This window comes from Alicyclobacillus shizuokensis NBRC 103103 (genome assembly GCF_001552255.1).
GTDB lineage: Bacteria > Bacillota > Bacilli > Alicyclobacillales > Alicyclobacillaceae > Alicyclobacillus_G > Alicyclobacillus_G shizuokensis.
The window spans coordinates 1-115343 of the sequence record NZ_BCQV01000002.1; the positions used below are offsets into that span (position 1 = coordinate 1).

Annotated in this window: 119 protein-coding genes, 1 tRNA gene and 1 pseudogene; 18 read left to right on the forward strand and 103 right to left on the reverse strand. The window is 61.5% G+C overall.

Annotated features, from left to right (window positions below; translation table 11 throughout):
- From ASH01S_RS00665 to ASH01S_RS00680, 4 genes and pseudogenes are all read right to left on the reverse strand, one after another.
- Positions 1 to 221: pseudogene (locus ASH01S_RS00665) on the reverse strand (hypothetical protein); the annotation flags it as partial.
- Positions 218 to 1231, reverse strand: coding sequence for an asparaginase (locus ASH01S_RS00670; RefSeq protein ID WP_067921930.1), 1014 nt, complete (start codon positions 1229 to 1231; stop codon positions 218 to 220). The pseudogene ASH01S_RS00665 and the gene ASH01S_RS00670, both read right to left, overlap by 4 nt.
- Complete coding sequence (locus ASH01S_RS00675) at positions 1228 to 1728, reverse strand: acyl-CoA thioesterase (RefSeq protein WP_067921932.1); 501 nt, start codon at positions 1726 to 1728, stop codon at positions 1228 to 1230. Before ASH01S_RS00675 ends, ASH01S_RS00670 begins: the two co-directional genes overlap by 4 nt.
- 241 nt (positions 1729 to 1969) lie before the next feature.
- Positions 1970 to 3004, reverse strand: coding sequence for a M23 family metallopeptidase (locus ASH01S_RS00680; RefSeq protein ID WP_083516696.1), 1035 nt, complete (start codon positions 3002 to 3004; stop codon positions 1970 to 1972).
- 135 nt (positions 3005 to 3139) lie between these two features.
- Between ASH01S_RS00680 and ASH01S_RS00685 the strand changes: the two genes are divergently transcribed.
- Complete coding sequence (locus tag ASH01S_RS00685) at positions 3140 to 3544, forward strand: acyl-CoA thioesterase (RefSeq protein ID WP_067921937.1); 405 nt, start codon at positions 3140 to 3142, stop codon at positions 3542 to 3544.
- Between the two features lie 14 nt (positions 3545 to 3558).
- On the opposite strand, the gene ASH01S_RS00690 is transcribed toward ASH01S_RS00685, so the two are convergent.
- From ASH01S_RS00690 to ASH01S_RS00835, 32 genes are all read right to left on the reverse strand, one after another.
- Entirely contained in the window at positions 3559 to 4515 is a 957-nt protein-coding gene (locus ASH01S_RS00690) for an RluA family pseudouridine synthase (protein ID WP_067921940.1), read from the reverse strand.
- A 788-nt stretch (positions 4516 to 5303) separates the two neighbouring features.
- Positions 5304 to 5380: transfer RNA gene (locus tag ASH01S_RS00695), tRNA-Arg, on the reverse strand.
- A gap of 205 nt (positions 5381 to 5585) precedes the next feature.
- A complete protein-coding gene (trmD, locus tag ASH01S_RS00700; protein ID WP_067921943.1) occupies positions 5586 to 6353 on the reverse strand; it encodes a tRNA (guanosine(37)-N1)-methyltransferase TrmD in 768 nt (255 codons plus the stop codon).
- Positions 6354 to 6357: 4 nt separating this feature from the next.
- The gene (gene rimM / locus ASH01S_RS00705; protein ID WP_067921947.1) at positions 6358 to 6924 is read right to left on the reverse strand and encodes a ribosome maturation factor RimM; all 567 of its coding nucleotides are present in this window, start codon (positions 6922 to 6924) and stop codon (positions 6358 to 6360) included.
- A gap of 98 nt (positions 6925 to 7022) precedes the next feature.
- Positions 7023 to 7448 (reverse strand): YlqD family protein, encoded by a 426-nt coding sequence (locus ASH01S_RS00710; RefSeq protein ID WP_245628875.1) that lies wholly within the window; start codon positions 7446 to 7448, stop codon positions 7023 to 7025.
- 34 nt (positions 7449 to 7482) lie between these two features.
- Positions 7483 to 7713, reverse strand: coding sequence for a KH domain-containing protein (locus tag ASH01S_RS00715; protein WP_067921949.1), 231 nt, complete (start codon positions 7711 to 7713; stop codon positions 7483 to 7485).
- 89 nt (positions 7714 to 7802) lie between these two features.
- Complete coding sequence (gene rpsP / locus ASH01S_RS00720; protein ID WP_067921951.1) at positions 7803 to 8075, reverse strand: 30S ribosomal protein S16; 273 nt, start codon at positions 8073 to 8075, stop codon at positions 7803 to 7805.
- A 46-nt stretch (positions 8076 to 8121) separates the two neighbouring features.
- On the reverse strand, positions 8122 to 9582 hold the full coding sequence (ffh, locus tag ASH01S_RS00725; RefSeq protein ID WP_067921955.1) for a signal recognition particle protein: 1461 nt from the start codon (positions 9580 to 9582) through the stop codon (positions 8122 to 8124).
- Between the two features lie 33 nt (positions 9583 to 9615).
- Positions 9616 to 9981, reverse strand: a complete 366-nt coding sequence (ylxM, locus tag ASH01S_RS00730) for a YlxM family DNA-binding protein (protein WP_083516697.1) — start codon at positions 9979 to 9981, stop codon at positions 9616 to 9618.
- A gap of 63 nt (positions 9982 to 10044) precedes the next feature.
- A complete protein-coding gene (ftsY, locus tag ASH01S_RS00735) occupies positions 10045 to 10956 on the reverse strand; it encodes a signal recognition particle-docking protein FtsY (RefSeq protein ID WP_067921958.1) in 912 nt (303 codons plus the stop codon).
- 4 nt (positions 10957 to 10960) lie between these two features.
- Positions 10961 to 14536: a chromosome segregation protein SMC gene (gene smc, locus ASH01S_RS00740; protein WP_067921961.1), complete on the reverse strand. Its 3576-nt coding sequence runs from the start codon at positions 14534 to 14536 to the stop codon at positions 10961 to 10963.
- Positions 14517 to 15236: a ribonuclease III gene (rnc, locus tag ASH01S_RS00745; protein ID WP_067921965.1), complete on the reverse strand. Its 720-nt coding sequence runs from the start codon at positions 15234 to 15236 to the stop codon at positions 14517 to 14519. Before rnc ends, smc begins: the two co-directional genes overlap by 20 nt.
- Before the next feature lie 99 nt (positions 15237 to 15335).
- Entirely contained in the window at positions 15336 to 16574 is a 1239-nt protein-coding gene (fabF, locus tag ASH01S_RS00750) for a beta-ketoacyl-ACP synthase II (protein WP_067921968.1), read from the reverse strand.
- A gap of 92 nt (positions 16575 to 16666) precedes the next feature.
- The gene (gene acpP / locus ASH01S_RS00755) at positions 16667 to 16900 is read right to left on the reverse strand and encodes an acyl carrier protein (protein WP_067921971.1); all 234 of its coding nucleotides are present in this window, start codon (positions 16898 to 16900) and stop codon (positions 16667 to 16669) included.
- Positions 16901 to 17024: 124 nt separating this feature from the next.
- Complete coding sequence (gene fabG, locus ASH01S_RS00760) at positions 17025 to 17762, reverse strand: 3-oxoacyl-[acyl-carrier-protein] reductase (RefSeq protein ID WP_067921974.1); 738 nt, start codon at positions 17760 to 17762, stop codon at positions 17025 to 17027.
- On the reverse strand, positions 17759 to 18703 hold the full coding sequence (fabD, locus tag ASH01S_RS00765) for an ACP S-malonyltransferase (protein WP_157066921.1): 945 nt from the start codon (positions 18701 to 18703) through the stop codon (positions 17759 to 17761). The genes fabG and fabD overlap by 4 nt, the downstream gene beginning before the upstream one ends.
- Positions 18704 to 18742: 39 nt before the next feature.
- Complete coding sequence (locus ASH01S_RS00770; protein WP_281178169.1) at positions 18743 to 19726, reverse strand: beta-ketoacyl-ACP synthase III; 984 nt, start codon at positions 19724 to 19726, stop codon at positions 18743 to 18745.
- A 13-nt stretch (positions 19727 to 19739) separates the two neighbouring features.
- A complete protein-coding gene (plsX, locus tag ASH01S_RS00775) occupies positions 19740 to 20747 on the reverse strand; it encodes a phosphate acyltransferase PlsX (protein ID WP_067921979.1) in 1008 nt (335 codons plus the stop codon).
- Positions 20744 to 21313 (reverse strand): transcription factor FapR, encoded by a 570-nt coding sequence (fapR, locus tag ASH01S_RS00780; protein WP_273366387.1) that lies wholly within the window; start codon positions 21311 to 21313, stop codon positions 20744 to 20746. Before fapR ends, plsX begins: the two co-directional genes overlap by 4 nt.
- 169 nt (positions 21314 to 21482) lie before the next feature.
- Positions 21483 to 21659 carry a 50S ribosomal protein L32 gene (rpmF, locus tag ASH01S_RS17760; RefSeq protein WP_083516700.1) on the reverse strand — a complete coding sequence of 59 codons (177 nt, stop codon included), beginning with the start codon at positions 21657 to 21659 and terminating at the stop codon, positions 21483 to 21485.
- An 80-nt stretch (positions 21660 to 21739) separates the two neighbouring features.
- Positions 21740 to 22246: a YceD family protein gene (locus ASH01S_RS00785; protein ID WP_067921981.1), complete on the reverse strand. Its 507-nt coding sequence runs from the start codon at positions 22244 to 22246 to the stop codon at positions 21740 to 21742.
- 49 nt (positions 22247 to 22295) lie between these two features.
- Positions 22296 to 23105 (reverse strand): patatin-like phospholipase family protein, encoded by an 810-nt coding sequence (locus ASH01S_RS00790; RefSeq protein ID WP_083516701.1) that lies wholly within the window; start codon positions 23103 to 23105, stop codon positions 22296 to 22298.
- An 11-nt stretch (positions 23106 to 23116) separates the two neighbouring features.
- Positions 23117 to 23662: a pantetheine-phosphate adenylyltransferase gene (gene coaD, locus ASH01S_RS00795; RefSeq protein WP_245628876.1), complete on the reverse strand. Its 546-nt coding sequence runs from the start codon at positions 23660 to 23662 to the stop codon at positions 23117 to 23119.
- A gap of 30 nt (positions 23663 to 23692) precedes the next feature.
- Positions 23693 to 24232, reverse strand: coding sequence for a 16S rRNA (guanine(966)-N(2))-methyltransferase RsmD (gene rsmD, locus ASH01S_RS00800; RefSeq protein ID WP_067921991.1), 540 nt, complete (start codon positions 24230 to 24232; stop codon positions 23693 to 23695).
- 380 nt (positions 24233 to 24612) lie between these two features.
- The gene (locus ASH01S_RS00805) at positions 24613 to 25767 is read right to left on the reverse strand and encodes a glycosyltransferase family 4 protein (RefSeq protein WP_067921994.1); all 1155 of its coding nucleotides are present in this window, start codon (positions 25765 to 25767) and stop codon (positions 24613 to 24615) included.
- Positions 25768 to 25771: 4 nt separating this feature from the next.
- On the reverse strand, positions 25772 to 26920 hold the full coding sequence (locus tag ASH01S_RS00810) for an NAD-dependent epimerase/dehydratase family protein (RefSeq protein WP_067921997.1): 1149 nt from the start codon (positions 26918 to 26920) through the stop codon (positions 25772 to 25774).
- A gap of 260 nt (positions 26921 to 27180) precedes the next feature.
- Positions 27181 to 27303: a hypothetical protein gene (locus ASH01S_RS19445; protein WP_281178170.1), complete on the reverse strand. Its 123-nt coding sequence runs from the start codon at positions 27301 to 27303 to the stop codon at positions 27181 to 27183.
- Positions 27304 to 27331: 28 nt separating this feature from the next.
- Positions 27332 to 28219 carry an archaetidylserine decarboxylase gene (asd, locus tag ASH01S_RS00815; protein ID WP_245628877.1) on the reverse strand — a complete coding sequence of 296 codons (888 nt, stop codon included), beginning with the start codon at positions 28217 to 28219 and terminating at the stop codon, positions 27332 to 27334.
- Positions 28220 to 28427: 208 nt separating this feature from the next.
- Positions 28428 to 28655, reverse strand: coding sequence for an alpha/beta-type small acid-soluble spore protein (locus ASH01S_RS00820; RefSeq protein WP_067922003.1), 228 nt, complete (start codon positions 28653 to 28655; stop codon positions 28428 to 28430).
- 84 nt (positions 28656 to 28739) lie between these two features.
- The gene (gene recG, locus ASH01S_RS00825) at positions 28740 to 30779 is read right to left on the reverse strand and encodes an ATP-dependent DNA helicase RecG (RefSeq protein ID WP_067922005.1); all 2040 of its coding nucleotides are present in this window, start codon (positions 30777 to 30779) and stop codon (positions 28740 to 28742) included.
- Positions 30780 to 30791: 12 nt separating this feature from the next.
- Positions 30792 to 32510, reverse strand: a complete 1719-nt coding sequence (gene fakA / locus ASH01S_RS00830) for a DAK2 domain-containing protein (RefSeq protein WP_067922007.1) — start codon at positions 32508 to 32510, stop codon at positions 30792 to 30794.
- A gap of 10 nt (positions 32511 to 32520) precedes the next feature.
- Complete coding sequence (locus ASH01S_RS00835; protein ID WP_067922011.1) at positions 32521 to 32886, reverse strand: Asp23/Gls24 family envelope stress response protein; 366 nt, start codon at positions 32884 to 32886, stop codon at positions 32521 to 32523.
- Between the two features lie 147 nt (positions 32887 to 33033).
- Here ASH01S_RS00835 and rpmB point away from each other — a divergent pair, with 147 nt between their 5' ends.
- Positions 33034 to 33225 (forward strand): 50S ribosomal protein L28, encoded by a 192-nt coding sequence (rpmB, locus tag ASH01S_RS00840; protein ID WP_026961701.1) that lies wholly within the window; start codon positions 33034 to 33036, stop codon positions 33223 to 33225.
- Positions 33226 to 33392: 167 nt separating this feature from the next.
- On the opposite strand, the gene spoVM is transcribed toward rpmB, so the two are convergent.
- The 15 genes from spoVM to ASH01S_RS00915 all read right to left on the reverse strand — a co-directional run bounded on the left by spoVM (position 33393) and on the right by ASH01S_RS00915 (position 47776).
- The gene (gene spoVM / locus ASH01S_RS00845; RefSeq protein WP_067922019.1) at positions 33393 to 33473 is read right to left on the reverse strand and encodes a stage V sporulation protein SpoVM; all 81 of its coding nucleotides are present in this window, start codon (positions 33471 to 33473) and stop codon (positions 33393 to 33395) included.
- A gap of 126 nt (positions 33474 to 33599) precedes the next feature.
- Positions 33600 to 34265 carry a ribulose-phosphate 3-epimerase gene (gene rpe, locus ASH01S_RS00850; RefSeq protein WP_067922022.1) on the reverse strand — a complete coding sequence of 222 codons (666 nt, stop codon included), beginning with the start codon at positions 34263 to 34265 and terminating at the stop codon, positions 33600 to 33602.
- The gene (gene rsgA / locus ASH01S_RS00855; RefSeq protein WP_067922025.1) at positions 34262 to 35137 is read right to left on the reverse strand and encodes a ribosome small subunit-dependent GTPase A; all 876 of its coding nucleotides are present in this window, start codon (positions 35135 to 35137) and stop codon (positions 34262 to 34264) included. Before rsgA ends, rpe begins: the two co-directional genes overlap by 4 nt.
- A 40-nt stretch (positions 35138 to 35177) precedes the next feature.
- Positions 35178 to 37223, reverse strand: a complete 2046-nt coding sequence (gene pknB, locus ASH01S_RS00860; protein WP_067922028.1) for a Stk1 family PASTA domain-containing Ser/Thr kinase — start codon at positions 37221 to 37223, stop codon at positions 35178 to 35180.
- A complete protein-coding gene (locus tag ASH01S_RS00865; RefSeq protein WP_067922030.1) occupies positions 37220 to 37981 on the reverse strand; it encodes a Stp1/IreP family PP2C-type Ser/Thr phosphatase in 762 nt (253 codons plus the stop codon). Before ASH01S_RS00865 ends, pknB begins: the two co-directional genes overlap by 4 nt.
- 34 nt (positions 37982 to 38015) lie before the next feature.
- On the reverse strand, positions 38016 to 39053 hold the full coding sequence (gene rlmN / locus ASH01S_RS00870) for a dual-specificity RNA methyltransferase RlmN (protein WP_067922033.1): 1038 nt from the start codon (positions 39051 to 39053) through the stop codon (positions 38016 to 38018).
- A 47-nt stretch (positions 39054 to 39100) separates the two neighbouring features.
- The gene (gene rsmB / locus ASH01S_RS00875) at positions 39101 to 40462 is read right to left on the reverse strand and encodes a 16S rRNA (cytosine(967)-C(5))-methyltransferase RsmB (protein ID WP_067922036.1); all 1362 of its coding nucleotides are present in this window, start codon (positions 40460 to 40462) and stop codon (positions 39101 to 39103) included.
- Positions 40459 to 41406 (reverse strand): methionyl-tRNA formyltransferase, encoded by a 948-nt coding sequence (gene fmt / locus ASH01S_RS00880; RefSeq protein WP_245628878.1) that lies wholly within the window; start codon positions 41404 to 41406, stop codon positions 40459 to 40461. Before fmt ends, rsmB begins: the two co-directional genes overlap by 4 nt.
- A gap of 5 nt (positions 41407 to 41411) precedes the next feature.
- Positions 41412 to 41894: a peptide deformylase gene (gene def, locus ASH01S_RS00885; RefSeq protein WP_067922042.1), complete on the reverse strand. Its 483-nt coding sequence runs from the start codon at positions 41892 to 41894 to the stop codon at positions 41412 to 41414.
- Between the two features lie 68 nt (positions 41895 to 41962).
- Positions 41963 to 44434 carry a primosomal protein N' gene (gene priA, locus ASH01S_RS00890; RefSeq protein WP_245628879.1) on the reverse strand — a complete coding sequence of 824 codons (2472 nt, stop codon included), beginning with the start codon at positions 44432 to 44434 and terminating at the stop codon, positions 41963 to 41965.
- Positions 44431 to 45636 carry a bifunctional phosphopantothenoylcysteine decarboxylase/phosphopantothenate--cysteine ligase CoaBC gene (gene coaBC / locus ASH01S_RS00895; protein ID WP_067922044.1) on the reverse strand — a complete coding sequence of 402 codons (1206 nt, stop codon included), beginning with the start codon at positions 45634 to 45636 and terminating at the stop codon, positions 44431 to 44433. Before coaBC ends, priA begins: the two co-directional genes overlap by 4 nt.
- Before the next feature lie 93 nt (positions 45637 to 45729).
- Complete coding sequence (gene rpoZ / locus ASH01S_RS00900) at positions 45730 to 45933, reverse strand: DNA-directed RNA polymerase subunit omega (protein WP_067922051.1); 204 nt, start codon at positions 45931 to 45933, stop codon at positions 45730 to 45732.
- 36 nt (positions 45934 to 45969) lie between these two features.
- Entirely contained in the window at positions 45970 to 46596 is a 627-nt protein-coding gene (gene gmk / locus ASH01S_RS00905; RefSeq protein WP_083516718.1) for a guanylate kinase, read from the reverse strand.
- Positions 46597 to 46601: 5 nt separating this feature from the next.
- On the reverse strand, positions 46602 to 46868 hold the full coding sequence (remA, locus tag ASH01S_RS00910; RefSeq protein ID WP_067922056.1) for an extracellular matrix/biofilm regulator RemA: 267 nt from the start codon (positions 46866 to 46868) through the stop codon (positions 46602 to 46604).
- 17 nt (positions 46869 to 46885) lie between these two features.
- Positions 46886 to 47776 (reverse strand): YicC/YloC family endoribonuclease, encoded by an 891-nt coding sequence (locus ASH01S_RS00915; RefSeq protein ID WP_157066923.1) that lies wholly within the window; start codon positions 47774 to 47776, stop codon positions 46886 to 46888.
- A gap of 267 nt (positions 47777 to 48043) precedes the next feature.
- Between ASH01S_RS00915 and ASH01S_RS00920 the strand changes: the two genes are divergently transcribed.
- Together ASH01S_RS00920 and ASH01S_RS00925 are read left to right on the forward strand one after the other, a co-directional pair.
- A complete protein-coding gene (locus ASH01S_RS00920; protein ID WP_067922062.1) occupies positions 48044 to 48703 on the forward strand; it encodes a beta-barrel domain-containing protein in 660 nt (219 codons plus the stop codon).
- A 17-nt stretch (positions 48704 to 48720) separates the two neighbouring features.
- On the forward strand, positions 48721 to 50352 hold the full coding sequence (locus ASH01S_RS00925) for a DHA2 family efflux MFS transporter permease subunit (RefSeq protein WP_067922065.1): 1632 nt from the start codon (positions 48721 to 48723) through the stop codon (positions 50350 to 50352).
- A gap of 78 nt (positions 50353 to 50430) precedes the next feature.
- On the opposite strand, the gene ASH01S_RS00930 is transcribed toward ASH01S_RS00925, so the two are convergent.
- Entirely contained in the window at positions 50431 to 53139 is a 2709-nt protein-coding gene (locus ASH01S_RS00930; RefSeq protein WP_067922073.1) for a calcium-translocating P-type ATPase, SERCA-type, read from the reverse strand.
- A gap of 145 nt (positions 53140 to 53284) precedes the next feature.
- On the opposite strand from ASH01S_RS00930, the gene ASH01S_RS00935 reads away from it, so the two are divergent.
- Positions 53285 to 55078 carry an Rqc2 family fibronectin-binding protein gene (locus tag ASH01S_RS00935; RefSeq protein ID WP_067922077.1) on the forward strand — a complete coding sequence of 598 codons (1794 nt, stop codon included), beginning with the start codon at positions 53285 to 53287 and terminating at the stop codon, positions 55076 to 55078.
- On the opposite strand, the gene ASH01S_RS17765 is transcribed toward ASH01S_RS00935, so the two are convergent.
- Positions 54994 to 56475, reverse strand: coding sequence for a DUF2254 family protein (locus ASH01S_RS17765; RefSeq protein WP_169794160.1), 1482 nt, complete (start codon positions 56473 to 56475; stop codon positions 54994 to 54996). The genes ASH01S_RS00935 and ASH01S_RS17765 overlap by 85 nt on opposite strands.
- A gap of 112 nt (positions 56476 to 56587) precedes the next feature.
- On the opposite strand from ASH01S_RS17765, the gene ASH01S_RS00950 reads away from it, so the two are divergent.
- Both ASH01S_RS00950 and ASH01S_RS00955 read left to right on the forward strand, forming a co-directional pair.
- A complete protein-coding gene (locus ASH01S_RS00950) occupies positions 56588 to 57877 on the forward strand; it encodes a Glu/Leu/Phe/Val family dehydrogenase (protein WP_067922085.1) in 1290 nt (429 codons plus the stop codon).
- A gap of 224 nt (positions 57878 to 58101) precedes the next feature.
- Positions 58102 to 58746 carry a QcrA and Rieske domain-containing protein gene (locus ASH01S_RS00955; protein ID WP_067922088.1) on the forward strand — a complete coding sequence of 215 codons (645 nt, stop codon included), beginning with the start codon at positions 58102 to 58104 and terminating at the stop codon, positions 58744 to 58746.
- 82 nt (positions 58747 to 58828) lie between these two features.
- Here ASH01S_RS00955 and pyrE read toward each other — a convergent pair whose 3' ends face one another.
- The 10 genes from pyrE to ASH01S_RS01005 all read right to left on the reverse strand — a co-directional run bounded on the left by pyrE (position 58829) and on the right by ASH01S_RS01005 (position 69894).
- Complete coding sequence (pyrE, locus tag ASH01S_RS00960) at positions 58829 to 59476, reverse strand: orotate phosphoribosyltransferase (protein WP_067922277.1); 648 nt, start codon at positions 59474 to 59476, stop codon at positions 58829 to 58831.
- A gap of 5 nt (positions 59477 to 59481) precedes the next feature.
- Positions 59482 to 60273 (reverse strand): orotidine-5'-phosphate decarboxylase, encoded by a 792-nt coding sequence (gene pyrF / locus ASH01S_RS00965; RefSeq protein ID WP_067922091.1) that lies wholly within the window; start codon positions 60271 to 60273, stop codon positions 59482 to 59484.
- Positions 60266 to 63553: a carbamoyl-phosphate synthase large subunit gene (carB, locus tag ASH01S_RS00970; protein WP_083516707.1), complete on the reverse strand. Its 3288-nt coding sequence runs from the start codon at positions 63551 to 63553 to the stop codon at positions 60266 to 60268. Before carB ends, pyrF begins: the two co-directional genes overlap by 8 nt.
- Positions 63537 to 64661 (reverse strand): glutamine-hydrolyzing carbamoyl-phosphate synthase small subunit, encoded by a 1125-nt coding sequence (gene carA / locus ASH01S_RS00975; RefSeq protein WP_245628880.1) that lies wholly within the window; start codon positions 64659 to 64661, stop codon positions 63537 to 63539. Before carA ends, carB begins: the two co-directional genes overlap by 17 nt.
- A 49-nt stretch (positions 64662 to 64710) precedes the next feature.
- Positions 64711 to 66015: a dihydroorotase gene (locus ASH01S_RS00980; protein WP_067922097.1), complete on the reverse strand. Its 1305-nt coding sequence runs from the start codon at positions 66013 to 66015 to the stop codon at positions 64711 to 64713.
- Positions 66012 to 66995, reverse strand: a complete 984-nt coding sequence (gene pyrB, locus ASH01S_RS00985; RefSeq protein ID WP_083516708.1) for an aspartate carbamoyltransferase — start codon at positions 66993 to 66995, stop codon at positions 66012 to 66014. Before pyrB ends, ASH01S_RS00980 begins: the two co-directional genes overlap by 4 nt.
- On the reverse strand, positions 66992 to 67555 hold the full coding sequence (gene pyrR, locus ASH01S_RS00990; RefSeq protein WP_067922100.1) for a bifunctional pyr operon transcriptional regulator/uracil phosphoribosyltransferase PyrR: 564 nt from the start codon (positions 67553 to 67555) through the stop codon (positions 66992 to 66994). Before pyrR ends, pyrB begins: the two co-directional genes overlap by 4 nt.
- Before the next feature lie 233 nt (positions 67556 to 67788).
- A complete protein-coding gene (locus ASH01S_RS00995; RefSeq protein WP_245628881.1) occupies positions 67789 to 68730 on the reverse strand; it encodes an RluA family pseudouridine synthase in 942 nt (313 codons plus the stop codon).
- The gene (gene lspA, locus ASH01S_RS01000) at positions 68705 to 69190 is read right to left on the reverse strand and encodes a signal peptidase II (protein WP_067922102.1); all 486 of its coding nucleotides are present in this window, start codon (positions 69188 to 69190) and stop codon (positions 68705 to 68707) included. The genes ASH01S_RS00995 and lspA overlap by 26 nt, the downstream gene beginning before the upstream one ends.
- 101 nt (positions 69191 to 69291) lie before the next feature.
- Positions 69292 to 69894 (reverse strand): TraR/DksA C4-type zinc finger protein, encoded by a 603-nt coding sequence (locus ASH01S_RS01005; protein WP_067922283.1) that lies wholly within the window; start codon positions 69892 to 69894, stop codon positions 69292 to 69294.
- Positions 69895 to 70126: 232 nt separating this feature from the next.
- Here ASH01S_RS01005 and ASH01S_RS18255 point away from each other — a divergent pair, with 232 nt between their 5' ends.
- Entirely contained in the window at positions 70127 to 70303 is a 177-nt protein-coding gene (locus ASH01S_RS18255) for a hypothetical protein (RefSeq protein WP_157066924.1), read from the forward strand.
- Positions 70304 to 70409: 106 nt separating this feature from the next.
- On the opposite strand, the gene ASH01S_RS01010 is transcribed toward ASH01S_RS18255, so the two are convergent.
- The 28 genes from ASH01S_RS01010 to bshC form a co-directional block, all read right to left on the reverse strand.
- On the reverse strand, positions 70410 to 70916 hold the full coding sequence (locus tag ASH01S_RS01010) for a DivIVA domain-containing protein (protein WP_067922105.1): 507 nt from the start codon (positions 70914 to 70916) through the stop codon (positions 70410 to 70412).
- 95 nt (positions 70917 to 71011) lie between these two features.
- On the reverse strand, positions 71012 to 71785 hold the full coding sequence (locus ASH01S_RS01015) for a YlmH family RNA-binding protein (RefSeq protein ID WP_067922108.1): 774 nt from the start codon (positions 71783 to 71785) through the stop codon (positions 71012 to 71014).
- Positions 71782 to 72066, reverse strand: coding sequence for a YggT family protein (locus ASH01S_RS01020; RefSeq protein ID WP_067922111.1), 285 nt, complete (start codon positions 72064 to 72066; stop codon positions 71782 to 71784). The genes ASH01S_RS01015 and ASH01S_RS01020 overlap by 4 nt, the downstream gene beginning before the upstream one ends.
- Positions 72067 to 72076: 10 nt before the next feature.
- On the reverse strand, positions 72077 to 72775 hold the full coding sequence (locus ASH01S_RS01025; RefSeq protein ID WP_067922114.1) for a YggS family pyridoxal phosphate-dependent enzyme: 699 nt from the start codon (positions 72773 to 72775) through the stop codon (positions 72077 to 72079).
- Positions 72772 to 73614, reverse strand: a complete 843-nt coding sequence (gene pgeF, locus ASH01S_RS01030) for a peptidoglycan editing factor PgeF (protein ID WP_067922117.1) — start codon at positions 73612 to 73614, stop codon at positions 72772 to 72774. Before pgeF ends, ASH01S_RS01025 begins: the two co-directional genes overlap by 4 nt.
- Before the next feature lie 67 nt (positions 73615 to 73681).
- Complete coding sequence (locus ASH01S_RS01035) at positions 73682 to 73975, reverse strand: YlmC/YmxH family sporulation protein (RefSeq protein ID WP_067922286.1); 294 nt, start codon at positions 73973 to 73975, stop codon at positions 73682 to 73684.
- A gap of 144 nt (positions 73976 to 74119) precedes the next feature.
- A complete protein-coding gene (gene sigG / locus ASH01S_RS01040; RefSeq protein ID WP_067922120.1) occupies positions 74120 to 74899 on the reverse strand; it encodes an RNA polymerase sporulation sigma factor SigG in 780 nt (259 codons plus the stop codon).
- 139 nt (positions 74900 to 75038) lie between these two features.
- Positions 75039 to 75737: an RNA polymerase sporulation sigma factor SigE gene (gene sigE, locus ASH01S_RS01045; protein ID WP_373278537.1), complete on the reverse strand. Its 699-nt coding sequence runs from the start codon at positions 75735 to 75737 to the stop codon at positions 75039 to 75041.
- Complete coding sequence (locus ASH01S_RS01050) at positions 75688 to 76701, reverse strand: sigma-E processing peptidase SpoIIGA (protein ID WP_067922124.1); 1014 nt, start codon at positions 76699 to 76701, stop codon at positions 75688 to 75690. The genes sigE and ASH01S_RS01050 overlap by 50 nt, the downstream gene beginning before the upstream one ends.
- A 189-nt stretch (positions 76702 to 76890) precedes the next feature.
- Positions 76891 to 78009: a cell division protein FtsZ gene (ftsZ, locus tag ASH01S_RS01055; RefSeq protein ID WP_067922127.1), complete on the reverse strand. Its 1119-nt coding sequence runs from the start codon at positions 78007 to 78009 to the stop codon at positions 76891 to 76893.
- 32 nt (positions 78010 to 78041) lie between these two features.
- Entirely contained in the window at positions 78042 to 79274 is a 1233-nt protein-coding gene (gene ftsA / locus ASH01S_RS01060; protein WP_067922129.1) for a cell division protein FtsA, read from the reverse strand.
- A gap of 192 nt (positions 79275 to 79466) precedes the next feature.
- The gene (locus ASH01S_RS01065) at positions 79467 to 79844 is read right to left on the reverse strand and encodes a small basic family protein (protein ID WP_067922132.1); all 378 of its coding nucleotides are present in this window, start codon (positions 79842 to 79844) and stop codon (positions 79467 to 79469) included.
- Positions 79844 to 80569 (reverse strand): DUF881 domain-containing protein, encoded by a 726-nt coding sequence (locus ASH01S_RS01070; protein WP_067922135.1) that lies wholly within the window; start codon positions 80567 to 80569, stop codon positions 79844 to 79846. Before ASH01S_RS01070 ends, ASH01S_RS01065 begins: the two co-directional genes overlap by 1 nt.
- 13 nt (positions 80570 to 80582) lie before the next feature.
- The gene (locus ASH01S_RS01075) at positions 80583 to 81347 is read right to left on the reverse strand and encodes a DUF881 domain-containing protein (protein WP_067922137.1); all 765 of its coding nucleotides are present in this window, start codon (positions 81345 to 81347) and stop codon (positions 80583 to 80585) included.
- Positions 81347 to 82126 carry a cell division protein FtsQ/DivIB gene (locus ASH01S_RS01080; protein WP_067922139.1) on the reverse strand — a complete coding sequence of 260 codons (780 nt, stop codon included), beginning with the start codon at positions 82124 to 82126 and terminating at the stop codon, positions 81347 to 81349. Before ASH01S_RS01080 ends, ASH01S_RS01075 begins: the two co-directional genes overlap by 1 nt.
- Positions 82127 to 82243: 117 nt before the next feature.
- Positions 82244 to 83500, reverse strand: a complete 1257-nt coding sequence (murA, locus tag ASH01S_RS01085) for a UDP-N-acetylglucosamine 1-carboxyvinyltransferase (RefSeq protein ID WP_067922292.1) — start codon at positions 83498 to 83500, stop codon at positions 82244 to 82246.
- Between the two features lie 5 nt (positions 83501 to 83505).
- A complete protein-coding gene (gene murB, locus ASH01S_RS01090) occupies positions 83506 to 84429 on the reverse strand; it encodes a UDP-N-acetylmuramate dehydrogenase (RefSeq protein WP_067922142.1) in 924 nt (307 codons plus the stop codon).
- Between the two features lie 76 nt (positions 84430 to 84505).
- Entirely contained in the window at positions 84506 to 85621 is a 1116-nt protein-coding gene (murG, locus tag ASH01S_RS01095; protein WP_067922145.1) for an undecaprenyldiphospho-muramoylpentapeptide beta-N-acetylglucosaminyltransferase, read from the reverse strand.
- 34 nt (positions 85622 to 85655) lie between these two features.
- A complete protein-coding gene (gene spoVE, locus ASH01S_RS01100) occupies positions 85656 to 86759 on the reverse strand; it encodes a stage V sporulation protein E (RefSeq protein ID WP_067922148.1) in 1104 nt (367 codons plus the stop codon).
- 66 nt (positions 86760 to 86825) lie between these two features.
- Complete coding sequence (gene murD, locus ASH01S_RS01105; RefSeq protein WP_067922151.1) at positions 86826 to 88181, reverse strand: UDP-N-acetylmuramoyl-L-alanine--D-glutamate ligase; 1356 nt, start codon at positions 88179 to 88181, stop codon at positions 86826 to 86828.
- Between the two features lie 35 nt (positions 88182 to 88216).
- Positions 88217 to 89188: a phospho-N-acetylmuramoyl-pentapeptide-transferase gene (gene mraY / locus ASH01S_RS01110; protein WP_067922152.1), complete on the reverse strand. Its 972-nt coding sequence runs from the start codon at positions 89186 to 89188 to the stop codon at positions 88217 to 88219.
- Positions 89189 to 89206: 18 nt separating this feature from the next.
- Positions 89207 to 90688 (reverse strand): UDP-N-acetylmuramoyl-L-alanyl-D-glutamate--2,6-diaminopimelate ligase, encoded by a 1482-nt coding sequence (locus ASH01S_RS01115; RefSeq protein ID WP_067922153.1) that lies wholly within the window; start codon positions 90686 to 90688, stop codon positions 89207 to 89209.
- 60 nt (positions 90689 to 90748) lie between these two features.
- Positions 90749 to 92704, reverse strand: a complete 1956-nt coding sequence (locus ASH01S_RS01120) for a stage V sporulation protein D (RefSeq protein ID WP_245628883.1) — start codon at positions 92702 to 92704, stop codon at positions 90749 to 90751.
- A 99-nt stretch (positions 92705 to 92803) separates the two neighbouring features.
- Entirely contained in the window at positions 92804 to 95002 is a 2199-nt protein-coding gene (locus ASH01S_RS01125; RefSeq protein ID WP_067922154.1) for a penicillin-binding transpeptidase domain-containing protein, read from the reverse strand.
- A 17-nt stretch (positions 95003 to 95019) separates the two neighbouring features.
- The gene (locus ASH01S_RS01130; protein ID WP_067922155.1) at positions 95020 to 95403 is read right to left on the reverse strand and encodes a septum formation initiator family protein; all 384 of its coding nucleotides are present in this window, start codon (positions 95401 to 95403) and stop codon (positions 95020 to 95022) included.
- 120 nt (positions 95404 to 95523) lie between these two features.
- Positions 95524 to 96474: a 16S rRNA (cytosine(1402)-N(4))-methyltransferase RsmH gene (gene rsmH / locus ASH01S_RS01135; protein ID WP_067922157.1), complete on the reverse strand. Its 951-nt coding sequence runs from the start codon at positions 96472 to 96474 to the stop codon at positions 95524 to 95526.
- Positions 96475 to 96489: 15 nt separating this feature from the next.
- Entirely contained in the window at positions 96490 to 96921 is a 432-nt protein-coding gene (gene mraZ / locus ASH01S_RS01140) for a division/cell wall cluster transcriptional repressor MraZ (protein ID WP_067922159.1), read from the reverse strand.
- Positions 96922 to 97159: 238 nt separating this feature from the next.
- Positions 97160 to 98803 carry a bacillithiol biosynthesis cysteine-adding enzyme BshC gene (gene bshC / locus ASH01S_RS01145; RefSeq protein ID WP_067922161.1) on the reverse strand — a complete coding sequence of 548 codons (1644 nt, stop codon included), beginning with the start codon at positions 98801 to 98803 and terminating at the stop codon, positions 97160 to 97162.
- A gap of 221 nt (positions 98804 to 99024) precedes the next feature.
- Between bshC and ASH01S_RS01150 the strand changes: the two genes are divergently transcribed.
- The 3 genes from ASH01S_RS01150 to ASH01S_RS01160 all read left to right on the forward strand — a co-directional run bounded on the left by ASH01S_RS01150 (position 99025) and on the right by ASH01S_RS01160 (position 101394).
- Positions 99025 to 99846 (forward strand): hypothetical protein, encoded by an 822-nt coding sequence (locus ASH01S_RS01150; protein ID WP_067922163.1) that lies wholly within the window; start codon positions 99025 to 99027, stop codon positions 99844 to 99846.
- Positions 99847 to 99950: 104 nt separating this feature from the next.
- Complete coding sequence (gene ymfI, locus ASH01S_RS01155) at positions 99951 to 100718, forward strand: elongation factor P 5-aminopentanone reductase (RefSeq protein ID WP_245628884.1); 768 nt, start codon at positions 99951 to 99953, stop codon at positions 100716 to 100718.
- A gap of 151 nt (positions 100719 to 100869) precedes the next feature.
- Positions 100870 to 101394 (forward strand): hypothetical protein, encoded by a 525-nt coding sequence (locus tag ASH01S_RS01160; protein WP_067922165.1) that lies wholly within the window; start codon positions 100870 to 100872, stop codon positions 101392 to 101394.
- 7 nt (positions 101395 to 101401) lie between these two features.
- Here the strand turns inward: ASH01S_RS01160 and ASH01S_RS01165 are convergent, their stop codons facing one another.
- The 8 genes from ASH01S_RS01165 to clpP all read right to left on the reverse strand — a co-directional run bounded on the left by ASH01S_RS01165 (position 101402) and on the right by clpP (position 109376).
- A complete protein-coding gene (locus ASH01S_RS01165; RefSeq protein ID WP_067922168.1) occupies positions 101402 to 102697 on the reverse strand; it encodes a Ger(x)C family spore germination protein in 1296 nt (431 codons plus the stop codon).
- An 81-nt stretch (positions 102698 to 102778) separates the two neighbouring features.
- Complete coding sequence (locus ASH01S_RS01170) at positions 102779 to 103420, reverse strand: RsfA family transcriptional regulator (RefSeq protein WP_245628885.1); 642 nt, start codon at positions 103418 to 103420, stop codon at positions 102779 to 102781.
- A gap of 130 nt (positions 103421 to 103550) precedes the next feature.
- Complete coding sequence (locus tag ASH01S_RS01175) at positions 103551 to 103778, reverse strand: hypothetical protein (protein ID WP_067922172.1); 228 nt, start codon at positions 103776 to 103778, stop codon at positions 103551 to 103553.
- A 47-nt stretch (positions 103779 to 103825) separates the two neighbouring features.
- A complete protein-coding gene (thiI, locus tag ASH01S_RS01180) occupies positions 103826 to 105016 on the reverse strand; it encodes a tRNA uracil 4-sulfurtransferase ThiI (protein ID WP_245628886.1) in 1191 nt (396 codons plus the stop codon).
- A gap of 67 nt (positions 105017 to 105083) precedes the next feature.
- Entirely contained in the window at positions 105084 to 106226 is a 1143-nt protein-coding gene (locus tag ASH01S_RS01185) for a cysteine desulfurase family protein (protein ID WP_067922175.1), read from the reverse strand.
- 145 nt (positions 106227 to 106371) lie between these two features.
- Positions 106372 to 107436 (reverse strand): type I glyceraldehyde-3-phosphate dehydrogenase, encoded by a 1065-nt coding sequence (gap, locus tag ASH01S_RS01190; protein ID WP_067922178.1) that lies wholly within the window; start codon positions 107434 to 107436, stop codon positions 106372 to 106374.
- A gap of 299 nt (positions 107437 to 107735) precedes the next feature.
- Positions 107736 to 108785, reverse strand: a complete 1050-nt coding sequence (locus ASH01S_RS01195) for an SAM-dependent methyltransferase (RefSeq protein ID WP_169794161.1) — start codon at positions 108783 to 108785, stop codon at positions 107736 to 107738.
- Between the two features lie 6 nt (positions 108786 to 108791).
- On the reverse strand, positions 108792 to 109376 hold the full coding sequence (gene clpP, locus ASH01S_RS01200) for an ATP-dependent Clp endopeptidase proteolytic subunit ClpP (RefSeq protein ID WP_067922183.1): 585 nt from the start codon (positions 109374 to 109376) through the stop codon (positions 108792 to 108794).
- 189 nt (positions 109377 to 109565) lie between these two features.
- Here clpP and ASH01S_RS01205 point away from each other — a divergent pair, with 189 nt between their 5' ends.
- Positions 109566 to 109952, forward strand: coding sequence for a YgaP family membrane protein (locus tag ASH01S_RS01205; RefSeq protein ID WP_067922185.1), 387 nt, complete (start codon positions 109566 to 109568; stop codon positions 109950 to 109952).
- A gap of 53 nt (positions 109953 to 110005) precedes the next feature.
- Here the strand turns inward: ASH01S_RS01205 and ASH01S_RS18755 are convergent, their stop codons facing one another.
- Entirely contained in the window at positions 110006 to 110179 is a 174-nt protein-coding gene (locus ASH01S_RS18755; RefSeq protein ID WP_169794162.1) for a hypothetical protein, read from the reverse strand.
- 86 nt (positions 110180 to 110265) lie between these two features.
- Positions 110266 to 110736 carry an isochorismatase family protein gene (locus tag ASH01S_RS01210; RefSeq protein WP_067922188.1) on the reverse strand — a complete coding sequence of 157 codons (471 nt, stop codon included), beginning with the start codon at positions 110734 to 110736 and terminating at the stop codon, positions 110266 to 110268.
- A 355-nt stretch (positions 110737 to 111091) separates the two neighbouring features.
- On the opposite strand from ASH01S_RS01210, the gene ASH01S_RS01215 reads away from it, so the two are divergent.
- On the forward strand, positions 111092 to 111562 hold the full coding sequence (locus ASH01S_RS01215; RefSeq protein ID WP_067922191.1) for an IDEAL domain-containing protein: 471 nt from the start codon (positions 111092 to 111094) through the stop codon (positions 111560 to 111562).
- 24 nt (positions 111563 to 111586) lie between these two features.
- A complete protein-coding gene (locus ASH01S_RS01220; RefSeq protein WP_306302849.1) occupies positions 111587 to 111859 on the forward strand; it encodes a DUF3055 domain-containing protein in 273 nt (90 codons plus the stop codon).
- Positions 111860 to 111942: 83 nt separating this feature from the next.
- Here the strand turns inward: ASH01S_RS01220 and ASH01S_RS01225 are convergent, their stop codons facing one another.
- Positions 111943 to 112464, reverse strand: a complete 522-nt coding sequence (locus ASH01S_RS01225; protein ID WP_157066927.1) for a hypothetical protein — start codon at positions 112462 to 112464, stop codon at positions 111943 to 111945.
- The gene (locus ASH01S_RS19450) at positions 112448 to 112570 is read right to left on the reverse strand and encodes a hypothetical protein (protein WP_281178171.1); all 123 of its coding nucleotides are present in this window, start codon (positions 112568 to 112570) and stop codon (positions 112448 to 112450) included. The genes ASH01S_RS01225 and ASH01S_RS19450 overlap by 17 nt, the downstream gene beginning before the upstream one ends.
- A 219-nt stretch (positions 112571 to 112789) precedes the next feature.
- Here ASH01S_RS19450 and ASH01S_RS01230 point away from each other — a divergent pair, with 219 nt between their 5' ends.
- The 4 genes from ASH01S_RS01230 (at position 112790) to ASH01S_RS01245 (ending at position 115301) form a co-directional block, all read left to right on the forward strand.
- On the forward strand, positions 112790 to 113737 hold the full coding sequence (locus tag ASH01S_RS01230; RefSeq protein ID WP_067922196.1) for an ABC transporter ATP-binding protein: 948 nt from the start codon (positions 112790 to 112792) through the stop codon (positions 113735 to 113737).
- Positions 113737 to 114513 (forward strand): ABC transporter permease, encoded by a 777-nt coding sequence (locus tag ASH01S_RS01235; protein WP_067922199.1) that lies wholly within the window; start codon positions 113737 to 113739, stop codon positions 114511 to 114513. Before ASH01S_RS01230 ends, ASH01S_RS01235 begins: the two co-directional genes overlap by 1 nt.
- 183 nt (positions 114514 to 114696) lie before the next feature.
- Entirely contained in the window at positions 114697 to 114912 is a 216-nt protein-coding gene (locus ASH01S_RS01240) for a hypothetical protein (RefSeq protein ID WP_157066928.1), read from the forward strand.
- Between the two features lie 20 nt (positions 114913 to 114932).
- A complete protein-coding gene (locus ASH01S_RS01245) occupies positions 114933 to 115301 on the forward strand; it encodes a YlbF/YmcA family competence regulator (RefSeq protein WP_067922203.1) in 369 nt (122 codons plus the stop codon).
- Positions 115302 to 115343 lie beyond the last annotated feature (42 nt).

A 115343-nucleotide genomic window follows, 5' to 3' on the forward strand; every position in this document is an offset into this window, starting at 1 on the left:
GGGCGCATGCCCCGCCTGTGGCGGCGCACGGCGACCCATACCAGCGAGGCAAACGCCAGCTTGTCCCACACCTCGCCGACAAGGGTCAGCGGTGGAAGACGCAGCGCGTAGTCAATGATGGGGAAGAACATCAACAGCCTCGGCACCCACGTCGCCAGCCACAGTTCCAGAGCATCCAGGTGCACCGATGCTCGCCTTGGTGGTCTAATAGGAAACGTCATACGTGCATGGACTCCAGGCGAAAATTGGGCACCACCTGGCCCACTACTTTTCCCTGGTGATTGGTCAACATGGGCCGGTGAAATTCGGCGAGTTCCGAGACGGCCGAACTGGGCAGGGCCTGCATCTGAGCGAGCGCCTCAACCACTGTCGGGTAGGCGGCGCGGCTGTTGCCATCGTCAATCTTCAACGCCAGTCCCCATCCGAGTTCAGGCAGTGCGACGCAGTAGACCCCTTCCGCTCCCACCTTGGCCACGACAGACCCAGGCGCCGCTTCCATCAACCGGGTACAAAACCTATCCGTTCCGGCCACAAAGTGCGGGTGGTTCATCATCGCATCGCGAATCCGCGCCAACGCGGCCCGGCGCCCAGGCGACAGCCCGTCCGGTTGTCCCAATCGGGCATAGGCCAAGGCCAGGTTCCGCAACGGCAATCCGAAGACAGGCAGACCACAGCCGTCGGTACCGACGACTATCTCGTCCGCGGCCACCTCGGTCAGCTCAGAGACCGCTTGCAGCACTTTCTTTTGCACCGGATGATCTGGATCCAGATAGGTATCCAGGTCAGCCCCCAAGTGCTGAGCCAACAAGAGCATACCCGCATGTTTGCCGGAGCAGTTGTTATGTATCGGCAAGACATCCCCGCCGTCCCGCAGCACACCTTCATAAGCGGGAGCATAATAGGGAGGATGAACCCCGCAGCGCAGGCAGCTTTCCGGGATGCCAGCCCGGCGCAGCAAACCGCGCACCGTCTCCACGTGACTGTCCTCACCATTATGGGAGGCACAGCAGACGGCAATCTCCTGGTCACTCAGCCCGTAGGCCGCCGCAGCCCCTGTCTCTAGCAGAGGCACAAGTTGCAACGGCTTGGCGGCGGACCGCGCATAGGTCACACGCGTCGCGTGACCGTACGCGTACAAAAGCTCCCCGCGCACATCGACCACCGCGAGATCGCCGCGGTGCACCGATTCTATTAAGGGTCCGCGCCACACCTCCACCAGCACTTGGCTCATATCGTCGATTCACCTTTCCTAAGCTGCGCCCGGCGCAGTTTTCTCCGCTTGCGCGCTTCATAGCGTTCGGGAGCCGTCTCGTACAGCCATTTCTCTTCTTCCGTCTCCGGGATGACGGGCGGCACTGGAGTCGGCCGCCCGTCAGGCCCCAGCGCCACAAAGGTCAAGAAGGAAGTGGCCGTGAGTTTGATCTCGCCCGTTACCAGGTTCTCTGACTCCACCTTGACGTGAACCTCCATGGAGGTGCGGTGCGTCCACGTCACGAACGCCTCAATCAAAATCGCCTGCCCCACCCGGATGGGTTCGAGAAAATCGAGACTGTCGCTGGAGGCCGTAACCACCGGGCGGCGCGAATGGCGCATGGCCGCGACGCTGCCTACCTTGTCCACGTATGCCATCACCCGACCGCCGAACATCGTCCCCAGATTATTCGTGTCCGGCGGCAGAATCAAATCGGTTAGGGTGGTGCGCGATGCACCCACGGGTTTCGCTTCCATACCAACGCTCCTTCAAAAATCATCCGAACCGCACGACAAAGCGGCCCAATGTTCACTATGGAGCATCGTCCACGCACAGGAGGTCAACCACCGCTCGGACACAGGCAGCAGCCCGTGTGGTCAAAAAAGTCCCTGGCTGGACTCGCCAAGGCCGTTGATGTTGTTTCCATTTTACGTTGTCGAAGACACTCGGTTCAAGAATGGGAAGACGTATCCCGTGTCTGTCGCCGGGTCGCGCAAGTCAGCGTTGGGGTGGTAAGATGCGCTGAGGCTGGCGCTGCCAGAGGGACAACAATCCAGAGGGGCTGAACGCCCATTCTCCGTGGCCCGTGTCGCGGTAAATGCCAAAGTGCAAGTGGGCGGGAAACTTCCCGCTGGTGCCGGGCGGTCCATAGCCGCTGCTGCCCACATAGCCGATAACCTGACCGGGCTGAACGAGATCGCCCCGTTTCAATCCTTTGGCAAAGCTCGAGAGGTGGGCGTAGTAATAGTACATATTGTTGGCATCGCGGATGCCGACACGCCAGCCGCCAAAGCGATTCCATCCCATCAACTCGACGTATCCGTAGCTGCAGGCCAAGACGGGCGTTCCATAGCCCGCGAAAATGTCCACCCCTTCGTGCATGCGGCGGCCGCCGTAACTGCGCCCTGCGCCAAAACTGTATTCAACCGTGTAATTATACCGCTTGTCCAGTGGAAAACAATGACCGCGTGGGTTCAGGCCGAAGCGCTCAAACAACTTTTGGAATTCGAAAATCCGGTCCATGGCCACCGGATCCTGAAACAGATTCCACACAGACTCCTCCACGTCCTCTTCCCCACTTTGCTCGTCCAGCCAGCGGGCGAGAGCAAAAATGCGGTCCTTTGCTTCCCATTGCAGCGCCAGGCGATCCCCATTGGCATCGACCCCAATGCCGCGGAACAGCGCGATGGTGACCGGGTTTACGTCCGTGCTGTCCGGGTTGTCGATGCCAGCCCACGCGGAGGGGGCAAAGGCAAACCCGTACCATGGTGCCTCCTGCCGATCCGTCCGGCTCTTGGTGAGGTCAGCATACCTATCAATGGCTGCCAGCAGTGCCCACGGCATCTCGTACCACCTGGCCGCTTCCTCATAGAGGGAGCGCAGGGGCTGCTGACGAGGGATGGAGTGAGCAGCTGGGGCGCTCGCCACCGAAGCTGACTCCGCGGACCGCAAAGTCGCAGCGGAACACGGTCCAGCTGCCGTCCAGACAGCGAACAGGCACGCCGCACCCGCGTACAGCCGTCCCAGTCGCATCATCTTCCCACCTTCCGCATGCCCATTGCTCTGCTGCGCGTAACTGTCTGCCTATACCGTGCCCGTGTCGGCCCAAACTATGCGGCTGTGGTATGCTGGCTGCGTGCGGACATGCTTGGGAGGAGGGGCGCGCCGATGACATGGCAGAATGAGATTGACATTACGGTCCGGTCTACAGAAATCGATGTCAACGGCCACGTGAACAATGCCAAGTTCCTGGAATACTTGGAATGGGGAAGAGAAGATTGGTACGAGCAGCTGGGTTTGGACTATGCGACCCTGCGCGACCTCGGTGTCGTCACCGTGGTGGTGAATGTGAACGCAAATTACCGTCGGGAGGCCCGCCAGAACGACAACCTACGCGTTCGGACCAACCTGCTGCGCGTTGGCCGCACCAGTTTCGTGATGGCACAGGAGATTGTCAATCAACGCGGAGAACGCATTCTGGATGCCGAAATCACCTTGGTGACCATCGATCCGGTCGCGCGAAGCAAGGTTCCTGTTCCAGACCGCATCCGCCAGTACGCCCTGGAACGGTGACGACCGGGCTGCCGTTACGACAGCGCCCGTCGGAGCTCATCCGGGGTGTAACCGAGTTCCAATAATCGCTGCCGGAACTGCTCAGGCAAGGCAGCGGTCACTCGACGTCCATTCGGGAACTCAAGGGCGCCCGCGTGCAGCCATTGATGCGTGTCCTGTTTAGAGCGCGGAGCGCCATACTTCACATCCCCCACGAGCGGATGCCCGATGGACGCGAAGTGGGCTCGAATCTGGTGCGTCCGACCGCTCACCAACTCAATCCGCACCAGGCTGGTGCCGGCTCTCGCCGCCACCCGCGTGAACCGCGTTTCCGCCGGCTTCCCAGTCTCCGCGGTCGACGTGACGTTTTGCACCGGATTTCGCTCCACCCGGGCCCGAATCACGCCGTGGTCCTCGATCTCACCGACAACGATGGCAACGTACCATTTGCGCACGTGGTGATCCGCGATCTCCTCGGACAGCCGGCGTGCGGCCTCGGCCGTCTTGGCAAACGCCACCAGGCCGCTTGTGTTTCGATCCAATCGATGGACGGGTGCGGGAGCAAAGACCCGTGACGCAGAGCGGGTTGGTACCGTGTCAGACTCCCCCGATACGTGATACAAGTAGGCAGCCACCCGATTGACCAGCGTATCCTTGTGCTCCGCACCGGCTCCATGGACCAACAGCCCTGCCGGCTTGGCCACGACCAGGATGTCCTCATCCTCGTAGCGGACATCCACCCGCGCGTCAATCCCCGCGAACTTCCGTGCCGATTTCCGCACGCGGGCGAAGTCGACGTCGGCCATGTACAGGTGCAGGATATCTCCAGCTGCCAATACATCGTCGGCCTTGACTCTCCGTCCGCCGCGTTTTACGCGCCCGGTACGCAGCATCTTGTAGATGCCCGACAAAGGGACCCCGGGCAACAATTGGCGCAAGTAACGGTGCACTTTTTTGCCCGCGTCCTGTCGGTCGATGCGGAGTTCAATCATGTGATCTGCCTTCACCGCCCTGTATGTATAGAAGTGGCCGCATGAGAACGATGTGTCAACCCTCTGTCGACCGACAGCACGGTCTCACTGGTGGACAGCTGCTCATGGTACACAAGATGGGCCCTCAACGCAAGCAGCCACTACTCCCTGGTGATTGTCGTTCTTTTTTCTGTATTCTTATCATAACTCTATGGTACGTTGGGCGAAACGACTCTGGAAAGGCGGGTCTGGCGCGGTGCATCGCGGGCCCATAGAACCCAATCAACCACATCTTCGTAATTGCCTTCACGCTGGCGGTACGCTATCGACGAACAAACACATGCGGTCGCAACTTTCACTCGAGGGGAGTTTCGCGGCGCGAACCTGGCAGCAAGCGAATGATTACGGCGCGCTCTCGCCACATGGATGGGAATCGAAACCCTACTGGGATGCCGCCAGTGTGCTTGACGCTTGGGCGGAGAAGAACGTAAGATCCGGCGTAGATCCCAAGCACATTTCTGACCAGTCGAATTTGTGGACCAAGAAAGCTGAACAATACAGACATGCCATTCATAGCGTGGATACCCTGGCAGCGGAGTTGTCCAAATGAGTCCGTGCCCGCCCGCGTACTGGAGTTTGGCCCCCGGTCTCACTCACTGGATCCCACTCTTCCCTGCGGAACACCTTCGATTTTCCATGGAAAGTGATGAGCCTCTGGCTGAGAACGTGCCATGCGATGGATTCAAGGGAATGTCATGTCGTGACCACACATCGCCCGTCTGCTTCCTTCCGCAGACGGGCAGCCTGGATGGCGTGCCCGGAGAGATTCGAACTCCCGACCTCTTGATTCGTAGTCAAGCGCTCTGTCCGGCTGAGCTACGGGCACATGACCTTATCCCTCATTATGAATGAGAGCCCCGCCCTGATCAAGCCCTGGTCTCTCCGCTGAAGCTGCCAACTACCGACAACTGCTGGCACGGTTCACCGTTGCGGACCATACGATGGTGTAGGCCTCCGGTTGCGAACAAACGGGATACAGCCACTGATTTCGCACCGGGGGCCTTCCCACATCCATGGGGCCACGCTTCGTCTCACTCGTCAAGGAGCACAGAAAAATTTCCGTTCCGAAAGGCTTCCACTAGTTCCATGTCCTTGTCCGAGAGCTGAGCCTGCGCCAGCAAATCGGGACGTTTGCGCCACGTCCGATATAACGCCTGCCCGCGCCGCCACTGCTCAATACGGGCGTGATGACCCGACAACAGCACATCTGGCACCTTCAAGCCACGAAACTCCGCCGGCCGCGTATATTGCGGATACTCCAGCAGTCCAGTGACGAAGGATTCCTCTGCCGCCGACGCCTCGTTTCCCAAAACCCCCGGCAAGAGCCGAACCGTGGCGTCAACCATGGCCATGGCGGCGATTTCCCCGCCAGTCATCACGAAGTCCCCCAACGAAACTTCATCCGTTGCCAGGTGCTCCGCGACGCGTTCATCAAATCCTTCATAGTGGCCGCAAATGAAGATCAGCCGCCCATCGGTCTCCGATAACTCTTGCGCCAGCCGCTGCGTGAACGGACGGCCGGTCGGCGTCATCAGCAACACGCGTTCCGTTGGAACCGCCCCACCCCGTTTGCGCACGTGATCGACCGCGTCGAAGATCGGCTGCGGTTTCAGCACCATGCCCACGCCACCGCCGAACGGGTAATCATCGACCGTGCGATGGCGATCCGTTGCAAAATCCCGGAAGTTCACAAGCTCAATGCTCACTCGCCCGCGCTCCACGGCCCTCTTTAAGATACTTTCAGACAGCACGCCGTGAAACATGTCCGGAAACAGAGTCAGAATATAAATCTGTAGCATCCCATCACTCCTGCTCACCCCGACGAGCCGCGGCGCCGTCTGATTCCTCCTCCAGCAGGCCAGGGAGCAAATGGACCACCATCCTGCCGGATGCGAGATCGACCTCGCGAACGCAGTCACGAATGGCGGGCAACAGCACATCCTGTCGCTGCAGAGGCCCTCGCACCACGTATACGTCGTTGGCCCCGGGCGTCAGGACATCCACCAATTCGCCCACGTAGGCACCATCGTCGCTGTAGACCTGCAATCCAATCAACTGGTCGATATAGTAGCTTTCCTCCGGCAGAGGCATGCGCTCCGATACGGGGACGCATAGCTCCATCCCTTTCCAAGCCTCGACATCCCCTATGGATGCGACACCTTCAAACAGCACCAACCAAAACTGCTTATGGGGCCGGGCGGACCGAACCACCAGTTGTTTAATCGGTGTCTGGCCACCGGGTCGCAGCCACAACGAAACTCCTTGCGCGAACCGCTGCTCCGGGAAATCGGTCCGCGGCAAAACCCGAAGCTCTCCCCTCAATCCGTGCGTGTTGGCAATCACACCCACCGTCAAGTACTCCAGCTCCATCCGCTCGCACCTTCCGTTCACCAATCGCCGGCGCACCGGAACAAAACCAACGCACAAAAGGGGCGCAACGCGCCCCCCGATATGGTCATGCCCTGCCGTCAGTCGCTCAATGATGCGCCCCGCTGACGAATCTCTTGAACAATCCCGTCTTTCACAATGATCTCCGCGCCGCGCAGGATTTCCGACCAATCATCGCCCACATGAACATCGACAGTGGTCTCCACCGTCATGTTCTGGACCTCGGTCCCCAGGGGCATCTGCTGCACCTGCTGAATCTGCTGGATCAGCTCTTCGCGCTGCTGCACCCGCTTGTTGCGCTCCTCCTCCACCTGCTCGCGAACCCGCTGCGCGACTTCGCCCCCCTGGGCCATAGCCTGTTCGATGGCTTGCCGTCCCTGCTGCTCAATCTGATCCAACTCCATGGTCAACTGCTCAATTTGGCGCCGATACTCAGCTATGATCTGTTGCTTCGTCGTCTCCGTCATGACGATCTTCACAGCGACAGGTTGACGAATGGTCAGCAAAGGAATATCCTCCTCGCCTGGACCCGAATCACGGTCAGGAATCGATGTCAACCAGCACTCGTTTTCCCTGCAGATACGCGGACGCGCCGACGACGTTGCGAATGGCCGTGGCTATCCGCCCCCGCCGTCCAATGACCCTGCCAACGTCGCTGGCTGCCACGGAAACCCGCAACACAATCACTTCGCCACGCTGCTCTTCAGCGACAACCACCTGATCCGGAAATTCAACCAGGGATTTCACCAGGTATTCGACGAGTTCTCTCATGCATGCCTCCCGCCGCCCCGTTGGCCGTTCCATGAAGATGGTTCCGCGGGCGCTCCCACAATTATCCTGAAGCCGTGTCCGTCTGTCCGTTATTTTTGCAGCTTCAATTCATGAAACTTCTTCATGACTCCTGCTTGGCTCAACAGATATCGCACCCGGTCGGACGGCTGCGCCCCATTGCCCAACCACTTGAGCGCCTTCTCCTCATCAATCTTGACCTCAGCAGGATGGGTCAAGGGATTGTAGTATCCAATCTCCTCGATGAATCGGCCATCCCGCGGAGAACGAGAGTCTGCCACGACCACGCGATAGAACGGAGCTTTCTTCGCGCCCATACGCTTCAAACGGATCTTCACTGCCATGTCATAATCCCTCCTGAGTACAGTTCACGCGATTCAAAATAACGCATCACTTTCTCTTTTTCTTGGACCTGTGCCGCCGAGGCGGCCTGGGTTCCAGCGATGGAGCATCCCGCCCCGACTCTGGAGCCAATTCGGACAGGGCCGACATATCCGGCAATCCGCCCCCGCCCAGCGACCTCATCGCGCGCAACGCCTGCCTGCGGCCAAATTTGCCTCCGCCGGCGAAACGCTTCATCATCTGCTGCATCTGGTCGAACTGGTTGAGCACCTGATTGACTTCCCGCACGGTGACGCCGCTGCCGTTGGCCACGCGACGGCGCCGGCTGGCGTTCATAATCGCCGGATTCATGCGCTCCTCCTTCGTCATCGAAGAAATAATCGCTTCTATCCGGCGAAAACGGCTGTCATCCAGGTTGACATTTTCGAGCCCCTTCAACCGATTGGCGCCCGGCAGCATTTTCAACACTTGGTCGAGCGGGCCGAGTTTGCGAACCTGCTGAAGCTGCTCGCGAAAATCGTCGAGGGTGAACTGCGCTTTGCGCAGCTTCTCCTCCATCTCCCTGGCCTTGTCCAAATCGACCGTCTGCTCGGCCTTTTCAATCAAGGTGAGCACATCGCCCATGCCGAGGATGCGTGAGGCCAGACGGTCAGGGTGGAAAGATTCAAGCGGCTCAATCTTCTCGCCCACGCCCACAAATTTGATGGGACAACCGGTGACAGCCCGCACCGCCAAAGCCGCGCCGCCGCGTGTATCGCTGTCCAACTTGGTCAGCACGACCCCGGTCAGGGACAGTTCCTTGTGGAATGTTTCGGCCACCCGCACCGCGTCCTGACCCGTCATGGCATCCAAAACCAGCAGGATTTCATTCGGCTGCAAGCGTTCCTTCATGCGCGTCAGTTCCGTCATCAGGGCTTCGTCGATGTGCAGCCGTCCAGCCGTATCCACAATGACGACGTCCGCTCCCTGACGGCGGGCCTCGTCCACACCGCGTTCAGCAATGTCCACCGGATCGACATCGGTGCCCAGATCGAATACGGGCACGTCGATTTGCGCCCCCAGCACCTGCAGCTGCTTGACAGCTGCCGGGCGATACACGTCGGCGGCCACCAACAAGGGCCGGTGCTGATGTCGGCGAAAAGACAAGGCGAGTTTGGCCGCGGCGGTGGTCTTGCCCGCCCCCTGCAGCCCCACCAGCATGACCACGGTCGGCGGACGGGAGGCCATGTTCAGACGAGCCTGCTCGCCGCCCATCAACTGCGTCAGCTCGTCGTGGACGATTTTGACCACCTGTTGGCCAGGCGTCAAGCTCTTTTGCACTTCCTGCCCGACCGCTCGTTCCCGCACACGGTCCACGAACTGACGGACAACCTGAACATTGACGTCGGCAGCCAGCAGGGCAAGTCGCACCTCGCGCATGGCCGCCTGGACATCCTGTTCCGTGAGCTTGCCTTTGCCCTTCAACCGGCCAAGCGCCTTTTGCAAACTGTTGGATAATCCGTCGAGCAATCTGACCCCCCCTCGTCTCCACCCGGTGGGAAACTACTCCGGGCTTGTTCGTGAGACCGCCTGCGTCAACGCGTCCAAGGCAGACTGCCAGCGCGCCGTCACAGCGTCCGGGAGGAGTGGGTACGCTGTCTGACCGACCGCCGCCGCGTTCTCCACCAGCACCTGCAGCCGCTGCAGCCACGCACAAAATCCGACTTGCGCTTCATAATGCTCCAACTGCTCTTCGGCCCGGTGCAGGTTGTCGTGAACCGCCTGCCGGCTCACACTCAGGTGTTCCGCGATTTCCGCCAGGGACCAGTCGTCAAAATACGTCAGCTCAAACACCTGCCGCTGCCGTGGTGTCAAGAGCTTGCCGTACAGATCATACAAAGCGGCCATCCGCGTGACCTTGTCGATCATACACGGAACCCCCACCCATGTCAAGCTGTTCACCTTTACAGCCATCCATACCCGTTCGTCCGCCTACGGGCGGGCAATGGCCGACACGAATGCCTCCGCAGAAAACGGTTCAAAATCGTCGGCCCCTTCCCCCAGACCCACCCACTTCACCGGCACGCCGTGTTCCCGGACGATGGGCAGGACGACCCCGCCCTTCGCCGTGCCATCCAGCTTGGTCAGGACGATTCCCGTTACGTGGGCCGCCTCCCGGAACGCTTGGGTCTGGTTGAGCGCGTTCTGCCCTGTGGTGGCGTCCACGACCAACAGCACCTCGTGCGGGCTACCCGGAAGCTCGCGGGCCGCGACCTTGGCGATCTTCGACAGTTCCGCCATCAGGTGCCCCTTGTTGTGCAGGCGGCCGGCGGTGTCGCAGAGAATGACATCCGCCGCACGTGCACGCCCCGCCACAATCGCATCGTACACGACGGCGGCCGGATCGGCCCCTTGAGCGTGACGCACGACGTCACAGCCGACCCGTTCCCCCCACACCAGCAGTTGCTCAATCGCAGCCGCGCGGAACGTGTCCCCCGCAGCCAGAATCACCTTTTGCCCCTCCCGCCGCAGGCGGTGCGCCAGTTTCCCGATAGAGGTGGTCTTGCCCACTCCGTTGACGCCCACGAACAGATAGAGGGTCGGGCCTTCAACCGCCCGCCGCATGGACGTGTCAGCCCCCGCCAACGCTTCCAGCATGGCCTCCTCCAGCAGACGGGGTAGCTCCTGTGCGTCGCTCACCCGCTGCCGGCGCGCCAGATCCCGCACTCGGTCCACAAGCCAAAGAGACGTGTCCACCCCCACGTCCGCCGCTATCAGCAATTCCTCCATCTCGTCGTACAAGCTGTCGTCTAGCCTGCGCCCCGACAGCAGCTCGCCGATCCGCCCGAACACCGCCTCTCGGCTCTTGCCCAGTCCCCGGCGAAATTTATCGAACAGTCCCACGACATCACCCCGCAGTTTCCATATCTCCGTCCCCTTCCAGGCGGACGCTGATCAGACTGGATACCCCCGACTCCTGCATGGTCACCCCGTACAGTACGTCCGCCTCCTCCATCGTGCCGCGCCGGTGCGTGATCACGATGAACTGGGTATCATCGGCAAAGCGGCGAAGTTCCCTGGCGAAGCGGCTGACGTTCGCCTCGTCTAACGCCGCTTCCACTTCGTCCAGCACACAGAAAGGCACCGGGCGCACGCGCAGGATGGCGAACAACAGCGCCATCGCCGTCAGCGCCCGCTCTCCGCCCGACATGAGGTTTAGGTTCTGCAGCTTCTTGCCCGGCGGCTGCGCCATCACCTCGATACCGCTGTGCAGCACGTCTTCGCTGTCGGTCAGCTCCAGGTCTGCCCGCCCGCCGCCGAACAACTGTCGAAAGGCCATCTGAAATTCCTGTCGGATCTGCTCAAACGTGTTGGCAAACCGCTCCGCCATCTCGCGGTCGATGTCCTCGATGAGGTCCACCAATTGCCCCCGCGCCGACTCCAAGTCCTCCCGCTCCTGGGTGAGGAATTGAAGCCGCTGGGACAATCGCTCCCACTCCTCAATCGCGCCCAGCCGCACGTCCCCCAAGGCGCGTATGCGCCGCTCTTGTTCGTCCGCTTGCCGTCGCAGTTCATCCACCGGCTGCAACAACGGATACTGCGCCTCCGCCCACTCATACGTCATGTGGTGCGTCTCACCCAACCGGGCCAGCGCGTGTTGGAGTTCGGCGTCGGCCCGCTCGGCGGCCAGTTCCGCCCGCCGCAGTTGCTCATCGACCGCCCCCAGACCCTGTTGCGCCGAGCGCAACCGCTGTTCGGCCAGACCCACCTCTTGCTCGGCCGCCAGTTGCGCCTGGCGAAGCGATTGCAGGTCCGACTCCACCTCGGCCAAGGCGCCGCGCACGTCGGCCAAGCGCTCGCGCACTACAGCCTCCTCCTGGCGCGTGCGCTGTATCGAATCCTGCAGCCGCTTCATCTCGCTCGTCAATTCCCGCGCCCGCTCGTGTCCGCGCTCGATACGTTGGTTCAACTCCTCCACACGTTGCGCCAGGGATCGTTGCTCCTGACTCAACGCCGCAGTCTCAACCCGCAGACCCGTCACCCGCTCCTGAGCTGCGGCCATCTCGAGCGTGCGCTGCTCCAATTCCTGACGGCGAGACAAGAGAGTTTTCTCCACCTGCTCCACCTGCGCCTCGGCGTCTGCCAGTTCCGCCTGCGCCGCGGCCTCGCGTTCGCGTAGGTTCGTCTCGCTCTCCAACACCTGTTCCGCTTCCCAACGCGCGGCTTCCCGACGATCCTCAGCGCTTTGTCGCCGCGCCTGCCACTCCCGCAGGTCCGCCTCCAAGGCGGCCGACTCCGCCCGCAGGCGGGTCATCTCCTCACCCGCCTGCCGCTGCCGCTCCTGGGCGGCCACCGCCTGTTTTCGCAGCGCCTGCTGCCGCTCCCGCAGCGCCTCCACCTGCTTCAGACTGGCCGCCAGCTCCGCCTCCACACTCTCGCGCTCGCGCGTCCGGCCGAGCAGCCCCGGTCCGCGGCGGGCATGACTGCCTCCCGACATCAGTCCGCCGGGGCTGACCACGTCCCCTTCCAGCGTGACCAGCCGAACCCGGTAGGCCAAGGCGCGTGCCATCTCATTGGCCGCCTGCAGGGTTTCGGCTATCACCACGTTCCCCAACAGGTGTTCGACCACGCGCCGATAGGGAGCCGCACACTCGACCAGGTCGCTGGCGATACCCAGCCAACCGCTGTGGCCCGCGACCTGTTGACAATCCCGCTCGCTCAGACGCCGCCCCCGAATCACGTCCAGGGGCATGAAAGTCGCGCGCCCGGCCTGCCTCCTCTTCAACCAAGCAATCGCCTCCCGCGCGCTCGCCTCGTCATCCACGACGATGTTCTGCAAACCGCTGCCCAGCGCCGTCTCAACAGCCAGTTCCAGCCGCTTGTCGACCCGGATTAAACCCGCCACGGCGCCATGGACGCCCCCGAGCCGCCCCTTGTCGGCAGCCTGGAGCACTGTGCGCACGCCGGCAGCGTACCCGTCATAGCCCGTTTCCAAGTCCCGCAGCAGTTCCAAACGGGATTTCAGCGAGGAAACCTTGGACTCCACTTGATGCAGGTCCTGCACCACGGCGACCTCTTGTTCAGCAGCCCGCTTCGCCTCTTGGTTGGCCGCGGCCAGCAGCTGTTTCCCCTCTTCCAGGCGCTGGGCTCTGTCCGCCCGGTCCGCCTCAATCTTCGCCAACTGTGCGTCGATCTTGGCAATCTCATCCTCCCAGCGCGCCCGTTCAGCTACCAGTCGCTCCCGCCTGCGCGCTTCCCCGGTCTTGGCCTCCTGTGCCGCCCGCACCTCGTTGCGCAGCGTCGCCGCTCGGTTGTGCGCCTCAAGCAAGCGACTGCTCAGGTCCTCAATTTCCGCTTCCAACTGGGCCCGCCGGTCGGGATCCACCGCTTCGGCCGCGGCCTCCAGTTCCGCGCTCTTGGCTTCCAACTGGGCGGTCAGGAGCGCCAGCCGGTCCGCCTGTTCTTCCCTTGCCGCCGCCAGTTCCGCCGTTTCCGCCTGTTGCTGGGCTAGTTGCTGTCTCCGATCCTCCACGGTCTGCAGCAGGTTCTGGACGCGCTCGGCCATCAACTCGGCGCGCCCCTCCAGGCGTTGGCGTTCCTCCACGGCCTGCACTTCCTGCCGCTGCCGTTCTCCCGCCGCTGCCGCCACCGCGTCAAACTGCTGCCGGGCCGACTGCAGTGTGGCCTCCTCGCGCTGTACCTGGGCCAACGCCTGCCGCCGCTGCTCCGAAAGCTCCTGCACCGTCTGCGAACTGGCCTGCCAGCGCCGCTGCAGCTCTTGAATCTCCGCCACCAAAAGGGTGATTTCCAGTCGCTTCAGCTCTTCCGCCAACACGTTGTACTGATGCGCCTTCTCTGCCTCGGCTTCGAGGGGGCCCGCCTGCGCGCGCAATTCAGCCAGGATGTCGTCGATCCGCACGAGATTGGCGGCGGTTTCCTCCAGCCGGCGTTCCGCCTCTTTGCGCCGGTATTTGAACTTGACGATGCCTGCCGCGTCCTCGAACGGACCCCGCCGGTCCTCCGGGCGCGTCGAAAGCATCTCCTCAATCCGCCCCTGCCCGATGATGGAATACGACTCGCGGCCCAACCCTGTATCCATGAACAACTCGGTGATGTCGCGCAACCGGCAGGGCTTGCGGTTGATCAGGTACTCGCTCTCGCCCGTGCGATAGACCCGACGCGTCACCGTCACCTCGTCAAAGACCACCGGGAGACGGTTGTCGCTGTTGTCCAAAGTTAGAGACACCTCGCAGAAATTGACCGGCCGGCGCGAATCGCTGCCCGCGAAAATCACATCTTCCATCTTTGCCCCGCGCAGGCTGCGAGCGCTCTGCTCGCCGAGCACCCAGCGTATGGCGTCCGAAATGTTGCTCTTGCCGCTACCGTTGGGACCGACCACGGCGGTGATGCCCGCCGAGAAATCGACCACGGTCCTGTTGGCGAACGATTTGAAGCCTAGGATTTCAAGGCGTTTCAGGAACACCTTCAGGCCCCCCCGCGGCCCCCTCCTGCAACATGTGGAGAGCAGCCTGCGCCGCTTTTTGTTCCGCTTCCTTTTTCGACCTGCCGACACCGCTGCCCATCACACGCCCGCCGATGACAACCTCCACGCTGAACTGCTTCGCGTGCGCCGGGCCGCGTTCATCGACCACCCGATAGGCCAACTGGGTCCCCACGTGCTGCTGCACCCACTCCTGCAGCGCAGTCTTATAATCCGGGGCGATTCCTTGACCAATATACGGAAACACGTACTTCTCCACAAACGCCTTCACCGCATCCAATCCTTGGTCCAAATAAAGAGCCCCAATGAACGCTTCGAATACGTCGGCGAGCAAGGCTGGACGTTCACGCCCCCCTGAGCGCTCCTCGCCTTTGCCGAGCCGCACAAACTGCTCAAAGTGCACTCGCCTGGCAAAACTGACCAGCGAGGGCTCGCACACGATGGCCGCTCGCAACCGCGTCATTTCTCCCTCTGACACGTTGGGCATGGTGCGATACAGATACTCGCTCACGACCAGCTCCAGTACCGCGTCGCCAAGGAATTCCAAACGTTCATTGTCTTGCAGTGAAGACCGGCGGTGTTCATTTCGATAGGATGCATGGGTAAAAGCCTGCTTCAGAAGAGGTTCCGACTGAAAATGAATCTGCAATCGCTCTTGTAATTCAACCCACTTATTGGACACATCGGGCACTCCCATTCCTCGCCTGGCAGTCTCATATGCATGGTGGAAGCCGCTCGACGCACGCCCGCCACGGCGGACGCGGCGTGCGCGAGCGGAGATTCAGGAATAGCGTTTCAGGATGATGGCCGCATTGTGGCCGCCGAATCCAAAGGAATTCGACATCGCCACTTCCGGTTGCGCCTTGCGCGCCTGGTTTGGAACATAATCGAGGTCACATTCGGGATCGGGGGTTTCGTAATTGATCGTCGGAGGTAAAGTCCCCTCCACCAGTGTCTTCACGGTGGCGATGGCTTCCACACCGCCGGCAGCCCCCAGCATATGACCAATCATCGATTTATTCGAGCTGATGGCCAGGCGATACGCGTGCTCACCAAACAGTTCCTTAATGGCCAGCGTCTCCGATTTGTCGTTCAACTCCGTGGAAGTTCCATGCGCATTGATGTAGTCCACGTCCTCGGGACGGAGGTTTGCATCCTCCAGGGCCTGTCGCATGGCGCGGTACGCGCCCGATCCGTCCGGAGGCGTCGCCGTGATGTGGTACGCATCCCCGGACATGCCGTAGCCAATGATTTCGGCGTAAATCCGGGCGCCGCGCGCCAGCGCATGGTCGAGTGACTCCAGCACCATCACGCCCGCGCCTTCCGACATCACGAAGCCGTCGCGGTCCTTGTCGAACGGACGGCTCGCCCGCGTGGGCTCGTCATTGCGCGTGGAAAGAGCCTTCATGTTGGCAAATCCGGCAATCGCCAGGTCAACGATGGCCGCCTCGGAACCGCCGGCGAGCATCGCGTCTGCGGCGCCCCGCTCGATAATCTTGAAGGCGTCTCCGATGGCATTGGTGCTCGTCGCACACGCCGACACCGAAGCGCTGTTGGGACCGCGCGCCCCGGTGAGGATGGAAACATGACCGGAAGCCATGTTGGCTATCATCATCGGGATCATGAACGGGCTGACGCGCCGTGGCCCACGTTCCCGCAGCACAATGTGGTTCTCAAGCAGGGTGTGAATCCCGCCAATACCGGAACCAATATACACACCGACACGGTCTGCATTGTCTTCACGAATATCCAATCCCGAATCCTCCACGGCCTGCGTTGCCGCCGCAATGGCGAATTGCGCAAAGCGGTCGATGCGCCGCGCTTCCTTCGGATCCAGGTATTTTTCGACTTCAAACTCCTTGACCTGCCCTGCAATTTGTACGGGCAAACTGGAGACGTCGAACGATTCAATTCGGGAAATCCCGGACCGTCCGGCGACAAGATTGTCCCAAAAGGTCGATACGTCGTTCCCGAGTGGCGTGACGACTCCAAGCCCGGTGATAACGACTCGTCGCTTCACGTTGTCACCCCGCCTAGATGGACAGAAAGCCCCGGCAAACGCACGGGACTTCAAGCATGGCTGTTGCCTCTACGTTCATCCGGTTTTCCAAATCATTGGTGCTGTTCGATGTATGTAACGACATCCCCCACCGTGCTGATCTTTTCCGCCTCTTCGTCGGAAATCTCCAGGTCGAACTCGTCTTCCAGCTCCATGATGAGCTCGACAACATCGAGCGAATCGGCCTGCAAATCGTCCTTGAACGTCGCATCCAATGTCACCTTGTCTTCATCCACACCAAGGCGGTCGACAATGATGCTCTTCACGCGCGTAAACGTGTCGGCCATCCTTTCACCTCCTGCTCTCTGTGGCACCCTTGTCCAGCTTGGGACCATGGGCCGCCAGCGCGGGCGCGCAACCATCCTGCGTCGCGTCCTCTGCGCAAAGTATACTACATGGAATCAGAGTATACTACATCGCCATACCGCCGTCGACCGCAATCACTTGACCTGTGATGTAAGCGGCTGCGTCGGAAGCCAGAAAAGCCACGGCCGCCGCCACATCCTCGGGACGCCCGATGCGGCCGAGCGGAATTTGTTGGAGCATGTGCTCCTTCGCCTGACCGGGCAGCGCGGTGGTCATATCGGTTTCCACCAGCCCCGGCGCCACCGCGTTGACGGTAATGCCGCGCCCCGCCAACTCGCGGGCCGCGCTTTTCGTCAAGCCGATGAGCCCCGCCTTGGCAGACGCGTAGTTGGCCTGGCCCGCGTTGCCCACCATCCCCACCACCGAAGTCACGTTGATGATACGCCCGCATCGCTGCTTCATCATCGGGCGTGTGACCGCGCGCAGCATGTGAAAGGCGCCGGTCAGGTTGGTGTTGAGCACCGCCTGCCAATCGTCATCCTTCATGCGCATCAATAGCGTGTCGCGGGTGATGCCCGCATTGTTGACCAGCACATCGACGCGGCCGAACGCGGCCAGGGCACACTCCACCAGGCGGTCGGCGTCCTCGCGCCGGCTGACGTCTCCCTGCTCCACGATAGCCTGTCCGCCAGCTTCCTGCACGAGGCGTGCCGTTTCCCGCGCGTCGGCTTCGCGCCCGGCAAAGTTCACGACCACCTGGCCGCCGCTTTGTGCCAGCGCCACCGCGATGGCGCGGCCGATGCCGCGCGAGGCGCCCGTCACAATCGACACAACTCCCATCATTCACACTCCTTCACCGCTGAGAGGCTCGCGCGAAGCGACGCCTCATCTTCCACGTGCTGCGTGACCGCGGTTCGCTGCACCTTGCGGATGAGCCCCGAGAGGACCGTACCCGGGCCGAACTCGATAAAGCCTTGCACCCCTATGTCCAACATGCGTCGCACATCCGCCTCAAACCGGACCGGAGAACACAGTTGCCGCTCCAGAGCGTGGCGCAGATCCTCCTGCTTGGTCACGGGCTGGGCGTCCACGTTGGTCACCACCGGCACCTGGGCATCCTGAATCGCCGTCTTGGCCAGTTCCGTGGACAGTTTGGACGCGGCGGGCCGCATCAGGCTGCAGTGGAAGGGCCCGCTCACCTCCAGCGGCAACACCCGCCGCGCGCCCCGTTCCTTGGCCAGACGTCCGGCGGCGTCCACCCCGGCCCTCGTGCCTGAAATCACAATTTGACCGGGGCAGTTGAGGTTGGCCAACTCTACCACCTCTCCAGAGCTGGACACCTCCCGGCAGACGGAGTCCAATTCAGACTCCGAAAGTCCCAGGACCGCCGCCATGGCGCCGTGACCCGCGGGAACCGCCTCGTCCATCCAGCGCCCGCGCAGATGCACCAAACGCACCGCATCGGCAAAGGAGAGCGCACCGGCAGCCACCAGAGCCGTATACTCGCCCAGGCTGTGTCCGGCCACCGCTGCCGGCCGCAAGGGACACTCTGCGGCAAACACCCGATAAGCCGCCACTCCCATGGTCAACAACGCGGGCTGCGTGTAATAGGTCAGCCGCAACTGCTCCGCCGGCCCTTCGCGGCACAGATTCGTCAACGAAAACTCCAGCGCCTCATCCGCTTCCCGAAACGTTTCTGCGGCAATGGGGTACCGGTCCATCAGTTCCTGGCCCATCCCGACATACTGAGCGCCCTGGCCCGGGAAGACAAAAGCCCACTCCACAAACACTCCTCCTCCATTGGATACCTTCGGCAAACGCCGTTACAGCCGCAATGCAGCCGCTCCCCACGTCAGACCGGCGCCAAACCCCACCAGCACCACCAAATCCCCCGCCTGAGCTCTGCCCTCCCGAAGGGCCTCATCCAGGGCGACCGGAATCGAGGCGGCCGACGTGTTGCCGTATTTATGGATGGTCGTCACGACCTTGTCCGCCGGAATGCCAAACCTATCCCGCGCCGCTTCAATGATGCGGATATTGGCCTGGTGCGGCACCAGCAGGTCAATGTCGTCACGAGTCAACCCCGCCTCGGCGAGCACCTGCTCCGTCGACGCCGCCATCGCCTTGACGGCGAACTTGAACGTCTCTCGCCCCTCCATCTTCAGGTAGTGCATACGCCCCTCAATGGATTCGGCCGTGGCCGGCATTTTCGATCCGCCCGCCGGCAGATACAGGTGCTTGCCGCCGCCGCCGTCGCTGCCGAGGTTGAATGACAAAAACCCGCGCTCGCCGTCGACCGGCCCCACCACCGCCGCGCCCGCTCCGTCGCCAAACAGCACGCACGTGGTGCGGTCCTGATAATCCACAACGCGGGACAGGAGATCGGCGCCAATCACAAGCACGCGGCGAAAGCGCCCCGATTCCACCATCGTCGCGGCCGTGGCGACCCCGTACAAAAATCCGGTGCAGGCAGCCGATAGGTCCATCGCTCCGGCATGAGTGGCCCCGATGCGGTCTTGCACCAAGCAGGCGGTTGCCGGGAACATCATATCCGGTGTCACCGTGGCACAAATGATGAAATCCAGCTCCGATGCCGCCATCCCGGCATCCGCCAAGGCGCGCTCCGCCGCCAGCGTGGCGTAGTCAGAGGTCGTCGTCCCTTCGGGGGCAATCCTGCGCTCCTTGATGCCCGTCCGCGAGGTGATCCATTCATCGTCTGTTTCTACCATTTTCTCCAGATCTGCGTTAGTCAGAATCTGATCCGGCAGCGCGGACCCCGTACCCAGAATGCCTGCCCGTATCGTCACCCCATCATCCTCCTCAAGCATGGTGCAGGTCCTGCTTTTGCAGGGACGAAATCAGCTTTGTGTTGACCTCCTGTCGGCAAAACCGAATCGCCTGCACGAGCGCCGTGTACCATGCGCGCTGATTGCTGCTGCCGTGCGCCTTGATGCAGCCTCCGGCCACCCCCAAAAAGGGCGCTCCGCCGTACTCGGCATAGTCAAATTCCGCCGCAAACGCGCGCAGCTTTGGGGCCAGTAGGGCGGCGCCCAACCTGGCCATCAGTCCGGATTGTGCCACCTCCGTCTTGAGCGCTTGGAACAATCCCAGGCCGATACCCTCCGTCAGTTTCAGGACCACGTTGCCGACAAACCCGTCGCAAACGACCACGTCGCAGGCGCCCTCCAGCAAGTTGCGCGCCTCCACGTTGCCGATAAAATTCAGCCCGCATGCCTCCAGTTGCTCGTACGCGGCTTTGGTCAGGTTGTTGCCCTTGAGCGCCTCGGTGCCCACGTTGAGCAGGCCGATTCGCGGCTTGGCTACACCAAGGACATGCTGCGAGTAAGCCGCCCCCATATGGGCGTACTGCACGAGGTTAAAGGGTGACGCGTCCATCGTGGCCCCCGCGTCCAGAAGCAGCACACCGTGGCCTTGGAAAGTCGGTAATACCGGCGCCAGCGCCGGTCTCTCGATGCCCGCCAAACGTCCGATGGTCAAGAGCCCAGCAGCCACCAGGGCCCCCGTGTTGCCCGCCGAGACCATCGCGTCGGCCTCCCCTTCACGCACCATCCGCGCCGCCATGACGAGCGACGAATCTGGCTTGCGACGCACGGCCCGCACCGGCTCCTCATCCGGCTGAATCACGGACTGGCTGGGAACCATCTGGACATTGGCCGGCAGCGTGAGATTCTTCGCCTGGGTCACAACCGCTTCGCTGCCGACGAGACAAAACTCCACGTCTGGATGGGAGCGGGCCAACTCGCCCACCGCGGCAAGCGGCGCCGTGGCTCCCAAATCGCCACCCATGACATCTACCGCTAGTTTCAATCCTGTCCCTCCCACGTCCTGGCAGACGCCCTGGCGACCCAAATCCAGCCGTCCAGAACGGTCTCTCCATCCACTTCAGTGTGTGCCCGACACTTCAGGACCCCGGCGTGACGAGCCGTCACGTCCACGCGCGCCCGCAGCGTCTCGCCAAGCCGGACAGGACGGTAGAACCGGAGCTCCGTCTTGGCGGTCACCGCCGAGTCCTCATCCATCACAGCCATCGCCAGGGAATTGACCTGGGCGAACAACACGTGGCCGCGCACAATGCCGTTGCGGGCAAACACATGCAACGACGTGATGGGGAGTTCAGATATCCCCAGGCGGTTGAGTTCCAGCCGCACAATCCTGCCGACCACATCGTGCGCGTCCAGTGCGCGCACCTCGTCCTGCCGGTCCGCAGCTACGCGCCGAATCCGTTCTCGCACTTCTGGAATGTTGAGCGCCTGACGGTCCAAGCGGATGGTCGCCACACTGACGCCAAATGTCTCGGCCAACTTCTCGTCGGTGGCAAACGGGTTTTCTGTCAGCATCCGAACCAAGGCTAATCTCCGTTCCGATTTGCGCAGCGCCCATCCCTCACTTCCGCAGGCAGAAGGTTGCCGCCGAGACCATTATCACCTACTCATAATAGGTAGTTCTAAAATACCTGATTTGCCGTCGGATGGCAAGATGCCGAAACGCAGCAAGGAGCCGACACCACGGCCGGCTCCTTGCTGCGTGCCCACGGGCTGCTCCTCAATTCGTGGACGCCACTTGACGCCCTTTATAAGAACCGCAATTCTTACAGACACGATGCGACAGTTTGTATTCGCCGCACTCAGGACAACGAACCATGCCAGGGAGTTCCAGTTTAAAGTGAGTCCTGCGCATGCGTTTCCTCGTCTTCGAGATTCTATGTTGAGGTACCGCCATCTTTCTACACCTCCCTTGCAGGCTGTCCATACCACACGTGCTGTCGGCAACGTTGCGCCGAGAATCCGCCACGCATGATATTACTCCGAATCGTCCTTGGAAAGCAAGTCTTGCAGCACGGCCAGGCGAGGATCTACGCGCCTGGTGTCGCACGAGCATTGCCGCTCGTTCAGGTTGCAGCCGCACTCGACGCACAAGCCGCGGCAATCCCCGCGGCACAACGGCCGGTACTCGAGGGCCAGGTTGAGCGCCTGCTCCACATACGGATCGAGCAAAACGGTAGGTGAATCCACCGTTAAGATGTCCTCATCCGCCGCTGCCTCGGTCCCCAAGACACGCAGGCGTTCCGTAAACTCCGTCTGCAAGGGCGCCGTAAAAGACTCCAAGCAGCGCGAGCAGACGTACTCCACTTCCGTCGCCAGCGCCGCCCGCAAACGGTACACGCTCTTTGTAAAATCCACGTCGACCCGCACAACCACCGGTTGTATCCGCGCGACCTGCGGGTTCTCCTGGGCAATCCGGGGAAGCTCGACCACACCTTCCACATGCATCGGACGACGCTTCGCTTGTTCCAGTTCCAATTGCACGGCTGTTCACCTCGTTGTCAGGTGCGACCAAGCTGACCCGTTTCCTTGTTCAGCGTTGAGGCGGACGGTCCACCGAGGTTGGATACGCCTCCGTCCGAGACCCGAGCAGGGCCACAATGTCGGGCATCTTCGCCTGTGCAGCTTCGTAGCCGAGACGAATGGCCTCCTTCGCTTTATGAAAGTGAGACGTCCCGACGCTCGACAAATCAGGCGCTATCAGGAGATCGGCCGGGTGGTGGACCAACAACTGCTCCTGCATGATGTCCAGCGACTGCATGATCACGTCGAGCATGGTTTCCGGTACAGACGGTCGCGTGCCGGTGGACACGTCCACGCCGATGACCAGGTCCGCCCCCAAGGCGCGCGCCGCCGCGACCGGGACGCGTTCGATGACACCCCCGTCGACGAGCACCTGGCCACCCTTGCGCAAAGGCACAAACACGCCCGGGATGGCGATACTGGCGCGCACCGCGTCAGCCAAGAGGCCGCTTCGCAGGATTACGGCACGCCGCGCGACCAGGTCCGTGGCCACGGCCGCGAACGGGCGATCCAGCTCTTCGATAGCCAAGCCCCGCGTCAGTAGTTTGACCATTTCCCACACTTTGTCGCCGCCAATCAACCCCAGCTTGGGCACCCTCAAGTCTATCCAGTGCCGCCAACGCAAGCTGGAGGCCAATCGCTCCATGAAATCGGGCCTCATGCCGGTGACGTAGAAGGCTCCCACCAGGCTGCCCATGCTCGATCCGGTGACCACATCGACCTGGATCTGGTGTTCGTCGAACGCCTTGAGCACACCGACATGGGCAAATCCCTTGGCTCCGCCGGATCCCAACGCCAAAGCGACGCGCCGCTTGCGCATCCCGAATCACCTCACCCTGCGCCAGACGGCCCACGCGGGTTCGATTCACTCCCCTCCGCCGCCGGTGGCCGCTGGGCAAACCGAGCATACAGGGCCTCGGCCACTTCGTCTGGCACGAGTCCCCCCACGTCGCCTCCCAGCGAAGCCACCTCCTTGACCAAGGACGAACTGACGTACGCATACTGGCTGTGGGAGGGCAGAAACACCGTAACCAGGGACGGATGCAGGTGCCGATTCATCTGGGCCATCCTGCGCTCGGCTTCAAAATCGGCCATTTCCCGCACCCCGCGCACAATCACGGCCGCTCCACGCAGTCTCGCGTAGTCCACCAGCAGACCTTGAAACTGATCCACCTCCACATTGGGCCACCGGCGCGCGGCGTTGCGCAGCCAGTGCACCCGCTCCCCCACTGTGAACAAAGGGCTCTTCGTCGGATTCTGCAAGACCGCGACGATCACGTGATCAAACACCGCGGCCGCTTGCTCCACCAGGTCGAGGTGGCCGTTGGTCACCGGATCAAACGAGCCCGGGTATATCGCAAGAGTCACGGCGCTCATCTCCATCCGCCGGGCATGGCGCGACTGCCATCAGCCGCGGCGAACATAAATGGTGATTTGAATATCCCCATAGCGGCGCGCCTTCCATATGGAAAACGGTCCGCTGGAGTCAGGAAGGACCTCCTCGTGTGGGTGTTCGCAGACCACCCCGCCAACCCCAGGCGCGTGCGCTGCCGCCGCTTCCAGCACGGGCAGCCATAGACGCTCGCGGTAGGGCGGATCCACGAACACCCAGTCGACAGGCCCCGTCAACCGGGTCCACGCCGACCGCCAATCCATCTTCCACACCTGCGCCGCTCCGGCAGCGCCCAAGGCCGCGACGTTACGGCGAATGGTCGCAATGCTCTGCGGATGCCGGTCCACAAAGACCGCCTGTTCCGCCCCTCGGCTCAACGCTTCCAGTCCGAGCGCGCCCGAGCCGGCAAACAGGTCAAGCACGTGTTCCTCACCGGAAAACGGCCCCAGCAGATTGAACATGGATTCCTTCACGCGGTCGGTCGTCGGTCGAGCCACCAGCCCCGGCGGGCTGAATAAGCGCCGACCGCGCCACCGTCCAGCAATGATGCGCACGCTGTATCCTCCGTCGGTTCTTTCTTTACATTATGCCACAACGCCCAATGTCCCGCCCAACCGACGGGCGGTTCCAACGACGGACGATTTTTCTTCCAGCAGATGTATAATTCAAGACATTACCGGAAATGCTGGTAATGACAACGGCGAGAGCTGTTGTTGGCAACCGTGGGAGAAGACTTAGTCCCCATAAGCTCTTCCTCCGGTTTCTCCTCTCCCAGAATAAACGCCATTGCCCAAACGAGACGGTGCAAGCAGTCTCCGCGGAGCAAAGCGGCAAAAACCCACGCGTACCCGGGCGTGGGTTTTTGTTTGCGAAGGAAAAGCTGATCGCTGGGCTTCGGTTGAGGATACAATATCCGGCAGGGCACCCGCGGCCCTCAGAGACGAGAACCGCGGACCGGGGTCGAACGCACCGCCGGCTGCTCCGCAAACAGCCGCCGGTAGTGGGCGAGCAGCTGTTCGGTCGGGCCGCTCCAGTCGAGGTTTTCCACAATCGCCCGGGTCCGCTGCAACACCGCACGGCGGCGTGGCTCATTCCACAATAATTCACGAACACCCTCAATTAAATCGTCGACATTCGCAGCATCGAAAATAAACCCGGCTTGTCCATTTTCCAACACCTCTCGGGTCGGCGGACTGTCCGCAGCCAACACGGGCAAACCGCTCGCCATGGCTTCAAACAGCACCAGCCCCAAGGTCTCCGTGGTGGATGGAAACACGAAACCGTCCGCCGAAGCGTACGCCTCGGCCAGTTCCTTACCGTGCATGTAGCCCGTGAACACGGTGTTCGTCCCGGCAAATACCCGCTCCAGTTCGGGCCTGTACGGCCCGTCGCCGACGATGGCCAGGTGGACCCGCGACTCCGCGTCCAGCACTGGGCGCAGGCGCTCAATGGCCTTTTCGCTGGCCAGTCGCCCGACATACAGAAGAATCTTGTCGCCTTCTGCCATGTTCCGGGCCAACCGACGGCGCATCGCTGCCGAGGAACGGGCCGATTGGTATAAAGCGACGTCCACCCCGCGTTCCCACAGTCCCAGATTGCGAAATCGGTGCTCTTCCAGGAGCGCCCATGTGGCCTTGGACGTGCACAGATTGATCTGGGCCTGGTTGTGCAGCAGGCGAAAATACCACCACAGGACTGGCTCGAGAAAGTCGAGATGATAATGACGCGCGTATGTCGGGACGTTGGTATGATAAGAGGCGATGAGCGGGAGACGCATGCGCTTGGCGTACCATATCCCGGCCAGCCCGACGAACGCCGGATTCACCACGTGGATGAAGTCGGGGCGGAACTGGGCCAACATCCGCCCCACCGGCCATGGCATCGGAAACTTCTTTTCCGGGTAGAGGAAAAAGCGAAACGACGGTACGGTCACCACTTGCGCCGCCGCGTATTCAGAGGGAGAACCTGCCGGTGCGAACAGCAGCACATCATGTCCTTCTTTCTCCAAATGCTGCAGGGTCGCACAAAGGCGGGTGACAATGCCGTCTGTGTTCGGCAGGAACGTCTCCGTGAACATGGCAATCCGCATGCCGTTACCTCCAGGTGGCCGTCGGCGCAATCACACTCGTGTCGACACGGTCCTGATACCGCCGAGCCGTCTCAATCAGGTCGCGAATCAACTCGTCGGACAACAAGTGGGGTTGCAGCCCCAGGTCGAGCAGGCGCGTGTGCACCGCGTTGTAATAGTGTTCCTCCTTTTCCACGCGCGGGTTGGGTAGATGCGCAATCGTCGCCTCGATGCCCATCTCGGCCGCCACCTTCTTCACCCGTTCGGCCAACTCCAGCACCGAAAATTGTTCAGTGAATTGATTGAAGACGCGAAACTCGCCGGCATCCGCCGGGTTCAGCGCCGCCAACTCGACGCACTGCAGGGTATCCCGGATGTCCAGGAATGCGCGCGTCTGCCCGCCCTTGCCGTAGACCGTCAGGTCATAGCCAATAGCCGCCTGGATACAGAAGCGATTGAGCGCGGTGCCAAACACTCCGTCGTAGTCGATCCGGTTGTACAACCGCTCGTCACGCTTGCACTCGTCGGTCCACAGTCCGTATACCACACCCTGATTGAGGTCGGTCGCCCGAATCCCCCACGATTTGCATGCGAACATAATGTTGTGGCTGTCATGCACCTTGGAAAGGTGGTAAAACGAGAACGGCTGCTTTGGATATGGAAGAACGTCTTCGCGCCCCTTATGGGAAATCCGTATGTATCCTTCTTCAATATCGATGTTCGGCGTCCCGTACTCACCCATCGTCCCCAGCTTGATCAGGTGGCAATCGGGCACGATCTCCTTGATGGCAAACAGCAGGTTCAAGGTGCCAACCACATTGTTGACCTGGGTGAACACGGCGTGTTCGCGGTCAATCATGGAATACGGCGCTGAACGCTGTTCCGCGTAGTGAACGACAGCCTCCGGCTGGAACGACTGCATGGCTCCGGCAAGCACTTCATAATCGGTCATGTCGCCGATAAACAGTTGGATCTCCTTGCCCGTGAGCTCCCGCCAAGCCGCCACGCGGTCCTCCAACGACGCGATGGGAGTGAGGGGCTGTGTCCCTAATTCCTCATCCCAGCGACGGCGAATCATGTTGTCCAGAATGGCCACCTCGTGACCTCGTTCGGAAAAGTACAGAGCGGTGGGCCATCCGCAGAACCCGTCACCGCCAGCAATCATAATCTTCATCGACGCGTCACCCCATCACCAGCATAATGCTTTATGCTTGAAGATAGATTGAAACGGTTGTCAAACCATCGTCACTCATCACCAATGTACAGGTTTTCGAGGGCCTCGGCAACCCGCAAACACACGAAGGGGCTGTCCCACAACTGCCAAGCGCACTTAGGTGCAGTTCCTATATTTATGAAAATCTACTCTCCGTCATATAAAGGGGGGCTGCCCCCTCCCCCATCTTAGGATGGGTTTTGGGACAGCCCCTTGCGGGTTCACCACGGCTGGTAATAGCTGCCGATGGATTCGCTGGCCTCGCACAGCCACTTCCAGTATGCGCGCAATCCGCGGCCGCAGACGCGGCCACAGCTGCCAAGCACTCGCCGGACTGGGCGCATGGGACATCCCCCCTTACGCCCAGCCTCCCTAAATGGGCCGCCAATTATGCGTGGTCCCCAAGGCTGCGGTTCCTGCCTGCGTGACAGGGTTGACGTTAGAGGAACGGATGGGCCGAGTGGGAAGCGGATTCATTTGGGCGAGCTGCTCTCCCATCCTCACGCTCGATCCGGACCTTACGGTGAAATTCTTCAGCATACCGGGCGGACACAGCAGAATCACGGTGGACCCGAGTTCAAACCGCCCCAATTCCCCCCCTTTGTCCAACCACAGTTCCACCGCTCCCTCGTGTACGCGGCGCCGATGTCGATTCCATGCTCCGGTGAACCAAGGCCCGTAAGGCGTGCGGATGCTCCCGACCACGGTCGCCCCCACCTTCACCATTGCCAGGCGTCCATACCTCGTCTCCAACCAACTGACCAGCCGTTCATTCTTGCTGAACAGCCCGGGCACCGCCGCCACCCCCAAGGCATTGACCGGGTACAGACGCCCAGGGATGTAGCGCCAAAACACCACCTCGCCGGACAAGGGCATGTGAATCCGGTGGTAGTCGCGAGGACTGAGATAGAGCGTGATGTAGTGCCCGCCCTCAAACACCTGTGCATCCCTCTCGCTGCCCAAGAGCGCCGACACGGTATACAAGCACCCCTTGGCCTGCAGCAGCGTGCCCTCCAGAATCCGTCCCAATGCGCTGACCGTACCGTCCACCGGCGAGATCAGGCCTTCTGTAGCCAGAGGACGGGCACCGGGGCGTAGTCCACGGGTGAAAAATTCGCAGAGACTGCTGTAGGCGGCAAGGGGGAGCTCGGCCTCGTCCGCATCAATCTGATACCAACGAACATAGTGGGGGATGAGAAGCCGGCTCAACCGCATCCGTGCAAACCGCCCGACAGCCGCGGTCAACGCGCGTTTGGGCAACAGCCGTAGCCCCCACTGTTTCCATCTATGTGATCTCAAAAAGGTCATCTGCAAACCTGGCTCCAGACAAATCATCTTCTTTCTCCACTTTCTCCACCGCGCGTGGGGAACCCCGCGCATCTTTGCAGAACCTAATTACCATCATATCAAAAGAGCCGGACCTGACGGTCCAGCTCTTTTGTTCGAACAAGGGTGATCCTAAGGCGTTTTAGAAGTTCCCCCCGCTGCGCCCCGCGAGCTGCTGCTCCGCGAGTGCCACGAGTTTGCGGGTCATGTTACCCCCGATGGCACCGGTGTCGCGGGTGGTCATCGTCCCCCAATAGCCGTCCTGCGGCGGTGTGATGCCCAATTCCGAGGCAACCTCGTACTTGAACTGCTCAAGGGCCTTGATTGCGCCTGGGACGACGGGAGTGTTCCGTTTCTGACCCAAAGCCATCTGTCTCACCCCCTTATGTAGGCCTAGTATGTCTGCCGGCGAGCGTATATATGATCCCATTTTGTTCCCTTGTCCTGAATCACCTCAGCCGGTGCGAAAATTTTGCTGTTGCTGAACCTCCCGCCGCAGCCTTTCATATTTGGGCAGGAGCCAGAAGTCGGTTGTGTCCATCAATGCCGTCGCCTCCTGCCGGGCGACATCCATGATGCGCAAGTCCTTCGTGAGATCGCCGACGCTGAACTCGGGCAGCCCGCTTTGCCGCACGCCTAAAAACTCTCCCGGGCCGCGCAGCTGCAAGTCTCGCTCAGCAATCTCAAAGCCGTCGTCGGTTTGGGTCATGGTTTGCAGCCGTTCCTGCGCTAACTCGGATGTGGCATCCGACAGCAATATGCACATACTGGGCGCCTCGCCGCGCCCCACACGGCCGCGCAGCTGGTGAAGCTGGGCGAGGCCAAATCGCTCGGCGTGATAGATGAGCATAACCGTCGCGTTGGGCACATCAATGCCCACTTCAATCACCGTCGTGCTGACCAGGATGTGAATCTCCCGCGCCAGGAAGGCGCGCATCACCCGCTCCTTTTCTTTGGCCGTCAGGCGCCCGTGCAGGAGTCCCACCTGGTATCCGGCGAATAATTCGGCAAACTCTTCCGCCAAGGCCGTGGCCGAAGCCGCGTCGGTATCCGAGTCGTCCTCCACCAAGGGCGCCACCACGTACGCCTGCCGCCCGGTTTCCAATTCTCTGCGGATGCTGCGCACGGCCTTATCGCGATCGGCTGTGCGCAGCCAGACGGTCCGCACCGGTTTGCGGCCAGCGGGCCGGCCCTGCAGGCGGGTCATATCCATATCCCCGTACACAGCCAACGCCAGCGTGCGCGGAATCGGCGTCGCCGACAGGTACAGAACGTCCGCGTCGCGCCCCTTTTCCTGCAGAGCCGCCCGCTGCGCTACACCAAAACGGTGCTGTTCATCAATCACCACGATACCCAGATTGGCGAACTGCACCTTCTCCGTCAAAAGCGCGTGCGTACCCACCAGCAGGTGCACGTCTCCAGCGGCGACCGCCGGCAGCAAAGCCCGCCTATCCCGCTCGCTGGTGCTACCTGTCAACAGCTCCACCCGCATCCCAAGCGGTTCCAGGCGCCGCCGCGCCTCCATGGCGTGCTGCTCAGCGAGAATCTCCGTGGGCGCCATGAGGACCGCCTGCGCCTGGCTCAAAAACCCACAATACGCCGCCCACAGCGCTACCCATGTCTTCCCAGATCCAACATCACCTTCCAGCAGGCGGTGCATGGGCAGGTCCTTTCGCAAATCCGTCAACACGTCTCGGCACGCCTGCAGTTGGCCGGGAGTCAACGGGCTGGGCAGACTTTTCTGAAACCGTGCCAACGCATCCTCGGGCACGGCGCGGGGCACACCGCGCCGCCCCTCCAACCGCGCTCGGCGAAACCACTGCAATTGCAGTTGAAACAAAAAAAACTCCTCAAACGCCAGCCGCCGGTGCGCCTGGCGCAGCGTCTCCTCGCCGTCCGGCGCATGCATGGCGGCCACCGCCTGGCGGTGCGAGATCAACCGATATTTTTGCATCAGTTCATGCGGCAACAACTCGTCCACTTCATCCAGATACTGATCCATGGCCTTGTGCACGAGGGATTGAATTTGGCTCGACGGGAGGTTTTTGCTCGCCCTGTAGACAGGCGTAAAGGCCGAAGCGAAGGCCGCAGCTTTGGTCCCGGACAAATCGCTGCGGCTGACGGTGAGGGTGCGGTAGCGGGCGTTGTAGCGACCGCTGAGTGTGAGCACCCGCCCGTCCACCAACTTCGACTTGACATACGGTTGATTGAACCACACGGCGGTGATGGGGTGCCGGCCATCCACGCGCATGCGCACACGCACCATGCAGCGTTTGCCCTGCCAGCGTACATCGGCCCTCCCGTCGACGACCCCGCGGGCAGTGACATGGGCCCCATCGACAAACGATTCAAAGGGCCTAACGCGAAAGTCCTCGTAGCGCACCGGAAAGTAGTGCAAGAGGTCGTGCACCGTCTCAATCCCCAACTCCTGCAGGGCTCTCTGCTTGGCACTCCCTACACCCGCGACGTGCGTGACCGGAATCGCCTGCAACATTTTGCGCCTTCCTTACTCCAACGAGAAGATATAGTCGTAAACCGGCTGCCCTCCATAGCGCATCTCGATCTCAAACCCATACAGGTGCGCTAAAGTGCGGCGCAGCTCCTCGCGCTCCGTTTCATCGACCTGGTCAGAGTAAAATACGGTCAACAGCTCCGCGTCCACGCCGTTGCCTCGCGCGGCCGCCACCATCGCCCGCACGGCGGCCACCGCCGCCGCCGCGCGGTCGGCGTGCACTTCGACCACGTCCGCCTCCGCTATGGCCATGTACTGCCCGGCTGCAATCGCGTGTCCTTGATACTGACTGTCACGCGCCGCCCGCGCCACACATCCCGACTGAACCGCGTGCAGCGACGCCTCCATGCGGGCGCGATTGGCCGTGGCGGACTCACGCGCATCAAACACAGCGGCGGCCGCAAGGCCTTGAGGGATGGAGGTGCAAGGCACTACCTCCAACCCTCCTTCCAGGACCTCTCGGGCCTGTTCCGCGGCGAGCACGATGTTTTTATTGTTCGGCAGAAACACCACCTGACGCCCGCCCGCGTTTTGCGCGGCCGCCACGATTTCCTCCGTGCTTGGATTCATGCTTTGACCGCCGTCAATGACCGTCGCCCCCAGGCTCTCGAACACGTCGCGGATGCCATCCCCGGAGGCGGCCGCCACCAACGCCGTCACAGCTCCTCGGTCCCGGTCCTCTTTCAGGATTCCGTCATGATCCGGAGTGGCCGCAACCGATGCCGATGAATCCGCCTTTGCGACCGTCTCCAGATCGCTGATGCGGTCGTGCTGTTCCGTCATGTTTTCAACCTTAATCTGCACCAGCGGACCGCAGGTTAGCGCGTCCTCCAGCACCCTTCCCGGGTGCAGAGTGTGCACATGCACCCGCACCAGGTCTTCCGCCGCCACCACCAACAAGGAATCCCCGTATTGCCCTAATCGCTCCCGTAGCTGTCCCTCCACCAACGACGCCCGAGCGCCTGCCCGCACCAAAACTTCCGTGCAATACCCGTGCTCACCCGTACGGGCGATATGGCTTCCCGCGTATTCCAACACCGGCCGCGCCACCACGGAGTGCAGTTCATCCCCCGGTGACGCCGCTGGACTCTCGTGCCCCCGGAGGTACTCTAAAAAGCCTTCGTAGATAAATACCAATCCTTGGCCGCCCGAATCCACGACTCCAGCCTGCTTCAAAACCGGCAACTGGCTCGGCGTACGCTGCAACGCCGCCTGGGCCGCCTCGTAGACCTGTTCCATCAAAACCGCCCAGGTCGGATTCTGGCGCGCCTCCCGGACCGCCACCGACGCCGCCTCCCGCGCCACCGTGAGGATGGTCCCCTCCACCGGTTTGGACACGGCCTTGTAGGCAATGTCGATTCCTTCCTGCAGCGCCTGCGCAAAAACCCGCACGTCCATACCCGTCGCACCCTGCGCTGCTTTCGAAAAGCCTCGAAACAATTGGGACAGGATGACGCCCGAATTCCCCCGCGCCCCCATCAGCAAGCCGGTTGCCAGCGCCTGGGTTGCCTCTTGCAGAGACCATTCGCTTCTCTGATCGAGCGCCGCCACGCCGGCACCCAACGACAAATCCATGTTCGTTCCCGTATCCCCATCGGGCACCGGAAAGATGTTCAAAGCGTTCACGACCTCCGCCTGCTCATGCAAGCGTTGATGCCCTCGCCGCATCAAGGCTGCGAACGCTGTTCCGGTCAAAACTTGTTGGCCCGTCATGCAAAGCCTCCTACGCCTCCGTCGCTACGCGCACACCCTGCACATAGATGTTCACCCGCGACACGTCGATGCCCACCGATTCATTCAACACGTAACGCACCTTGTCCCGCACGTTTTGAGCGACCTCATATATGTTCGTACCATAGCTGACAATGATGTACAGATTGACCTCCACTTCACCGTCGACAATCCGCACCTCCACGCCGCGGCCGGGGTTGTCCCGCCCCAGCAACTCTGTCAGACTATCCTTGACCTGTTGGCGGGAAGCCATACCTACCAAGCCGTAACAGTCCATCGCCGCGAGTCCGGCAGTCGTCGCAATGACGTCTTCGACGATGGAGATGGTTCCCAAAGGTGTCTCGACCGTCTTCGGCAATCCGGGCACCTCCTGCCTGTGCTTTGTGCCATTGTACTATATTACAAGCAGGTAATAAAAGCGGCGAACGCTTTCGGTTCCCCTTGCCGAGTATCAGCCCTTGCGCTATAATACACCCGTTATGTGTCGGCGAAGGAGGTGCGAAAAATGGCAAGGCGATGCGAAATCTGTGGAAAGCAACCGCAAACTGGTCACTCCATCAGCCACTCGCACATCCTGAACAAGCGCCGTTGGATTCCCAACATTCAGGTCGTGCGGGCCAACGTCAATGGCACGGTGAAACGTATTCGGGTCTGCACCCGGTGTCTGAAGGCAGGAAAAGTCAATCGAGCCATCTGAGGCGACTACCCGGCAGGGAAACCGGAGTTGAAGGTCCCCTCCGGAGCGTATGGCTGTCGGAATGCAAAAGGAGCACCTGTTCGGTGCCCTTTTTTGATCCGCGCGTCAACCCGCCCAGGTGGAGCGTCGGCGCCGCCGCGCTGCGGCGACGTCGCACCTCGCACCCGTCAATCCTTGGAGAAGGCCCCCAGACAAGCCTTGACGATGCCGCCTAGAAACTTTGGGAGCTTGATGGTGTAAAACTTCAACCCAATTCCCCCCTCGTTATCGGTTGCCCGCATCCGTGCTCGGGTCGAGACGTCGCCGTCTGTTCGCGCAGTGGGCCAACGCCATGTTGTTACATGTATATTCCCGCCCGGTGAAAATGTGCGGCATCATGAACTGGTGAGCACACCCCGCAGCCGCGAGATCGCTTGCGCCCGGTCCCGCTCCCCGAACACGGCCGATCCGGCGACAAACACGTTGGCCCCGGCCTCAGCGACCGCCCCAATCGTGCCGGCGTGGATGCCGCCGTCCACCTCCACGTCCACCTCGGAGCGGCCCAAATCCAGCAGCCGCCGCCGCACCCGCCGTACCTTCTCGGTCATGGCCGGGATGTACGTCTGACCGCCAAATCCAGGGTTCACCGTCATGACGAGAACCAGGTCGAGGTCCTCTGCCAGGTAGTCCAACACCTCGATGCCGGTGGCCGGATTCAGCGCCAGGCCGCACGGCAGATTGTGCTGACGAATTCTCTGCAGGGCTCGGTGCACATGCGCGGTCGCCTCCGCGTGCACCGTGATGCGGCTGGCGCCAGCCGCCGCAAACGCGTCGATATGCCGCTCCGGCTCCACGACCATCAGGTGCACATCCAACTCACAGTCAAACCGCCGGCGCAGCGCCTCGACCGCAAGCGGCCCCATCGTGATGTTGGGTACAAACCGCCCGTCCATCACATCCACGTGAATCCAATCGGCGCCGGCCCGGAGGACCTCCTCCACCTCCTCGGCCAGGCGGCCAAAGTCAGCCGAAAGAATTGAGGGGGCGATGCGGTGCTTCAATATCTGCGCGCCTCCTTCTGTTTCAGTTCTTGGTACAGGTGACAATAACTCTCGTATCGTGTCGAGGCCAGAAGGCCGGCGGCAACAGCGCGCTTGACCCCGCAGTCTTGCTCATCCACATGCAGGCAACCGCGATAGGCACAGTCACCAGCCGTAACCTGAAACTCCGGAAAGTACAGGCGCAGTTGGGCCGCCTCCACATCCAGATCCAATTGGCTGAAGCCGGGCGCGTCGGCAATGTATGTGGCATCGGAAATCCGGAACAGCTCCACGTGTCGAGTCGTGTGCCGTCCCCGCCGCAGTTTGTCGCTGATGTCGCCCATCTGCAGCCCCAGCTGGGGATCGATGGCATTGGCCAGCGACGACTTACCTGCGCCCGATGGACCCGCGAACACGGTGATATGCCCCATCAATTCGGACCAGATGGGGTCCAAGCCCTGTTTGGTGCGGGACGATACCGGGTGAACAGGGTACCCCGCCTGCCGGTACGGCACAGCCAGCGCAGCCACCGCCTCGCCTTCCATCAGGTCCGCCTTGGACAGAACAACAACCGGCCGCAGCCCCCGCGCCGCAACGGCGACCAGTGTCCGGTCCAGGAGTCCGGCCTGAAAGTCCGGGGACCGCACTGAAAACACCAGCAATGCCTGGTCCGCGTTGGCGATGGGAGGACGCACCAGTTCTGTCTCGCGCGGCAGGACCTCGGTGATCACCCCTTCACCCGCACCGGTTTCGTTCAAGCGCACCCGGTCCCCCACCAGGAGGTTCACGCCGCGCTTGCGGAAGACACCTCGTGCCCGGCACCGCCAGCTCCCGCCGTTCCCCACGACGTCAAAAAACCCACCCCGGCCCCTAACCACTATCCCGTCCGGCATCCTTACCCTCCTTTGACCAGTTGTCTCGACAGCCCAGACTTCAATCGTTGTATTTGACCCGCTGCTTTTTCACCAGTTTGCCGTCCACGTACACGTCTATTTCGCCGTCCTTGTGAGGAGCGAGGTATAAAACCACAGGGTAATTCTTGCTCCCCTGGACGGTCTCATCCACCACCTGCTGGTCCTTGCCGGTGGCGTCGGACTTGACAATCACCACATGGGTTCCGCTCGTAGCCCCGTCGACCGAGACGGTCACGTCGTGTTCCTGTGTGCCAGGTGGGACGTTGGCCGCCGCTCCGGCTGCTCCATTCCCGCCAGAAATAGTCGAATTCGCCTGATCTCCTGTCCCGTCGGTGGTGTTGTCCGATCCGTTGTCGGCAATGTACAAATCGATTGCCGTCCCCGGCTTCACCGTGTCGCCCGGACGATTGGGTGCCGTATTGACGACCGTCCCGTCAGCCACTCCTGGTTGCGGCTGGGGAATGATCTGGCCCACCACCAGCTTCGCGTCGACCAGCATCTTACTGGCCTCGTCCAGGGGTTTTCCAATCACGCTCGGCACCGTCGTCTCCGTCTGGCCGCGGCTCACGGCGAGCACCACCTGGTGGTCCGTGGACACCAGGTGGTTGGCGGGTGGATTGGTGGACACCACCTCTCCGGCCGGCACCTCGTCGCTCGCCACCTGCTTGGTCTTGAGATGGCTCCGGGAAAAGCCGAGATTCACCAGTTGCTGCAGCGCCTGATCGACCGTTACGCCGGACAGGTCCGGCATGTTCACCTTCGGCGCTCCGGCGGAGATATACAAGGTCACTGCCCGATCCTGCTTGACCTCCGTGTCGCCGGCTGGGTTCTGTTCCACCACCGTCCCTTTCGGCGACTTTGACGAGGTCTGCTTCTGCTCATGAATCTGCCCCCGCCGAAATCCCGCCTGCTCCAACATCTGGATGGCCTCCGCTTCCGGCTTGCCGACCACGTTCGGCAACTTGACGTTCGGCACCTCCAACAGGCGCATCACGATGAAATAGGCCGCCACCACACCCGCAGCCACGAGGACAGTGGCCAGTGACACCCACAGACTGACGCGCAACCAGCGGCGGCCTCCGCGCCGCTGCTCGTCCTCTCCCGCAGCCTGTAAAGCAGAGGCTTCCATCCGCCCCCGCTTCATTCCCGCCGGTCGAACCAGCCCGCCGGCGTCATCGGTAATGGCCGGGATGGCAATCGTCGCTTCCGGCACCGCTTGAGGAGGGTGAAACTTGGGCGCATCCGGGTGGCGCAGCGCCTGCTCCAAGTCTTCCTTCAGAGCCCGCATGTCCGGATAACGCTCGTCCGCCGACTTCACCATGCAGCGCAGGACGATGTTTTCCAGGCTTTGCGGAATTTCAGGGTTGATCTGACGCGGTTCGACAAATTGATCGCGCAAGTGCTTGAGCGCCACACTGACCGCCGAGTCCCCCTGAAATGGCAGGCGACCGGTCAACATCTCGTACATCACGACACCGAGCGAATAGATGTCGCTCTTGACATCCGCCAAACCACCGCGCGCTTGCTCCGGCGAAAGGTAATGGACGGAGCCCAGCACCGGTGCCGAGTGGTCGTAGGTTAGCGTGTTGCCCCCCAAGGCGCGGGCAATCCCGAAATCAGTCACCTTGACCTGGCCCGCCTTGGTCAGCAGGATATTGTGAGGCTTGATGTCGCGGTGTACGATATGATGACTGTGAGCGTGCTGCAACGCATCGCAGATCTGGCGGGTGATGGACACCGTCTGTTCCGGCGAGAGCGCCCCCCGCTCCCGAATCAGGTCCTTGAGCGTGGGGCCGTTGACGTATTCCATGACGATGTAATACTCACCATCGGTCATCCCCACGTCGTATATATTTACAATATTAGGATGGGATAATCGAGCCGCCGATTGGGCTTCTTGCCGAAAACGGCTGATGAACTCCTCGTCCTCCATGTACTGAGGGCGAAGCATCTTGATGGCAACCGTGCGCCCAAGCAACGTATCCAGCGCCCGATAGACCACGGCCATACCGCCGCCGCCGACTTGTTCCTGCAGTTCATAACGGCCTCCCAGCCGACGGCTCATCGTCCGCCCTCCTCTCGGTTGACCACGATGACAACGGAGACGTTGTCGGGTGCGCCGGCGACGAGCGCCCGCTCAATGAGCGCGTCCGCCACCAGTTCCACCTCGCGGTTGGAGTGCGCGTCCGCCAAGCGGGTCAGATATTCGGTCAGTTCCTCTTCAGCCACAAGGTTGGACAGGCCATCCGAGCACAACAGGAACAGGTCGCCCTGCTGCCACTGGGCGACGTTGATGTCCGGCAGGCTGATGCTGGCCGTGCCGAGCGATTTGGTGACCACATTCTTCTGAGGATGATGCACCGCTTCCTCAGGGGTGATTTGTCCCCGCCTCACCAGTTCCGCGACCAACGAATGGTCACGCGTCACCTGGCGTAACCCGTCGGCCTGGAGCAGATAAGCCCGGCTGTCGCCCACGTGGGCAAAAAACACCCGCGTGTTGTCGTACAGGGCGGCCACAAAGGTTGTGCCCATGCCGTGATATTCGGCACGGCTTTGTGACGCCTCCCACACTTTCTGATTGGCTTCGGCCACCGCCTCTTGCAACAGGTCAATCGGATCCACGTCCTCGTCGCCCAGTCCGCTGCGAATGTACTGGGCGGCCGTGTCCACCGCCAACCGGCTGGCCACCTCGCCGGCCGAGGCGCCGCCCATGCCGTCGGCGACGACGACCAACTGCATCGGTTGCCAATCGGTGAACCCTGCGCACACATCTTCATTCGTCTGGCGAACAAGACCTACATGCGTCCTGACTGCATACAGCACCTGCATTCCTCCACTTCCGGCGGTGGCCCCACGACTAACGGCGAGCGTACTGGGCTCGCAGCTGTCCGCAGGCGGCGGCGATATCGTGCCCCATCTCCCTGCGGACGGTGGCATTGACGCCAAGCCGGCGCAACTCCCGTAAAAACGCCTCGATTTGCCGCGGCGGCGTTCGCGTATAATTTCTCTCCGGCACGTAGTTCACCGGGATCAGGTTCACATGACAGGGAAGTTCCGACACCAAGGCCGCCAGGTTGCGCGCGTCCGTCAGGGAATCGTTCTCACCGCCGACCAGTGCGTATTCGAAGCTGATACGGCGGCCCGTCTTGTTGCAGTAATAGCGGCAAGCCTCCATCAGTTTGGCGATTGGGTACGCTTTGTTGACGGGCATCATCCGCGAGCGCTGCTCATCGGTGGCCGCGTGCAAGGATACCGCCAGCGTGACCGGCCGACCGTCGTCCGCTAACCGAATGATACCCGGAACCAGCCCGACCGTCGAGATGGTGATGTGGCGCATCCCGATATTCAGCCCCTGTGGGTCGTGAATGATGTCCATGAACTTCAGCGCGGCCGAGAGGTTGTCCATCGGTTCTCCGGATCCCATCAGCACGACGGACGAGACGCGCTGGCCCGCTTGCGCCAGGAGGCGCACGCTGTGCATGAGCTGCTCAACCATCTCGCCCGCGCTCATCTGACGGATCATCCCGCCGAGGGTAGAGGCGCAAAACGTACAGCCCATCTTGCACCCCACCTGCGTGGACACGCATACGCTGTTGCCATAATCGTGTCGCATCAACACCGTTTCTACCGTGACCCCATCGGGCCAGCCGAGCAGGAACTTCACGGTGCCGTCACGCGACACCTGGCGGGTGACTTCATGCGAGGTTTGAATCACACTCTCCGCTGCCAGGCGCTCACGCAGGGTCTGCGGCAGATTGGTCATCGCCGCGAACTCCGACACCTGGCTCTGATACAACCAGCGGTAAATCTGTGCCGCTCGATAGGCGGGCTGCCCCATTTCCTGCAGCCAGGAGGTCCACTCCTCCATACGCAAGTCATATGCGTGTCTTGCCATCGCCCGTTCCCCTTTGCACGGATTCAGGCGCCCGCCGACACTCCGCCCTATTGGAAGCGGTGCAGGCGCGCCATGTAAAACCCATCGGTGCCAAACTCGTCCGGCGTCAACAGCAACCCCTTGTCCACACTGCGCGACCGCAGCAGAGAGGGCAAATCCGGAGCCACGTCATCCCAGCGGAGCCGCAATCTAACGTCGTCCACCACACTCTGGACAACGTCCGTATTCTCTTCCGCCAACACGGTGCAGGTGCTGTAGACAATGAAGCCACCAGGCCGCACCAGCTTGGCCGCCGCCTCCAACAGTTGGCGCTGCAAGCGGACGAGTTCGGCCACATCCCCGGGTGAGCGGCGCCAGCGGATGTCCGGTCGGTGGCGTAGGACGCCCAGGCCGCTGCATGGCGCATCCACAAGCACCGCATCGTACCGATCCGCATGCCCGGGGACACCGGGCAGCAATCTCCCGTCCACCGTCAAGGTTCGAATGGAAGTCAGCCCCAGCCGCGCGGCCGCCTGTTCAATAAGCTGCCGCTTGTGGGCATGCAGGTCACAAGCGTCCACCTGCCCCCTGTCCTGCAACAGCTCGGCGATGTGCGTCGTCTTCGCGCCAGGCGCCGCGCACAGATCCAACACCCGCGCCCCCGGTCGGACCGGGAGCAGAGGGGCAACCAGCATAGCCGCCTCATCCTGGATAGTGATCTTTCCGGCTCTGTACAAATCCCACGCTTCCACCGCCACGCCTTGGGCCAAGCGGAGGCCTTGAGGGGACAGCGGCGAGCGGCTCACGGGGATACCCGCGCGACGACGGATCTCCTCCATCACCTCGTCGACGTCGGCACGCAGCGGATTGACCCGCACCGAAAGGGTGCCCGCCTGGTTGCCGGCCGCCAGCACCCGCTCGGCCTTGGCGGGTCCAAACTGGCGCAAAAACGATTCGACTATCCAATCGGGATAGGAATACTGAATGCCCAAGCGCTGGACATCACTCTCTGCCTCCAGCCTGGCGAGGCGCGCCGCGGCGGATTCCTCCTGGCGCAGGTACGCGCGCAGGACCCCGTTGACAAAACCGGCCGCCTTGGGCTTGACCCGTTTGCACAATTCCACCGCCTCGGCCACCGCCGCATACGCCGGGATGCGATCCAGAAACGCGAGCTGATACGCCGTCAACCGCAGCACCGTACGCACCTCGACGTCCAGGTCGGCCACGGGGCGCCGGAGAAACGGGTGGAGCAGCCAGTCGAGGGTGCGCTGGCGCTGCACCGTGCCGTAGACCAGCTCGGTCAGCAGCCGCCGGTCCGCTCCCTCCAGCCGCGCCTCCCGCAAGCACTGCTGCAGGGCCAGATTGACGTAGGCCTGATCGCGCTCGACGCGCAAGAGCGTCTGCCAGGCCCAGAAGCGGACCCCTCTCATCGGCTACCCGCGGCCAAATGAGCCGCACGGCTGGTCACGCCGCGCAGCCAAGCGGCCGCCTCCATCGCCCGCTTGCCCGCAGGCTGCACCTTCGTCACCGGCAGCCAACCATCGCCGGTGCGCACGCACACCTCACCACCCAGGAAGCGGACGTCCCCCGGCACCCCGTCCACGGGCGAACAGGGGCGCATGGGCCAATGGCTCTCCCAGACCTTGAACGGCTGCCCTTGCCAGCTGCAGGATGCCCCCGGGGCAGGAGAAAGGGCCCGGATGTGGTTGTGCACCTGCCACCCCGGCTGCGCCCAGTCGATCGCCTCATCCTTCCTTGTGATCCGCTCCGCATACGTAACTCCCTCTGGCGGCTGGGGCACGGGCGTCACCTGGCCCGCGAGGTAGCGCGGCAGCACCTCCACCAACAGCTCGGCGCCCATTTGGGCCACGCGCGCTTCCAACTCGCCCAGGTTGTCGTTGCTGCCAATCCGGGTCTCGGCCCTGGCGAGCATCGGCCCCGCGTCCAACTGTTTCACCATTTCCATCAGGGTGACCCCGGTCTGCTCATCCCCTGCCATCAAGGCCCGCTGCAACGGCGCCGCGCCGCGCCAGCGCGGCAAGAGAGAAGCGTGCACATTGAGGCAGCCGGCCCCCGCTGTTTGCAGCAAACGCTCGGGCAGGATCTGACCATAGGCCGCCGTAATCAAGACATCCGGAGCCAGCGTTCGCACCCGCTCGATGATCTCGTCTGTGCGCACCCGCTCCGGCTGGGCAACCTCCAGCCCGAGCGCCAACGCCGCCTGCTTCACCGCCGGCGCCGTCAGCATCCGCTTCCGCCCCACGGGCCTGTCTGGTTGAGTGACCACGAGACAGACCTCGTGCCCGACCCGCACCAACGCCTCCAGGCTTGGCACCGCGAATGGGGGCGTACCCAAAAAGACAATGCGAGCCACCGGAATCACCCCTGTTTGGACCCGAGTTCGTGTTCGCGCACGATTTCCGACGGCTTGAGGTAGTCGATAAACAGGATTCCGTTGAGGTGATCGACCTCATGTTGGATGCAGCGAGCGAACAGGTCGCTCGCTTCAATGACAATCTCTTCCCCCTGACGGTTGAGCGCCCGCACTTTCACATGCCGGGCCCGCGTGACTTCCCCGCTCAACCCTGGCAGGGACAGACAGCCCTCCGCCGCCCGCTGGCTGCCTGAGCGCTCCAAGATCTCCGGATTGATGAGTTCCACCAGTCCTTCTCCGACATCGATGACGACCAGCCGCTTGGCGATACCAATCTGATTCGCGGCCAGGCCGATGCCCTTTGCGTCGTACATGGTTTCCGCCATATCATCGAGCAGTTTTTCCACAGCCTTCGTGATGGCAGGCACTGGTTTGGCAATTTGGCGAAGAATGGGGTCGTTTCCCTTGCGAATGATACGAATGGCCATGTCAACTCCTCCTCCACGGGCGAGGTGTGGGCTGCTGTCGCCGTCCGTACCCGCTCCGGCGTCCTCGTTCAGGCAATCTTCCCAGCGCCCACGTCCAGCACGCAGACCCCGCCCAGGCGGCGCATTTTTTCCCGCACCAGCAGGAATGCGCTGGACACCGGATCGGCGACGTCTTGCCAATGCGTATACTTTACCACAACCTGATAGCGAAACTGATCTTCCATCCTCAGGATGCCGGCCGGATGAGCAGGCAACACCGTTCCCCGCTCCGTCGGCAGCCGGCGACGCAACTCCCGTTCAAATCGGCTGGCCGCGGCACGGGCCCAACGTTCCTCAGAGTGGCTCGCGACAAAAACAGCCAACTCAGAGAACGGCGGATAGAAGAACTGTTCCCGAATGGCCCGCTCGGCTCGATAGAAGCCCCCGTAGTCGTGACTCGCCGCCGCCGCGATGGCAAAGTGCTCGGGGCGGAAGGTCTGGATGACGGTGCGTCCTGGCACGTCCCCGCGACCGGCCCGCCCAGCCACCTGGGTGAGCAAATCGAATGTGCGCTCAGCTGCCCGATAATCGGGGACGGCCAGCATCGTGTCAGCCGCCAACACTCCGACAAACGCGACGTTGGGAAAGTCCAAGCCTTTCGCAATCATCTGCGTGCCGACCAGCACGTCCGCCTCTCCCGAGAGAAACTGGGTCATGGCTTCCTGGTGCGCCCCTTGCCTGCGGGTGGTGTCCACATCCATGCGCAGGATTCGCCAGCCGGGCCACTGCTCGGCCAGCAGCGCCTCGACCTGCTGCGTGCCGATACCAAACGGGCGCAGGGCCGTTTCCCCACAGGCCGGGCATGCCCCGGGCCAAGGCGTCCGGTGCCCACAGTAGTGACAGCGCAGACTCCATTCATCCCCCGCTTTGTGAACGGTGAGGGAAATGTCGCAGTGTGGACACTGCAGGGATTCACCGCAGCTCCGACAGAGCACGAATTGGGCAAAGCCACGGCGGTTGAGAAACAAAATCGCCTGGTGCCCGGCATCCACCGCCTCGCGCATGCCGGCCGCCAGTGCCCGGCTGAACAACGAGCGGTTGCCAGCCTTCATCTCCGCCCGCATGTCGACCACTTCCACCGCCGGCAGTGAGCGCTGGCCGACCCGACGAGGCAGTGTGACGAGCGACGCCAGGCCGGTCTCCACCCGGTGCATCGACGTTAACGACGGCGTCGCTGAAGCCAGGACCACCACCCGGCCAGCTCGGCGCACTCGTTGCCGCGCTACCTCCCGTGCGTCGTAATGGGGAGTGTCATCCTGTTTATATGAAGGTTCATGCTCCTCATCCACCACAATCAAGCGTAAATCCACAACCGGGGCGAACACGGCGGAGCGCGCTCCCACCACGATGCGCGCCTCACCGCGCCGGATACGCAGCCATTCGTCGCGCCGCTGTCCGACCGACAGCCCCGAATGCAGTACCGCCACCTGGGAGCCGAAGCGGGCCACAAAACGGCCGACCATCTGGGGCGTCAAACTGATTTCTGGAACCAGCACAATCGCGCCGCCGCCCTCCGCCAACACCTGCTCCATGGCGCGCAGGAACACCTCGGTCTTGCCACTGCCGGTCACACCGAACAACAACAGCTCCTGGGTCGGCAGGGCCCCCCGGAGCGCTTCCTCAATTCGAGTCAATGCGCGTCGTTGAGCGGCGGTCAGCGGATAGGCATGCGAGTCCGCAACCGGATAGGACACTGGGACGTCCCTGGCCACCTCGACCTGCACCAAGCGCGCCAGGCCCTGCTCGAGCAGCGCCCGGACGGGCGCGTCGGTAGGGCGCACCCCCAATTCCTTGAGCCGCACCCGCCCCTCTGTGGCCAGGGCGGCCAACAACTGGGCCTGTCGTTTGGCCCTTGTCCGCCGCTCCTCCGCCAGGGCCGCCAACTCCTCGCTTGTCCTCGCGGCCTCCAGGCAGGCAAGGGTACGCGCCCTCGCCTTGTCCACCCATTCCATATCCAACTCCGCCAGCCCCAGGGACATCAGCTGCCGTACGGCGAGCCACGCCTCCGCGCCAAACCGCCGCTCCAGCCGTTCAAGGCGGGCGGGGCGACTTTGCAACGCTGCCCAAACCGCGGCGGCATAGGGCGGCAGCGAGGCTGCGGCCCCATCCGCATGCGTCTCCGCTGACACGGCCCGCACGCGGTGCACGACCTGCGCCCGATAGGCCGAAGGAAGCATCGCGTGCACCGCCTCAATCCAGGAACACACGTAGCGCCAGCGCAGCCACCCGCAAAGCTCAATCATCTCTTCTGTCAACAGTGGCTCCGCATCGACCAGGAACGCAATCTCCCGCAGTTTTGCCTCCGCCGGCTCCTTTTCCCGCAGACGCATGACAAAACCCTGCTGGCTGCGGCGGCCAAACGGGACGATGACACGCTGCCCGACAGCAAGGTGCGGCTTGAGCGACGCCGGCACGCGGTAGCTGAACCACCGATCCACCCCGCGCCCGCGCATGTCTATCAGCACGTCGGCAACCACATCGCTGCCCGCCGCGTCCGTCACTCGCCTCTCACCTCAGCCAACCGCTGCGCCACCATATCCAGAATCCTCTCGGCCACTTCCCGCTTGCTCAGGAGCGGCAGGTCCTCTTGTGCACCAGACGGGCGCAAGAGGCTGACACGATTGGTGTCCACTCCGAACCCGGCGTCTGGCTCCGCGACATTGTTGACCACAATCAGGTCCAGTTGCTTGCGCTCCAGCTTTTCCCTAGCATAAACCAAGGCGTCCTGGGTCTCAGCGGCAAAGCCGACAATGACTTGGTCCTGCCTGCGCATCTCTCTGACTTTCGACAGAATGTCGGGCGTCGGCTCCAGTTCCAAGACCGGCACGCCTTGTGCCTTCTTCCACTTATGTTCATGCCGCTGGACAGGCCGAAAGTCGACGGGCGCGGCGGCGCTGATGAACACGTCCGCTGCGGGCACCTCGTCGAGCACCGCCCGCAGCATGTCCTCCGTGGACCGAACGTGGCGCATCTGCGCGCCTGGCACGGGTGCCAGGTGAGTCGGACCACTGACCAACACCACCTCCGCGCCCCGTGCCAAGGCCGCCTCGGCCAAAGCGTACCCCATCTTGCCCGACGAAGCGTTGCTCAGGTAGCGGACCGGATCGATATCCTCGACCGTGGGGCCCGCGCTGACGAGCACGCGCAGGCCGCCGAGTTGTCGGCGGCCGGCAAAGTGGGCATCAATGATGTCAGCGATGTCTTCCGGCTCGGCCAACCGTCCCTTGCCCGTGTACCCACAGGCCAACGGTCCCTCGCCCGGATTGACGACGAGCGCCCCGCGCTGCCGCAGCAGGGACAAGTTGCGCTGAACCGTCGGGTGCTCGTACATGTGCACGTTCATGGCCGGCGCCACCAACAGGGGCGCAGTCACCGCCAAGGCGGTTGTCGTCACCATATCGTCGGCGATGCCCAACGCCAACTTCGCCAGCAGGTTGGCGGTGGCCGGAGCGATGACGTACATATCCGCCCGGTCAGCGATGGCGACATGCGCGATCTCGGCCGCGTCCGGCTCGGCGAACGTGTCGACGACCACCGGCCGATGGGTCAGCGCCTGGAACGTCAGAGGCTGGACAAAACGAGTGGCGTGTTCGGTCATCAGCACTTGCACCTGATAACCTCGTTTGACCAACTGACTGCACAGAGTCGCCGTCTTGTAAGCGGCGATGCCACCGCCCACGCCCACGAGGACAAAGTGTGCCAAGCCTATCCGTCCTTTCTTGATCTAGCCGTTCGTGAGAAAAAGGCAGAACATCCCTGCTGGGTGCTCTGCCCTCGCGCGCCTATTCTTGCCCGCTCACCGCGCTCCATCCGGGCGCACGTAGCGTACCTTGCCGTCGTGAATTTCCCACAGGGCACGACTGACGTTTTTGGTCGTTGATGATCCCGGTTGGTTCATTGTTCGCTGTTGCAACTGGCGAGCCCGTTTGGATGTGGCCACGACCAGCGCATACTTGCTGTCAACCGAAGCGACCAATTCATCAATCGACGGATAGAGCAAGACAATCCCTCTTTTCATCGAGATTCCCGATTCGCATCATAACATTGTACTGCTTTTCTCCCACTCAGACAATAGATTGAGGTTACGGGATACGCGGCCGTGTTCCGCCGCGACAATCGCCTCAATCCGCCGACAGGCCAACTCCACCTCGTCGTTGACCACCACGTAGTCGTACTCCCGCATCATCTGTAATTCCTTCCAAGCGGCGCCAAACCGTCTCTGGAACGATTCCTCCGTCTCCGTACCCCGTCCCAGAATGCGCGCCCGCAACTCGGCCGCGGAGGGCGGAATCAGAAAGATGAACACGCCAGCTGGATAACGTCGCTTGACCTGCATGGCGCCCTGGATGTCAATTTCCAAAAGGACATCTTGTCCGAGCGCAAGCGTTTCCTCCACGAACGACCTGGGTGTGCCATAGTAGTGTCCGTACACCTCCGCCCACTCCAGCAACTGCCCGTCCGCCATCATCTGCTCGAATTCCAGGCGCGTTTTGAAAAAGTAGTTGACTCCGTCCTTCTCCCCGGGCCTCGGTTGACGGGTGGTGGCGGATATCGACACCTTCATGGGCACGCCGCGCCGCATCAACTCCGCGCATACCGTCCCCTTGCCAGCGCCGGAAGGGCCGCTCAGAACAAACAAGATTCCCGGTTTCGCGGTCGCCATGGTTGTCATTCCTCATCTTCCAACAATTGTTCCTTAGCGGTCAAACGATGCGCTACAGTTTCCGGCTGCACAGCAGACAGAATGATATGATCGCTGTCCGTGATGATCACCGCCCGGGTACGGCGTCCGTATGTCGCATCGATCAATCGCCCACGCTCTCGCGCCTCCTGAACGATGCGCTTGATAGGGGCCGATTCGGGGCTGACGATGGTCACAATCCGATTGGCCGATACGATGTTGCCAAACCCGATATTGATTAACCTGATGGACATGACCGCGCCTCCTGCAATTATTCGATGTTCTGCACCTGTTCGCGCAGTTGTTCAATGAGTGTTTTCGCATCGACCACGGATCTGGAAATCTGCGCATCGGCCGCCTTCGCCCCGATGGTGTTCACCTCGCGGTGCAGTTCCTGGACAATGAAATCCAAACGCCTGCCGACGGGACTGCCCGCGGCCAGCGACGCGGAAAACTCCCGCAAGTGGCTGGCCAAACGGGTGAGTTCCTCATCAATCGAAACCTTGTCCGCATACAGGACGAGCTCCGCCGCTAACCGGTCCGCATCAACCCGACCCACCCATTCTTGCAGGCGGTCGGCCAGCCGTTCCCGCTCCGCCTGCAGCCGCTCCGGCGCCCGCTCGCGCATGCCATCCACGAGCGTCTCCAACGCCCGCACCTTTGCGAGCAAATCAGCGCTCATCCGCTCGCCCTCGCGGCGGCGCATGGCCACCAGGGCCAGGCAGGCGTCTTCCACCGCCTGCACAGCCGGGGACCTTAGCGCCCGCGCGTCGGCCGCCGCCTCCGGTGGCAGGATGACCCCTGGAAAGGTCAACCACTGGTACGGCTGCGCCGAGCGCACATCTGCACGCCCGGCGGCCATCATCCGCTCAGCCAGGTCCGATTCCAACCGTTGCAGCTGCTCCAGCAGCGGCCAATTGAGGGTCAGTCCGGCGGATTCACTGGGCGCAGGATGGAAACTCAGCGTGACCTCCACGCGTCCTCTCTGCACGTGCCGCGCAACAACTCGGCGCAACTCGTCTTCCAGCGGCCGCAACACCTTGGGTGTGTTGACCACCACGTCGAGGAAACGGTGATTGACGCTGCGCACCTCTGCGCTCAGATGGAACTCCCCCGCCTGCACAGCGGCCTGTCCAAACCCGGTCATACTTCGACAATCCACGACAAATCCTCCAAGCGTATTTATATTCTACAGTAGTTATCCGGGTCGAGACAAGGTTATCACAGGTTATCTTGGATTTCCTCACACAATCCTTGACTTGCGCAGGAATTCGACGTCAATCAGCTGTGCAAACTCTGCCTGTAGAATTGACAATCCGGGCCGTGCGAGCTAAACTGATGCGCGTGAAAATTTTATTTTAGCCTCTATACTATTTTGGACTGGAAACACCAGTCGCGAGGGAAAACTGGCCAAAGGGAGGACACACACGTGAAAACACGTCGCCTGCTCATCTTCAACATCATTGCGCTGATTGTCATCATCGCCATCCTGTTCGGCGGCTACTACTGGCTGGACCAACGCAATAAGTACATCAAGACCGATAACGCCCAGGTGACCGGTCAGGAGGTGGTGTTGAGCGCCCCGGCGACCGGCAAGTTGGTAGACTGGAAAGGCAGCTTGGGCTACACCTTCCACAGCGGGGACAAATTGGGAACCGTCGAGGTCCCACCCAGCACAGGGCAACACGAGCCTGTCGATGTGGACGTGAAGGCCCCTACCGATGGTACCGTGGTCCAGGACATCGCCGTGAAAAACCAATTTGTAGCGGCCGGCTCGCCATTGGCGTACTCCTACGACCTCAAACACCTGTGGGTCACCGCCAACATTAAGGAGACGCAGATCAACGACGTCAAGATCGGTCAGACGGTGGACGTGTACGTAGACGCGTTCCCTGGGTCGTCCTTAACCGGCACGGTGAGCCAGATTGGCTACGCGACGGCCAGCACCTTCTCACTTTTGCCGCAGTCGAACGACACGGCCAACTACACCAAGGTGACACAGGTGGTTCCAGTAAAGATTTCCTTGAGCGGCTATCAGGGCATGCGTCTGGTGCCCGGCATGAACGTGAGCGTGCGCATTCACAAATGACAAGGAGCTGAAGTGACGTGTCCGTAGATACTGCCCAGGAGGCATCCCGGCCCGCGGCTCCAGCAGGCAGCGCACACGTCGGGCCGATTTTAGTCACCCTGATTCTCGGCGCCTTCGTGGCCATCTTGAATCAGACACTGCTGAACGTGGCGCTGCCGCAGCTGATGAACGATTTCAGCGTCACCGCCAACACCGTGCAATGGCTTTCCACCGCCTACCTGATGACCAACGGCGTGCTGATCCCCATCACCGCTTACCTGATTGGCACGTTCACGACACGGCAGCTGTTCATCGGGGCGATGGCCGCGTTTACCCTTGGATCGTTCATCTGTTCGATTGCGCCTTCCTTCGCTGTCATTCTCATCGGCCGCGTGATTCAGGCGGTAGGTGCGGGCATCATCATGCCCTTGTTGATGACCGTCGTCCTCAACCTGTTCCCGCCCGAAGGGCGTGGCAAGGCGATGGGCATGATTGGCATCGCGATGATCTTCGCGCCGGCCGTCGGACCGACGCTGTCGGGGTGGGTCGTTGAGACCTGGACGTGGCGCGTGCTGTTCTGGATTGTCATCCCGATTGCGGTGATCGATATCCTGATGGCGGTATTCTTGCTGCGCAACGCGACCGAACGCACCCACCCCCACTTCGACTGGCCGGGGTTCATCACCTCCACCATCGGCTTTGGCGCACTGTTGTACGGATTCAGCGAAGCCGGAAACAATGGTTGGTCCGACTCCGGGGTGACCGGCTCCATCATCATCGGGGTGCTGGCGCTCATCCTGTTCGTCTGGCGGGAGTTGACGGCGCGCGAACCGATGTTGAAGCTGCAGGTCTTCCGCTATGACATGTTCTCGCTGACGACTGTGGTCAGCTGCGTAGTCAACATGGCCATGTTTGCAGCGATGATTTTGCTGCCGATTTACATTCAGAACATCCGCGGCTTCACGCCGCTCAAATCCGGCTTGTTACTGATGCCGGGAGCTGTTCTGATGGGTATCATGTCGCCGATAGCTGGCGCCCTGTTCGACCGGCTGGGGGCGCGCCCGTTGGTTATCTTCGGGCTCATTGTGACGCTCCTCACCACCTGGGATTTCAGCCACCTGACCCTGCAGACCAGCTACACGCACATCATGTGGCTCTACACGGCGCGCATGTTCGGCATGTCATTCATCATGATGACCGTCATGACCGCGGGTCTCAATCAATTGCCGAGACACCTCAACGCACACGGCACCGCCGCCGCCAATACCGCCCGGACAGCGGCTGGATCCCTGGGCACAGCCATCATGGTAACGTTGATGACGACGCGTTCGCAGGTGCACATGGGGCAATACGTGAATTCTGTCAACGCGACCAATCCGACCATTCAACAGTTCATCCAACACGTCGGGGCGGCTCTGGGCGCCAGCGGCGACAAGGCGCAGGCGCTGGCGGCCGAGCTGTTGTATGGTATGGCCAGCAAACAGTCGACGGTGGACGGCATCAACGACGCATTCCTAGTCGCCACACTTATCGTGGCTGTGGCGCTGGTGCTCTCGTTCTTCATCCGCCGGGTGACGCCGCCGAAGGTGTCCCAGCCCGCCGAGACACAGGCGCTGGTGCCCAAGGAGCGGGATGCGTCCGAACTACCCGAGCCGGTGCCCGTAGATTGACGGCAGGCGCAGTTAGGGCCGCGTCTCTCCCGTGGGGAGTGCGCGGCCCTCTCTTTGTTTCCCACAGGCCTCTCGCCGTCACACGTCGCGCACCGGCACCTTGGGCCGGATGGCTTTGCGGCCGGCACGACGCAACGACAGAGCGAACGTGGGCACGGCGGCGGCGACGAGCACCATCACCCACTCCAGCGGCCCCAGCGGCACCGTGTTGAACGCCCTGGCCACAGGTGGGATGTACAATGTGATGAGGAACAACACCACCGAGGACGCCACCGCGAGCAGGAGCCAGCCGTTCTCCCACAGGCTGCGCTTGAAGATGCCCCCCTGCAGGCTGCGACAGTCGAACACCAGAATCAGCTGCGCCATCGTCAGCGTGGCGTACGCCATCGTCTGGGCGTGGGCCAGGTTTTGCGGGTTCTGACGCAAGGACCAGAAAAACACCACCAAGGTCACCAGGCCGATGAGCGTGCCGCGGCTGATAATCTTGAGTCCCAGTCCACCGGCGAATATGCCTTCGCGCACGTCGCGCGGCGGTCTGTCCATGATGTCCTTTTCCACCGAATCCACGCCCAGGGCAATCGCCGGCAGCCCGTCGGTGACCAGGTTGACCCAAAGAATTTGAATCGGCAAGAGCGGCAGCGGCAGCCCGGCCAACATGGCCAGAAACATGGTGATGATTTCACCCACGTTGCTGGCCAGGAGGTAGCGGATGAACTTCTTGATGTTGTCATAGATACCGCGCCCTTCCTCAATCGCTGCGACGATGGTGGCAAAGTTGTCGTCGGCCAGCACCAGGGCGGCCGCCTCCTTGGCCACATCGGTGCCAGCCATGCCCATCGCGACGCCAATATCCGCCTGCTTGATGGCGGGAGCATCATTGACGCCATCCCCAGTCATAGCCACGACTTCGCCGTTGTTCTGCAGCGCCCGCACGATGCGCAGCTTGTGCTCAGGGGTCACGCGCGCGTACACATAGATGTCACGCGCCTGCTGGGCCAACTCCTCGTCCGACAGCGCATCCAAGGCCGCTCCGGTGACCACCCTCCCGCCATCGGGAAGAATCTCCAATTGACGCGCGATGGCGGTCGCCGTCTCCTGATGATCCCCGGTAATCATCACCGTCCGCACCCCGGCCCGGTGACAGGTGCCGATGGCTTCGTACACCAGCTCACGCGGCGGGTCCATCATCCCCGTCATACCGGTGAACACCAGCTCCGTCTCCGGATCGCGCGTTGCCTTGGCCGCCTCGACGCTGGGAAAGCGCCGATACGCGAACGCCAGATTGCGCAAGGCCTGGGCGGCCATCTGTTGGTGGGCCGCGAGAATCTGCCGGCGCAACCCCTGCGAGAGGGGCTCCTCGCGCCCTCCGGTCAACACCTTGCTGGAACGCTCCAGCAGCACGTCGGGCGCACCTTTGGTCAGCAGCAGGACCTCTTCACCCTGGCGCACCAAAACCGACATCAGCTTGCGCTCCGACTCAAACGGGATTTCGTCGATCCGCTCGAATCCCGCTTCCTCCGGCTTTAGCCCGGCCTTCATCGCCATCACCAAGAGCGCGCCCTCGGTCGGATCGCCGTCGAGCAGCCAGTCGTCCTCCTCGGACTGGGGCTTGAGCGCGGCGTTGTTGCATACGGCGGCCACCTCGACCAAGCGCTTGACGGCCGGCCTGCGCAGCGGTTGAATCGGCCGGTCCTCATAGATAAAGTTGCCGACCAAATTGTAGCCGGAGCCGGTGACGCGGAACCATTCGCCGTCCGCCCACACTCGCTGCACCGTCATGCGGTTCTGGGTTAGGGTGCCGGTCTTGTCGGAGCAAACCACCGTTGCGCAGCCGAGGGTCTCCACCGAAGGCAGTTTGCGGACAATCGCGTGCCGCTTGATCATGCGCTGGACGCCCAGCGCCAGGGCAATCGTCACGATGGCCGGCAGGCCTTCAGGAATCGCCGCCACGGCCAGGCTGACGCCGGCGAGGAACATGTCGTAGAGCTCGTGCCCGTGCAGGACGCCGGCCGCCACGACGAGCAGGGTGATGCCCAGCGCCAGCCACACCAGCACCTTGCCCAACTGGTCCAACCGCCGCTGCAGCGGTGTCATCGTCTCCTCCGACTGCTGCATCAGATCAGCAATCTTCCCCATCTCGGTCGCCATGCCGATTTCCGTGACCACAAACTCCGCCCTGCCCCGAGTGACCATGGTGCCCATATATACCATGTTCTTGCGGTCGCCCAGGCTCGACACCGGATCTACAAAGATGCCCGCCTGTTTGCTGACCGGCACCGATTCACCGGTCAGCGACGACTCCTCCACTGTCAGCGCCTGGGCGCTCAACAGGCGGCCGTCCGCAGGCACCCGGTCCCCGCCCTCCAGGATCACGATGTCGCCGGGAACCAGGTCCCGCGCCGGCACCAAGACCACCTCGCCGTCGCGGCGCACGCGGGCATTGGGGGCAGTCAGGGCTTTGAGCGCGGCCAAGGACTTTTCCGCCCGCACCTCCTGCACAAACCCCAACACCCCATTGAGGATGATGATGGCGATGATGGTGATGGCGTCCGTGTACTCACCGAGCAGCCCGGAGATGAGTGTGGCGGCAATCAGGACCAGAATCATAAAGTCCCGAAATTGATTGAAAAACACCGTCAAGAGCGACACCTTCGTGCCCTCCGCCAGCTGATTGACGCCATACTTGGCGCGCCGCGCCTCGACTTCGGCCGAGGCCAAACCGGAAGGCGTTGCCTCTAGAATCGACAGACAATCGCTGGCGGCCAAGGCATGCCAGTTCTTCTCCACCGGAGCCACCCCTTTAAATCTCTGGCGCCTACGGGCGGTGCGCGCTTGCCGCCCCAGGGCCTCTTTACCCAGTGTCCTGTAATGCATATGCTTGTACGGTGGGAAACATGTCCGAGCCCCCACGACTGACGGCGGAGGGATATGGATGGATAGCTTGGCACTCAGAGCCTTGGTGCGAGAATGGAAAGAAAAATACGTCGGCGCCCGCGTGGACCGGATTCATCAACCGAGCGACAGGACCCTGGTGCTCACCGTTCGCCAGGCGGGCACCCACCGTTTTGTCCTGTCTGCGGAGCGGGGCCGTGAGCGTGCCCATACCCTGTTTTTTGCGCGTCCCGACAATCCTGTCGATCCCCCCATGTTCTGCATGCTCGCACGCAAGCACCTGGTGGGCGGACGCATCCGGGACATCCGGCAACACGGGTGGGATCGCGTGTTGGATATCGTCATGGAGTCCGTCGACGAATTGGGTGATACGGCTGTGTTCACACTCACCTTGGAGTTGATGGGCAAGCACAGCAACTTGATTCTTTGCCGAGCCGATGCGGACGGGACCCCGACCCGGATTGTCGATGCCGTCGTCCGGGTTCCTTCCGACCTCAGTCGGGTGCGTCAGGTTTTGCCCGGTCTTATGTATGTCCGCCCCCCCACCCAGGGACGGCCGGCCATTGACCGCGTGACCCGGGACGACCTGGAGCCTCTGGCCGGCCTGGCGACGGACGATGCGAAGGCGTGGACGCGGGCCTTGATGCGGACGGTGGCCGGCGTGGGCCCAGTGACAGCGCGCGAGGCATTGGCGCGGGTGAGTCCTGAGACGGGTACCGGCGCGGCAGACCCGGAGCAGGTGGTGAGCACGCTCGCGACGCTCGCCCGCGCCGCCGCACTGGGCTTGGAGTCGGCCCACGTCGGACTGGATGAACTGGGGCGGGTCACAGCCTGCGCCCCCTTTCACCTGAGTGCATACGAGCGCTGCCAGGAAGTTCCGTCCTTCGACGAGGCGTTGGCCCGGTTTGCCGAGGAGCACGACGCCATCGAGGTCCTGACCGGACAGAAGGCAAATCTCATGCGCGCCCTCGCCGATCAGTTGGACAGACTGCGCGGCAAGCGGGTGAAATTGGAAACCGAGCTGGAACACGCGGAGGATCACGAATCCTTGCGCATCATGGGCGAGGTGTTGACCGCCTACGCCCACCGGGTCAACAAAGGGGCGACCCAGGTCACGCTGGAAAACTTTTACGACGACAACCGCCCCATCACCATCCCGCTTGATCCGTCCAAGTCTGCGACAGAAAACGCGCAGGCGTACTTCAAGCGGGCGAGCAAGCGCAAGCGCGCGCTGACCCTGGCGGCGGATGAACTGGCGCAGACCTTGGGCGACATGGCTTACCTGGAGTCATGCCTGCTGCAGGCGGAGGACGCGGACGCCGAGCAGCTGCCACTTCTGCGGGACGAATTGGCGGAACAAGGATTCCTCAAGCCCGGCCCGCGCCGCCGCGGCGACAGAGCCAAACACGCCGGGCGCCGCGGCGGGGCGCCGCAGTTTACCCCGTACACGTTCCGGAGCAGCGATGGTTGGACCATCCTGGTCGGCCGCAGCAACCAACAAAATGACCGGCTCACCCTGCGGCAGAGCCGGCCCCAGGACATCTGGATGCACGTCAAAGACCAACCCGGGTCTCACGTGGTCATCCGCCGCCAAGGTGAGACGGTGCCGGAGCGAACGTTGCAGGAGGCAGCCATGCTGGCGGCCTATTACAGCAAGGCTCGCGATTCGTCCAACGTCGCGGTGGATTACACGGACGTCCGCCACGTCTGGAAACCAGGCGGCGCCCGGCCCGGGCATGTGCTGTACAATCAGCAGCGAACCCTGTTTGTCACCCCGGATCGCTCGCAGATGCGGCCGCTGCTGGTGCAGATTGGCCAGCCGTCGAACAAGTGAGGAGCTTCCTCCGCCAACTCCTCGGGCAGGCTGGGCGACGTCTCCAACGGCCACCCCCACACGTAGCAGAGGGTTTGGGCCAGGTCCTCGCGGTTCACGTGTGCGGCCAACAGGAGGGCGAGGTGCTGGCCATGGCGGACCCATGCCTCATCCTGCACCTGCTCACGCCACCAGCGAGCCCAATGGGCGGCCTCGCGGCGGGAAGCCGCCATGGCGAACGTCTTCCAGAGTTCGAAATAGGTGACCATCGCCCGCAACCGCCCCTCTTCGCCGAGCCCGGCGAGGGTGGGCGGAATCTGCTGGGCGAGCAAAAACCCGTCTACCAAGGTCGATCCGATGACCGGCTGATTGGTGAACACCGGCTCGGCGATGGTCTCGATGACGCGCCACGTGCGCAGACAGAAGTCTTGCCCGCGACGTCCGCAGGGCACGGCGTCCAGAGCCAATTGGTACAGCCGGCTCGCCACCTGCTCGATGTCAAACACCTGCCCCTCCGCCAACAGGTGGTTGAACACCACGTGCCGGTAGGCCTTGATGACAACCACGGCGCCCGGCCAAAAGCGGCCTTGGATGTACAGCCGCCCCTGCCCCTGCAGGGCGTCCAGTACCGCGTATACCAAGCCGGTCTCCTTCTCCTTGATGGACACCCCGACTACCTCCACCCATTGCTCCACCAGGTTTTCGTGCACTTTGACCACGGCATCATGCTCCCCGCCGGGCAACGGCAGCCGCACGCCGATCTCGCGCATCACCTCGATGCAGTGCATGCCGGTGACCGAGTCGCTGGCCGAAGCCGCGCGCTTGGCGATGTCGCAGATCTGTTCGATGTTGTCCAAAGCGGCATGCCAGTCCCGTTTCTGGCAGGCGCGCTGATAGTCGCGGATGACGAGGTGCACGATACGCTCTGGTTTGAGCAGTTGAACCACCGCGTACATGTAGATCAGCATGCTGACAAAGCAGATGACGACCAGCACCAGGTCCGCGCTCATCTCCGGAACCAGGGCGCGGGGCAGCGGATCGCGAACGGGATCGCGGATTTTGGCCATCAAGACAAAGCTGTGCATGATGGTCACCAGGTACAGCAAAAATAACGACGCGTTGTACGGCAGGCGCATGTAGAAATCGAGTACGCGATGGGTGTAGTTGCTGGCGGCGAGTTGAATCGCGACCAGTATAATCGAAATGGCCAGTGCAAGAATGGTGGAGAGCGAAGAGACGATGGTATTCAGATAGTTGCGGGCCGTATCCGTGTCCCCGGTGAAGATCTCGGGCGGATACAGGAACACGATGGTAATCAGGAGCGCCGCCAGAAGCAGATGGAACGCCCAGGACGAGGAGACGCCGCGCAGGTGGCCAAAAACGGGTGCCATTCGTACGCTCTCGGGCCGCTGTCGCACGTCGTCGCTCTCTCCTTTGCCAAACTGGACTTTCCAAGTGGACTCGACTGATTTATTATGTATCAGGGTTTCAGAAATCATCAGGTTGCGATGTGAGAGGAGCGTCCTTGGCATGAGTACTCAGGTCAGCAAACGACTGGCGGCGGGCGCCAACCGTCCGGCTGCTGCAGAAAACGTGCTGACGTCCACACAGGCTGCCGTACACGCGGCGCTGACCCGCCTGGGCTATTCCGAAACGGTCTACGAACTGCTGAAGGAACCGGTGCGCACCCTGACCGTGAGGATTCCGGTGCGCATGGACAACGGAGACGTACAAGTGTTTACCGGATACCGTGCGCAGCACAACGATGCGATTGGCCCCACCAAGGGCGGCATACGTTTCCATCCCGCGGTCACGGTTGACGAGGTGAAGGCCCTCTCCATTTGGATGAGCATAAAATGTGGCATCTTCAATCTCCCCTACGGCGGCGCCAAAGGCGGCATCGTTTGCGACCCTCGGACCATGTCGATTCATGAACAGGAACGGCTGGCGCGCGGATATGTGCGGGCCGTCAGCCAGATTGTCGGACCCACGAAAGACATCCCCGCTCCCGACGTTTACACCAATCCCCAGATCATGGCCTGGATGTACGATGAATACAGCCGCATTCGCGAATACGACTCCCCCGGCTTTATCACCGGGAAACCGCTGGTATTGGGCGGATCGGCCGGGCGCGAGCGGGCGACGGCGCTTGGGGTATGCATCGCCATTCGCGAGGCGGCGGCCAAGCGGGATCGGAACCTGCAGGACCTGCGCGTGCTCATTCAAGGATTCGGCAATGTGGGCAGCAACGTCGCCGCCATCCTGCACGAATGGGGAGTCAAGGTGGTCGGCATCAGCGATGCCGGCGGCGGCCTGTATGACAAGGACGGCTTGGACATCCCCGAGTTGCTGGACCAGCGCGACTCGTTCGGCATGGTGACGACCAATTACTCGGAGGTTCTCCAGGGCGACGAATTTCTGGTGCAGGACTGTGATGTTCTCGTGCCCGCGGCCTTGGAAAACCAAATCACGGTCGAGAATGCGGACAAAATCCGGGCTTCCATCATCGTCGAAGCGGCCAACGGACCAACCACGCCGGCGGCGGAGCAGACGCTTCAGGAGCGCGGCGTGCTGCTCATCCCGGACGTGCTGGCCAACGCGGGCGGCGTCACCGTCTCGTACTTCGAATGGGTACAAAACAACCAGGGTTGGTACTGGACCGAGGACGAGGTGAACCAGCGCCTGGAGCGGATGATGGTGGCTTCCGTGCACAGCATCCTGCAGATGAGCGAGCGGTATCAGGTATCGCCGCGGCTGGCGGCCTACATGGCCGGTGTCCGGCCGTTGGCTGAGGCGATGCGCTGGCGCGGCTGGGTATAAGACATACAAGAAGTATGGGTGCCTGGGGCCAGGCGGGCGTCGCCTAGGGGCGGCGCCCGCCTGTTGTCTGTACACATCGAATATTTCACCAAGCGCATAGAAGTGATATACTTGCTATGTTCGGAACTCTCCGTAGGTGTCTCCGGTGGCGCGGATGGAGCGGTACCGGCCCGGCGCCGGGATTCCAATTCGCTACAGAAACAGGGTGTGAGGGGGAATGCGCAGTGTCTGACAAGTCACCAAACCGGCCCCAACCTGCGGCGGGACCGACGGCGGACCACAGCTCGCTTGCGGGAAAGCGTGTACAGACGGAAGGACTCACCCGCCGCCAGTTCCTTACATACGTCCTTGGTGGGACCGGTGCGTTCATGGGCACCATCATGGGCGCTCCGCTCATCGTCAGCGCATTTGATCCACTTCACCGTGGGGCGGGCGGCAGTTATGCTCGCACGTCATGGAAACCGTCCGACTTCAACGACAAGCTTCCAACCCACGTGACGTACAACATCCACATTGACGACGCCTGGAACTCGCAAGATAAACCGAACGACGTTTTTGTCATCAAGTATCAAAAGAAATTGATGATTATGTCCCATACCTGCACGCACCTGGGCTGCCACGTCAACGGTTCGGAGGAGAACGGGAAATCGGTAGCGCCCAAGTACGGGAATGGCAAGGAATGGTTCATGTGTCCATGCCACGGCAGCCAATACAACATCTATGGTGTGCCGACGCCCGGATCGCCCGCCCCGCGCCCGCTGGATCTCTACCAATATCGGGTAGAATCGGACGGAACCATATCCGTCGGGCCGTCGTTCCAACGGACGAATGACACCTGGGACGAAAATCCGAATCCGGAGGTCGAGTAGCGAATATCCTTTTGCCGCCGGACGCGCGCAGATGCCCTGGCCGCCGCGGGCATCACGCCCACCCTGCCAGGGCCGTCCACCACTACTCCTGCCCGAACGTCTCCGGGCTTTTCCGCCAGGACCGCAAGACCTCCACGCCCTCGGAGTCGATGTAGGCTTCTGTCCGCGCGACCTCAATCAACGTGTCGTAGTCCAACAGGGCGTGCGCAGGCACCCCGCTCTCCCGCACACGCTCACCCGTCTGCGGAAATCCGTAAGAGAAGATGGCCAGCACCGCCAGCACCTGCGCACCCTCTTGACGCAGTGCGTCGACCACTTGATAGGCGGATCGACCGGTAGACAGCGTGTCCTCAATGACCAACGTCCGCGCGCCACTCGGGAGGCGTCCTTCCACCTGGCGCCCGCGGCCGTGGGCTTTTGCGCTGGACCGGACGTACACCATCGGCAGCTGCAGCCGCTCCGACAGCCAAGCGGCGTGTGCAATGCCACCGGTTGCCGCCCCGGCCACCACTTCGGTTCCCGGCGCGTTGCTGCGTACCCATGCCTCAAACCCGTCTATCACCTGCTGCCGCAGCACCGGATAGCTCAGAATCAAGCGGTTGTCGCAGTAAATGGGAGACTTCCAACCGGAAGACCACGTGAACGGGTTGCGCGTGTCCAACTGCACCGCCCGAATCTGCAATAACCCACGCGCCAAGGCGCGGGATGAATGGATTTCATCCGACTGCATCGCTGTCACCGCTCGCCACCTCCGTTTCGCGCATGGTCAAGCGCCTGTCTCATTTCCTCCCAAATGTTGAACAGCGCCAGCTCCGGCTCCTCGGCCCTGGTCACCGCCCTGCCCAGCACCAGCCGCGTCGCCCCCAGCCTCAGGGCCTCTCCCGGCGTGAGCGTCCGCCGTTGATCCGCCCGCTCTGCGAAGGACGGACGGGTGCCCGGAATGACCAACTCAAACCCGGACCCAAAACGCGAGCGCAGCCGTTGCACCTCGCGGGCGGACGCCACCACGCCATCGAGTCCGCACTCTTTGACCAGCTGGGCCAACCGCACAACCCACTCCTGCGGCTCGCGGCCCATACCGATGTCCGCCAGGTCGTCGGCATCCAGGCTGGTCAGCACGGTCACGCCGATCAACAGCGGTCGGAAGGCGCTTTGTTCCACCGCCTCGCGCGCGGCGGTGAGCGCTCGGCGACCGGCGGCGGCGTGGACATTGACCATCTCCAGCGGATGCTGGCACAGGGATTTCGCTGCTCCCGCCACCGTGTTGGGAATGTCGTGCAGCTTCACGTCGAGGAACACCCGCTTGTGCCGCCGCGCCAACTCATCCAGGAGCTGCGTCCCGGAGGCGTAAAACAGTTCCAATCCCACCTTGTAGCCATCGACCGCGTCACCGAGACGGTCTATCCAGGCCCGCGCCTGCTCAGCATCCGGAACGTCCAGCGCCAGGTAGGTGCGCGCCCGAACCTCGTCGTACTCCGGACCGGCCAGCCGCTCCCGCAGGGTTGCGCGCGTCCATCGCTCACTCATGGGCGACCCCCGCCAGACTAGCCGTGCCGGCGGCGTCATCGCCGCTCGCCCTCGGGTACTGGACATCCGCCGTCAGCGGCGTCGTGCGAAAGCGGATGGTGGAGAGTACCTCCAGCAACGAGCGCGCCGTGTCCAGCGAGGTCAGGCAGGGCACCCCGTGCTCCACGGCCGTCCGGCGAATGCGGAAACCGTCCCGCTCCGGTTTGCGCCCTTTGGTCAGCGTGTTGATGACCAATTGAATCCGTCCGTCTCGAATGTCGTCCGCCAGGTTGGGCGTGCCCTGAGCCAGTTTATTGACCACCAGTACCGACAATCCTTTACCCCTCAGGAAGCGCGCTGTGCCTTCCGTGGCCGCCAGCTTATAGCCCAGCTCCGTGAAGCCGCGCAGGATAGGCCACGCCTCCTCCTTGTCCTTGTCGGCTATCGTAGCCAGAATCGTGCCGTATTCCGGCACGCGCGTGCCCGCCGCCAGCAGGCCTTTGTATAATGCCTTGGCATAGGTGGCGTCGCAGCCCATGACCTCCCCGGTCGATTTCATCTCCGGCCCCAGGTCGATGTCGACGCGCCGCAATTTGGCGAAGGAGAACACCGGAACTTTGACCGCCACCAGCGGCCGCTCCGGCACCAACCCGGTCTTCCATCCCAACTCGTCCAAGCGCTGCCCCAGCACCGCCTGCATACCGAGACGCACCATCGGCACCCCGGTGACCTTCGAGAGAAAGGGTACCGTGCGCGAGGACCGGGGATTGACCTCAATCACGTACACCTGCCCGCCGCTGACAACAAACTGGATGTTCACCAATCCCTTGACCGACAGCCCCCTCGCCAGACGGATGGTGTAATCGACCAACTGCTCCCGAACGGATTCCGACAGAGACTGGGTCGGATACACCGCAATCGAGTCGCCCGAGTGGACACCGGCCCGCTCAATGTGCTCCATGATGCCTGGGATGACCACCGTCTCGCCGTCGGAAATGGCGTCCACCTCGACCTCGGTGCCCTGCATGTAGCGGTCAATCAGCACCGGATGCTGATGAGAGACCTCAACGGCCTCCCGCATGTACGTCAGCAGCTCTTCGTCCGAGTAGATGATTTGCATCGCACGGCCGCCCAGCACATAGGACGGGCGCACCAGCACTGGGTAGCCGAGCTCGCCCGCTGCTGCCAACGCCGCCCCCACCGACGTCACGGTTCGCCCGTCGGGGCGTGGAATGCCCAGCTCCCGCAGCAAATCGTCAAACCGCTCTCGGTCCTCCGCCGTGTCGATGTCCTTAAGACTTGTTCCGAGAATGCGCACCCCCGCCTTCGCCAACGGCTCCGCCAGGTTGATGGCGGTCTGACCGCCGAACTGGACAATCACACCCTCCGGCTGCTCGCGGTCGATGACATGGAGCACATCCTCGACATGCAGCGGTTCAAAGTACAGCCGGTCCGAGGTGTTGAAGTCGGTCGATACGGTCTCCGGGTTGTTGTTGACGATGACAGCCTCATACCCGGCCTCGCGAATGGCCCACACCGCGTGCACCGAGCAGTAATCAAACTCGATGCCTTGTCCAATGCGAATCGGGCCGGACCCCAGCACCAACAGCTTGCGGCGCGGACTGTCGACCACCTCATCCTCTTCCTCGTACGTGCTGTAGTAGTATGGGGTGGCCGCCGCGAACTCGCCGGCGCAGGTATCCACCATCTTGTACACCGGAACCAGCCCGCGTTCCCGCCGCCATTGTCTCACTTCGAGGGGGTCTGCGCCGGTCAGCCGGGCCAAGGCGGTGTCCGGGAAACCGCGGCGCTTGGCCTCGACAATCAGGTCGGGATCCGCTTCAGCCAGTTTCCGGAACGATCCGTACCGCCTCCCGGCCGCTTTCAGCTCCGATTCCAGCCGCACCAGCCCCTGCAGCTTGTGCAGGAACCAACGGTCAATGCGCGTCCACTGGAACACCTTTTCCAGCGGCACCTGGCGCCGGAACGCCTCCGCGAGCACGAACAGCCGCTCGTCGTCGGCCTGCTTCAAGCGCCGCTCAATCTCCTCCATGCTCCACTCCGACGCTTCCTTTTGCCACAGGGAATCCACACCCACCTCGAGCGAACGGACGGCCTTCATCAGAGACTCTTCAAAGCAGCGGCCAATCGCCATCACTTCGCCGGTTGCCTTCATCTGCGTGCCCAAGCGCCGATTGGCGCTGCCGAACTTGTCAAAGGGCCAGCGCGGGATCTTCGTCACCACGTAATCAAGCGCCGGCTCAAAGCTGGCATACGTCTCGCCGGTCACCGGGTTTTTCAATTCGTCGAGGCTGTAGCCGACCGCAATCTTGGCCGCCATTTTGGCAATCGGATAGCCGGTCGCCTTCGAAGCCAGGGCGCTGGAACGACTGACCCGCGGGTTCACCTCAATCACGTAATACTGACGGCTGTCCGGATGAAGGGCGAATTGGATATTGCAGCCGCCCTCAATGCGCAGTGCGCGGATGACCGCCAGACTGGCCGAACGCAGCATCTGGTGATCCTGATCCGACAGGGTCTGGCTCGGGGCCACGACAATGCTGTCACCCGTATGAATGCCGACCGGATCGATGTTTTCCATGTTGCAGACGACGATGCAGTTGTCCTGGCTGTCCCGCATCACCTCGTACTCCAATTCCTTGAAACCGGCAATGCTGCGTTCCACCAAAACCTGGTGAATAGGAGACAGGGTCAGGCCCAGTTCGACAATCTCCTCGTACTCGTCCCACGTGGAGGCGATGCCACCGCCCGTGCCGCCGAGCGTATAGGCCGGTCGAATGATGATGGGGAAGCCGATCTCGCGCGCGAACGCCCGCGCTTCCTCCATATTGGTGACAATCGAACTCTCCGGCACCGGCTGCCCCAGCCGGTTCATCAGAGCGCGGAACTGTTCGCGGTCTTCCGCCTCGCGGATGGCCTCCAGCGACGTGCCGAGCAGCTTGACTCCTTCCTGTTCCAGCACTCCCATCTCCGCCAGCTGGACGGCCAGGTTCAGCCCGGTTTGACCGCCGAGGGTGGGCAACAGGCCGTCAGGCTGCTCGGCGCGAATGATCTGCGCCAGGAACTCCGGCGTCAGCGGCTCCAGGTACACCTTGTCGGCGATCTGCGGGTCGGTCATGATGGTGGCCGGATTGGAGTTGACCAGCACCACCTCATACCCCTCTTCCTTCAGCGCCGCACACGCCTGGGTGCCCGCGTAATCAAACTCGGCCGCCTGGCCGATGGTGATGGGCCCACTGCCAATCACAAAGATCTTCTTGATGTCAGTGCGCTTCGGCACGGGGCACCCAGCTCCCTTCCTTGACCTGGTCTATCATGTCCATGAACTCGTCAAACAGGTAATCCGAATCGTCCGGTCCGGGACGCGCCTCGGGATGATACTGGACACAGAACACCGGGTGTTTGCGGTGCGCCAATCCCTCCACCGTACCGTCGTTGCGGTTGATGTGCGTCAGCACCAAATCGGTTCCCGGCAGGGTATCCGGGTCAACCATGTAGCCGTGGTTCTGGGAAGTGATGGTGATGCGGCCGGTGCGCAGGTCCTGCACCGGATGATTGAGACCCCGGTGGCCAAAACGCATCTTTGTGGTTCCCGCGCCGCTCGCCAGGGCAATCAGCTGGTGCCCGAGGCAAACACCGAAGATGGGCACGCGGCCTATCAACTGACGAACGGTCTCCACCGCGTAGGGAGCGTGCAGCGGATTGCCGGGGCCGTTGCTCAACATCACGCCGTCCGGCTGCCACTGGAGGATTTCGGCGGCACTCGTGCGCGCCGGAACCACGATGACATCGCAGCGGCGGGCGAGCAGTGAGCGGACAATGCCCGCTTTCATGCCGAAATCGATGGCGACGATGCGGCGCCCTTCGCCCGGGCAGCGATACACCACGGGCGTGGTCACCCGGTCAATCCCATCCGTTGCCAGCGGTTCCTGCAAACGCGCCACCAGCTCGTCGGCCGGCGTGTCGCGTGTCGTCAGCACCGCCTTCATCGTGCCTTGGCTGCGGATGGCCTTGGTCAGCCGGCGCGTGTCGACGCCCGAGATGCCGATAATGCCGTGATCCGCCAGATAGCGGTCCACGGACCCGATGCTCTGAAAATGGCTCGGGGCCTGGCTCCATTCACGCACCACAAACCCTTTCACGTACGGTCGACGCGACTCCACGTCATCGACATTGACCCCATAGTTGCCGATGAGCGGATACGTCATCGTCACAATCTGCCCGTAATAGGACGGATCGGTCAAGACTTCTTGGTAGCCGGTCATTCCGGTGTTGAACACCACTTCACCCACGGTCTCGCCGTCGGCGCCGAACGCCCAGCCCGCGAACGTAAGACCGTTTTCCAGGACCAGGCGAGCGCGCCGCGGTTGCTTGCCTCGTGCTGCCAATTCCATGCCTCCTCGCGTAGTCGTCCAGCCGGTCAGCTGCTTTCTGCTCTTATCCCATCGTGTGAATCCGCACCCATTCCTCGTCGGCGTGGACGACGCGTCCGTCGACCAAGGTCAGGCTCGGCCAGCCGCGCACCAGCCAGCCTGCGAAGGGGGTGTTGCGGCCCTTCGAATAAAACCGTCCCGGCTCTATGGGACGCTCCCGCTCCAGATTGACCGCCACCAAATCGGCCGCCGCCCCCACGCGGAGGACACCACCCTGCAAACCAAAAGCCTGCGCTGGCGCAGTGGACATGCGGCGGACCAACTCCGCCAGCGGCATCTGCCCGGTCAGGACCAGGTGCGTGTAAAGCAGCGGGAAGACCGTCTCAATTCCCACCATGCCAAAGGGGGCGTCGGCAATCGGCTGCGCCTTTTCCAGAGCGGTATGGGGGGCGTGGTCCGTCGCCACCATGTCCAGGGTGCCATCGAGGAACCCATCCAGGCAGGCCTGCCGGTCCCGTTCGCTCTGCAGCGGCGGGTTCACTTTGTAGACCGCATCGTCACGGTCAATCACCGCGTCACTGAGCAACAGGTGGTGCGGGGTGACCTCGGCCGTGACGCGCACTCCACGCTGTTTGGCAAACCGTATCAAGGCCACCGCCGACTCGACGCTGACGTGGCAAACGTGCAGGTGGGCCCCTGTCTCCTCCGCCAGCAGAATGTCCCGGGCTATCATGGCCGCCTCCGCGGCCGCCGGGATGCCCCCCAGGCCGAGGCGATGCGCTGCTCCCAGCGCCAGCACTCCACCCGCCGACAGACTCTCGTCCTCTGCGTGGATGGCCACCGGCAGCCCCAACCGCGCCGCGTGGAACAGAGCCTCGCGCATCCGGCCGCCATGCTGCACGCCGTGTCCGTCGTCCGACAGGGCCACTGCCCCCGCCGCCTGCAGCGCGGCGAAATCGGTCAACTCGCCCCCCGCCTGTCCTTTGGTGATGCACCCCATCGGCAGCACCTTCGCGGCCCCGGCGGCCTCAGCCTGGTGGCGGACAAAGGTGATCCGCTCGGGAGTATCCAGCGGCGGCTTGGTGTTGGGCATGCACAGAATTTGGCTGAATCCCCCGGCCGCAGCCGCCCGCGCCCCGCTAGAAATCGTTTCCTTATCCTCAAACCCGGGCTCCCGCAGGTGTACGTGGACATCGATGAAACCGGGCAACAACACCTCACCCTGCAGCGACACCACCCGGTCGGCGGACGGCAAGTCGTCGCCAATCGCCGCGATGCGCCCCGACTCGTCATCGACCAGGACACTGGCCGCAGTTAGCGATCCGTCCACCAAATCCAACAACCGGCCGCCGTCAATACGAATTTTCATGCGTGCACCTCCGAAAGTCCGCGAACATATTGGCTGTCCATCGGTTCAGAAGGTGGACCGCCGCTGCCGAAGCTGGGCAAATATTCATCGAGCAGAGCCATGCGCAGGTACAGACCATTTTCCACCTGGCGAAAGTAGGCGGCTCGTGCGTCCGGGTCCAGCTCCGGGCTTAGCTCGTCCAGGCGCGGCAGGGGATGGAGAATGCGGGCGTGTTCCGCCAGCAGCGGCAGGTGCTCGGGACCCAACCGGCAGCGCGCGGCCTCCGCCGCCTCGTCTGCGTCCGCCAACCGCTCGCGCTGTACACGCGTCTGGTAGATGACGTCCGCTCCGAAGAGCGCCTCCGCGATGTCGTCCACCCGCTCCATCGCCAATCCTTCCGCCCGCAGTTGGGCTTCCAGTTCGCCCGGCAGAGCGAGCGAATCAGGGTGGCACAGCCGCACTTGGACGTCCTGGAACCGGGCCAGTAGCGGAAGCAGGGAATGGACCGTGCGGCCGTATTTCAAATCCCCTAGCAGGGTCACCCGCAACCCGTCCACACGGCCGCACTCCCGCCACATGGTGTACACATCCAACAACGCCTGGGTCGGGTGCTCGCCGGAACCGGACCCAGCGTTGATGATGGGCACCGGGCTGTACGGCGCCGCTTGCGCAATCGCCTGTTCTTCATCGTGGCGAATCACAATCAGATCCACATAGGTACCCACGACGCGGAAGACATCCGATAGCCGCTCGCCCTTTTTCGCCGAGGAGTTCTCGCGCGCGTTCTCCGCCCCCACCACACGTGCGCCCAAGCGCGCCGCCGCTGCCTCAAACGACAGCCGCGTGCGTGTGCTCGGCTCGTAGAACAAGGTGGCCAACACCGCCCCGTCATGGCGCGCCATGACCTGCTGCCGCGGCAACCCGCGCAACATTTCCGCAGCCTGAAACCAGCGCTCCACGTCCTGGCGCTCAAGCGATGCGGCAGAGAGCAAGTGTCTCATGCGCGCCCGCCTCCTGTTCGCGACGACGGCTCAAGCGCGCAAATCCAGACGTTGTCCTCTCCGTCCACCTCGGCCAGATGGACGACAACCTCCTCGTCGCGCGCCGTGGGCACATTTTTGCCGACAAAGTCGGGGCGAATTGGCAGCTCCCGATGCCCACGGTCCACCAGGGCGGCCAATTGCACCATACGCGCCCGGCCCACCAACATCAGGGCGTCCAGCGCTGCGCGAACCGTCCGTCCGGTGTACAGGACATCGTCCACCAGGACCACCACCTTGCCATGCACCCCGTCCTCCGGCAGCTCCGGCTTCCCCGGCCGCTGCAGAATGTCCGCGTCATCGCGAAACGGGCGCGGATTGAGCGCGTAGACCGGCGGACGCACGCCCTCGATGTCCAACAACCTATCCGCGATCCGCTTGGCCAGCGGCACCCCACGCGTGGTGACGCCGACCAGGACCACGTTGTCCAGCCCGTGATTGCGTTCCAGCAGCTCGTGCGCCATGCGCGTGATGGACCGACGCATCGCCGCTGCGTCCATGATTTGCGCCTTCTTGTGCATCGCATGTTCCACCTTTCATACCCGGGAGCACACAAAAACGACTGCTCCCTACATTTGGAAAGCAGTCGTCTACGACAAACATCCTCAAGCCAACCGCGCGATTGAGGATGATGTATACCGTTGTGCGACCCCTTTCCAACCTCACGGGATTGGATTAAAGGCAGTTCCAGTTGCCACAACTTTAGCAAGGCCAGGTGGGAAAGTCAAGGCCAAGACGAGCCAAGCAGCCCGGCTCACCACAGCCCTGCTGCCAATCCATCCACCAGACGCTGCATGTCCGCCGGCAAGTCCGATGCAAAGCGCAGGGTTTCGCCCGTCCGCGGATGCACAAAACCCAGTTCGCGGGCGTGCAGCGCCTGCCCCGTAATCGGCAGCGTATGGCGCGGACCATAGAGAGGATCACCAGCCAACGGATGGCCAATGTAGGCCATATGCACGCGGATCTGGTGCGTGCGTCCCGTCCAAAGGCGCAGTTGGACATACGTGTAGCCGGAAAACCGTTGACGGACGCGAAAGTCCGTGACCGCCGGCTTGCCCCCGCCGGTCACCGCCATCCGCTGCCGGTTTCTGGGATCTCGGCCGATAGGCGCGTCGATGCGGCCCTCGTCGTGGGCTAGGTCCCCGTGTACAATCGCCTCATACACCCGGTGTGTCGTGTGTTCGCGCAGTTGCTGGGTCAGGCTGTGATAGGCCAAGTCGCTTTTGGCAAACATCACCAAACCGGACGTGTCCTTGTCGATCCGGTGCACGACACCGGGGCGCAGCCCCCCACCCAAGCTGGACAGCGGCGTTCCTCGCGCGATGAGCGCGTTGACCAGCGTATGGCGCAGGTGGCCCGGCGCCGGATGCACGACCACACCGCGATCCTTGTTGACGACCACTACGTCCTCGTCCTCGTATACCACCGCGATGTCCATCTCATCGCCAATCAGCTCTATCGGCTCTGGCGCCGGCACCGCCACTTCGTAGGTCTGTCCCGCTCCCACCGCATCGCTGGGCCGCGGCAGAATGGAATCGCGACGCACATGGCCGGCACGTATCCAGGCCTGCACCTGGCTGCGGGAGACCGCGTACTCCAGTTCCTGCAGCCTGTCGGTCAACCACCGGTCCAACCGCGCCCCCGCATCCGCCGCCTCCACCTGCAGGCGTTCACGAATGGCGTCCAGTGTCCTCACCCTCCGCCGATAGGGTCCGTTTTTCCCCGTCCGCCCGCAACAGGCTCCACAGAATGATGGCAATGCCCGCGTCGATGCATACGTCGGCCAGGTTGAAGACCGGAAAATGAATCACCTTCAAGTACACGTAATCCACTACCGTCCCGCTCGACACCCGGTCGACTAGGTTACCGACGGCCCCGCCCATCAACAGCCCGAGCCCTACCGACAGCAGGCGCCGCGGCCGGTAGCGAAACTGGACATAGATCACGACGGCGACCACCAGCACGGCGACAACCCAAAACAGCCATCGAGCATGCGGAAAGATGCTGAACGCTCCGCCCGGATTGCGTATGTATTGGATGTACACCCAATCCCCGACGATGGGAAAGCCGGCTCCCAATGTCAGGTGCGTACGTATGTCCCACTTCAAGAATTGGTCCAGCGCCAACACCAGCACCGCTATGACATAAGTCCACACGATGTCGCCCACCTCGCTCCTATGAGCCCCAGTCTACCACAAACCAGGGCCCATCCCCACCCATGCCGGCGTTTTGTGAAGAAAAGGACCGGCAGTGGAGTCTACGGCAGTTGCTCGCGGTACTGTCGATCCGAAACAGCGTCCGCCGGATCGACAATCCCCTCGTTGTCGTCGAGCCCCTGCAATTCGTAGTCGTGCTCGTACTCTGGACGCTGATTGTAGCGAGCCACCGCCTGCCACGAGTCTTCACCGTCGAACTCGACCACCTCGGTGCCGTCGAAATTCGAACGTTGGTAAGCCGGCGCTGTCACTGTCTCCTCCACTGGCCGCTGCTGGCTGGGGTGTTCCCGTTCTTCGCGGCGCTTGCAATCCACACACAAGAGCGCTGTCGGATACACCTCTAGCCGTTCCAGCGGAATCGGACGAGAGCAGCGGCTACAAATTCCGTAGGTACCATTTTCCATGGCGGAGAGAGCCCTGTCGATGTCCTGCAGGCGCAGACGCTCCCGGTCCCGCAGCGCCAGATCCTTTCCGCGTTCAAACACCTCACTGCCGATGTCTGCCGGGTGGTTGTCGTACGCGGACAGCTCCCCCAACGTCGTGCCCATGGCCTCATCCATGCCGTACTCGCCGCTGTGCCGCAAACGCTGCTCGATGGTTTCGCGCTCCCGCAGTAGCTGCTCACGAATGCTTGCCCAATCCACCTTATCCACCCCGCTTATGATGAATGTGCTCCCACCGGCCGCTGTGCGGCCACCGGACATGAAACCGCTTCAGAACCGGTCGGTTTCGAGTCTCCCTGCGAGGCTTAGTCTGGGGTTGACGAGGTGGACCCATACACCGCGAGACTGGCAATTTTGTTCAAAAGAATGTCAATCTATCGACCGAAAAGCCGGTGTAAGATGATAGGAAACGCGAGGAATGGGGAGAGACTGTTTGCGCAAACATCGACTGCACGCGATTGCACTCATTCTCATGTGGGTTGGCGGTCTTGAGGTGTTGGCTGGTTTCCTCGCGAAAGTCTGGTTTGAACTGACGGTCCAATGGACACCCCTGTTTTTCCTCGCCCTGCTGGTGGGGATTATTCTGTACGTCATCGCGCGCTTCTTGTAAAGCCCGCGACCCAAAGGCTACGGCAGCAGGGCGGGGCGAGCGGGGTGCAAGGCCACAAACAAGCGCTCTGTGGCCTTTTTGCTTTTATCACTAATTACTAATTATTTTATATCGATTCCGCCTTGGCCTCGGAAAAGTCGTGAGTGTTCAGTTCGGCATCAAACTTGTCCCAGTCGCCCGACTCCAACATCTCGAGCTGAGCCTGAATGAGCGACCGAAAACGAGCGCGGAATATGGCGGCGTGCTTTTGAACCTCTTCTACCTCCATGGCAATCTTGCGCGACTTGTTCAATGCCTCGCTGACAATGCGGTCCGCGTTCTTTTCGGCTTCCTTGATGATGAGCTGCGCTTCCTTGCGCGCGTTCGCCTTAACCTCCTCGGCCGTTTCCTGCGCCACCAGAATGGACTTGCTGAGGCTCTCCTCAATGTTGGTGAAGTGCTGTAGGCGGTCGTTCAGGTCGGCGATACGCTCCTCCAGCTCCTTGTTTTGCCGGATCAACAGCTCATAGTCCTGCATCACACGCTCGAGAAAATCGTCCACCTCGTCCTCGTCATAGCCGCGAAACGAGCGGCTGAATTCTTTATTGTGAATGTCCAAAGGCGAAAGCGGCATCGGAAACCCTCCATTCGACATGTGTTGGCAATCGGACCTTGATTTCGAGCGCTTGCGTCCCTTAATTTCGACGTTCGCGCAGCAACTCCTGCCGCCTACGAACGCAGAATGCCGAGCCGCCAGCGCTCTCGTCCGCGTTGGGTCTGTCCATCCGGCTCGCCCACGGCAATGCGGCCGAACCCGCGCACCGAAATCACATCCCCCTCTGCCACTTCCTCGTCGGGTTTGTCTAGCTCGGCAAAATTCAGTGTAACCTGCCCGCGCTCCACCCACTCCTTGGCCTTGGCGCGCGGCCAGTGGCACGCCGCTGCCACCATCGCGTCGACGCGCGGGGAGGCCACATGCACCCATGCCCAGCGATAGGCAGGCGCCGCCCAGACCAGATCTTCCGGAGGCATGCTGACCAGCGTTACCGGATGCTTGCCCACACGCCGCCAATGGGTCAATAGATAGCCGACCATGTCCATGTCGACAATCACCTGGATACCATCATCGCTGACACTTAAATCGCCCACCTTGCGCCGCTCAATTCCCGTTCCCAAGAGGGCACCCAGAACCTGTCCATGGCGCACACCCGTCAGGGGACTCATAACCAGGGCTCGCGTCCGAAAATCTGACGCTTCCGCTTCCCACCAATCAGATGCCAGCAGGGCGCGCTTGCGCTCGGCCTGTGGATAGCCGCCGTAGAACGTGACCGCGACGCCCAGGCTCCCGGCCACCGACTGGGCCAGGTGCTGCTCGCGCGGCGTCAAAAAATCAGTCAGCACCGCCTGCGACGTGCGTTCAGCCCGCCGCGCCAGATCCTCCAGGCGACGCACCGTCGCGCGCTCCCCGGGTCGCACCCAGCCGGACCGTTCTTCCTCGCTCATGCCAAAGGCAACCTCCACAGTATGCTCATGACTACGTTTTCCAGCAAAAAGTACACGACAATCGCCACCAGGAACGATAGGTCCAAACGAATTCCCCCGAATGAAAGAGGGGGAATGAAGCGCCGGAAAATGCCGAGATAAGGTTCCGTCAATCGCGTCAGCACTTGACCTATAGGCGTATCGCCCAGGTTTGGAATCCAAGTCATTAACGCCGCTGCAATCAACAAATATCCATAGATTTCCAGAAAAATATAGATCAAGTTCAGTATGTACGTCCACATGCCTCAGACTTCACTCCTGCTTGTCAGCTGCCCCCACGAGCCGCCGCCCGACGCGCACCATGGTGGCACCTTCCTCTACGGCAACCACGAAATCATTCGACATCCCCATGGAAAGCTCCTGCAGGTCCAGTTCTCGATAGCGGGTCTGCGCCTCCTCCAGCAATTGCCGCAGGCGCCGAAACACAGGGCGGGACGTTTCGGGATCCTCCGTATTCGGAGCCATCGTCATCAACCCCCGCACCTGAAGGTGGGAGCACTGGGCCAATCCCTCCAACAGTGGCCACAACTCGTCCGCCGCGACTCCCGACTTGCTGGTCTCTCCTGAGATGTTGACTTGCACCAAAACCTGCATCTTTTTGCCCGCCAGCTGCGCACGCTTGTCCAATTCCGCGGCCAGCGACAGGGAGTCCAACGAATGTACCCAGGTAAAGCGCGGGACCACATATTTCGCCTTGTTCTGCTGCAAACGGCCAATAAAATGCCAGGTCACCGGTTCACCGAAATCCGTATTCACCTTGTCCCTCGCTTGCTGCCAGCGGTTCTCTCCGAAATCGCGCAGACCGCTGTCAACCAGACGCTGCACAACATCCAGGGCGACCGTCTTGGTCACGGCAATCAAGCGCACACTGGCCGATGACCGGCCCGAACGCACACAGGCGGACTCAATCTCCGCCCGCACCGCGGCTAACCTCTCAGGCAAACTGGTCACAGGGCAAGTCTCCTCCCCTCCGCTTTTGCACTCAAGCCCACCACCGCCAGCTGCCGGCCGGTCCGTCCGCCGTCAGCGCGATAGGAAAACAACACGTCATTCCGGCACGCCGTACAAACGCCTGTGTCCTCTAGATGATGAGGGCTGACACCGGCCTGCAGCAAATCCTTGCGGATGCAGGATGGGAGGTCGAGCAGGAATTTGCCGGGACGGCCCGGCCGTTTCGTGACATGAGCCCGTCCGAACCGAGCCACAAATGCGTCCGCCACCGTATCGTCGACTTCATAACAGCAGCGGCGAATGGCGGGCCCCAGTACCGCCAGCACATTCTGCACCCGGCACCCGTACACCTCGACCATGGCCTCCACCACGCGGCTGGAGATACCTTCCACCGTGCCGCGCCAACCCGAGTGGGCCGCGGCCACCACCCTCTGCACCGGATCGAAAAACAGCACCGGCACACAGTCGGCCGTCAAGATGCCCAATGCGATGCCCGGCACATGAGTCAACAACGCGTCACTGGCTGCAAAAGGAACCCGCTGCTGCGGCGCCAGCAGAGGCCAGTCTTCGCCGACCAGCGCGACGCGACTGCCGTGGACCTGCTCAGCCATGGCGATATCGTGCACGGGTACGGATAGATGGGCCGCTATCTTGGCTCGGTTGGCCGCCACGGCCGCCGCGTCATCCCCCACATGTCCACCCGCGTTGAGCGACGCAAACGGACCCTGACTGAAGCCCCCAAGACGAAACGAAAACACAGCCTTGGCCCCAGCCGCACGCCATCCGCTAGGCTCCAGCCAGATCGGCGTACCCTGGCCGCCAATCCAGTTTCCCAACACACAGCATCCCTCCCAGCTAGGGCCATTGTATCACGTGGCCAGCCTCCTGTTTGGCTGGAGAACGTAATCAGTAGCCACCGGTGCCGAGTTTTCCGGACTGGGGCGGCAAATAATACGTGTTTTCGCCGGAGGGGCGCAGGTCAACAAGAATCACGTCGGAGCCAATCTTGACGATTTGATTCCACGCCACGACGTAGTCGTGGCCACCTCCCACCATACCAAAAAAGCGAGCTTCCCCCGGGATGATGATGGCCCGAATCAACCCGCTTTCGATATCGATGTCGAGATCGCCGATGGTTCCCAAGCGTTTGCCGTCGCCGATGTTGACGACATCCTTGGCCTGCAGGTCGGAAATTCGCATCCCCATGACCCCGCCTTTCCGTTCATTGGCCAACCTACAGAACATCCGGAGGGTATTCAGAGATATGTATATGCGAGAGAGGGGACGGGAAATACGCGAGGAGGGACAGGGCAGCCGCCCGCGTTGGACGGTCAGCGGGCGCTCTCATGCCTGGACGTGTTTATGCATACGCTGGATGGCAGCCTTCTCGAGACGCGATACCTGAGCCTGGGAAATGCCGATTTCCTCGGCGACCTCCATCTGGGTTTTGCCTTCAAAAAAGCGCATGGACAGGATCTTTTTCTCGCGGTCGCTCAGCTTGCGCATCGCCTCTCGAATGGCAATTCCCTCCACCCAATTGGAGTCTAGGTTCTTTTCGTCATGAATTTGGTCCATGACGTAGATTGGATCGCCCCCATCGTTGTAAATCGGTTCAAACATAGAGACCGGATCCTGGATGGCGTCCAGGGCAAAGACCACATCCTCCTTGGGGACATTCATGGCCTCGGCAATTTCGACAATGGTGGGCTCCCGCAGCTTTTGGTTGGTTAACTGATCCCGCACTTGCAACGCCTTGTAGGCGACATCCCGCAGCGAGCGGCTGACGCGTATGGGATTGTTGTCGCGCAGGTAGCGGCGGATCTCGCCGATGATCATGGGTACTGCATAGGTGGAGAAACGAACATTTTGGGACAAATCAAAGTTATCGATGGCCTTCATGAGACCGATGCAACCCACCTGGAACAGATCGTCCACATATTCGCCGCGGTTGTTGAACCGCTGAATCACGGAGAGAACCAGACGCAGGTTGCCGTTGACCAGTTTCTCCCGAGCCGACCACTCTCCACTTTGCAACCGCACAAACAGCTCACGCATCTCCGTGTTTTTCAGAACAGGAAGCTCCGATGTGTTCACTCCGCAGATCTCGACCTTAGTGCGCTTCATGCTGTTCTGTCCCCCCACATCCGTGACGACCACTGCGTCAACAGTATTTCCGGGGGTCTCCAAGTTATGCAAAGCCGACTCGCTGGGTCGGCCGTCGGTCGCGCTCGGCGCAGCACCTTCAAGTCGATGGGGTGGGAACCTACATCATGCGGTCAAACTCCTGTTGCAGTCGTTTGATGATGCGCTTTTCTAAGCGAGAGATGTATGACTGCGAAATGCCCAGCAGGTCGGCCACATCCTTCTGTGTCATCTCGCGCCCTCCTTGCAGCCCAAAGCGCAGTTCCATGATCTTGCGCTCCCGATCTGACAGCCTTGACAGGGCGTCGTACAGCAGTTCCCTGTCCACCTCTTCCTCCAGGTTGCGGTAGATGGTGTCCGCGTCGGTGCCGAGCACATCGGACAACAGGAGTTCGTTGCCGTCCCAGTCGACGTTCAGGGGCTCGTCAAAGGACACTTCGGTGCGAACCTTGCTGTTGCGCCGCAAAAACATCAAAATTTCATTTTCTATGCAGCGCGACGCGTACGTAGCCAACTTGATCTTTTTCTCGGGGTCAAACGTGTTCACTGCCTTAATCAGTCCAATGGTCCCAATCGACACGAGGTCCTCGATGTTGACGCCCGTGTTCTCAAACTTGCGGGCGATATATACCACTAGGCGCAGATTGCGTTCTATGAGAATCGAACGCACCGCCTGGTCCCCTTCCGGCAGGCGGCCCAGCAGGTACTCTTCCTCGTCGCGGGTCAGCGGCGGAGGCAAGGCTTCACTCCCGCCGACGTAATAAATCTCTTCATAGCCGCCGGCCAATAGAGCCCGGATGCGAATCCACAACAGACGCATCCGCATGCGCCATCGCAGTCGAATCTGTGCTGGCAACTGGGAATTCATCAAAGCCGTCAGCCTCCGTTATCACAGCTGCGTGTAAGATCATCTGGAAGTCGCGGTCGGACGACAACTCGCCCGCGTGCAGGGCAATCAGACAGGCGCCGCCTGCACGCCACGTTTGGCCATGCCGCAACTCGACAGCGTCGGGACGGAAGGCGAGGGCCAGTTGTGCACCGCCGGCCCCCTGCAACGGTACCAGGGTAAAGCGATGGCGGCCCTGCCCATCCTCGACTTGCTCCAGCGCACTCAGCAGGTCTCCCCTTTGCACCAGCGCCGTCCACAAAGGCTGGGGCAGCAGGCCGGCACAAGCCGAGGCATCAGCCAAGCAGACGGGCTTACGGGAGACCGGATCGCGCAGCCGATTGCCTGTATCCACCAGGCCCATCAGCGTGACGGATTCGCCGTTGAACACCACGCGCACCGGCAGCACCGCGCCGGCGTGCTGGGTTTGCACCCGCCATCGATAGGCCGCGTAGCGCAACAGGAAGCCGGCCAATAAAATGGCGATCAACAACCCCAAACTCTCGAAACTCGTGGCAAAGGCAATCCGGGAGCCCTGCACCTGGGCCGTCGCCAGGGAGGTACCGGGAACCGCGTAATGAAGGGCCATCGCCGCTCCGGCAAAGACAAAGGAGACGAAATAGAACATGACCGATACGCGCAACCATTCCAACCAGCGGCGGCACGGAATGGCCACGGCCACCATGGCAAGGGACACGACGACCTTGCCAGGCCACGATGTCAGCCACGCTAGTGACGGAAAAAACAGCAGCACTGCGTACATTGCGCCGAGCAAGGCAGCTGCCAGAATGCGCTTCGGCCGTAATGGACGCCGGCAAATCCAGGCGCTTGTGGCCAACAGCAGGCCGTCCATCACGAAGTTGATCAGCCAAACCACATCGAGATACACGACGGGCATGGCATCACCCCTGCCGAAGTTTGCCCACAGTATAGTACATATCTATTACAAACCCTGTCGGAACTTGACTGCGAATTGCGGTAAGTTTTGTAGAATGGAAAGGACGAGAAGGGGTTTACGAGGAAGGCGGGCAGGCACCAGACTGTGGATGGCACCGGGCTCGCCCCCGATGCCATCACGCTACCTGGGTCAACGCTCGCGGTCGCGGCGAAAACGCTCCTCGCGGCGGCGAATGAACGCGGGAACATCCCATGAGTTAGACGGCACGTTCGCCTGGTTGAATCCGTCCGCCACCGAGGTACGCACACGCGTGGCCGCGACACCGGCCGCCGCCGTCGCCTCGGGCGCAGTGGCCTTCGCCTCGAAGCCGGTGGCGATGACAGTCACCACAATGTCATCCTGCAGGTCAGGGTTGATGTTGGCCCCGAAAATCATGTTGACCTCAGGGTCCACGGCCGCCGACACAATGTCTGCCGCTTCGTTGACCTCCCACAGGCTCAAGTTCTCGCTTCCCGACACATGCATCAGGACGCCGCGCGCACCCTCGATGGACGTTTCGAGCAATGGACTGCAAATCGCCATCTTGGCCGCTTCGGTAGCCCGGTTCTCGCCGGATGCGGTGCCGATGCCCATCAGGGCGGAACCCCGTTCAGTCATGATAGCCTTGACGTCCGCAAAATCCACATTGATGAGGCCGGGTACCGCAATCAAGTCGGAGATCCCGGAGACGCCTTGCCGGAGCACATTGTCCGCCTCTTTAAACGCTTCCGTCACCGGTGTGTTGCGATCCACAATCTCCAATAACCGGTCGTTGGGAATCACGATCAAGGTGTCGACCTTTTCCTTCAGGTTGGCGATGCCGACCTCCGCTTGGCTCATCCGGCGCTTTTGTTCAAATCGAAACGGTTTGGTCACCACGCCGACCGTCAGCGCCCCCAGCTCCTTGGAAATCTCGGCGATGATAGGCGCGGCCCCCGTACCGGTCCCGCCTCCCATGCCGGCGGTGACGAACACCATGTCCGCGCCCTGCAGAGCGTTGGTCAAAGCCTCCCGGCTCTCTTCGGCGGCCTTCTTGCCGATTTCGGGATTAGCACCCGCCCCTAACCCGCGAGTGACCTTCTCACCAATCTGAATCCGCGTCTCCGCCTTGGACAGGCGCAACGCCTGGGCATCGGTGTTGACCACGATAAACTCGACGCCGGCAATGCCTGAGTCAATCATCCGGTTGACCGCGTTGCAGCCCCCGCCCCCCACGCCGACGACCTTGATGCGTGCGAGCGAATCGACTTCCAAATCAAACTCCAACATGGTTGTTCCTCCTTGCCTGACATGACCATGGTTTATACGAAATCACGGAACCAATCACGGACACGGGCAAAAAAACCACCGCTCCTCGCGGCCCGCACATGCGTTGCCGGTTCCATGCTCATGTTGCGGGCGTGCGTCCGCAGTGCGTAAGCAATCATCCCCACCCCGTTGATGAACGAAGGGTCCCGCACACCGAGAAATTCCGGCACCGCCACACGGACAGGCGCACCCAGCTCCTCGCTGGCTAATTCCGCCGCGCCGGGAATCGCCGCCACCCCGCCGTGCAGGACATACCCGCTGGTCAAGCCTCGTGCGTAGCCCAGTTTCTCTACTTCTTTTCGAACCAGCGAAAAGATCTCCTGCAACCGGGGTTCAATGATGGTCATCAAATCGTATTGGTTGTATTCCGTCTCCTGGTTGCTGCCAATCCGCGGCACCTTGAACCACTCGCCGTCGCCGCCGCCAATCGCGGCCTCAGTGGCCCGGCCGTACTGCACTTTCACCTGCTCGGCCGCCGTCGTGTGGGTCCGCAGACCGATGGCGATGTCGTGCGTGACATAGTCTCCGCCCATCGGGATGATGCTGGTGGCCACCAGACCTCCATTCTCAAAGATGGAGACAGAGGTGGCGCCGGCGCCCATGTCCACCAGGGCGACCCCCAGATTGCGTTCATCGGCGGATAGTGCCACGTGCCCGGCCGCCATCGGCAACAGGACCAAATTGGCGACCTCTATTCCCGCCTTTTCCACACACCGGACCACGTTATGAATCGCGGTGCGACTGCCGGTGATAAGATACGCGTCCGCTTCCAGGCGCACCCCGAGCATGCCCCGTGGATCGGCAATGCCACTGAGCCCATCCACCACAAACTCCTTCGCCACCACGTCGATGATCTCCCGCTCCGGGGGCAGCGCGACGACTCGCGACTGAGCCAGCACCCGCTCAATGTCTTCCTCGCCAATTTCACGATCCGGTGAAGACACGGCGACCACTCCGTGGCTGGTCTGCAGTTGGATATGATTGCCGGAAACGCCCACGTAGGCCGATGTGATATGTATCCCCACCATCCGCTCAGCGTGATCAACCGCTTCCCGAATCGATTCCACGGTCAAATCTATGTCCACGATGGATCCGTGGCGAATGCCCTCTCCAGGCGCGGATCCAACGCCGATCACGTTGATGCTGCTGCCCGCTTGTTCACCGATGATGGCACGGACTTTAGAAGTGCCAATATCGAGACTGACGATGTAATCCCCTTTTGCCAATGCGCGTGGCACCTCCCGAACACACAACTCCGCCGTGATACGCAAAATGTCCTTGTGACTAATTCCACAGGAACGTCAACAATCCTCTCTTCGACACAAGTTTTTCTCTATCGACACACTCCTCGGCCCCCAGCCGCTCTTCGCCGGCGAACCAAGATTCACCACATGGGAGTCTTTGCACTGGGGAAAGACTCAGCCGTGCGACTTGTCCACCGCGCCCCTGTGGCGCCGCTCCCCCATTTTGTTAAAGGCCAGACGGCGGATGAGCGCGATGTTTTGGAACAGCCGTACGCCGAAGGCAACGACAGCGGCCAGGTACAGGTCGACCCCCAGCTGATTCCCGATGTACGCGAGCAGGGCGGCGACCAACGTGTTAAAGAAAAACCCTGTCAGGAACACAAAACTATCAAACGTCTTTTCCAGACTCGCCCGCACGCCGCCGACCACGGTGTCGAGCGCAGCTAGGATGGCAATAGATAGATAACTCGTAAACGAGACAGGAATCGTGAAATTGGTAACATATCCAATGGCCACGCCGATAATCAGGCCAATGACCGGTAGCCAAAACATTATTGGGTCACCTCCTTTGCGTACCGTCCCGGCAGCACATCGTGATAACCCGGAACGGTGAGACTCGACATCGTTTGCACCGTGAAATCCTCGCCGATCTCGTTGAAGTTCTTGGCAAACCCGTTCGCCGTCAGCACCGCGTTCATCGCCCTGACGTCCCCAATCGCCTTGATGACGTACGGCGGCGCGATGGAGTGACCGTTCACCTGCAGCACCGGGTTCTTCTCATCTCCGACGTCCCGCAATGACGACGTGCCGACGAACCGATACCCATTGATGCTGATGGCCTTCGCCCCCTGGGCGAACAGGTAGTTGATGACCGGCGTCAGATTGAGCTGTGGGTCGAAGACGGTGTTCGCGTCGTAGCCGGGCAGGGTGGGATCCGCTTGAATGGTAATCTCGAGGCCCGCCCCGGTGACCGGTGTGATGCCTGCTGCCGCCTTCAGCTGCGCAGCATCCTTCTCCAAGGCCTTTTTCCGATCCTCATAGCTGCTGCCGGAGGTCTCGAACGTCAGCAGCTGCTTTTCGGCCTTTTCAATCTGCTGCAAGAGCAGCTTGTGTTCCTGGTTCTGCTCCATCAGTTCCTCCTGCAGGTCCAGGGAACTCTGGTTCCCGCCGCCGTCATCCTGGGAACTCGCCGAACGGGCCGAGATCTGCAACGACAACATCAACCCTATCAGCGTCGACACCACCGTCAACGATGCGATAAAACCGCGCCGATTCACGCGCCTTTCCCCCTCATCCCTGTTTGCCCTCGCTGCTCTTTGTGGACTGCGCCGCACCTTCTGAAGGCGGTGCGGTGACAGCGGCCGTGAATGCGGGCATTTGGATGTTCTGCTCCACCTTCACCGCGGACACCTTGATGTCCTCGACGTTGCGCAGGAGGTCCAGGATGCCTCCTTGCATCTCCAGGGCTCCCTTGAGCACGGCCGGATCGCCAATCGCTTGGATCTGGAACGGTGCGACGAGACGGTGATTGTTGACGGTGATGACCGGCCCGATGCAGAAGATTCCGGAGTTCGCCACCACCCGATAGTTGTTGATGGACACAGCCTCAGCGCCGGCGGTGAACAATTCGTTGATCACGTAGTTGACTTCCCAGTCGTGTGTCGTATAGTCGGACACACTCCCCACCCCGTTGTACTGGCCGTCCATCAGCGTCACGCTGATGCCCGGGCCCTCCACCGGTGTGGTGCCGGCCAGTATGCGGTAACGGGACAGATTCTGCTGAATGCTGGTCAACTGTGCGTCCGCCCCCGCCGACTCCTTCTCGTATGCCGCGATTTCACCGTTGAGGTTCTGCAGGCGCTTCAACGCGTCCTTATTCACCCGCTCCAGCTGAGCCACCTTGTCGGCCAACTCCTTTTGACGCCCGTCTGTATAACTGGCTGTCACGTCACTGACGCGCGCCAGCAACGTCTGTCTGTACTGGAGGGTCACCATAAATCCCAGGACCATCGCGACAACCGTCAGGGAGAGCGAAAGTTTGGCCCGCGTTCGCATCAACGATTCCCCTTTTTCGCGGAATTGGCATACGGAATGTAGCGGTACGGGGGTAAACCAGCCATATCCATGATCCCCGGCGCATAGCCGTGCTTGCGAAAGTACGACGCCGCCGTCACGACATCAGGCATCCGCTTGGCCAGCTCGCCCGTAGGTACGTCCGCCTGAAATCCGTCGTCCAAATAAATCGACGCCGTACCGTACTGATCAATCACAATCTGCGATACGGTTGCCAACTGCTCATCCTTAAGCTTTGCAATTTGTTCACATGCTTGTACGACGAAGGAGTTCCCAATCCGTTGCCCCAGTTCCACCCGGGCGTGTTTCGTGGTAGAGAGAATAGGATGAGGAAAACCGTCGCTGTCCGCGATCCGTCTGAACACCGTGCCGTCTGCGAGCAGGGAGTAAAATCGATGGCCGGCTTGGTAAATGCCTACCACGCGCTTCTGACGCAACACCAGTGTCACCTGGCCGTGCATATAATCGGTCGTCACCTGGACTGAGTCGACCGTCGATTCACGGCGCTTCAGTGATGCGGCGATTGCAGAGGCATTCACTTGCCACAGACTCATCCCCGGCTGTACAGCAGCATCGGCGCGGATGCGGCTTGCGGGCACGTCGGTGTTGCCCATGATTTCGACCCGCCGCACGCGCATCAGCGGCGACTCCAAAAACACCACGACCCCAACGAGGGCGAAGAAACAAGCGACCAGGATCCGGTTGCGCACGCGGCGGCGCTGCCGCACATCCGCCGGTCGTTCCGAGATTGCAGACTTCAAGCTTGTCCCTCCGCGCGTTGGATTCTATTGACATTATACCATCTTGGAGAGGACGGCCGGGGAGAAAAAACCGCACCGGAAGCTTACCACTTTTCCCCTCCGATGCGGTTGGTTTGCTCACGACAGGACAACGCGTTCCACGGCTGCTCCCAAATCGCGCAGATACAACTCAAGCTGCTGGTACCCCCGGTCGATGTGGTGGCTCCCCTCCACGCGGGTGATGCCCTCCGCCATCAATCCGGCGATCACCAGCGCCGCACCCCCGCGCAAATCGCTGGCCTCCACAACCGCACCCGACAGCCTCGACACACCGCGCAAAACCGCAGTGCGCAGGTCGACCGTGATATCGGCGCCCATGCGCGCCAGTTCATCCGCGTGTTTGAACCGGGCCTCAAAAATTTCCTCTTTGACGACGCTGATGCCCTCCACCGTGGTCAGAAAAGCCATCAGCGGCGCCTGTAAATCGGTAGGAAACCCTGGGTAAGGGGCGGTGCGCACGGTGACTCCGTGATAGGACCGCCCGGGCAGCACCACGATCCTATCCGGGTCCGCCCGCACCTCTACGCCGGTCTCTCGCAGCTTGCCAATGACCGCCCCCAGGTGGTGCGCGTTGACGTCGAGCAACTCCACCTCCCCGCCGGTCGCGGCGGCCGCAATCAGCATCGTCCCAGCCACAATCCGATCCGGTATCACCCGGTACTGGCAACCCCGCAGGTGATGCACCCCGTCGACGACAATCGTGCCCCCGCCCGCACCTTCGATGCGTGCCCCGCAACGATTCAGGAAATTGGCCAGGTCCACCACCTCCGGTTCGCGGGCGACATTTTCCAGCACCGTCTGGCCGTCGCTAAGCACCGCCGCCATGATCAAGTTCTCAGTCGCGCCCACGCTGGGAAAATCGAGCGTGATCGACGTCCCCATCAAGCGGTTGCAGGTGCAGCGAATGAAACCGTGTTGTTCTTCCAGCGCTACCCCCAGCATGCGCATCCCGCGCAGGTGGTAGTCAATCGGACGCTGGCCAATCACACAGCCGCCGGGCTTGGAAATCGTCACTTCCCCAAAGCGGGCCAACAGCGGACCCATGAGGAAGATGGAACTGCGCATCCGGCGCATCAGGTGCAGCGGCACTTCGGTGGAGTGAATGTCGCGGGAGTCCACCACCAGCGTGTCGGCCCGTCTCTCCACGCGAGCCCCCAGGTGAGCCAGAATGTGCGACATGACGTGAATGTCCTGCAGATCGGGCACACCCTGAATTTCACAGGTGCCTTCCACCATCACGGTCGCGGCCAGAATCGGCAGTGCCGCGTTTTTCGCGCCGTAAATCCTTGTTTGTCCAGAGAGAGGACGGCCGCCGTGGATCTCCAGAGCTTCCACACCCATCACCTCCCTGAGGCGGGGTCGCCGATGACTCTCACCTCAGTTTCGAGCGTGATTCCGTATTTGGCTCGCACGGTATCCTGGGCGTGGTGCATGAGCTCGAGCACGTCTGCAGCCTTGGCATGGCCGAGGTTGACGATGAAGTTCGCGTGTTTGTCACTGATTTGGGCGTCGCCGCAGCGCAAGCCCTTGAGTCCCGCCGCTTCAATCAGGCGCGCCGCGTGGGTTCCGGGCGGATTACGAAAGACGGAGCCACAGTTGGGCATAGACAAGGGTTGTGTGCGAGCGCGGCGAAGCGACCATTCTCGAACTGTGGCGCGCAGTTCCTCCGCGTGGCCGGGACGAAGGCGAAAACAAGCGCCAACCACGACGCCGGGATGGTCCTTGAGAATGCTGTAACGGTAGCCAAACCGCAGGTCGGCGTTGGAAAGGCGGCGCAACTCCCCATCCGGAGTCATGATGTCCGCCCACTCAAGAACATCGCGGACTTCGCCGCCGTGTGCGCCCGCATCCATCATCACCGCCCCGCCTACCGTTCCCGGGATGCCCGTGGCGAACTCCAACCCCGACAGATTGTTGCGAATCGCCACGTGCGCCAGGGATACGAACGAGCGGCCCGCCTGAGCAACCACCCGAGTCCCCACCACATCGAGCTGGGCCATCCGCCCTCCCATCTTCAGCACCAATCCGCGGACGCCCCCGTCCAGCACCAGCAGGTTGGAGCCGCGCCCGATCACAGTCCAGGGCAGTCCCGTCTGGGTGGCCACGATGAGCGCCCCCCTCACCTCCTCGATGCTCTCGGGGGTGACCAATATATCGGCCGGACCGCCGATTCTCCACGTGGTGTGATGAGCCAATGGGGCATCGAATTCCACATGTCGAACATGATAGCGTGCAAACAACGACTCTAGTTGCGTGCGATTCATATCGTACCCCCAACGAGTGTCGCGCCGGGCTCCTGCCCGTGCCCAGGTCCGTACAGCATCTTATGGCGTCTGCGATTCATTGGTGCACACGACCCGTTTCCCGCACCTCCATGACCAGCCGGTACAGGTCCTCCACCGCCCTCGGCGTGGCCAGGCGCCGGGCGCGCTCGCGCACTCGCTCGCCAACTCCGCCTTCCAAGATGTTGACCAGCGCGTCCCACAACCGCTCGGCGGTCAGTTCCGCCTCGCGCAGCATGACCGCCGCCCCCTGTTCCACCAGGCGCTTGGCGTTTTCCTCCTGGTGATTGGCGGTCACGTACGGGGACGGGATCAGGATAGAGGCCAATCCCAGGGAGCAGATCTCCGCCAAAGTGGCCCCGCCGGCGCGAGTCACCACCACATCGGCCTGCGGCAGCAAGGCCGCCAGGTCATCCATGAAAGGAAACAGGCGGACGTTAGCCGGCAGATTCCCGACTCCCGAACTCACCTTATCGTAATGGGCCTGTCCCGTGATGTAAAACAACTGCCAGTGTGGACGCGACGACAGGCGCGGCAACAAAGTCAGCATCACGTCGTTGACCGTCTCGGCCCCGCGGCTGCCCGCGTAGACCAGGATCAGCTTGCTGCGTGTGTCGATGCCATACTTCAGTCGCGCCTCCCGCAGCGCCTGCGACGAAACACCTAACACCTCGCTGGCGCGTGGGTTGCCGGTCAGCACCACCTTGGGCGCCCGCGGAAACCACTGCTCGGTATCCGTGAACGAAACCGCCACGGCGTCGGCCTTGCGGGCACACAAGACATTGGTCAACCCGGGACGGGCATTGGCCTCCCAAATGACACTGGGAATGCGCAGTCGGCTGGCCGCAAACACGACCGGCAGCGTGACGTAACCGCCGGTTCCCACGACCACATCGGGCCGGAAAGCACGCAGCCGCGCGAGCGCCTGTCGGTACCCACGGTATGTGACAAGAACGGTTTTCACTGCGTCGACGCTGATCTGCCGCCGCAGGCCCGCCGCCTCGACGGTGGCAAACGGCAAGCCAGCCCGCGTGACGATGCCCTTCTCCAACCCACGTTCACTGCCGATGTACAGCAATTCCGCATCGGGATGCTGCGCTTTCACATAACGCCAAAGGGCGAGACCTGGCAGAATGTGCCCACCAGTGCCTCCCCCTGTAATGACCATTCGCATTCCCACTCGTCACTCCTTGGTCGGCGGCCGCTGGTCACCCAGGGGCTGCCGATGACTGGCTGGAAATGTTCAACAAAATCCCAATCCCGGCAAGCATCAACGTTAGTGAAGAGCCGCCATAACTGATCAAGGGCAGAGTGATGCCTGTGGCCGGAATCGATCCGGTGACCACGCCGATGTTGATCAACACCTGCACCGCCATCATACCGGTGATGCCAGCGGCCAGCAACGCCCCAAACTTGTCCGGCGCGTACAGCGCGACGCGGAAACCGCGCCAGACCAGCACCGCAAACAGCAGCAGGACGCAGGCGGCGCCAAGATAGCCGAGTTCCTCCCCGATGATGGAAAAGATAAAATCGGTCTGGGGCTCGGGCAGGTAGAGAAACTTCTGCCGACTGTTGCCAAAGCCGAGCCCCAACATGCCTCCTGAACCAAGCGCGTACAGGGATTGAATGATTTGATAGCCCTTGCCCTGTGGATCCTGCCAGGGATCCAGAAAGGCGATGATGCGGTTGATGCGGTAGGGTGCCATCGCCACCAGCCCGGCAAAGCCCGCCAATCCCAGCCACAATAAAACCGCCAGGTGGGTCAGCCGCGCGCCGGCCGCAAACAGGAGAATGACCGTGGTGCCAACGATGACCACACTCTGCCCAAGGTCAGGCTCCAGCATGATGAGGGCCACCGCCAACAGGGCCATGCCCAGCGGTGGCACGAACCCGCTCCAGAACGATTGCATGCGCTGTTCCGAATCCGTCAGGTAATGGGCAAGAAACAGGACCAGGGCCAGCTTGGCAAACTCCGACGGCTGGATGCCAAAGGACCCGATGCCCAGCCAGGCCTGTGATCCGTTGCGGCTCTGGCCTAAGGGCAAAACCACCACCAAGAGGACAAAGCTTATCGCCGCGATGGCCGGCGCCAGGCGCCGCCACCGGTGATAGTCATACCCGGACAGGACCAGCATCAGCGCCACGCCAACCACCGCCCACAGCAATTGCCGCTTGGTAAAATAGAATGGGTCCCCAAAGCGTTCGACCGACACGACCGAACTGGCACTGTGGACCATCGTAACGCCGAGAGCGAGCAGGCACAAAGTCGCCGCCACGATGACCACATCCATCTTGGTTCGCGCCTGCAGCAAGGCCGCATCCCCCTTCATTTGCCCGCAACGGGCCGACGCGCCCCGTATCGGACAAGCTGTCAGACGCTATAGTGTATGCAGAGCTTCCTTGAACATGCGTCCACGCTCCTCAAACGAAGAGAACATGTCCCAGCTGGCGCAGGCTGGAGACAGCAGCACCACATCCCCGGGCCGCGCCGCGGCGCGGGCCCGGGCAACGGCGTCCGGGATCGAAGAGACCTTGCACACATCGGACACGCCCGCCTCGCGGCAGACTTGGGCCAGCCGGTCGGCCGCCTGACCCAAGAGCACCACCGCCTTGACCCGCGCTTTGATGTCTTGCGCCAAGACCCGAAAGTCATCACCCCTGTCCAGCCCCCCGGCAATCCAAACGATGGGCTGGCTGAAAGAGCGCAGGGCTTCCAGCGCCGCTCGTGGGTTGGTCGATTTAGAATCATTGAAGTACTGCACCCCGGACGCTTCCAGGACAAACTCCAAGCGGTGCTCGACCCCGCGAAACTCGCGCAGCACCTGGCGAATGGATTCCAAGCGAACGCCGGCCGTGATGGCCGCCGCTGTCGCCGCCACCGCGTTTTCCACGTTGTGTTCCCCGCGCAGCCCCAATTCAGCCACAGGGACCACAGCCTCGCGAACGCCGTCCGCCTGCACGACAATCTGGCCGTCAGACACGTAGACCCCCGCTCCGTCGTGCCCGTGCCGCCCGAACCAGAATTTGCGCGGACGCTCGGGAGCGTGGCTGCGCACCACCTCCTGATCGGCGTTCAGGATGGCCACATCACCTGCGTCCATGTTGCGGAACATGCGCCACTTTGCCGCCCGGTACGCGGCAAACGTGCCATGGTAGTCGAGATGTGACGGATACAGGTTCAACAGCACCGCAATCCGGGGATGAAACGTCTCCGTGCCCAGAAGCTGAAAGCTCGAAACCTCCAGCACAATCGGCTGATTCGCCTCCGCCTCCTCCACCACTCCGGACAACACCACGCCGATATTGCCGGCCACGACCGGATTTCTCCCGTCGTGCCTGAGCATTTCCCCGACCAGCGTGGTCGTAGTCGTTTTCCCGTTGGAGCCCGTGATGGCATACACAGGGCCTTTGACAAACCAGGACGCCACCTCGATCTCGGTGTACACGGGAATGCCCCGCTCCAGCGCGGCCGCGAGGAGCGGGACATGGTAGGGAATGCCCGGATTCTTTACGATAAAGTCTGGACGCGTATCGAGCAGGGACAACGGATGGCCCCCGCACACCGCTTCCACACCTAGCTCCTCCAACGCAACCACCGCAGACTCCACCTGCTCGCGCGGCTTTTGTTCCGTGAGGATGACTGACACCCCGTGTCGGACGAGCAGACGGGCCACCGCTTCACCGCTCCTGGCCAAGCCCACCACCAGCGCCCGCCGGTTCTGCAACGACATCATCCAAGTCCTCCCATCTCCAGATCCAAGACCGATCTCTAGTGGCCGACCACTGCCAGGGTTCCAAAGGCGGTCAAAAACGCGAACAACCAGAACGCAAGAACCACATCCCACTCGGACCAACCCGCCAATTCGAAGTGGTGGTGCAGGGGGCTCATGCGAAATACACGGCGGCCAAACAGCTGGAAGGAAAACACCTGGATGATGACGGACAGCGCCTCAATGACAAACACCAGTCCAAACAGGATGAGCGTCAACTCGCTGTGCGTCAGCACCGCCACCAGGGCCAATCCGCCGCCAATCGCTAGGGACCCGGTGTCTCCCATGAACACCTTGGCCGGGTGCCGGTTGAAGACGAGAAACGCCACCAGCGCCCCGACCATCGCCGCACAAAATAGGGCCACGTCGTACTCCGTATGCCAAAACGCGTAGCAGGCGTAGGCCGCGAACACCACGGCGGCACACCCGGACAACAGCCCGTCGAGCCCGTCGGTCAGATTGACGGCGTTGGTCGTCCCGACCAGAATCAGGAGCAGGAAGAGCACGTAATACCCGCCCATGGTGACCGCCAAATCCGTAAACGGCACGGCCACCTGAAAAGCGACCGCCGTGCCTCGCCAGTGCGCCCAGAGCATGGCAAACAGCAGCACCGTGGCGAGAATTTGCAGAACGACCTTCTGTCTGGCTGTCAATCCTAGGTTGCGCTTTTTCACCACCTTGATGAAGTCATCGGCGAAACCAATCAGGCCGAATGCCACGGTCGCCGCCAGCAGGATGCGCATTTCCGGGCCGTTGAGAGCAAATTTCAAGGTTGTCACGATGAGCGCGAGCAGGATGATCACCCCGCCCATGGTCGGGGTGCCCGATTTGCTCTGATGATGGGAGGGCCCCTCCTCCCGAATCCGTTGCCCAAATTTGAGCCGGTGCAGCACGGGAATAAAAATCGGCCCCAGCAAAATCCCAACCGCGCATGCCACGCCGGCGGTCAGGAGCAACGCCTGCAAGTCCATCCGCGTACCTCCATCCCATCACGACCGAGCATTGACAGCCTCACGCGCCACTTCTCGGTCGTCAAATGGGTGCTTCGTGTGTCCGATGATCTGGTAAGTTTCATGCCCTTTGCCGGCCACAAGCACCACGTCGCCCGGCTGGGCCAACTCGACCGCGCGGAAAATCGCCTCGCGCCGATCCGAGATGCGCTCGTACCGGTCTGGGTAATCACGGCGAACGCCGGCCTCCATGTCGTCCAGGATGGACTCCGGGTCCTCCGTGCGCGGGTTGTCGCTGGTCAAAACCGTCCAGTCGGCCAGCCGACAGGCGGTCGCCGCCATCAACGGCCGCTTGCCCTTGTCCCGGTCGCCGCCGCACCCAATCACGCAAATCACCCGTCGTTCGGCAAATTCCCGAATCGCCTGCAGCGCGTTTTCCACACTGTCCGGGGTATGCGCGTAATCGACCAGGATGGTGTAGGGCTGCCCGGCCACCACCGCCTCCAGGCGGCCGGGAATCCCTGTCACCGCCGCCAGCGCCTCGGCCACCTGCTCCGGCGTCAAGCCTTCAATCAAACCAACCGCAAACGCCGCCAACGCGTTGTATACGTTGAACCGCCCGGTCAGGCGCAGATTCACCTGGGCGCTGCCAGCAAAGCAATCGACGCGGAAACTCGCCCCTCGCGGATGCAGATGAATCTCGCGCGCCCGCACGTCGGCCGCCTGGTCAATCCCGTACGTCACTGTCTCGGCCACGGTTTGCTCGCGCATGTAGTGCGCGGCTGGGTCGTCCGCATTGACGACCGCGTAGGCGCACTCAGCGGGCGTATCCCCGTACGTGTTGCCGAGCCGGGAAAACAGCTTGCCCTTGGCGGCGCGATAGTTTTCCATCGTCCCGTGATAATCCAGATGGTCCTGCGTCAGATTGGTGAAGACACCGATGTGAAAACGGATGCCGGCCACCCGACCTACGTCCAGCGCGTGCGAAGAAACTTCCATGACCGCAGAGCGGCAACCGGCCGCCACCATCTCGGCCAACAGGGACTGCAGCTCCACCGCTTCTGGGGTTGTGTTGACCCCAGTGCGGTACTCGCCGCCGATGCGGGAGCCGAGTGTGCCTATCAAGCCCGTCTTGCGCCCAGCCATCGACAACACCTGTTCAATGAGGTGGGTCACCGTGGTCTTGCCGTTGGTGCCTGTCACTCCGATGACCTGCAGGTGGTGAGACGGGTGGCCGTAGACCACATCGGCGAGGATGGCGCCAGCCAAACGGGAGTCTGGAACCACCAGCTGCGGCACTGCCACCCCTTGGACGATCCGCTCGCCCACGACGGCCACCGCCCCCCGCCGCACGGCATCCCCGGCAAACTGATGCCCGTCGACGGTGTACCCGCGTTGGGCGACGAACAGGTCTCCCGGCTGCACGGTTCGGGAGTCTGAACAGACCCCGCTAACCTCCACATCCCCCGTGCCGATCCACTGCTTGCGTATCAAGACCCGTGACAATTGCGACAAGAGCACCCGACACCCTCCTTACCGGCCGAACTACCATGCCCAATCTAGTGGTTTTGCGAGGCCTTGTCAATTGCCCGAACCGCCCGGCGGTGCGTCGCCCAGGAACAGGCGCACCGTCGAACCCTCCGGCACCTTGCTGCCACCCGCGGGCGCCTGCGAGACGATGTACTTCCCCGTGCCAATCACCTGGGTCTTCAGGTTCAGGCCGCTGGTCATCGTCTTGCGTTGGGCCTCGCCAATGGAGAGTCCGATGAGATTGGGGACGGTGACCATGGCCGGTTCATTCCACGACCGTTTCTTACTCAGCCCCTGCTGCGACGGATGCACCCCCAGATAGGCCAAGCTGTCGGCCAACAGGCGCCCGACTATCGGGGCTGCAATCGTCCCGCCAAACACCGCGCTTTGCCTAGGCCGTGGGTGGTCAATGGCAACATAGGCCACCAGTTTTGGGTCATTCGCTGGCGCCATGCCGATGAACGAAACGATGTAGTGGCTGCTGCTGTACCGACCGTGTTCCGCCACCTGCGCCGTACCGGTCTTCCCGGCCACGCGATACCCCTCCGCATACGCGTTCTTGCCTGTGCCCCGCGCGACCACGCTCTCCAGGGTCTGGCGCACCTTGGCGGCCGTTTCGGCCGAGACCACGCGGCGGACGACCTCCGGCTGCACTGTCTGCACCACCTGGTGCGTATCGTGATTGAGAAACTCCTTGGCCACATGTGGTTTCATGAGCAGGCCTCCGTTGGCAATCGCCGACATCGCCATCACCTGCTGGATGGGCGTCACCGATACCCCCTGCCCAAACGCGGTTGTGGCCAACTCCAACGGCCCCACCTTGCTCTCCCGAAAGAGGATGCCGCGGCCTTCGCCCGGCAGGTCAATCCCCGTTTTCTGGCCGAAGCCAAACTTGCGAATGTAGGAGAACAGCGTCGTCTTGCCCAGGCGCTCGCCCAGCGCGATGAAGCCAGGGTTGCACGAGTTTTCGACCACGTTCAGAAAGGATTGGGAGCCGTGCCCTCCCGCCTTCCAACACTTGATCCGGTGGCCGGCCACCTCGTAGTAGCCGGGATCATAGAAACGGTCGTTCAGGCTCACCTTACCCTCCTGCAGAGCCGCCGAAAGGGTCACAATCTTGAACGTGGAGCCCGGCTCAAATGTCTTCCAAATGGCGAGATTGCGGTTGTAGGTAGAAGACGGATAGTCGCGCCAATGGGACGGATCAAAACTCGGATAGTTCGCCATCGCCAGGATGGCCCCGGTTTTCGGGTTGGCCACAATGACGGTCGCCTCATCCGGGTTGTACTCGGCCACCGCCTGTTCCATCTCGCGTTCCGCAAAGCGCTGAATCTGCTCGTCGATGGTCAGCACCAAGTCCTCGCCGTCGGTCGGCGGGACGTACACTTGTCCAGATCCGGGCATCTTCTCACCGCTGGCCTTGGCGAAAAAACTGATATAGCCCTTGTCACCGGCCAATTCTCGGTCATATTCCTTTTCCACACCGGTCAGGCCTTGATTGTCAGCCCCGGTGATGCCGAGCACCTGCGCGGCCAACGCGCCTTCGGGATAGGCGCGCTTGCCTTCTTCGGTCAGATAGATGCCCGGCAATTGTAGATCGCGAATCTGATTCGCCTGCCGCTCGCTAATGCGCCGCCCGCCGGGCGAAATGTAGACGGTCGCGTCCCGCTTTTGGAGCAGGGTGAGCACACGCTTCTCTGACATGTCCAGGATTTTGGCCAGCTTCATGGCCGTCCCTCGCTTGTCCTCAACCTGCGCCGGCACCGCGATCACGCTCGGAGCGCTGGCTGTGTAGGCCAACTCGTGCATGTTCGCGTCGTAGATGGTGCCGCGAATGCCCGCGACCGGGATGTTGCGCCGCCACAGGGCATCCGCCTGGGCGCCCAGCCAGGGCGACTGCACCATCTGAATGTAGAACAAGCGCCCCAACAGGCCCCCGACCGCAGCCAACAGACACAGCAACAGCAGCAGCAAACGCCGCCTGACCAAGCCGCGTGTCACACGCACCGACGTCGCCCCCCAGCCTGTTCTCACCCATCATCGTATGCGGACAATCTGTCTGCTAGAATCCAGAGGGATACAAAGGCTCGAGGGCCGGGCCGCAGGTTAGGACTCACCGCTTTGACACGTGACGTGGACGGTCTGGCCGCGGCGGACGGGCTTGCCGGGAGCCACCGACTGCGCGGACACAAAACCTTGGCCGTCCGCCTCCAGGTTGAGGCCCATGGCGGCCAGGATGTTGCCGGCTTCCCGCAAAGAGGCGCCGGTCAGATCTGGCATATGCAGCGTGTCACCGCTGCCAGGCGTGTACAGGTAGACCTTGGTTCCTTTTGCCAAAGACAGCCCGGCCTGTGGCCACTGACGGGCCACCGTGCCGTTGCCGCCCACCACCTCGACATGCAGGCCTAGTTGTTCCAAGGCTGCTTTGGCCGCGGTCAAACTCTGACCCGCGACATCGGGCATCTGCACGTACTGGGTGGCATGCTGCCCAGATCCGGGCGAACTCTTGTGGTCCGATTGCCCATCCGTTCGCGGGGAGATCCGATAATACTGCATGCATTCCTTCAAAATATCCCGCGCCGCCGGCGTGGCCACCGTGCTGCCCCACTGGTTGCTGGCCGCCGTCTTCGGCCAATACAGCGTGACATAGACCTCCACCTTAGGATCCCAACCAGGCGCATAGCCGATAAAGGAAACGATGAACCGGTCCGAATAGTACTTCCCGGTCTTGGGGTCGACCGCCTGCGCCGTGCCGGTCTTGCCTGCGACATCGTACCCAGGCAGATAGCCGGCCTTGTCGATGCCCTTCGACACATCGAGCACCATAACGTGGGACACCGTCTGCGCCACACTCTCGGGAATAACGTGCGGATCGAGCACCGTTGGATGAAAAGTTTTCACGGCCTTGCCGGTGTCTGGATCGATCACTTTCTGCACGACATACGGCTTCATCAACTTCCCGCCGTTGGCCACCGCCCCGACGGCGGCCATCTGTTGTATCGGCGTCACCGCGATGCCTTGACCGAAGCCGGAGGTGGCCAATTGCAGCTTGCCGCGATCGGAATCGGAAAAGATGATGGAGTTCGCTTCCCCCGGCAAGTCAATCCCGGTCTGGTGAAGCAAGCCAAACCGGTTCATGAAGTTGAGGAGGTTGGTCCAGCCCAGCTTCAGCGCGATGGTCGCAAAGCCCACGTTGCTCGATTCCTCCATCGCCTGCTCGAAGGTGATGCGCCCCCAACCGACGCGGTTCCAGTCATAGATGGTGCGCCCGGAGACCTCCAGGTGGCCGGATTCAAAGGTGTCGTTCAGGTTGACAGCCCCGACCGTCAGCGCCGCGGCCAATACAATCACCTTGAACGTCGACCCCGGTTCAAAAGCGCTGTTGACCGCCCAATTGGACAGGGCATTGGCGCTGGCGTTCCAGTACTGGTTGGGGTCGTAGGTCGGACGACTGGCCATTCCCAGCACGGCCCCTGTGTTGGGGTTGGTGACGATGATGGCGGCGTGCTCCGGATGGTACTGTTTGACCAGTTGGTCCATCTTCTCCTCGACAAACCCCTGGATGGTTGGATCAATCGTCAACTGCAGGTTGTCCCCCGGCTTGGCCGGCTTCTCCACCTGCATGGTCCACTGCAGAGGAAAGCCGTCGCCATCCTTCGTATACCGTACCAACCCGTCGGTTCCCTTCAGCAGCCGATTGTACTGGAGTTCCAGCCCGCCTTGTCCCTGGCCATGTTGATCCACGTAACCTATCACATTGGCGGCAAACGTCCCGTTAGGATAAAAGCGCTGCTCCGTCGGGGTGAATGTGACACTCTGTGTCAGGTCCTTGCTTGACGTCCGTCCAGACTGACCCTTGGCAGAAGCGCGACCCTTTTGCGACAGGGCCTTCAGAGACGACAGCACTGCCTGGCGCTGGGTCTCCGAGACCGGGTGCGGCCAGCGCACCCAAGTGTATTTGTGGTTGTCGACAATCGCCAGCGCGTCCTTGCTCTTGACGCCCAGAGCGCGACTTAACAGCTGCGCCAGCTGCTCCCGATCACTGAAATCCTGGACGCGAATGTCCATCATGTACGCGGATACGTCGTAGGCCAGGCGGTTTCCCTGCGCATCCAAGATTTGGCCGCGGGGAGCCAACAGCTGCGTCGTCACCGTCTGCGCCTTGTCCGCCTGGGCCAGCAACCGGCCGCCAAACACGTGTTGAACAATCTGCATGCGAACGGCCACCGCACCCAGCGCCAGCAGGCACCCTGCCTGCAGCAACCAAACGCGGCGCCGGTGCCGGCTTGGACGATTCTCATTCATGGGCGGCACCGCCTATGTCACTGGCCGCCCGTGTTGCCCGAAATCTGGACGGGATCGGCGTACTTCATGTGCAGCTGATTGAGGGCAATCGACAGAATCCTGGCTGGCCGCTTCAACTCGTCCACATCCTTGGTGAGCGCCGCATTCTCCGCCTCCACCTGCCGTGCCTGCTGCTGCAGCGAACTGATGCGGTAATTGATGCGGTCAATTTGCGCGCTTTGCATCGCGATAAACCAGAGGATGCCGGCGGAGATGACGATGCACGCAAAGATGGAAATTCGGTCATAGCGGGTGAACCGGTCTCTGCGTGGTCTCGGCGTTGAAACCGCAACCTGTCGCTGCTCCCTGTGAACCTCCCGCTGCGGCGCTGCCCATGCGGCATTCGATGAACTCGCTGGCATATTTCCTCTCCTCCTCATCGACTTTGCACTCGTATATCGCACCGGAACCACCGCCTGCGCTGGCCGCAAGGGCTACGCGCGCGACCGGTACCACCGGCTCAAAACATCCACACATTGAATTCAGACCCTTTCGGCCACTCTCAACTTCGCCGAGCGCGACCTGGGGTTCTGCTTCTTTTCCCGCTCGCCGGGTTGGACGGGCTTGCGGGTAATCACCCTGGCCTTCGCTGTACGTCCGCAGCGACAAACGGGAAAATCCGGCGGGCAGATGCACCCCTCCGCCCAGCTCGCAAAGGTCCGTTTGACAATCCGGTCCTCGAGGGAATGAAAGCTGATGACCGCAATCCGCCCGCCGCTCGTCAACAATCCCAAACTCTGCTCCAAGGCGTCCCGAAGCGCCCCGAGCTCATCATTGACCGCCACACGCAGCGCCTGAAACACGCGACGCGCCGGGTGGGGCCCCGACCGCCTGGCAGCGGCCGGGATCGCCCCTTTCACAATTTCCGCCAGTTGACCCGTGCTGCGAATCGGTGCACGCTCCCGCGTGCGGACAATCGCCTGGGCAATGCGACGGGCAAACCGCTCTTCCCCGTACTCGGAGAAGATACGGGCCAGTTCCGCGGCGTCCGCCTGATTCACCAGTTCGGCGGCCGTGGGGCCGCACGCATCCGCGTCCATGCGCATGTCCAGTTCCGCATCGTGCCGGTAACTGAAGCCACGGTGCGGATCGTCAAATTGGGGAGAGGAGACGCCGAGGTCAAACAGGATGCCGTCCACGGCACCAAACCCATGTCGTCTGGCCACCTCTGCAACATGGCGAAAATTGGTGTGAACCGTGGTCATCCGTCCCGGTGCCACACCCGCTGCCCACGTCTGGGCGTGGGCCAACGCCGTACGGTCTTGGTCCAGTGCCAACAGCCGACCATCGGGAGCCGTGCGCTCGAGCAAACATCGGCTATGTCCACCGCCACCGAGCGTACAGTCGATGAACATCCCCCCCGGTTGCGGACGCAAAAGCTCCACTGTCTCTTGCAACAGCACCGTGACGTGATGAAACGGCTCAGTCGTCATCGCAGCCATCGACCCCTAAAACGAAAGATCCACAAGGTTCTCGGCAATCTCCGCAAAGGATTCCGCCGCGTTGGCGGAATACGATTGCCAAGTGGCCTGGGCCCAGATTTCGACCCGGTTCGACACGCCGAGGACAACACAATCCCGTTCCAAGCCGGCATAATCCCGCAGGGAGCCTGGAATCAGCATGCGGCCCTGCTTGTCGAGGCTGCACTCACTGGCTCCAGAAAAAAAGAACCGAACAAAGGAACGCGCATCCGCGCGGGTGAGGGGAAGGGCCTTCAACTTGCCCTCCAGAGTTTCCCACTCAGCCATGGGGTATACAAACAGGCACTTATCGAGACCACGTGTGATCACGAACGAGTTGCCCAGTTCCTCGCGAAAGCGGACGGGCACAATCATACGCCCTTTGTCATCGAGGGTATGCTGAAACTCGCCCATGAACACACCGGTCCACCACCTTTACCCCACTCTGCCCCACTTCACTCCACTTCACACCACTTAGCACATAGCTTTCGCGGTAAACGCTGATTCTCCTGCTTGGCTACGCGAGAAATTTCACTTGTCCATAAAAACGTCCATTAAAAAAGCTGAAACGGCTGGCAACCGTTTCAGCAGACAAGAAAACAGATGTATTCTGTCCAGGAGATTCGGCTCGGTTCGCAACGGCGAATCGGCAGTCCGCTCAGACGTCCAGGTCCACTTCGTACACCGTCCCCGGCTGATCGAAATCCTCCCATACAGGTAACTCGCGCAGCGCGCTCTCCCCGTGCCGACACCAGACATTGAGAACGCACAACCGCCGCTCCTGCAGGTGGCCGTCTGTCCACAGCCAGCGCTCAATGTGGCGCAGCTGCCGGACCTGTGCGTCGTGGCGCAGTTCCAGCCAGCGGCGCGCCTTAGCGCGAAACCGCTGCAGTTCCTGGGCTTCGCGCGCGGCTTGCGCCTGCGCCATCGCAGCCACCTGCTGTCCCCAATCGGAGAATTGCTCCGCCCAGGCCTGCCAGCGCTCTCGCGTTTCCGCCTCCAGGTCATGAAATGAGGCTTCCAGGCGATCCATCCCAAGACCTGCCAGGGCCTCCTGCACCAGATTCGCCGGCTCATACAGCCGCTCCCGAGGAATGCTCCACTGGCGCATGTGCCGCAGCACACTGGCCGGATACAAGGTCACCCGCTGGCGCAGAAGCAGTGGCGGCAGCACCCGTCCATGTGCCCGAAACGTTCCCCGTGCCAAAGCATGATAGGCAATCTCAGCAGCGCCCCCGATGTAGACCAACGTAGGGAGCACGGTATCCTGAACGACCGGACGCAGCAGCACATTGCTGCTGAAGCGTGTAGGCTGTTCTTGGGCCAACGCCACCCAATCGGATACGCTTCTCTGTATGCCGAGGCCGCGCACTCGCAAAACCCCGTCCTCGTCCGTCTGCTCAAGAACATAGCGCTCTCCGTTTTCCACATAGAACAACGTGGTGTTGGTCGCGTCGCGGACCACGGCAGGCGCCATGCCCAAGGCCCGTACATCGCGGTAAGCCGCGTCCAGCTCCGCCTGCACGTCTTTGTACCCGACGAGGGCCCGTTCCCAGACCGGCTTCGCCAGTTCCCGCAAGGGGGGCAGACAAGGATCAAACAACACGACTCCATGCCGGGCCGTGAATCTCGCCAACAGCCGAGCGAACCAGGTGGCCAACGACATCCCAGGTTCGAACAGGCTGCGCAGGGTGTTCAGAGCCTCGACAGTATTCGGTTCGCCAGCGAGGAATCGGTGGGCTGTAGCCAGCACCTCATCCACCGCCTCCCGCGTGAGGGGTTGGTGATACACCATTTGATGAGGGGAAACCTTTTGCCGCAACTGCAGCTTCTGGAGTTCGTCCGCACCGTCCAGGATGTAGGCGTGATTCACTTCCGCCCAATCGTGGTCCTCCGAGGCAACCCAAAACACCGGCACCACGGGACATCGCAATTCCCGTTCCAGACGGCGGGCGATGCCCACGGCGCTGAGCGCCTTGTACAAAGCAAACAGGGGACCGCCAAACAACCCCGCCTGTTGTCCTGTCACCACCGCGACGGCCTCCGGGTGCGCGAGTCTTTCCACCTGCTGCAGCGACGCCTCGGGCGCACCCAGAGCCCTATGATAAGCCCGCAGCGCGTCCACCAGTGCCCGTCGTTTTGCGGGTGAATAGTCGGCACGCACATGCCGAGCCCGTTCCCGGTATGTATGAACCGAAGTCGGATCCTGCCCATCATACAGGTGCGATACTGTCGCAAACGACGACATGTGCAGGTCCGTCAGCGGGTTGCCGCTGGCAGCCGTGCGCCGAATCCATTCCATATCCACGTATCGCTCCTTTGGCCGCGCTCAATGAATGCTTGTTGCCGTTCGCCACACTATCATATCGACTGTACTTTCTGAAGTAAAGTCAACCAAGCCTCGTAAGCAGCCGGGGTTGCTGTAGGCGCCTGCTAGGATCCGACGGACCAGTCCGCATCCGCAATCGCGCCAGCAAATTGCGCTATACTGGGAGCAGAATGACGCGAAGTGGAGGCCCAACGATGAGTCGCTTTCGGGTGAAGCCAAACTTTACCCAACCCACACCGGAGAGGAAATCGATTCGCGAATGGGAAATAGAGTTTGGTGTGTACGTGCTGGACGTCAGTCCCGACCTGTTGAACGCGAACCTGAGCGAGACCGAGTTCCGCCGCCTGTTGGCGACCCATCCCGTCTTGCAGAGGCCGCAATCGGGCGCCCGCCCAGGATTGTTCACCGGTGCGGACGCGGTGCGCACCGAAGATGCGTCCAGCCGTGCGGACGCTCCTCTGCCGCACGCACGTGAGCCCCGACCGGCCCCGGACCCTCGGATACAGAGCGTTTCGGAGGCGCCGTCAAATCCGTCCGGCAACCGCCGGCGTGCAGGCCGCCATTGGCTTTGGGCATTCATTATCGCCACCGGTCCCGCCCTGGCCGTCTGGCTGTTATCTAGGTTGTACCGTGCCTTGTTGCGCAGATTCTCCATCGCTTGGTATTGGTGGGCCTGCGTGCTGATTATGGACCTGCTCATCTTGTGGTTGTCACCGGTCTCCGCGCTGATCTCCGGCCCGTTCTTTCTCTGGTACCTGATTGCCGATGCTCTGGGGCGCGGAGTCAATCAGGCGGCGCAAGGCGTCTTGGACAGGCTGGTTCCGCTCCTTCATCGCAGCGACGTACACCCGTCCCTGCCGCCGTCGTTTGTGGAAACCATCCAACTGGCCGGAAACCCGCTCCCTGTCTACTTTTCGATTGGACAATGGATCACCAGCAGCTTGGTCCTGGCGACGGCCGTCGTGGCTGGCCGGGCGGTATGGGAACGCTTACGCTTGCCCATTCGCGAGCGCTGACCCCGCTGCGCTCCCACGGCTCGCGTGGCTTGACGAAGGTCTCGCCCATCCACGGCAACGCAAACCCCAGGGTCCAGCAGGTCGAGTGCGAGGTGGTGCTCCCAGTGGGACAAGAGTATCCGGGAGAAGGAAAACCGTTATCCGGACAGGTTGCCATTGTCACCGGTGCCAGCCGCGGCATTGGCCGCGCCATAGCCCTCAGTCTGGCCGCGGCCGGAGCGCGCGTCATCGTCAATTACCACCGGGCGCAGGCAGAAGCCGAGCACGTGGCCAGCCAGTGCCGAGCTCTGGCAGACGCGGCGCTGGCGGTTCAGGCGGATGTCGCGCACCCCAACGAGGTGTCCCGGCTGATGAGCGCAGCCACGGCGTTGGGGGCTCCCTCTATCCTCGTCAACAACGCGGGGATCGCCTGGAGTGGATTGTTTCAAGAGACTCCATGGCAAGTTTGGCAACAACTCATCGGAGTCAACCTGACAGGGGTGTACCTATGCACCCAGGCTGTCCTCCCTTATATGCTGCGTGCAGAATACGGACGCATCATCAACATCGCATCGGTGTGGGGGTTGTCGGGGGGCGCTTGTGAAGCAGCCTACTCCGCCAGCAAGGGAGGGGTTATCGCTTTGACGCGCGCCCTAGCCAAAGAACTCGGTCGCACCGGAATTACGGTGAACGCAGTCGCCCCAGGAGCTGTCGCTACAGACATGACCGCCACCCTGGATGCGCAAGACGCCACGCAGCTGCTAAACGAAATCCCTGTGGGACGCATCGGCACCCCGGAGGAAGTTGCCCACTGTGTGCGTTTTCTGGCGCTGCCGGCCTCGTCCTACCTAACCGGCCAAGTCCTCAGCCCCAACGGGGGCCTTGTAACCTAGTGCTTCCGGGCAACCGATCCCCAGGCCCGCTCGGCACACTCGCCCTGCCTCACGCGGCCACCCTTGCATTGTTTATCGGAGAATCGTTTCGTGACCGAGCCGAACGCCTGCCACAAGTTCGACACAGGTGCCGCGGAAGGAGGGGGCGGCAGTGAGAAACAACCACGGTCCTACACGGGGTCGAAAGTCCCCAGCCAAACAAACAACTCGGACAAAGCGGAGGGCGCGGCCGCTGCCGGCCGACATCCGCCAGCGGTTGCACAGAGAAGCCTCCCTGCTGGGCATGAATACCGAGGAATACCTGAATTTGCTGCTGACCCTCTCCGAAACCCTGCGCAGCGCCCTGGCCGAAGAGGACGGCATCAACGCCAAACCGTTACTGGAGCTGATGCAAAATCCGTGGTTCCGGACGATGCTGCAGTGGGCGTGTAAGTCGGCCGTGTCCATCGCCAACGGCGACGGAGAATCGAGCGAGGCGGATGAGGGTCAACGCCCGCTGCAGGCGCCGGACACATCACCACACCGCCAACCGATAAGGCCTGCCATGCCTCCGTATGCGCAGCGGCCCCGGATAGCGGACAGGCAAAGCCATGGAACTGAGCCCACTTTCCCAGGCCCGCTGCAGCCCCACTGGGAACCCCGCCCCCAGCTTCCGGGGTGGCCGCCGATGGGTTGAGCCCATCTCATTTCGCCTGTCTTGGCATCGCCTGGATGCCGAATCGGCGGATGTTCAGGTCCACCTGCACGTCGATTTGGGCGGATCGCATCTGCTGACGCCAGGGATACTGAACCACCTCTTGGTGGGTGAGAAAGTGCGTGCGGAGGCGGCGTGACAGCAGAATCGGATCAACTTGGTATTGATGGTACAACTTGTTCAGCAGCGCCTTCATCTCTTTGGCCATCGATTGGTCGAGATCCCGCTCAATCTGCAGGCTAAGTAGCGAGCGTTGTGCGGACGGCTCGACCGCACTGGTCAAATCGGCGTCCAGAGGCACAAGAAAACGTACGCGGGGCGGGTTCGTCAGCGTCAGCTGTTCGCTGGGCGACCGTTCTTTGCGCAAAAACAGACCAATCATCTGATTGGGGTGAAGCGGATCGCGGAAGTCCATTTTCGCACTGTGCAGCGATCCGTCCAATATCCGCAGATACAGCATCTCCCGCCCGTTCAAGTAGGCCATCAGTTTGTCCCCCTTGAACAGGGCGCCGCCAATCCACTCCACCGGGTTGCCGCCGGAGCGCGCCACCTGACCAGGATTGAAATCGACTTTCGTCTCCTCGATAGGCCCCCCTGCCTTGTTGCCCCCTTGACCCGTACCGCCGTCCTGGCCGCTCGACGCTTCGCTTCCGGAGGTTTGGGCCACCTGGCTGTTGACCGCGAAGACGGGTAGCAGAGGGTCCTCGTGCGGATTTTCTATGGCGACCAGAATATCCTGCAGTTGTTTGGACGGAAATAACCCATCGCGATTCGCCATGACGAACAGATTGTCGGCCAAGCGCGCCGTGGACCGCTCCAACATCAGGTTGTCATTGTTAAAAATGTCCAGAGCTCGTCCCTTGGCCACGGCGACGAACAGGGTCCGCCGAAACTCGCGAAAGCGCACCATCGGTTCCAAGGTGTCTTTCAGCCCCTCCTTGGCCAAGCTTTCGCCAAACACCACAATGCTCAAGTGGGACAGCGTAACCGTCCGTTCGATGCTCGTGTTGGCCAGGGAGAGAGCCTCGGGAATACTGTGCACGCGAAATGTCACCGGCTGCGTCCCCTTGCCCTGCTCCTTGCCGCTGCCGCCGCTACTGCTCTCGTTGCCTTGCGGCGCTGCGATTTGCAATGTCACGTCGAGCAGGCCGTTGGGGGCTCTGTCGAGCCCCACACCTGTGACAAAAGCGAGTTGCTCCAACTCCTGACGGTCAAAACACCCGGTCGAAAGGCACAGGCAACAGACTGCCAATATCCATACCCCGCACTTGCGCAGGCGGTGCATCGCTTCGGCCACCTTCCTCCACGGCCGTTAGCTTGCCTCCCAAACCCGCGTTTATACCTGGTCAAGCCGGCACGGCGGCCTTCATTCGGCCGATTCCAGACGATCCTCGTGCACACGTTCCAGATTGCCGTACTCGTCAATCCGGTACATGAACCCGTGGTCAATCGACTCGTTGTCAAACAACGTGGCCTTGCGGGCTCGTTCCACAATCTGAACGAGAGAGCGGTAATCCTCGACAATCACATCGTAGTCTCGACTCAAGCGCTGGTATTGTTCCGACAGCTTCTCGTGTTCGCGGGCCAAGCCTTCAAATTTGCTCTTCCATTCAGCCGCCTGGCGTTCGGCCGCGCGCCAGCGCGAAGCCCATTGTTGGGCAGTGTTTTTCTCCTGCCGCAAAAAGCGCAGCACCTGAGCCCAACTCATCAGCGTCGCCGTGGGGTGATCATAATCTCCTCCCTCCAGCTGCGCCTGAATCTGCTGCGACTTTCTTTCCTTGCGTTCCTCTTTGGCCCCTTCGATGGAGGGACGGTACTGCTTGCGCACCACCGCGTTCCAGCGAAACCCGCAGGCCGCAGCCGTTCGCCCCAAGCGTCGGCTGGCTTCGTTGAATCCCGCCAACTGGGTGCTGCCGTCCCGAATATGGCGAAGCACGATTTCCGCCAAAATGGCGTCGTCTTCCTGCGTCCAAGCATCCTGTCGCATCGTCCGTACACTCTGTCGCATATCCGATAGCCTCCTGAAAGCGTGCACAACTCCCTTGTCTCTTTATCCGTTATTCCCAAATAACGATAGATTTAAACAATCAAAGAGGGTCGGCACGCATCCGACCCTCGTACACACAAGACCTTTTCCTTTAGGGAATCATTTTGCGCAAGCCGCGCCGGCGGTAAATCGCGGGCTCGCGATCGTCGACCAGGCGAAATGCGGCCACGCGGCGGGAACTGGCCCACGGACGCCACCGGAGTATCCGCCACAATATGGCCGCCGCCAACACCGCCCGGCTGCGCCTGAGTGTCTCAAGCAGCGTGTAGCCAAGCGCAAGCCAGAGAAACAGTCGATAGACCGTTTTCCATGTCTGCATCTCCATCGGCCTCCCCCATTCCTCTAGGGTGACCGACTCGTCCAGGCTCAATCCATCCCTCGCGCCACGAAGGTTTTCGTCTCCAGGGTGTCCACGCACGCCCCCACCAACCGATCAATATCCAGGCCTGACTCGGCCCGCTCCGCCTCTTCTGGCCGCGGCTTGGTGCGCGGTCGCTTGGGCACAAAGATGGTGCAGCAATCCTCGTACGGGAGTATGGAGATGTCATACGTGCCGATTTGGCGCGCCCGGCGAATGATATCCACCTTGTCCTCGGTCACCAGCGGCCTGAGAATGGGCACCTTCGTCACCATGTTGATGGTCCGCAGACTTTCCAACGTTTGGCTGGCCACCTGACCCAAGCTCTCTCCGGTGCACAACGCCAATAGTCGCCTCTTGCGGGCAATCGCGTCGGCTATGCGCAGCATCATGCGGCGCATCACCGTGATACCCAGCTCTTCCGGGCAGGCCTTGCGAATGGCGGCCTGGACGTCAGTGAAGTGGACCACGTGCAGCTTCACCTCGCCACCCCAATCCGCCAGTATCTGCGCCAGGTCCTCGACCTTTTGCAGAGCGCGCTCGCTGGTAAATGGGAAACTGTGGAAATGTATGGCCTCAAGCCGCACCCCCCGCTTCATCGCCAACCACCCGGCCACAGGGCTGTCGATGCCCCCGGAGAGGAGCAGACCCACCCGCCCGCTCATGCCGACGGGAAGTCCCCCTACAGCCGGGATTTTCCGACCGTATATCAGCGCCTCTTGATCCCGAATCTCCACGTAAGCGGTGAGAGCCGGATTATGTACGTCCACTTTCCAACCGGCAGCCCGCGGCAGCACCAGCGCGCCCAGTCGTTGTGCGAGTTCCGGAGAGGTCAATGGATAGCGTTTGTTGGCCCGCTGCACTTCCAATTTAAAAGTCTTGGCCGTCTCCTGCCCCTGTTCATGCGATTGCAACAGTTCCAGCACCTGGTCCCGAATCTCTTCCAGGTCTAGGCCACACACCTGGACGGGACTCAACGAGACCAGGCCAAACACGCGCCGCAACCGCTCTATCACCGCCTCCACAGGCGCCCCGTTGAGGTCCACCGACAGCCTGGAGCCAGCGTGCCGAATCTCCACCTGCGGCCACGGCGTCAAGGCCCGCTTCATGTTATGCACCAACAGCCGTTCAAACTGGGAACGGTTCTTTCCCTTGAGCGCAATCTCGCCATAACGCGCGATAACGTGATCGACCATCATCAGGCCCAACCTTTCCTTGATGCATCCCGCACTCAGGTACCGTGCGAACCCCCGCACCCTGGGTTGCTCAGAGAATGCTGCGGAGCCAGCGTGTTTGTTCCCGGATTACGTCCAGAGCCCGGGCGACCTCCTCGGACGTCGCCCACCGGGTCAGAGAGAGGCGAATCGCTCCCTGCACCGCCTGCTCACTCATGCCCATCGCCACCAGCACATGACTCTTGATGGCATGCCCTCCTTTGCTGGAGCAAGCCGATCCGGTCGAGACAAACAAGCCTTTGGACTCCAACGCGTGCACCAGAACCTCGCCTTTCAAGCCTGGAAACGAGACGTTCACAATGTAAGGAGAGCGCTCCTGCGGAAGGTGAAGTTCACATCCAGGGATCTCCCGGAGCCCGGCAACGAGCTGCTGGTTCAACGCGGACACGTGCTCCCAAGCCGCCTGTATTCCGTCGCTCATGACTGCAACGGCGGCCGAGAAGGCCGCAATCCCCAACACGTTCTCGGTCCCGGAGCGCAGCCCAAACTCCTGGCCACCGCCGTAGACCACGGGTTCCACACGCACGCCCTCGCGCAGGTACAAGGCGCCGATTCCCTTGGGAGCGCCCAGTTTGTGGCCCGACACGGTGTATAAATCGGCCCGCGCTTCCCGCACCGGATGCGGTATTTTGCCAAACGCCTGGATCCCGTCCACATGAAAACGCACCTTCGGGTGATCCGCCAGCGCTCTGCCAATCTGTTCCACGGGCATCCGGGCGCCCGTTTCATTGTTCACGTGCATCACCGAGACCAGGACCGTGTCGTCGCGCACTGCAGCCAACACGTCTTCAGCGGCCACGCAGCCATCCGGCTGCGGCCGCACGTATGTGACTTCATATCCTTGCCTTTCCAGAGCCCGCAGGGGTTCAAGAACCGATGGATGCTCCACCGCCGTGGTGACGACATGGCGGCCGCGACCAGACAACATACGCGCGGTACCGAGCAGGGCCAGATTATTTGCCTCCGTGCCGCTGCCCGTGAAGACGACCGTCCCTCCGGCCGCCCCCATCATGCGCAATACTTGGCGGCGCGCATGAGACACAACCTCCTCCGCCTCAACACCTTTTCGGTGCAGGGAGGAGGGGTTTCCGAAGGTCGCCATGCGCTCTTTGATCACGTCCTGCACATGCGGCAAAAGCGGCGTTGTCGCCGCGTTGTCGAAGTAAAGTTCCATCCACTCCAGCCCCTTTTGCGATACACCATTCTAACACAAACACAAAAACCGGACGAGCCGCATGGGCGAGGTCAGCCCATGAACGACAGGTCCGGTGAGGTTTCCGCTGGGAAGGGGCGGGACGGAGACAGTACGGAGAAAGACCCTACCAGGCGGTTCCGGCAACGGTCCGTGGAGACCCAGCCGAGGCCCCCTCGCCAGCGGGCACGGCCACGCGTTGGGCCAGGTCCACCATCCGGCAGGCGTAACCCCATTCGTTGTCGTACCAGGCCAATAGCTTGACCTGGTGCCCACCCAGGACCATTGTCGCCGTGGCGTCGACGATGGCGGACCTCGCATCCCCATTGAAGTCTATGGAGACGAGCGGATCGTCCACAACACCCAGGACGCCCGCCAGATCATGGTCGGCGGCGTCACGCAGCGCCATGTTGACCGTCTGCGCAGAGACATCGGTGGTCAGCTGCAGCACGCAGTCCAACAGGGATACATTGGGGGTGGGCACGCGTACTGCCATGCCGTCCAAGCGCCCCTGCAGTTCAGGCAGCACGAGGCCAATGGCGCGTGCCGCCCCGGTGCTGGTGGGGATGATGGATTGTCCGCAGGCACGCGCTCGGCGCCAGTCCGAGTGCGGGTTGTCCAGATTGCGTTGGTCGTTCGTATAGGCGTGAATGGCGGTCACCAAACCGCCTTCAATCCCGAAAGCGCGGTGCAGCACCTTGGCCACTGGCGCCAGGCAGTTGGTGGTACACGACGCACCGGAGATGATGTGGTGACTCCGCGCATCGTACATATCCTCATTGACCCCAACCACAATCGTCACATCCGCGTCGTCCGGGGATTTCATCGGCGCCGTCACCACCACCTTGCGCGCCCCTTGCTCCAGGTGCAGAGCGGCTCCGTCGCGGGTCCGAAAGCGGCCAGTAGCTTCCACCACCACATCCACCTGCAGTTCCGCCCACGGCAGTTCGTATGGATTGCGAGTGCTGAAAACGTGGGTTTCGCACCCGTTCAGTGTCCACCCCGCCGCTGTTCGCTCCAGAGGCTGCGTAAAGCGGCCGTGGACTGAGTCATAACGCAGGAGATGCAGCAGCGTGTCCGCATCCGCGGTTCCGTTTACAGCCACTACCAGAATATCATCCAACTCCGCGGCCCGCCGGTAGACCATACGCCCTATCCGTCCAAAGCCATTGATGGCCATTCGGATCGCCATGTTTGTGTCACAGCTCCTTCACATCAGGCTGATAAGTCCCACCTCCTTAATGTTACGCAATCTCTCTCTTTTGATCCATACTATATTTGATATATGGGTTAATTATAATGTCACATTTATGGCGGGAGTTTACGCATATGGAGTTTTGACGAAAAAAAAGGCGCCTGCTCAGACAAGCGCCCATCTCTTCGGTGGAATCTACGTCCTCAGCGCATGGAAAAAACATAGTGCAGCCCCAGCACCAGGAACAGCACACCCGAAACTAAACAAACGACCGCCAATCCACGCAGCACATGCCTTCACTCCCCCGCCCTGAGCTCCAAGACGGAAAACCGCTCACCCATGAACGTGGGCAACGTCAAGCGTTTGACTTGGGCTGCCACGTTCGGCCACGCAGCCGTGGCGGCCAGCGTCTCGGCCGCTTGTAAAATGCCCTCGTTAAGCAAAAATTGTCCCTGCGAACGGAGCGGTAGAGCGGTAAACCCGGACTCTGCGGCGGTCGCCAGTACCTGCGTCCAATTGACGTCGGCGGTTACATCCATACCGCCCGGACAGGCCAGGATGGCGTCCAGGTCACGCACCCGGTGGCCCCGATACCCGCGCAACGTTCCGTGTGGCCGCACTCCGGCCTGCCACTCCTCCCGGGTGATGCCGTAGTCGAAGAAGACGGCGGACAGGAGAGCGGCCATCCTGCGCAGGCGATCAAAAAATTCCGTCAACGATACCGCCACCTCCGCTTGACAATCCACGGGACAGTCGACGTAACGATAAGCCAGATCCGCCACCGGGCCATCTGTTGGCCGCCAACTCAGCGCCAAGCCGTTGCGGTCTTCATCCCAAACCACCCAGGCCTGGTCCCAGCCGTCGCGTCTGCGGCGGACTCGTTCCACCGGCAAGGCATCCAACACCTCATTGCCCACCACCAGCGTGGGCCAATCCGGCAAGATGTCGTCCCACACCGTCTCCGGGCAAGAGCGCAGGCGTTCATACTGCAGCCGCTGCAAACCAGGCGCCCGCTCGAGGAGAACATACCGCAGCTCGCAGGCGTCGCTCATTCTCGCCCGCCACGCGGAGAGAAAGGTTTGCGCAAACTCGCCCTGACCAGGGCCGATTTCGACCACCTGCAGGTATCGCGGCCGTCTCCACCGCCGCCAATTCCGTTCCGCCCATAAGGCCAACGTGTGGGCAAACAGAGGCATCCCGGACGCCGTATAAAAATCGCCGCCCTCTTCGCCGATGCGGACACACCGGTTGTAGTACCCGTCTTCCCCGTACAGGGCGAGACTCATGAAGCGGGCGAACGTAAGCCCGCCCGCTCGACGTACCTCGTCTACTAGACCCGCAGCCACCATACCTCAATCGTTCAGTTGAATCACGTCGTCGATGAGCCCGTACGCCTTCGCCTCATCTGCCGACATGAAATGATCCCGGTCCGTATCCTCCTCTACGCGCTCAAGCGGCTGACCGGTGCGTTCGCTGAGGATCTGATTCAGACGTTGTCTCGTACGGATGATATGTTCCGCGTGGATTTTGATGTCGGAAGCCTGACCGCGGGCTCCGCCCAGGGGTTGGTGAATCATCACTTCCGAGTTCGGCAGGGCAAACCGCTTGCCCTTCGTGCCGGCCGCGAGCAGCACCGCACCCATGCTGGCCGCCATGCCGACGCAAATCGTTGAAACATCCGGTTTGATGTGTCGCATAGTATCGTGGATGGCCAAGCCTGCGCTGACCGATCCGCCCGGGCTGTTGATGTACATCTGAATATCCCTATCCGGGTCGTCCGCGGCCAGAAACAGCAACTGGGCGACCACAGCGTTGGCCACCTCGTCATCAATGGCGGTGCCCAAAAAGATGATGCGGTCCTTCAACAACCGCGAATAAATGTCGTAGCTGCGTTCTCCTCGGCTGGTCTGCTCAATGACAATTGGCACCAAGCTCATCGGGTAGTTCCCTCCTCACTCATTAGCACCTATCTTGGACACATCCAGTATGCCGTAGTCACCGCAATTAGTCAAGGTAAGTCAAAGTCAAATCAAGATCGCATCGGATGGGCTCACTCTCCAAATACTAGGGCCGTGGCCGATAACCAGGCCATGCTGTGAACGGATGGGTGAAAGGAGGGGAAGTCCGTGAAAAACAACATCAGCGCGCCTGACCGCTACTTGCGATTGATGACCGGTCTGATGGCCTACGGCAGCGCCAGCGCCATGCGCAAAGGCGGCGTGGGCAAGAGCCTCCTGATGGTATTCGGCGCCATGAAAGTGGCGGAAGGCGTCACCGGCTGGTGCCCTGTCACGGAGCTGGTGGAACGACTGAATCGCACGGAGAGCCGCGATTTCCAGCATTCGAATCCTGCGGCCCAGCCGTCTGCGCGCCGGCGAAGCGATGGGGACAGGCGCGAACCGGAGGACGGCCGGAACCTGAAGACCCAAAAGCGGAGTGATTACGACCGGCAATCCCGTTCGGCCGATGCGGACTCGATCCCTGAACACACTCACACCGACGAAGATGTGTGAGTTCAGCAAGAGCAAGCCGGCGGGGTTCGCCACGGACGGGAACCCCGCCCCGCTCAGGCAAATTGGCGAAAGCGCACCCCGTATTTCCCGTGTCGCGTCTGATACACCTGTACCTCGTCAGCGTGGACGGGACCACGGATGCGCTCGTCCGCTTCAATCCACATGACCGCGCAGTACGCTTCAAACTTGGAATCGTACAGCCCAGCAAAGTATACCCATCGGCTCATCGGCTTCGCCCCCCCGGGTTTATAGTATGTGCCCCGGAGCAGCCGCCTCCCCGCTCCAATCGTTACCTTCTTCCCCTTGGCGACGGTTACAGGTACACGCGGTCCCCACCCAGCGGAATCACATTTTCACGTCCGATGGCATGCCGCGCTATCATCATCGCCTCCCAGTTTCGACCGTGGTACGAAGCGCACAAGCGCTCCAAGACCTTCACTTGGAAGCCCGCATCCCAAAGCGAGAACATGGTCGCCAGAACCGACAGTTCACTGTCTACACCGCCGATATGCACTTCTTGCACGCCGTGCTCCAGAAGTACCCGCCGAACTTCGTGCGTGTAGCCGGAATACGTGGACTTTTCCATCACATAGGCCCGTGGGTGCGACAGCAGCAGGGTGTTCTCCCCTCCCAGGTCGTCGTATACCCAACGTGTCAACACCACCGCCGCGTAGTCCTCCGCATGCTCATCGAGGAACTTCTGGCACAGGCGGGCAATGTAGTCGAGGGAACTGCGCAAGAACTCCTCCTGCACATCCAACAGGATCAACCCTTTTTTGGCCATATTCAACCTCCCATACGGCTTTGCCCCAATTTCGCCTCCGTGTCCGGCCCGGTTTCATGCCAATCGTGTCACGTATTATGGTACCATGAGGAATATTCAAAAGGAACCAAACGAATAGCTTGTCTTTGCAGTTATGCATGTGGATTGGACTACAAGAGCAACGGCGGCGCCACCAGCCTGCAGTTTCCTCTTTCTCCCCCTTGACTTCTATCTCACGACCAATTTTGCTACAATAAATATACCTCGGGATGTCCCATAGCGCCCGCGCTGGGGACGGTCAGCCTGCATACGGTGGAACAGGACCGGCATACACCGTCAGGATGTTTGCCAAGCCAGTCGATGGGAGGGGAGCATCGTGATCGCCAAGGAAGATATCCTGCACTTGAAGACGAAGATACTCCCGGCCGGCGCAGAAATGATTCTGGACTTCTTGTCCTCGTATCTGCAGCAGGTGGAACTAACCAGCATAGTCCTGGAGAACGTGCCGCTGTTGATCATCGGCCGCCATGGGATGATTGCCCGCATTCCAAACGGCGGTGGCATCCAGAAGGCAAGCCAGCCGAAAGACATCATGGCGCTGCTCCAGTCCTATATGCCGAAAAACGAGAAACTCTACCTGTTCGTCAATCTGCCCGACTTGCCTTTGCCGGCAGAAGTGGCGGACGTCATCCGTGAAGTTGAAACCCGCGCCGCCCGCAAATATGAATTGAAGCAGATCATCGACGAAGCGCTGGATCAGCGGGATAAGCAACGGTTCTTCGAAGCTGTACGCGAGTGGCAAGAATTGATGGAGTCGGAGGATCCGCCGACCATGCGGCGGTTTTAGCCGAACAAATGGGAGGTCCGCCCCTTGTTGGACAGCGGCATGGTTCTGTATGATGAAACAGAAGCCACGACCACAAGGTATGTAGGTATCGTGGGTCAATACGAGCGATACGACTTGGCCATCACCACCACCGGCCACTTTTACGGGAAGTCGTTGGTGACTTCCATTCCGTCGGGACGCACAGCCATCCTGGGGGCGGATGATGTGATGAACATCCCGTACCTCATGCAGGTCTTCGCCTTGACGGATGAAAGAGCAGCTCAGGAACTTTCGGAACTGCTCCAGGAGAACATCTGAGACCGGTGTCGCCCGCGGGCGGCGCCGGTTTTTTGCGTACGCCAATGCGTACGAATCCGGCGCTGCTGCCCCACCAGGGAGTTTCAAGCTTCCCCCAGTTTCAGCTGGTGCCCGTAGCGTTCCACAAACAAGGCAGCCGCTTGCTCTTGTTCAAAGCCCATCAAGCTGGTCAATTCTGGCCTGGACCCTGTGTTGTCGATTCGAAACAAAAATACCTCCAAGGCAGCGGTACCCGGGGCATAATAGGCGCCATACTCGGCTTCGCCGGTGCGGAAGTAGGCGCCAAGCGCCAATTGTTCCGTCTGCCCGCCGGGCTCCTCGACCTCGGCGAAGAATATCGGTTCAATCTCATCCAGCACGCGGTCGGTGAATAACCGCCCCGGAAACGATAAGTGCAACCCCTGCTGGCTCTGCTGGCCGATGACAAACAATAGCCTCTCGTTGTCCCGGCGAAACCGCACCAACGCGAGATGGGCGTCTTCGTACCAAAAGGCATACACGTCCGCGTCCGTGAAGGTCAACCAAGTAGGACTCTCTATGTGGTTTGTCTCGTGATTCCCTGCGCCCATCCCGTCGGCAAGCACGTCATCACTCCGCATCCTCATGTTCTTTCGCCAAGGCTCGGTCAAAGTTCTCCTTCGTCTCCGAGGCACAGATATACAGCATGAAGAGGGTGGCAAGCGCCGCCACCGCCATACCGAGCAGTCCCATAAGCAGCCCCCGCTCACCGTTTTACGTATAGAATACTGATGATTCTGTTCGAGGTCAATCTACGGTCTCGAGGCAAACCCCTTCGGCGAGGAAAATGTCTGAAATGAATAACTGTCACTCCTTTACTCTATGTATTATCGTTCTACTCTATGTATTATACTTCTGTTTGTACCTTTTGAATTTCCAGTTACAAAACGCGTACGAAAAGAGGGGGCATGCATGCTGAAGGTACAAGATCTGGTCAAAACGTACCAGAGTAAGGATGGGCGCAAGGTTCCAGCGGTGCGGAGGATTTCATTTCAACTCCAGCCGGGCTCCATACTCGCTTTTCTCGGGCCCAATGGGGCCGGCAAAACCAGCACCATCAAGATGATTGCCGGCTTGGTGCGTCCGGACAGCGGCGACGTCACAGTTGCCGGACACAGCATCACAAAGCGCCCCAGGCAAGCATTATCCCATGTCGGCGCCGTGCTGGAAGGCAGCAGAAACCTGTATTGGCGCCTTACCCCACTCGAAAACTTCGAATACTGGGGCGGCATCCGCGGTCTCAATAGAAAAGAATCGAGAGACCGGGGTCGCGAGTTGATGAAGGCCTTCGGCTTGGAAGGAAAGCTGGGCGCTACTGTGCAACAGCTCAGCCGAGGCATGCAGCAGCAGGTGGCAATCTGTGCAGCGCTGATTCACCGCCCGCGCCTCCTGTTGTTGGACGAACCCACACTGGGGCTGGATTTGCAAGCGTCGGACAGGATCTTGTCATACGTACTCGGCCTGGCACACGACCAGGGCGTCGCAGTCCTCTTGACCACGCACCAGATGGAAGTGGCGCAGGCTTTGGCCGACCAGGTGGCCATCATTCAGCATGGGCAATTAATCCTGAAGGGGAAAAAATCAGAAGTCCTCGATATGTACGCAGACGACTGGTACGTTTTGGAGTTGGTCTCACCGCCAGACCGCGCAACGCGGGACAAATTGAACTCCGTCGCGGCTGAATGGATTTCCGACACTACCTGTCGTTTCATCCTCGAGAATCCGAGTCAACTTCATGCTTTGGTTGCGGACCTCAAGCCCATCCCCATTGTCCGCATTGTCCGCGACTTTCCAGACCTGGGCACAGTGTTTCGCAGTCATGTGCAAGAGCTCCCTGACCGCCAGGAGGTCGAGGCATAATGTGGTCTCTCCTCGGCGCAGAGATGCGCCGCGAGTGGATTCAACTTCGGCGTTACCCGACCGAATTGGCCAGCCAGCTAGTGGTCATTGTCGCCATTTTTTACAGTCTCTTTTTGGGCGCCTCCTACATGGCCGGCACAACGACGTTTGGTAACCGTTTGAGCGATATCATCGTTGGCTATACACTCTGGACGCTGGCCATCGCGTCAGTTGACGTGATGGGCTGGACCATCGCCACTGAGGCACTGAACGGCACCCTGGAACAAATTTTTCTAAGCCCCTACGGAGCGCGCTGCATTCTCCTCGCTCGCAACGCAGTCAATGTCATCTTCAACCTCATCTTCAGCGCGTTTACCCTACTCATCATCATGGCCCTCACGGGGCGGTGGCTGACCATCTCACCGTGGGACCTGCTGCCTGGTTTTCTGATGACGGTTGCCGCCATGGGTTTGGGATTCTTGGTCGCCAGCGCGACGATCCTTGTGAAACGCTCCAACCAATTGCTCAATTTGCTTCAGTTCGTTTTGTTATTTCTCGTCATGTCTCCGTTCGGCAGCCTGCCCGGTGCCTGGCATCTGGTCTCTCTTGTCGTGCCGTTCGCCCCGATGGTGACGCTGCTGCGCCACATGATGACACACGGCGTTCCACTGTGGAGCGACAGTCAGTGGCTGTACTTTTCCATCACAAATGCCGCTGTGTGGTTTCTCATCGGACTTGCCGTGTTTTCTGTGGCTGAGCGGCGTGCGCGCAAACAAGGCGTCCTGGGCCATTATTGATGGTTGGATGACAGCCCGGACACCGGAGAACTTGCCGCCTGCCATCCAAGTGTCCTTTTTGACCGACCCTTTGCTTGGCTTTATAATGAATGTCAAGAGTCAAACTGGATACGGATTTCTGTGGCTGCATCGCTTTTGTTTTGTGACCGCACGGTGCAAACCTTCGCGGAAGGAGTGACCGGCATGTTCAGGTGGACCAAGAGCCAATGGGTGCGCTACAGCCTGTACGCCTTGTTGTTCCTGTTTGTCATCCTGGGAGTCAGTCTGCATTCCTATCCGCTGCTCATTGCCTTGATTGTTGTTGGCATTGCGTTGGCTGTGCTGGCGGACAAAATGGAAAACGCCCCCAGCGATCCGTACAAGCGTTTTAATGACCAGCACCATCGCCTGCATCACTGACCGCCACGGGAGGCTTATGAATGGACCGCAATGAACTGTGGGTACAAGCCGAAGAGCTGGCGGACATGATTCTGCAAACCCCGGAAATTCAGCGCTACCAACAAGCAGAAGCCAGGCTACAGGAGCATCCACAGGCTCAGTCCCTGATGCGCCGCTTGCGCTCACTCCACGAACAAATTAAGGAATTTACCGTCCGCAAGGTTCCAGAAGCGTACTACCGCCACCTGACACAGGAATCCGAGGCGGTTCTTCAAGAGTTGGAACAAATTCCTGTGGTGCGTGAATTCCAACAGGCTCAATCCGCAGTCAATGACCTACTGCAAGCGGTCACCGAACGTCTGGGTCAGGCTGTACAGGAGCGAATGACCGATACCTCTGACAGTCCATGACGAGCGCCTAGCCGGCCCATGAGCGGGCAGGTTTGTGTTTCC

Bases quoted from the DNA above. Each gene is read 5' to 3' on its own strand.
- ASH01S_RS00670 (WP_067921930.1), bottom strand. From the start codon at position 1,231: ATGAGCCAAGTGCTGGTGGAGGTGTGGCGCGGACCCTTAATAGAATCG.
- ASH01S_RS00675 (WP_067921932.1), bottom strand. From the start codon at position 1,728: ATGGAAGCGAAACCCGTGGGTGCATCGCGCACCACCCTAACCGATTTG.
- ASH01S_RS00680 (WP_083516696.1), bottom strand. From the start codon at position 3,004: ATGCGACTGGGACGGCTGTACGCGGGTGCGGCGTGCCTGTTCGCTGTC.
- ASH01S_RS00685 (WP_067921937.1), top strand. From the start codon at position 3,140: ATGACATGGCAGAATGAGATTGACATTACGGTCCGGTCTACAGAAATC.
- ASH01S_RS00690 (WP_067921940.1), bottom strand. From the start codon at position 4,515: ATGATTGAACTCCGCATCGACCGACAGGACGCGGGCAAAAAAGTGCAC.
- trmD (WP_067921943.1), bottom strand. From the start codon at position 6,353: ATGCTACAGATTTATATTCTGACTCTGTTTCCGGACATGTTTCACGGC.
- rimM (WP_067921947.1), bottom strand. From the start codon at position 6,924: ATGGAGCTGGAGTACTTGACGGTGGGTGTGATTGCCAACACGCACGGA.
- ASH01S_RS00715 (WP_067921949.1), bottom strand. From the start codon at position 7,713: ATGAGAGAACTCGTCGAATACCTGGTGAAATCCCTGGTTGAATTTCCG.
- rpsP (WP_067921951.1), bottom strand. From the start codon at position 8,075: ATGGCAGTGAAGATCCGTTTGAAGCGTATGGGCGCGAAGAAAGCTCCG.
- ylxM (WP_083516697.1), bottom strand. From the start codon at position 9,981: ATGATCGACAAGGTCACGCGGATGGCCGCTTTGTATGATCTGTACGGC.
- acpP (WP_067921971.1), bottom strand. From the start codon at position 16,900: ATGGCCGACACGTTTACGCGCGTGAAGAGCATCATTGTCGACCGCCTT.
- fabG (WP_067921974.1), bottom strand. From the start codon at position 17,762: ATGATGGGAGTTGTGTCGATTGTGACGGGCGCCTCGCGCGGCATCGGC.
- rpmF (WP_083516700.1), bottom strand. From the start codon at position 21,659: ATGGCGGTACCTCAACATAGAATCTCGAAGACGAGGAAACGCATGCGC.
- ASH01S_RS00790 (WP_083516701.1), bottom strand. From the start codon at position 23,105: ATGCGCAAGCGGCGCGTCGCTTTGGCGTTGGGATCCGGCGGAGCCAAG.
- coaD (WP_245628876.1), bottom strand. From the start codon at position 23,662: ATGAGCGCCGTGACTCTTGCGATATACCCGGGCTCGTTTGATCCGGTG.
- ASH01S_RS00805 (WP_067921994.1), bottom strand. From the start codon at position 25,767: ATGCGGATTGCCATGTTCACGGAGACGTTCCTGCCGAACACAGACGGC.
- ASH01S_RS00810 (WP_067921997.1), bottom strand. From the start codon at position 26,920: ATGAAGATTATGATTGCTGGCGGTGACGGGTTCTGCGGATGGCCCACC.
- ASH01S_RS19445 (WP_281178170.1), bottom strand. From the start codon at position 27,303: ATGCGCCCAGTCCGGCGAGTGCTTGGCAGCTGTGGCCGCGTCTGCGGC.
- ASH01S_RS00820 (WP_067922003.1), bottom strand. From the start codon at position 28,655: ATGGCTTTGGGTCAGAAACGGAACACTCCCGTCGTCCCAGGCGCAATC.
- recG (WP_067922005.1), bottom strand. From the start codon at position 30,779: ATGTTGCAGGCGATTCCGGTCACGCACGTCGCGGGTGTAGGGAGTGCC.
- fakA (WP_067922007.1), bottom strand. From the start codon at position 32,510: ATGACGGGCCAACAAGTTTTGACCGGAACAGCGTTCGCAGCCTTGATG.
- rpmB (WP_026961701.1), top strand. From the start codon at position 33,034: ATGGCAAGGCGATGCGAAATCTGTGGAAAGCAACCGCAAACTGGTCAC.
- rsgA (WP_067922025.1), bottom strand. From the start codon at position 35,137: ATGCCGGACGGGATAGTGGTTAGGGGCCGGGGTGGGTTTTTTGACGTC.
- pknB (WP_067922028.1), bottom strand. From the start codon at position 37,223: ATGAGCCGTCGGCTGGGAGGCCGTTATGAACTGCAGGAACAAGTCGGC.
- rlmN (WP_067922033.1), bottom strand. From the start codon at position 39,053: ATGGCAAGACACGCATATGACTTGCGTATGGAGGAGTGGACCTCCTGG.
- rsmB (WP_067922036.1), bottom strand. From the start codon at position 40,462: ATGAGAGGGGTCCGCTTCTGGGCCTGGCAGACGCTCTTGCGCGTCGAG.
- def (WP_067922042.1), bottom strand. From the start codon at position 41,894: ATGGCCATTCGTATCATTCGCAAGGGAAACGACCCCATTCTTCGCCAA.
- gmk (WP_083516718.1), bottom strand. From the start codon at position 46,596: ATGGCGACCGCGAAACCGGGAATCTTGTTTGTTCTGAGCGGCCCTTCC.
- remA (WP_067922056.1), bottom strand. From the start codon at position 46,868: ATGTCCATCAGGTTAATCAATATCGGGTTTGGCAACATCGTATCGGCC.
- ASH01S_RS00935 (WP_067922077.1), top strand. From the start codon at position 53,285: ATGGATAGCTTGGCACTCAGAGCCTTGGTGCGAGAATGGAAAGAAAAA.
- ASH01S_RS00950 (WP_067922085.1), top strand. From the start codon at position 56,588: ATGAGTACTCAGGTCAGCAAACGACTGGCGGCGGGCGCCAACCGTCCG.
- pyrE (WP_067922277.1), bottom strand. From the start codon at position 59,476: ATGCAGTCGGATGAAATCCATTCATCCCGCGCCTTGGCGCGTGGGTTA.
- pyrF (WP_067922091.1), bottom strand. From the start codon at position 60,273: ATGAGTGAGCGATGGACGCGCGCAACCCTGCGGGAGCGGCTGGCCGGT.
- ASH01S_RS00980 (WP_067922097.1), bottom strand. From the start codon at position 66,015: ATGAAAATTCGTATTGACGGCGGCCGGTTGTTGGATTTGGTGGACGGA.
- pyrB (WP_083516708.1), bottom strand. From the start codon at position 66,995: ATGAGACACTTGCTCTCTGCCGCATCGCTTGAGCGCCAGGACGTGGAG.
- pyrR (WP_067922100.1), bottom strand. From the start codon at position 67,555: ATGCACAAGAAGGCGCAAATCATGGACGCAGCGGCGATGCGTCGGTCC.
- ASH01S_RS01010 (WP_067922105.1), bottom strand. From the start codon at position 70,916: ATGCCGCTTTCGCCTTTGGACATTCACAATAAAGAATTCAGCCGCTCG.
- ASH01S_RS01015 (WP_067922108.1), bottom strand. From the start codon at position 71,785: ATGAGCGAGGAAGAACGGTCCGGCTGGGTGCGACCCGGGGAGCGCGCG.
- ASH01S_RS01020 (WP_067922111.1), bottom strand. From the start codon at position 72,066: ATGTGGACGTACATACTGAACTTGATCTATATTTTTCTGGAAATCTAT.
- ASH01S_RS01035 (WP_067922286.1), bottom strand. From the start codon at position 73,975: ATGCGAATTTCCGACCTGCAGGCCAAGGATGTCGTCAACATCGGCGAC.
- sigG (WP_067922120.1), bottom strand. From the start codon at position 74,899: ATGAAGCGCACTAAGGTCGAGATCTGCGGAGTGAACACATCGGAGCTT.
- sigE (WP_373278537.1), bottom strand. From the start codon at position 75,737: ATGCGTCTGTTGTGGATTCGCATCCGGGCTCTATTGGCCGGCGGCTAT.
- ASH01S_RS01050 (WP_067922124.1), bottom strand. From the start codon at position 76,701: ATGCCCGTCGTGTATCTCGATGTGGTTTGGCTGATCAACTTCGTGATG.
- ftsZ (WP_067922127.1), bottom strand. From the start codon at position 78,009: ATGTTGGAGTTTGATTTGGAAGTCGATTCGCTCGCACGCATCAAGGTC.
- ASH01S_RS01065 (WP_067922132.1), bottom strand. From the start codon at position 79,844: ATGTTTTGGCTACCGGTCATTGGCCTGATTATCGGCGTGGCCATTGGA.
- ASH01S_RS01075 (WP_067922137.1), bottom strand. From the start codon at position 81,347: ATGCGAACGCGGGCCAAACTTTCGCTCTCCCTGACGGTTGTCGCGATG.
- murB (WP_067922142.1), bottom strand. From the start codon at position 84,429: ATGAATCGCACGCAACTAGAGTCGTTGTTTGCACGCTATCATGTTCGA.
- murG (WP_067922145.1), bottom strand. From the start codon at position 85,621: ATGCGAATGGTCATTACAGGGGGAGGCACTGGTGGGCACATTCTGCCA.
- murD (WP_067922151.1), bottom strand. From the start codon at position 88,181: ATGATGTCGTTGCAGAACCGGCGGGCGCTGGTGGTGGGCTTGGCCAGG.
- mraY (WP_067922152.1), bottom strand. From the start codon at position 89,188: ATGGACTTGCAGGCGTTGCTCCTGACCGCCGGCGTGGCATGCGCGGTT.
- ASH01S_RS01125 (WP_067922154.1), bottom strand. From the start codon at position 95,002: ATGAATGAGAATCGTCCAAGCCGGCACCGGCGCCGCGTTTGGTTGCTG.
- ASH01S_RS01130 (WP_067922155.1), bottom strand. From the start codon at position 95,403: ATGCCAGCGAGTTCATCGAATGCCGCATGGGCAGCGCCGCAGCGGGAG.
- rsmH (WP_067922157.1), bottom strand. From the start codon at position 96,474: ATGACGACTGAGCCGTTTCATCACGTCACGGTGCTGTTGCAAGAGACA.
- bshC (WP_067922161.1), bottom strand. From the start codon at position 98,803: ATGGAATGGATTCGGCGCACGGCTGCCAGCGGCAACCCGCTGACGGAC.
- ASH01S_RS01150 (WP_067922163.1), top strand. From the start codon at position 99,025: ATGAGTCGCTTTCGGGTGAAGCCAAACTTTACCCAACCCACACCGGAG.
- ASH01S_RS01165 (WP_067922168.1), bottom strand. From the start codon at position 102,697: ATGCACCGCCTGCGCAAGTGCGGGGTATGGATATTGGCAGTCTGTTGC.
- ASH01S_RS01170 (WP_245628885.1), bottom strand. From the start codon at position 103,420: ATGCGACAGAGTGTACGGACGATGCGACAGGATGCTTGGACGCAGGAA.
- ASH01S_RS01175 (WP_067922172.1), bottom strand. From the start codon at position 103,778: ATGCAGACATGGAAAACGGTCTATCGACTGTTTCTCTGGCTTGCGCTT.
- thiI (WP_245628886.1), bottom strand. From the start codon at position 105,016: ATGATGGTCGATCACGTTATCGCGCGTTATGGCGAGATTGCGCTCAAG.
- ASH01S_RS01185 (WP_067922175.1), bottom strand. From the start codon at position 106,226: ATGGAACTTTACTTCGACAACGCGGCGACAACGCCGCTTTTGCCGCAT.
- gap (WP_067922178.1), bottom strand. From the start codon at position 107,436: ATGGCGATCCGAATGGCCATCAATGGCTTTGGACGGATAGGGCGTATG.
- clpP (WP_067922183.1), bottom strand. From the start codon at position 109,376: ATGAGCTTGGTGCCAATTGTCATTGAGCAGACCAGCCGAGGAGAACGC.
- ASH01S_RS18755 (WP_169794162.1), bottom strand. From the start codon at position 110,179: ATGAGCCGATGGGTATACTTTGCTGGGCTGTACGATTCCAAGTTTGAA.
- ASH01S_RS01210 (WP_067922188.1), bottom strand. From the start codon at position 110,736: ATGGCCAAAAAAGGGTTGATCCTGTTGGATGTGCAGGAGGAGTTCTTG.
- ASH01S_RS01225 (WP_157066927.1), bottom strand. From the start codon at position 112,464: ATGAGGATGCGGAGTGATGACGTGCTTGCCGACGGGATGGGCGCAGGG.
- ASH01S_RS19450 (WP_281178171.1), bottom strand. From the start codon at position 112,570: ATGGGACTGCTCGGTATGGCGGTGGCGGCGCTTGCCACCCTCTTCATG.
- ASH01S_RS01230 (WP_067922196.1), top strand. From the start codon at position 112,790: ATGCTGAAGGTACAAGATCTGGTCAAAACGTACCAGAGTAAGGATGGG.
- ASH01S_RS01235 (WP_067922199.1), top strand. From the start codon at position 113,737: ATGTGGTCTCTCCTCGGCGCAGAGATGCGCCGCGAGTGGATTCAACTT.
- ASH01S_RS01240 (WP_157066928.1), top strand. From the start codon at position 114,697: ATGTTCAGGTGGACCAAGAGCCAATGGGTGCGCTACAGCCTGTACGCC.
- ASH01S_RS01245 (WP_067922203.1), top strand. From the start codon at position 114,933: ATGGACCGCAATGAACTGTGGGTACAAGCCGAAGAGCTGGCGGACATG.